Here is a 100464-nt window from a genome sequence, read left to right as displayed (position 1 = left end):
TCCCGCACCTGATCGTCGAACTTCTTGATGTTCCCCGGATTCACCCGCACCGCCGCACACCCCGCCTCGATCGCGGCGAACACATACTTCGGCTGGAAATGAATGTCCGCGATCACCGGGATCTGCGACTTCCGCGCGATCACCGCCAGCGCATCCGCATCATCCTGCGTCGGACACGCCACCCGCACGATCTGACACCCCGACGCCGTCAACTCCGCGATCTGCTGCAACGTCGCACCGATGTCCGACGTACGCGTCGTCGTCATCGACTGCACCGACACCGGGGCCCCGCCCCCGACGGCCACCGGCCCGACCTGGATCTGCCGCGACACACGCCGCGCGGCGACCGGCCGGGCCGGTACCTCGGGAACGCCCAAGGAAACGGCCGTCACGGCGTCAGTTCCGGTTTCCCGAGACGGTCTCGCGCATGGCCCGCAGGGACTCCTTGAGGGAACCCATGGTGGCGAGGACGGCGGTGGGCTCGTAGCCGCAGTGCGCCATGCAGTTGGCGCAGCGCGGGTCCTTGCCGCGTCCGTACTTGTCCCAGTCGGTCTTCTCGACGAGTTCGCGGTACGTCGGGACGTAGCCGTCGCTCATCAGGTAGCAGGGGCGCTGCCAGCCGAAGAGCGAGTAGTTCGGGATCGCCCAGGCGGTGCACGGGAAGTCGACCTTGCCCTCCAGGAAATCCAGGAAGAGCGGGGAGTGGTTGAGCCGCCAGCGCAGCCGGTTGCCGCCCGAGAACGCCTTCTTGAACAGCTCGCGGGTCTGCTCGACGCCGAGGAAGTGCTCCTGGTCGGGGGCCTTCTCGTAGGCGTAGGCGGGCGAGATCATCATCTCGTCGACCTTGAGGTCGTCGTTGAGGAAGTTGAGCACCTCGATGATGGTCTGCGGGGTGTCGGTGTTGAAGAAGGTGGAGTTGGTGGTCACCCGGAAGCCGCGTCGCTTGGCCTCCTTGATGGCAGCCACGGCCTCGTCGAACACACCCTCCTTCGCCACCGACTCGTCGTGCCGTTCGCGCAGACCGTCGATGTGCACGGCGAAGGCGAAGTAGGGCGACGGGGTGAACTTGTCCATCTTCTTGCGCAGCAGCATGGCGTTGGTGCACAGGAAGACGTACTTGCGCTTGGCCACCAACTGGCGGACGATCTCGTCGATCTGAGGGTGCATCAGCGGCTCACCGCCGGCGATGGACACCATCGGCGCACCGGACTCCAGCACCGCGCCCACGGCCTGGGCCACGGGCATGCGCTGCTTGAGCACCCCGGCGGGGTGCTGGATCTTGCCGCAGCCCTCGCACTTCAGGTTGCAGGCGAAGAGCGGTTCCAGCTCCACGATCAGCGGGAACTTGTCCCGCTTGCGGAGCTTCTGTTCGGCCAGATATGTAGCGACCTTGATGGACTGGCGCAGCGGCATGGCCATCTGGCTCACCTCCTGGGGAGCAGCACATTACGGTGCCATTCGAAGAAAGTAGGGAGGACGGCACGGAGAACGCGGAAGGCTGATATTCCACCGCGCACCGTGCCGATGCGTACGAGTTCGTGTTCCGGAGCGTCCACGACCACCCGGACGGCCGCAACCGGGCGCTCACCGGTGCGGACGGCGCCGAGCAGCGTGGCCGCCGACTCCATGTCGACCGCGATGGCACCGGTGGCCAGCAGATCGGACCGCTCGGGACCGCGGACGACGTGGTCGGACCCGGTGACGGGCCCGGTGTGCACCCTGCGGCCGGGCAGGGTGCGGGCGAGTTCCTTGACGAGCAGTTCGGTGCCGACGCAGGCGACGGTGCCGCGCGGGTCCCGGGTCTCCTCGGCGACGACCAGGTCGCCGGGGTGCATGCCCGGGGCGAGCCCGGCGCAGAAGCCGGTGGCCAGCACGGCGGACCGGGCCCACGCCGGGTCGGCCAGGGCCCGGGTGACGGAGCGTTCCGCCGCCCGGGGTCCCATGCCGGTGCGCAGCACGGTGACCGGCCCGGCGCCGGAGCGCCGGTCCGTGCCGTCCGCGGTGCGCCGCCGGCCCGCCCGCCGGGCGCCGCGGTCACCGCTGCGCAGGGCGAGGTGCTCGATGCCGAGCGCACAGGCGATCAGCAGCGGGTCCGGGGCGGGCCGGGTGCTCATCAGCTCCCCTGGGCCTCGGCGCGGGGCCGCTCGGCCCGTGCCCGGTCGGCGAAGGGTTCACCGTGCACGTACCGGCCGAGCGCGGTGAGCGGGAAGACCTGCCGGTAGAGGTGGTAGTTGATGGAGAAGTCCCAGGGGAAGCCGGTCCCGGTGAAGTACGGCTCGTCCCAGGAGCCGTCCTCCCGCTGGGTGTCGGCGAGCCAGCGCACGCCGCGTTCCACCGCCTTGGAGTCCCGCTCGCCGGCCGCGAGCAGCGCCATCAGCGCCCACGCGGTCTGCGAGGCGGTCGAGGCGCCCTTGCCGCTCCACTCCGTGGAGTCGTGGTAGGAGCGCAGGTCCTCGCCCCAGCCGCCGTCGTCGTTCTGCACCCGCTCCAACCAGGCCACCGCGCGGCGGATCGCCGGGTGGGAGCCGGGCAGTCCGGCCGCGGTCAGGGCGGGCACCACGGAGCCGGTGCCGTAGACGTAGTTGACGCCCCAGCGGCCGAACCAGGAGCCGTCCGGCTCCTGTTCGTCCAGCAGCCAGCGGATGCCGCGCCGGGTGCGCGGGTCGTGGGCCAGGCCCTCGACGGCCAGCATCTCCACGACGTGCGCGGTGACGTCGGCCGACGGCGGGTCGATGACCTCGCCGAAGTCGCAGAACGGCAGCCGGTTGGGGAAGGGGCTGGTGTTGTCGACGTCGAACGCGCCCCAGGCGCCGTTCTTCGACTGCATGCCGAGGTTCCAGCGCACCCCGCGGCCGATGGCCTTGTCGACGCGCTCCGGGTCGTGGTGGCGGACCCGGCGCAGGGCCAGGACCACCTCGGCGGTGTCGTCGATGTCCGGGTAGTTGTCGTTGTGGAACTCGAACGCCCAGCCGCCCGGGGGCAGTCCGGGCCGGCGCACCGACCAGTCGCCGGGGCGCACGATCTGTTCGCCGAGCATCCAGTCGGCGGCCTTGACCAGTTGCGGATGGTCGGCGGGCAGTCCGGCGTCGGCGAGCGCGATGGTGGCCAGACAGGTGTCCCAGACCGGGGACTGGCACGCCTCGATCATCCGGGCGCCGTCCTCGCGCCACACCGTGAAGCGGTCCAGCGACTCCAGACCGGCCCGCATCACGGGGTGGTTGAGGTCGTAGCCCATCAGGTGCAGGGCGATGACCGAGTACACGGCGGGCGGCTGGATGCCGCCCCAGCAGCCGTCGTTCTCCTGCCGTTCGATGATCCAGCGGACGGCGGAGTTCATCGCGGCCCGGCGCAGCCGCTTCGGCGCCACCTTGCGGAACATCTGAAGGCCCAGGTCCAGGCGCTGGAAGACGCCGTCCCAGCTCGCCGCGGGGGCGAGCGGCCGGGGCGGGTTGGGCCGCAGCGGATCGGTGTGCAGCTCGTCCAGCGGGAACGGCGCGGGGCGCACCGGGCGCTTGGCCGAGACGACGGTGAGCGGCACGATGGTCTGCCGGGCCCAGCAGCCGAAGTCGTAGATGTTGAGCGGCATCCAGTCGGGGAAGTAGATCAGCTCCGGAGGCATCTCCGGCAGGTCCTCCCACTTCCACCAGCCGAACAGGGCGAGCCAGATCCGGGTGAACACCCGGGCGGCGGCGATGCCGCCCCGCTCGCGGATCCAGGCGGACGCCCTCGCCATGTGCGGGGCGTCGGGCGCGTCGCCGGCCAGCCGGAGGGCGACGTAGGCCTCGATGGTGGTGGACAGCTCCCCCGGGCCGCCGTGGAAGGTGGCCCAGGTGCCGTCCGGGCGCTGCTCGCCGCGGATGAAGAGCGCGGCGGCGCGGGTGGTCGCCTCGTCGGCGATCCCCAGGAACTGGCGCAGGAGCAGGTCCTCGGCGTCCATCGTGACGTTGGTCTCGAGGTCGCCCTTCCACCAGCCCTCGGCGTCCTGCTGCGCGAGCAGGAAGTCGGTGGCACGCCGGGTGGCGTGTGCGGCGGCTTCTTGTACCCCGGCCGTCACGGGGGTGGTGAGTACGGTTTCGCTGGCCGCGGCAGCGCGGGACGGCAGTGTGGCCCCGGTGCTTCCGTCGGTCGTCGCTGTCATGGCTTCCCCTTCGTGCAGTCGTGCAAGTCGTGCTGCTGTGGGTCCGCCGTCGGCCGGTGCCTGAAACCTTTCGGCACCGGCCGGCGACTACGCGAGGGTGGGTGCGATAGTGATCATCTCTTTCGTACGACGACGAAGTCGGCGAGCGCCGCGAACGCGGACCTGACCTGGTCGGGCATGTTCACGGAGTCGAGGGCTTCGATGGCGATGGTGTGCTGACGGCGTGCCTCCTGGGCGGTCCACTCGCGGCCGCCCGCCTCCTCGATCAGGGCGGCGCGGGCCGCGAACTCCTCCTCGGAGAAGTTCTCGAAGTCGCTGCTCTTGGCGTCGGCGGCGAGGATCTCGCCGAGCCGCTCGGAGGCTTCTCCGCCCGCCGCGAGGGCGGCCACCACCGGCAGGGACTTCTTGCGCTGACGCAGATCGCTCCAGGTCTGCTTGCCGGTGGACTCCGGGTCGCCCCAGATGCCGAGGAGGTCGTCGACGGCCTGGAACGCCAGGCCGAGGTGGTAGCCGTACTTCTCCAGGGTGTCGGCGGTCGCGTCGTCGGCGCCGCCGAGCACCGCCCCGATGGAACTGGCGCAGGCGAGCAGGGCGCCGGTCTTGTTGCCCTCCATCTCCAGGCACTCCTCGACGCTCACCCGGTCGCGGTGCTCGTAGGAGATGTCCTGGGCCTGACCGTCGATCAGGGCGCGGGTGGCCGCGGTGAGGCGGCGGGCGGCGCGGCCCGCCTCGACGGTGCCCAGCTCCAGCAGGACTTCGTTCGCCAGGGCGAACAGGGCGTCGCCGACCAGGATGGCCTGGGCGGGGCCGTGCACCTTCCAGACGGTGTCGCGGTGGCGGCGCTGCTCGTCGCCGTCCATGAGGTCATCGTGCAGCAGAGAGAAGTTGTGGACGAGCTCGACGGCGACCGCGCCGGGCACCCCGGCCTCGGGGGCGGCGCCGGTGACCTCGGCGGAGAGCACCGCGAGGGCGGGGCGCACGGCCTTGCCGCCGTCGCCGTGGGCCGGGTTGCCGGCGGCGTCGATCCAGCCGAAGTGGTAGGCGGCGACGGTGTCCATGGGAGGGGCCAGGCGGTCGACGGCCTCCCGCAGGACCGGGGTCGCCAGGGTCCGGCCGCGCTCCAGGAGCGCGGTCACGTCCACCGCGGTCTGCCGAGCGGCCGGCGAGGCCGGGGGCACAGTGGGCACAGTCTCTCCTATTGTCACAGTGCCGGCGGCGCCGGCAGTACCGGCCGCGGGCTGCTGGTCGACCCTCACCGGATCCCCCCTCGCTGGGCGGCGCCGGTCTCTCCCGGTTGTCGGCCGGGGCCCCGGGGGGTGTCCCCGGGGACAGTGCGGTGGGCCGTCTCCTTCAGGGCGAACAGACGGCTGGGGCGGGGCCGGCCCAGGGCGCGCAGCGCGGCGTCCGCCGCGCCGACACCGCTGCGGACCGCGCTCTCCATGGTCGCGGGCCAGCCGGTGGCGGTCCACGCGCCGGCCAGGTACAGGCCGGGTGCCTTGGTGCGGGCGCCGGGCCGCAGCCGTCCGACGCCCGGGGTGGGGGCGAACGTGGCCGTGCGCTCGCGGGTGACGAAGAAGTCCTTCACCTCGGCGCCGCGCGAGCGCGGCAGCAGCCGGCGCAGCTCGGGCAGGTAGCGCTCGCGCAGCTCGGCCACGGGGGCGTCGATCTCGTCCTGCGCCACCGACTGGGACAGCGCCAGGTACTGGCCCTGCTTCAGGCCGGAGGCGTCGGTGCGGTCGAAGACCCACTGCACGGGGGTGCCGAGGGCGGCGACGAAGGGCCGGCCGAGGACCTTGCGGTCGTAGACGACGTGGACGTTGAGAATGGGGGCGGTGCCGATGTCGAGGAGCCGTTCGGGGGCGTCCAGGGCCCCCGGCGGCAGCAGCTCGTACGCCTCGCGCTGGGGTACGGCGAGGACGACCGTGTCGGCGTCCAGCGTCTCGCCGGGAACCTGGACGCTCCAGCGGCCGTTCTCGTGGGGGGAGACGGAGGTGACGCGTGTACGGACCTCGGTACGGACGCCCGCGGAGTCGAGCGCCCTGCGGGCCAGGCGGTCGTGCAGTTCGCCCAGCGGGACGCGGGCCCAGCCGATGTCGGCCGCGCCCGGGTCGGACAGCAGACCGGTCTTGAACACCATCGCGGCCAGCCCCAGTGAGGCGTCGGAGGCGACCGCGTTGAGGGTGGCGACCCCCACGAGGTCCCACAGTGCCTCGACGGCGCGGGGCGACTGGCCGTGCGCGGCCAGCCAGCTGCCGAAGTCCTGGGCGTCCAGCGCGGGATCGGTGGGGTCCAGTGCCTTGAGGGCGAGCGCGGCGCGGCCGACTCTGGCGCGCTCGGCGAGCGAGAGGTGCGGATAGGTGGCCAGGCTGCGCCCGAGGTGCAGGGGTACGGGCAGCGCGTCGCGGCGCAGTCTGCCGAGCCGGCGCCCCTCGGGTCTGGCGGCGTCCAGGACGGGCACGTCGAGCCGGTTCTGGAGCGGGGCGAGCGCGGCGCCCTCGATCCGGTCGAGGAACCAGCGGTAGGCGGTGCAGCAGCGCAGGTAGACGTGCTGGCCGTTGTCGACGGTGAGGTCGCCGCGCCGGAAGGAGAAGGCGAGGCCGCCCAGGCGGGGTCTGCTCTCCAGCAGCGTCACGCGCACTCCGGCGTCGGCGAGGGCGAGCGCGGAGGTCAGGCCGGCGAGGCCGCCGCCGACGACGACGGCGTGCCGTCCGGGCGCCGCCGCCGTCCGGTCGCCGTCCGGTCGCGTCCCGTCGGTCATCGTGCGCCCTCCCCTGTACGTCCGCCGCGGTGGGCGCGTGCTCCCCGGCCGGCCGTCGCCGTCAGTGACGCCGTCGGGGACGCGAAGGTTGCCCGTCGGCGCGGGCCCGCGTGCCGCCCTGTGGTCGAGGTGCCCATCAGGCACGCCTCCTGACGGTCTGCCGGGTGACGTGCCGGGTGTCCAGGCCGGACAGTCCGCGCACGGCGACGTACGCCTTCTCGCGGCCGGGCAGGGAGACCCGGCCGCGCAGCACGGCCTCGGGTTCGCGGGCGATGCGGTCGAGCAGCCGGCGGTAGATCCCGGCCATGGCGGCGACACAGGCACCGCTGCGCCGGTCCAGCATGGGCAGCAGTTGGTAGCCCTCGGCGAACAGGGCGCGGGCGCGCCGTACTTCGAAGTGGACCAGGCCCGCGAAGTCGGAGCCCTCCGGCGGGGTGGAGCCGCGGAAACCGGCCGAGCAGCCGAACTTGGCCAGGTCGTCGGCGGGCAGGTAGGTGCGGCCGCCCTCGGCGTCCTCGCGGACGTCGCGGAGGATGTTGGTCAGTTGCAGCGCCAGACCCAGCGTGTCGGCGTACTCGGGGGCGCGCTCGGCGCCGCGCGCGCCGGGCTCGGTGCCGAACACGCCGAGCGAGAGCCGTCCGATGGCCCCGGCCACGCACCGGCAGTAGACCTTCAGGTCGTCCCAGGTCTCGTACGTCTCGCCGCGCACATCGGCGAGGACGCCGTCGATGAGTTCGTCCAGGCCGCCCAGCGGGATCGGGAAGGTGCGGGCGGCGTGGGCGAGCGCCACGGCGACGGGGTCGGTGTCGTCGTCCTCGACGCCGCCCTCGCGGATCCGGTCCAGCAGGGCCCTGGTGTCCTGTAGCCGCACGGCCTTGACATCGGCCGCCAGCGCGCCGTCGCCGATGTCGTCGACCCGCCGTGAGAACGCGTACAGCGCCGACATCGCGCGGCGCTTGGGCGCCGGCAGGAGTCTGATGCCGTAGGCGAAGTTACGGGCCTGCTGTCCGGTGACGGCCTCGCAGTAGCTGTAGGCGGCGAGTACCGGTGCGGACGCGTGCTGTTCCGACTCCACGGACCGGATCACCCCTCTCCTCGCAGAGTCACGCCCACCTCGCGCAGCAACTGGACCTTGCCGGGCTTGGGCGGGCCGGGTAGTACGTCGTATTCGGCGGCGGCGATCGCGCGGACCGCCGCCCTCCCTCCCGCCACGAACCCCGCGAGCAGCAGCCTGAGCCTGCCGTGGACGCTACCCACCAGGGGGGCGCCTTCATTCAGGAGTTCACGGGCGCGTTCGGCTTCGTACGCGACCAGCGCGCGCACCGATGCGCCCGCGGTGGGTGCGGCGAGGTCCGCCTCCTGGACGTGGAAGCGCTTCATGTCCGAGGCGGGCAGGTAGATGCGGTCGCGGGCGAGGTCCTCGGCGACGTCCTGGAGGTGCTCGACGATCTGGAGGGCGGTGCAGATCGCGTCGGAGCGGCGGATCCGCTCGGGGGTGGAGGTGCCGGTGACGGCGAGGACGAGGCGGCCCACGGGGTTGGCGGACAGCTCGCAGTAGGCGAGCAGGTCGTCGTAGGTCTCGTACCGCGCGACGAGCTGGTCCTGACGGTTGGCGGCGATCAGGCCGAGGAAGGGCTCGGGGGTCAGCCCGCAGCGGCGGACCGTGTGCTGGAGGCGGCGCAGCAGGGGGTGGCCCGGGGTGCCGTCGAAGACCCGGCGCAGATCGGCCTCGAAGGCGTCGAGCAGGGCGAGGCGGTCCTCGGCCTGCTCGGGCGTCGCGCCGAGGAGGCGGGCGTCGGCGCCGCCGGGGGCGAGGTCGCCGTCGCCGATGTCGTCGACCAGGCGGGCGAAGCCGTAGACGGCCATGAGGTCGGTGCGCCAGGCGCGGGGCAGGAAGAACGGGGCCACGGGGAAGTTCTCGCCCGCGGCCTTGTCGAGGGTGGCGCGTTCCGGATCGGGCGCCCCATTCCTCCGCGTCATCGTCCGCTGCCCGGCGCGGGGACGGCACACGCTCCGTTGAGCAGGGGAGTTTCCGTAGCCATTGCCGTCACATCTCCCGTTCTACACTGCCGACCCAAGACACACTATTTCGGACACGCCGCCCGGCCCTTCGCGGGAGCGGCCCGGCGGAGGGTGTCGCGCATTATCTCCCCACTTGCCGCTTTCCGGGACCGGTACAGCTTACGTTGTACAACGCCGGGGGTCGCAGGGGGGGTGTCCCGCAGATCACAACAACACACCGATCGCGTTCAAGATTCCCCAGAACCGCGCGAGTTGACGTTTCCTTTACGGACGAGGGGCCCGCCGGAATAGCTCCGGCGGGCCCCTGCCCCGGTGTCGTCTATTTACCTGTGAACTTCTCGTACTCCTTGAGCACCTCGTCCGTGGGACCGTCCATCCGGAGTTCCCCGCGTTCCAGCCACAGGACCCGGTCGCAGGTGTCACGGATCGACTTGTTGTTGTGGCTCACCAGGAACACGGTGCCCGCTTCCTTGCGCAGCTCCCGGATGCGTTCCTCGGAGCGCTTCTGGAACTTGCGGTCGCCGGTGGCCAGCGCCTCGTCGATCATGAGGACGTCGTGGTCCTTGGCGGCGGCGATGGAGAAGCGCAGCCGGGCCGCCATGCCGGAGGAGTAGGTGCGCATGGGCAGCGTGATGAAGTCACCCTTCTCGTTGATACCCGAGAAGTCCACGATGTCCTGGTAGCGCTCCTTGATCTCCTCGCGGGACATGCCCATGGCCAGACCGCCGAGGATCACGTTGCGCTCGCCGGTGAGATCGTTCATCAGCGCCGCGTTCACCCCCAGCAGCGAGGGCTGGCCGTCGGTGTAGACCTTGCCGCGCTCGGCCGGGAGCAGCCCGGCGATGGCACGCAGCAGGGTGGACTTGCCGGAACCGTTGGAGCCGATCAGGCCGACGGCCTCGCCGCGGTAGGCGACGAAGGAGACGCCCTTGACGGCGTGCACCTTGCGCACACCGCGCGCCGAGTCGTCCTTGCCGCGCTTGACGATCCGGCTGAGTGCCGCGGTGGCGCTGCCCTTGCCGGTCTTGGCGCCGTTGACGCGGTAGACGATGTGCAGCTCGTCCGCGATCACCGTCGGGACACGGGCCGCGCCGGTGCGTGCGGCGTCCTTGCCGGAGTTCTGCTCAGCCACGGCCATACCTTTCCTCCGCCTTCCAGAAGTACACGAAACCGCCGGCGAAGAAGACCACGGCCCACAGCACGGCGAAGGCCCAGACGTGCGGCGGGAGGTGCGAGGAACCGTAGCCGTCGATCAGCGCGAAGCGCATCAGGTCCATGTAGACGGCGGCCGGGTTGACCTGCATCAGCCGGATGACCCATTCGGGGCGGCCCTTGAGCACGCTGTCGATGGAGAACATCACGCCCGAGGCGTACATCCAGGTGCGCATGATGAACGGCATCAGCTGGGCGAGGTCGGGCGTCTTGGCGCCCATCCGGGCCACGATCAGCGACAGGCCCGTGTTGAACAGGAACTGGAGCGCCAGGACCGGGACGATCAGCAGCCAGGACATCGCCGGCAGGCTGCCGAAGACGACCACCAGGACGAACAGCACGATCATCGAGAACAGCAGCTGCTGGAGCTGCTGGAGCGCGAAGGAGACCGGCAGCGAGGCCCGCGGGAAGTGCAGCGCGCGGACCAGGCCGAGGTTGCCGGAGATGGCGCGCACCCCCGCCATGACCGAGTTCTGCGTGAAGGTGAACACGAACACGCCGGTGACCAGGAACGGCAGGTAGGTGTCGTGGGACAGGCCCCGGTTGGCCTTGAGGATCACGCCGAAGATGAAGTAGTACACGGCCGCGTTCAGCAGCGGCGTGGCCACCTGCCAGAGCTGGCCGAGTTTGGCCTGGCTGTACTGGGCGGTCAGCTTCGCCTGGGAGAAGGCGAGGATGAAGTGGCGCCTGCCCCACAGCTGGCGCACGTACTCCACGAGGCGGGGCCGGGCGCCGCTGACGGTCAGCCCGTACTTGGCGGCGAGGCGGTCCGCCGCAAGCCCGTCGTCGGGCGAGGGAGCCGCGTCGAGGGCGACGCCGCCGTCATGCGTTGTCTCACTCACAAGGAAATACTTTCGTCTTCGGGATGCGCGGCCTCGCGAAGGGACGGGCAGGGCACGCGCATGGGCCGGGTGCGGCCGTGCCGCTCGGCTTCGAGCTTGTCAGATGACCGGCGGCCGGCCCAGCCGGGTGAGCCGCCACACCGTACGCCATCTCATGGGCCGGCGCGGCCCGCACGGAGTGGTCCAGCCCTCCCGGAACCCACCGAACCAGGCCTTCAGGGCCGGACGCGAGGGGCGCCGGGCCAGTGTGAGGAACATCCAGACGCCCAGGTAGACCGGGATCAGCGGGGCCGGGAGGTTGCGGCGGGCCAGCCAGACCCGGTTGCGGGCGACCATGCGGTGGTAGACCGCGTGCCGCGAGGGCGCGGTCGTGGGGTGGTACAGCACCATGTCGGCCCGGTAGTCGATCATCCAGCCCGCGTCCAGGGCCCGCCAGGCCAGGTCGGTCTCCTCATGGGCGTAGAAGAACTCGTCCGGCAGGCCGCCGACCTCGGCGAGGACCTGCGTGCGGACGGCGTTGGCGCCGCCGAGGAAGGTGGTGACCCGGGAGGAGCGCATCGGGTCGGAGGCCCGCAGCCGGGGCACGTGGCGGCGCTGGGTGACCCCGGTGTCGGGGTCGGCGATGCGGAAGCTGACGATGCCCAGCTTGTCGTCGTCCGCGAAGGCGCGGCGGCACAGCTCGGCGGTGTCCTGGCGGGCGAGCAGGCCGTCGTCGTCGAGGAAGAGCAGGATGTCGACGTCGGTGCCGCCGGGGCCGAAGGCCTCGATGCCCACGTTGCGTCCGCCGGGGATGCCGAGGTTCTCGGGCAGCTCGACGGTGCGGACGCCCTCGGGGACGTCCGGGACGGGCGAGCCGTTGCCGACGACGACGACCTCGACCGGGTCGCCGTCCTGCTTGGCCACGGAGTCGAGCAGCGCGCGCAGCTCGTCGGGGCGGTTGCCCATGGTGATGACGACGGCCCCGACCTTCGCCGACGCGGCCGCGCCGGTCACCGCAGCCTGCTGGAGACGAGGACCGACACCAGGTGCAGCAGGGTCTGGAGGACCGCGATACCGGCCAGGACGGCGGTGCCGAGGCGGGTGAAGAACAGGTCGCCCCGTATCTGGTCGACGACGGCGAGGACCAGGATCAGCAGCGAGGCCTCCATGCCGAGGATCAGCCGGTGGAACTTGAGCGCGGCGGCGGCGCGGCGGGCCAGCGCCATCCCGGAGGAGCGCGGTTCGGCGGCGCTCTCCTTGACCGGGGGCAGCCCGCCCTGGTGCCGGGCCACGCCGACCAGGTCGGTCTCGGCCTTGATCAGGATCGCGCCGAGCGCGGCCAGGGTGCCCAGGAAGGCCCACAGCCAGTCGATGCGCCCGCTGCCGAACAGGTCGGCGGCGCGCAGGCCGAGGCCGACCAGGACGGCGGCGTCGGTCAGATAGGCGCCGACCCGGTCCAGGTAGACCCCGCCGAGCGAGAACTGCTGCTTCCAGCGGGCGACCTCGCCGTCGACGCAGTCCAGCAGCAGATAGAGCTGGACCGCGACGACTCCGAGCACCGCGCCCCAGATCCCCGGCACCAGCAGGGCCGGGGCGGCGAGCACCCCGCACACCGTCATCAGGTACGTGAGCTGGTTGGGTGTGACCTTGGTGTTCACCAGGTAGCGGTCGACCCGCAGGGACACCTCGCGCATGTAGAGGCGTCCCATCCAGTGCTCACCGCTGCGCCGGTCCTTGACCCCCGCGGGGTGCACGACCGGTCTGAGTTCAGCTACCGATGGCCTTGACATAGTCGGCGTAGGCGTCCTTGATCTGTTCGGTCTTGAGGTCGAGGTGTTCGAGGATCGTGTAGCGGCCGGGCCGGGTCTCCGGGGCGAACTCCACGGCGCGGACGAACTCGTCCACCGTGAAGCCGATGTCCTGCGGCAGCACCGGCAGGCCGTGCCGGCGCAGCACCTGGGCCATCAGCACCGCCTCCTCGTGCGCGCCGCGCAGGTGCATCGCGAAGGCCGCGCCCAGTCCGCACTGCTCGCCGTGGCTGGCGGCGCGCCGGGGGTAGAGCAGGTCGAAGGCGTGGTTGATCTCGTGGCAGGAGCCGGAGGCGGGGCGCGAGTCGCCCGAGACGGCCATGGCGATGCCGGTGAGGACCAGGGCCTCGGCCAGCACCTGGAGGAAGCCGCTGTCCGCGATGCCGCCCGGGTGCCGCAGCACCGCCTCGCCCGCCTGGCGGGCCATGGCGGCGGCCAGGCCGTCGATCTTCTCGCCGTTCACGCGGTGGGCGAGCTCCCAGTCCGCGATCGCGTTGATGTTCGAGACGGCGTCGCCGATGCCCGAGCGGACGAAGCGGGCCGGGGCCGCGCGGATGACGTCCAGGTCGATCACGACGGCGATCGGGTTGGGCACGCCGTAGGAGCCGCGGCCCGCGTCGTTGTCCAGGGTGGCGACCGGGGAGCACAGGCCGTCGTGCGCGAGGTTGGTCGGCACGGCGACCAGCGGAAGGCCGACGCGCGCGGCGGCGAACTTGGCGCAGTCGATGATCTTGCCGCCGCCGAGGCCCACCACGGCGTCGTAGTGGCCGCTCTTCATCTCGCCGGCCAGCCGGATCGCGTCGTCCAGGCTGCCGCCGCCGACCTCGTACCAGGTGGCACCGGGCAGGGTCGGGGCGATCCGCTCGCGCAGCCGGGCGCCGGAGCCGCCGCTGACGGCGACGGCGAGACGCCCGGAGTGCGAGACGCGTTCGTCGGCGAGGACACCGGCCAGGTCGTCGAGGGCGCCGGGCCGGATGTCCACCGCGACCGGCGAGGGGATCAGCCGGGTCAGTAGCGGCACGCGATCTCCCGTCCCCGGGCGAGGTCGTCGTGGTTGTCGATCTCGACCCAGTCGACCTCGCCGATGGGCGCCACGTCGATCCGGAAGCCGCGGTCGACCAGCTCCTGGTAGCCGTCCTCGTAGTACAGCTGCGGGTCGCGCTCGAAGGTGGTCCTCAGCGCGTCGGCCAGCTCGGCGGCGGCCTCGCCCTCGATGAGGGTGACGCCGATGTACTCGCCGGTCGCCTCGGCCGGGTCCATCAGCTTGGTGATCCGGCGCACCCCGGTGGCCGGGTCGGCGACGACCTTCATCTCCTCGTCGGCCAGCGTCTTGACGGTGTCCAGGGCGAGGATGATCCGCTTGCCGTCGCCGCGGGCCGCGAGCAGGGTCTTCTCGACGGAGACGGGGTGGACGGTGTCGCCGTTGGCGAGGATCACGCCGTCCTTGAGGGCGTCACGGCCGCACCAAAGGGAGTAGGCGTTGTTCCACTCCTCGGCCTTGTCGTTGTCGATGAGGGTGAGCTTGAGGCCGTACTTCCGCTCCAGGGCCGCCTTGCGCTCGTGGACGGCCTCCTTGCGGTAGCCGACGATGATCCCGGCCTCGGTCAGGCCGATCTCGGCGAAGTTGGCGAGGGTGAGATCGAGGACGGTGAGCCCGTCGGAGCCGTCCTCTATGCCCGCGGGCCCGACCGGCACCAGCGCCTTGGGCAGGGTGTCGGTGTAGGGGCGCAGACGCCGTCCGGCGCCGGCCGCCAGCACGAGGCCGATCATGCGGGTTCTCCTTCATCGTGTACGGCGGGCGCACCGTCCTTGTGGGCGGTGACCCAGAAGCGGATGCTCTCGGCGAGCACCACCACGGCGACGAGCACGGCGACGACCGTGAGCGCGGCCTTGAACTGCGCGGCGGTGAGCAGCGCCGCCAGTACGGCGACGAGCAGGGTCCGCCCCTCCTGTCCCCCGACGGCGCGCACCAGGCTGCGCGGCGGCGCTCCGGCGTCGCCGCGGATGCGGTACACCGTGTCGTAGTGATGGTAGGCGACGGCCGCCACCAGCCCGAACGCCGCCGGAAGGGCTCCGCGCGCATCGGCGCGGGCGGCCAGGGCCAGCACGGTGCCGTACTCGGCGGCGCGGAAGAACGGCGGGACCAGCCAGTCGAGGGCGCCCTTGAGGGGGCGGGCGACGGCGAGCACCGAGGTGAGGACGTAGCAGAGCGCGCCGACGACCGGCCAGGGGCCGCCGAAGTCGGTGAGGGCCGCGGTGGCGACGACGGCGAGGCCGCCGGCCAGGGCCACGGCGGGCGCGGCGATGCCGGGCAGCCGGCGGGCGGGCCGGGCGAGGAGGCGGGTCAGGACCTCGGTGAGCGGGCCGCTGTCGGCGAGGTCGGCCAGCGCCTGCGCGGCGCGGTCGGTGCGGGTGGCCCGGCGGGTCACCGAGCGCAGCAGCCGGCCCGCGGTGGTGTACGTGGCGGCGAAGGCGCAGCCGATGAGCAGGACGTACAGGGTGATGCGGGGGGTGGTCACGGCGGTGAGCACCGCGATCATCGCCCAGCGCTCGCCGATGGGCAGCACGATCATCCGGCGCAGCCACACCGTCCAGCCGACGCTGTCGAGCCGGTCGGAGAGGGCGGCGGTGGGGCTGGTGTTGGCGGTGGCGTCGTGGTTCGCCTCGTTGAAGGAGAAGTCGACGACGTGCCGGCAGGTCTGGAGCACCATCGCGCCCAGGGCGAGCGCCCACACGTCGTCGCCGCCACGGGCGGCGCCCAGGGCGAGCCCGGCGTAGTAGGCGTACTCCTTGGCCCGGTCGAAGGTGGCGTCGAGCCAGGCGCCGAGGGTGGAGTACTGGAGCGAGTAGCGGGCGAGCTGGCCGTCGGTGCAGTCCAGGACGAACGAGGCGATCAGGAGCACGCCGGCGGCGACGAAGCCGCCGCGGGTGCCGGTGGCGGCGCAGCCGGCCGCTATGAGCGCGGTGAGCAGCGAGGCGGTGGTGACCTGATTGGGGGTCAGGCCGCGGCGAGCGCACCAGCGGGCGAGGTAGCGCGAGTACGGGCTGATGAAGAACGTGGTGAAGAAGCCGTCGCGGGCCTTGACGGCCGACTTGAGGCGGACGGCCTCGTCGTCGACGGCGGCGACGGCCTGCCGTGCCTCGTTGCGGGCCTGCGGGTCGGCGGGGACGGCGGCGACGAGGCGGCCGAGTTCGGGGTGGTGCACGGCGGCGCCGTCGGCGTGCAGGGCGGTGACGGCACGGTCGGCGACGCTGTCCACGGCGAGCGCGGTGCCGCCGCCGGGGGCGTCCTGCCGGGCCAGCGCGCGGGTCAGGGCCGGCCGGGCGGCGGGCTGTGCGGTGACGGCGCCGGGGACGGCGGCCAGCGGGAAGCGGGGGTCGGTCAGTCCCAGGCGCAGGGCGTGGGGGTGGCCGACGAAGCGGGCGTCGACGACGGCGACGCGTTCCCCGCCGGGCACCCGGGCGAGGAGGGTCTCGGCGTCACCGGCGTCGGCGGCGTGCCGCACGTCGAAGCCGAGGGACCGCAGATCGGCCTCGATCGACGATCCGGGGACCGGCTGACCGGTGAGGATGGCGGTCGACAACCGAACTCACTCCCTGGTGCCGGCGCGCGCCGGTCATGTGCATGGTGGAGGGGTGCCGCTCGCCACGGGGCGGCCGGGCGGCATGTCGGCAGAGGCTATCGGATGCCGGGAAGCCCGTGTTCACCGCCCGTTCACGGGCCGATCGACGTCATCTGCCGCAGCCTGCGCCGCGATCATCATGGGTGATCCGGGGGCCGGGTCACAAACTCCGCACCGGATCCGGGCGTTCACCCCGTCGCGTGAAGCGCGGGGCGGACGGCGGCGCGCGGGCCGCGCGCCGGGGCGCCGCCCCGCCGAAACGTTCTGACCTGCGGATCGTTTACGCAGGTCAGAGCACATGACAACGGTGTTCAGTGCCGCGTTGCCCCATACCCCCCACCCGTAGTTCACTGTGGTTCCTGGCGGATACCCGGGACGGAACACAGGAGGGTGGAGAGGCTATGGGGGCCGGTCACGACCACGGGCACACGCACGGCGCCGCCGGCACGGCGGCGGCCGCCCATCGCGGGACGCTGCGCGTCGCGCTGTCGATCACGCTCGCCGTCATGGTGGTGGAGATCGTCGGCGGGGTGCTCGCGGACTCGCTCGCACTGGTGGCGGACGCGGCGCACATGGCCACGGACGCCCTGGGCCTGGGCATGGCGCTGCTCGCCATCCACTTCGCGAACCGGCCGGCGGGCGGCAACCGCACCTTCGGCTACGCCCGCGCCGAGATCCTCGCCGCGCTGGCCAACTGCCTGCTGCTGCTCGGCGTCGGCGGCTACGTCCTGTACGAGGCGGTGCAGCGGTTCATGACGCCCGCCGAGACGCACGGCGGGCTGATGATCGTGTTCGGTCTGATCGGCCTGGTGGCGAACTCGGTGTCGCTGACGCTGCTGATGCGGGGCCAGCAGGAGAGCCTGAACGTGCGGGGCGCCTTCCTGGAGGTGGCCGCGGACGCGCTCGGCTCGCTGGCCGTCATGATCTCGGCCGCGGTCATCCTGCTCACCGGCTGGCAGGCCGCCGACCCGATCGCCTCGCTCGCCATCGGCCTGCTGATCGTGCCGCGCACGGTCAAGCTGCTGCGCGAGACCCTGGACGTCCTGCTGGAGGCCGCGCCGAAGAACGTGGACATGGACGAGGTGCGCGCGCACATCCTGGCCCTGGACGGCGTCGAGGACGTCCACGATCTGCACGCCTGGACGATCACCTCCGGCCTTCCGGTACTGTCCGCGCACGTGGTGGTCAGTTCCGAGGTGCTGAGCGCCATCGGTCACGAAAAGCTGTTGCACGAGTTGCAGGGCTGCCTCGGCCACCACTTCGACGTGGAGCACTGCACCTTCCAGCTGGAGCCCGGCGGGCACGCCGAGCACGAGGCGCGGCTGTGCCACTGAGCGCCGTTTGGGGCGCCGGTCCGCCGGGGGATCCGGACGGTTCCGCCGGTGTCCGGCAGGGCACGATCAGTAACCGGGCCCCTGTGCGCTGACGTCCCCGTCCGGCCGTGTCCACGGCCGGGCGCGGGACATGCGGGTACGCCGGGAAGTGCCGGGAGTGCCGGTTTCGTGCGGCAGACTTGGGGCTCGAGGACCGATGCGAAGGATGGGTATGCCGATCACACCTGCCACCGCGACGCACAGCTCGTCGAACGGCACCGCGGACGCGATCTTGCTGGAACTCGTCGACGAGGACGGCGTGACGATCGGCACCGCGGAGAAGCTCGCCGCGCACCAGCCGCCGGGGCAGTTGCACCGCGCCTTCTCCGTGTTCCTCTTCGACGAGCAGGGCCGGCTGCTGCTCCAGCAGCGGGCGCTGGGCAAGTACCACTCCCCCGGCGTGTGGTCCAACACCTGCTGCGGCCATCCGTACCCCGGCGAGTCGCCGTTCGCGGCGGCGGCCCGGCGGACCTACGAGGAGCTGGGGGTCTCCCCGACGCTGCTCGCGGAGGCGGGCACCGTCCGCTACAACCACCCGGACCCGGCCTCGGGCCTGGTGGAGCAGGAGTTCAACCACCTGTTCGTCGGCCTGGTGCAGTCGGCGCTGCGGCCCGATCCGGAGGAGGTCGGCGCGACCGCGTTCGTCTCCCCGGCGGAGCTGGCCGAGCGGCACGCGCGCGACCCGTTCTCCGCGTGGTTCATGACGGTGCTGGACGCGGCCCGTCCGGCGGTCCGGGAGCTGACCGGCCCCGCGGGCTGGTGAGGCCGTAGGGCCCGGCCCGCCGGGGCTACGGCGGCTACGGCGGCTACGGCGGCTACGGCGGCTACGGCGGCTACGGCGGCTACGGCGCGAGGGTGAGCGGCAGGGCGGCCCAGATCACCTTGCCGCCGCCCGCCGTGTGCTGGACGTCGCAGACCCCGCCCGCCTCCCGGGCGATCTCGCGCACCAGCAGCAGTCCGCGTCCGCCGGTGCGGCCGTGGTCGGTCTCCAGCGCGGTCGGCCGGTAGGGGTGGTCGTCCTCCACGGAGATCCGCAGCCACTCGGCGCCGACGGCCACCTCGACGGCGAGCACCGGCGACACCACCGCCGCGTGCCGCACCGCGTTCGTGACCAGCTCGGACACGATCAGCAGCAGTCCGTGCACCAGGTCGTCGGAGACCGGCACCCGCTGGCGCAGCAGCAGATCGCGCACAGCGTGCCGGGCCTGCGGGACGGAGGCGTCGACGGCGGGCGCGGTGAAGCGCCAGACGCCCTCGTACGGCAGCGGGTGCGGCGGTGTTCCGGTCGGCGGGGCCCCCGTGCCGCCTGCCGGGCGCGGTCCGTTCCCGCGCCCCTGGTCGTCCATCGTCCGGTCGCCGCCCTCGCGCTCGATTGTCACCACACGTCGAGTGTTGGTAACGCGGCGCTCATCCCCAAGGACTGACGCAAGTCGGCCGGTATCCGGCGCGTCCCGATCGTTCCTGGCTGTTCCGGCCCCTCAGAGAAACGGTTCTGCTCAGTCGGTGCCGCGTTTGCGAACTCTTCGGGTTGTACGGATCGTACGGGCGGCGCCGCCCGGGGAGCGCGGTCGTACCCGTCCCGTTCGCACACCCGGTCGCCCCGATAGCATCCGGGCCATGGAGCCGCAGCTGCTGCACGACGTCACCGACGCGGTCGCCACCGTCGTCGTCCACCACCCGGCCAAGCGCAACGCCATGACGGCCGCGATGTGGCGCGCGCTGCCACCGCTCCTGGACCGCCTGGCCGCCGATCCGGGCGTACGGGTGCTGGTGCTGACCGGCGCGGACGGGACGTTCTGCGCCGGGGCGGACATCTCCACGCTCCGGCGCTCGCCCGAGGAGGCGCAGACGCTGGCGGTGGCGGCCGAGGAGGCGCTCGCCGCCTTCCCCAAGCCGACCCTGGCGGCGGTGCGCGGACACTGCGTCGGCGGCGGCGCCCAGCTCGCGGCCGCCTGCGACCTGCGGTTCGCCGAGGAGGGCGCGCTGTTCGGGGTGACCCCGGCGAAGCTCGGCATCGTCTATCCCGCCTCCGCGACCCGGCGGCTGGTGTCCCTGGTGGGCCCGGCCACCACCAAGTACCTGCTCTTCTCCGGCGAGCTGATCGACGCGTGGCGGGCGCTGCGCACCGGTCTCGTCGACGAGGTGCTGCCCGAGGGCGGGCTCGGCAAGCGGGTCGCGGAGTTCACCGGCGTACTGGCCGCGCGCTCGCAGCTGACGCAGGCCGCGGCCAAGGAGTTCGCGGACGGCCGCACCGGCCGGGACGCCCATTGGAGCGCCGAGGCACGCGGCAGCGGCGACACCGCCGAGGGGGTCGCCGCCTTCCTGGAGCGCAGGGCACCGCGTTTCACCTGGAGCGCCGGGTAGGGCTCCGGGTCAGCGCGCGCGTCCGGCGCCGCGAAGCTCCGCCACCAGGTGGGCGGGCGCCTTCTGCGGGGATCCGGCGTCGTAGGGCGGCTGGGGGTCGTACTCGATCAGGAGCTGGACGGCCTGCGCCCGCTCGTCGCCCGCGATCCGGCCGAACAGGGTCAGGCCCATGTCGATGCCGGCCGAGACACCGGCGGCGGTGACGTACTTGCCGTCGGTCACCACCCGCTCGCCGGTGGGCTCGGCACCGAGGGTTCCGAGGTGGTCGAGGGCCAGCCAGTGCGAGGTGGCGCGCCGACCGCGCAGCAGCCCGGCGGCGCCCAGCAGCAGGGAGCCGGTGCAGACCGAGGTGGTCCACGTGGTGGTCGCGTCGGCGGCGCGCAGCCAGTCGAGGAGCACCGGGTTGTCCATCTGCGTCCGCTGCCCGGGGCCGCCCGGCACGACCACGACGTCGGGGGACGGTACGTCGGCCAGGGTGCGGTCGGCGCTCAGGGCGAGGTTGTCGGTGTCGGCGCGCACGGGCCCGGTCCGCTCGGCGACGAAGACGGTGTCCGCCCCGGGCAGCCGGCCCAGCGTCTCGTAGGGGCCCACGGCGTCCAGGGCGGTGAAGTGGTCGTAGAGGACGATGGCGATCTGCATGGTGTTCCCTCCGGTGGGGGCGTGTGGTGTGCGCGGGACGTGTGGTGTGCGCGGGGCGCGTGGTGCGTGCTGCGCGGCGCGCGGGTGGTACGCGGGTCGCGGCGGTCGGGCGGTGCGCGCGGGGCGGTCAGGCGGTGGGGGCGGGGCGGAAGCGGCGGCGGTACTCCGCCGGGGCGGCGCCCAGGGTGCGGACGAAGGCGCGCCGCATGGCCTCGGGCGTGCCGTAGCCGCTGGCCCGGGAGATCTCCTCGACGCCGTCGGCGGTGTCCTCCAGCAGCCGCCGGGCGTGTTCGAGCCGGACCCGGTCGACGTACCGGCCGGGCGTCATGCCCGTCTCGGCGCGGAAGGCGCGGGCGAAGTGGCGCGGCGAGAGGGCCGCGCGGGCGGCCAGCGCGTCCACGCCCAGGTCACCGTCCGGGTGCTCGGTGATCCACTGCTGGAGGTCCCGGAGCGGGTCCCGGTGCGCCGTCTGGGCGGTGAGCTGGGCGCTGAACTGGGCCTGGTTGCCCGGCCTGCGCAGGAACACCACCAGATGGCGGGCGACGCAGAGCGCGGTGTCCCGGCCCAGGTCCTCCTCGACGAGCGCGAGCGCCAGGTCGATCCCCGCGGTGACCCCGGCCGAGGTCGACACCGTGCCGTCCCGTACGAAGATCGGATCGGCCTCGACCCGCACGGCCGGGTGGTCGCGGGCCAGGGTGGCGCAGTACGCCCAGTGGGTGGTGCACCGGCGGCCGTCCAGCAGGCCCGCTCGGGCCAGCAGGATCGCGCCGGTGCACACCGAGACCAGCCGGGCCGCGCGCGGCCCCTGTCCGCGCACCCAGTCGACCAGGCGCGGATCGGGCCTGCGGGTGCCCTCGCCGCCGGGCAGGACCAGGGTGTGCGGAGCGGGCGCCTCTTCGAGCGAGGAGTCCGGTACGACGTTCAGACCGCTGGAGGTACGGACGGGTGCGCCGTCCAGGGAGGCCGTGCGGACGCGGTAGCTGCCGGGGGCGTGCTTCTCGGCACCGGCGAAGACCTCCAGGGGGCCGGTGACGTCCAGGCTCTGCACGCCGTCGAAGAGGACGAAGAGAACGGTTCGCTGCGCCATGGTCCCGATTCTCGGCGGCCCCACCGACGGCCGCAACGACGGATTTCCCACCTTTCCTGCCATGCGCCCGGCGGATGCCCGGCGGGGCGCGCGCAGCGCGTGCGGCGCGGTCCGGGCGCGCGACGCGCCCCGCCGGACACCGCCCTGTCCCCCGCTTGTCGGTGCCGCCTGCCACAATTGCCGCGCAACCCGAAGTGGAGAAGGCGGTACGGGAACGTGACGACACCCCTCACAGGGTCCATCGAAGGCAGGATCGCCGAGGAGCTCGGCGTACGGGAGCGGCAGGTCAAGGCCGCCGTGGAGCTGCTCGACGGCGGTTCGACGGTGCCCTTCATCGCCCGCTACCGCAAGGAGGCCACCGAGACGCTCGACGACGCGCAGCTGCGCACGATCGAGGAGCGGCTGCGCTATCTGCGGGAGCTGGAGGACCGGCGGGCCGCGATCCTGGAGTCGGTGCGCGAGCAGGGCAGGCTCACCGACGAGCTGGAGGCGCGGATCCGCGGCGCCGAGACCAAGGCGCGGCTGGAGGACATCTACCTGCCGTTCAAGCCGAAGCGGCGCACCAAGGCGCAGATCGCGCGCGAGGCGGGCCTCGAACCGCTGGCGGACGGCCTGCTCGGCGACCCGGGTGTCGAACCGTCGGCCGCCGCGGCGGCGTTCGTGGACGCGGACAAGGGCGTCGCCGATCCGCAGGCCGCCCTGGACGGGGCCCGCGCGATCCTCACCGAGCGGTTCTCCGAGGACGCCGACCTGATCGGCGAGCTGCGCGAGCGCATGTGGACGCGCGGGCGGCTGGCCGCGAAGGTGCGCGAGGGCAAGGAGGAGGCGGGCGCGAAGTTCGCCGACTACTTCGACTTCGCCGAGCCGTTCACCGACCTGCCCTCGCACCGGATCCTCGCGATGCTGCGCGGCGAGAAGGAGGAGGTCCTCGATCTCGTCCTGGAGCCCGAGGAGGCCACCGAGGGGCCGTCCTCGTACGAGGGGATCGTGGCGCACCGCTTCGGCATCGCCGACCGCGGGCGGCCCGCCGACAAGTGGCTGAAGGACACGGTCCGGTGGGCCTGGCGCACCCGGATCCTCGTCCATCTCGGCATCGACCTGCGGCTGCGGCTGCGCACGGCCGCCGAGGACGAGGCGGTGGACGTGTTCGCGGCCAACCTGCGCGACCTGCTGCTGGCCGCCCCGGCCGGCACCCGCACCACGCTCGGCCTGGACCCGGGCTTCCGTACGGGCGTGAAGGTCGCCGTGGTCGACGCGACCGGCAAGGCCGTCGCCACGGACGTGATCCACCCGCACGTCCCGGCCAACAAGTGGGACCAGTCCATCGCCACGCTGGCGCGGCTGGCCGAGGAGCACGCGGTCGAGCTGGTGGCCATCGGCAACGGCACGGCCTCGCGGGAGACCGACAAGCTCGCCGCCGACCTGATCAGCAGGCACCCGGAGCTGAACCTCACCAAGGTGATGGTGTCGGAGGCGGGCGCCTCGGTGTACTCGGCCTCCGCCTACGCCTCGCAGGAGCTGCCCGGCATGGACGTCTCGCTGCGCGGCGCGGTGTCCATCGCGCGCCGCCTCCAGGACCCGCTGGCCGAGCTGGTGAAGATCGACCCGAAGTCGATCGGTGTCGGCCAGTACCAGCACGACCTGTCCGAGGTGAAGCTGTCCCGCTCCCTGGACGCGGTGGTCGAGGACTGTGTGAACGGCGTGGGCGTGGACGTCAACACGGCGTCCGTGCCGCTGCTCGCGCGGGTCTCCGGCATCACCTCGGGCCTCGCCGAGAACATCGTGTCGCACCGCGACGCCAACGGCCCCTTCACCTCGCGCGCCCAGCTGAAGAAGGTCTCCCGGCTCGGCCCCAAGGCGTACGAGCAGTGCGCGGGCTTCCTGCGGATCCGCGGCGGCGACGACCCGCTGGACGCCTCCAGCGTCCACCCGGAGGCGTATCCGGTGGTGCGCCGCATGGTGAAGACCACGGGCCAGGAGGTGGCCTCCCTGGTGGGCAACACGGGCGTGCTGCGCGCGCTGCGCCCGGCCGACTTCGTCGACGACACCTTCGGTCTGCCCACGGTCTCCGACATCCTCAAGGAGCTGGAGAAGCCGGGGCGCGACCCGCGGCCCGCCTTCCGGACGGCCACCTTCAAGGAGGGCGTGGAGAAGATCTCCGACCTGTCCTCCGGGATGGTGCTGGAGGGCGTGGTGACGAATGTGGCGGCCTTCGGCGCGTTCGTGGACGTCGGTGTCCACCAGGACGGTCTGGTGCATGTCTCCGCGATGTCGAGGACGTTCGTCAAGGACCCGCGGGACGTGGTCAAGCCCGGTGACATCGTCAAGGTGAAGGTCCTGGACGTCGACATCCCGCGCAAGCGGATCTCGCTGACGCTGCGCCTGGACGACACGGCGGCTCCGCAGGAGCGGCAGGGGCAGGGCGGCGGCGGTGAGGCGCGCAGGCAGCGCGGCGGCCGGCCGCCGCAGCAGCGGCAGGGCCAGGGCCAGGGCCAGGGGCGCGGCGGCGGTGGGGGCGGCGGCGGTGCGCGTCAGACGCCGCCGCCGGCCAACAGCGCCATGGCGGACGCGCTGCGCCGCGCGGGCCTGCTGAACGGCGGGGACAAGGGCCGCCGCTGACACACCGCGGGCCCGGACCGTGCCGCCGTGCGGCGGCGCGGTCCGGGCCCGGTGGTCCTGCGGCCCCCGAAAAGGCCCCGGCGCGGCCGGCCGTCCACCGTCCGGTGCGTGTCACTGCCTGGGACACGCGGGCGGGACGGGCCGGGTGCGACGGGGCCGGGGAAACCCGGCGGCGCTGCGGGACGTCAGCGCGGGCCCTGGCCGGGGGGCAGCGCGGAGTGCGCGCGGGGACCGGCGCCGCGTCCGGCGGGGCCGGGCTCGAAGGCGCCCGACGGCTGGCCCGTCCGCATCACCTGGTCGAGCTCCCTCCGTATGCTCGTCGCCGCGTCACGGACCCGGGCGGGCACGTCCCCGCGTTCGGCGACGAGTTGGTGGTAGATGGGCGCGTCCTGGAACATGGACAACCATGCCTTTCGGTCTGCGGTGCGGTCTCTGTGCGCTGGACAACGGTTGCCGAGTGTAAAGCCCCGTGGGTGCGGCCCCGGTGGGCGCCTCCCGGGTCCGCCGCCGTGCCCGGCCCTCAGAACGCGCCCGGGTACTCGCTCACCTTGCCGTCCACGACCTCCAGGCGGCGGGTGGTGCGGACGGCCCGCAGCATGCGCCGGTCGTGGGTCACCAGCAGGAGAGTGCCCTCGTAGGCGTCCAGGGCGGACTCCAGCTGCTCGATGGCGGGCAGGTCCAGGTGGTTGGTCGGCTCGTCCAGGACGAGCAGATTGACGCCCCTGCCCTGGAGCAGGGCGAGCGCGGCCCTGGTGCGCTCGCCCGGGGAGAGGGTCGCGGCGGGGCGCAGCACGTGGTCCGCCTTCAGGCCGAACTTGGCGAGCAGGGTGCGTACGTCGGCGGGCTCGGTGTCCGGGACGGCCGCGCGGAAGGCGTCCAGCAGCGATTCGGAACCGTGGAACAGGTGCCGGGCCTGGTCGACCTCGCCGACCAGGACGCCGGAGCCGAGGGTGGCGTGCCCCGCGTCCAGGGGGAGGCGGCCCAGCAGCGCGGCGAGCAGGGTGGACTTGCCCGCGCCGTTGGCGCCGGTGACCGCCACCCGGTCCGCCCAGTCGATCTGGAGGGAGACGGGACCGAGCGCGAAGGAGCCGCGCCGCACCTCCGCGTCGCGCAGCGTGGCGACGACCGCGCCCGAGCGGGGGGCCGCCGCGATCTCCATGTGCAGCTCCCACTCCTTGCGGGGCTCCTCCACGGTCTCCAGGCGTTCGATCATGCGCTGGGTCTGGCGGGCCTTGGCGGCCTGCTTCTCGCTGGCCTCGCTGCGGAACTTGCGGCCGATCTTGTCGTTGTCGCTTCCCGCCTTGCGCCGGGCGTTCTTCACGCCCTTGTCCATCCAGGACCGCTGCGTCTGCGCGCGCTCCTGGAGGGCCGCCTTCTTGTCGGCGTACTCCTCGTAGTCGTCGCGGGCGTGCCGGCGGGCGACCTCGCGCTCCTCCAGATAGGCCGCGTAGCCGCCGCCGTAGAGGTTGATCTGCCGCTGGGCGAGGTCGAGTTCGAGGACCTTGGTGACGGTGCGGGTGAGGAACTCGCGGTCGTGGCTGACGACGACCGTGCCCGCGCGCAGACCGGTGACGAAGCGTTCGAGCCGGTCCAGGCCGTCCAGGTCCAGGTCGTTGGTCGGTTCGTCGAGCAGGAAGACGTCGTAGCGGGAGAGCAGCAGGGAGGCGAGCCCGACGCGGGCCGCCTGGCCGCCCGACAGGGACGTCATGGCCTGGTCCAGGTCGACGGCGAGACCGAGCGAGCCGGTGGTCTCCTCGGCGCGCTCGTCGAGGTCGGCGCCGCCGAGACCGAGCCAGCGATCCAGGGCGGCGGCGTAGGCGTCGTCCGCGCCCGGGGCGCCGTCGACGAGCGCCTGGGTGGCCTCGTCCATGGCGCGCTGGGCGGCGGCGACCCCGGTGCGGCGGCCCAGGAACTCCCGTACGGTCTCGCCGGGGCGACGCTCGGGCTCCTGGGGCAGGTGGCCGACGGTCGCGGTCGGCGGGGAGAGCGCGAGGTCGCCCTGCTCGGGCGCGGCCAGTCCGGCGAGGATCCGCAGCAGCGTGGACTTGCCCGCGCCGTTGGCGCCGACGAGACCGATCACGTCCGAGGGGGCGACGACGAGGTCGAGCCCGGTGAACAGCGCGCGGTCGCCGTGTCCGGCGGCGAGGTTCTTGGCGACGAGGGTGGCAGTCATCAGAGGGCCGATCTTAGGGCCTGGCGGCGCCCGGCCCGCAGCCCGGTGCGGGCCGGGCACGGGATCCGGCCGGGCGCGCCCAGGCGCCTTCGGCTACGGTCCCGGGATGAACGGTGAACTGAGCGGCGATGTGGTGGTGGTCGGCGGCGGGGTCATAGGACTGACCACCGCCGTGGTGCTGGCCGAGAGCGGCAGGCGGGTGCGGGTGTGGACGCGCGAGCCCGCCGAGCGGACGACCTCGGCGGTGGCCGGCGGCCTGTGGTGGCCGTACCGGATCGAGCCGGAGGCGCTCGTCGGGGAGTGGGCGCTGCACACCCTGGACAGGTACACGGAGCTGGCCGCGCGCCCCGGGGAGACCGGCGTGCGGATGGTCGAGGGCGTGCACGGCGGGACCCGGCTGGACGGGCTCGGGCCGTGGGCGGCGCGGGTGCCGGGGCTGCGCCCGGCGCGCGCCGGGGAGTACGCGGGTACGGCGCTGTGGGCGCGGCTGCCGGTGGTCGACATGTCGGTTCATCTGCCCTGGCTGCGGGAGCGGCTGCGCGCCGCGGGCGGGGTGATCGAGGAGCGGACGGTGCCGGAGCTGGCCGCCGTGGACGCCCCGGTGGTGGTCAACTGCACCGGGCTCGGCGCGCGCGATCTCGTTCCCGATCCGGAGGTGCATCCGGTGCGCGGGCAGCTGGTGGTCGTGGAGAACCCGGGGGTCACGACGTGGCTGACCGCCGTCGACGACGTCTCGGCGGAGTCGGTCTACTACATCCCGCAGCCGGGCGGTCTCCTGCTCGGCGGGACGGCCGAGAAGGGCGACTGGTCGACGGAGCCGGATCCGGCGGTGGCCGAGCGGATCGTCGCCCGGTGCGCGGCCCTGCGGCCGGAGATCGCCGGTGCGCGGGTGCTGGCACACCGGGTCGGTCTGCGCCCGGCGCGGCGCACCGGCGTACGCCTGGAGCGCGAGACCCTGCCGGACGGCCGGACCCTGGTGCACAACTACGGCCACGGCGGCGCGGGAGTGACCGTGGCCTGGGGCTGCGCGCGGCAGGCCGCCGGCCTCGCGGTCCCGGCCCCTTCGAACTGACCGCGCCTCGCGACCGTGTGCCCGCGTGACGGCAGCCCGGACCCGGCCGGGCGGCGGATGCGGGAGGGCACCCGCCAGGTGCGCGCGTGAGCGGTACGCGCGGTGCGCGGCGCGGTGTCACCCGCTCGACCCGGCGGGCCGGCGGCGCGCGGGGGCAGGTGCGCCGGTTTGATGCGGGCGGACGCGTGCGACCCGGCGCCGGAGCGCGCGACGGCACGGGCGCGGGCACGGACCGGCGGCGCGCGCGCCGGTCCGGCGGACGAGAAGGCGCGCGCGGGGCGAGCAGGCCGGTCAGGACGCGGGAACACCGTCCGGCCGTGCCGGAGAGGGAGGCAGGCCCCTGGCAAGGCTGTCGGCCGGTGCCGCGTGCCGGACCGGCGGGTCCGGCACGCGGCACCGGCCGACAGCCTTGCCAGGGGCCTGCCTCCCTCTCCGGCACGGCCGGACGGTGTTCCCGCGTCCTGACCGGCCTGCTCGCCCCGCGCGCGCCTTCTCGTCCGCGGCACCGGCCGACGCGAGGGGCGGCCGGACCCGTCGGTCCGGCCGCCCCCGTTCGTTCGGCGCGCTCGCGGCGCGTGTCAGTGCCGGGCCGTCACCGGCCGGGCAGCGGGTGGGTGGTGTGCGGGGCGCGCAGGCCGGTCAGGGCGTGCGGGGACACGGTGCGGCCGGTCGTGCCACCGGCGGTGGCGCGGGTGAACGCGGGTGCGCCGCCGACCAGCGGGAGGGCGGCCGAGGTGCGCGACAGGTCCAAGGTGAGGGTCGGGGTGGTGGACGGCGGATCGATGAGGTCCTTGTCCGTGCCCGCGACGATCAGCGCCAGGCGGTGGCCCCGGGGCACGACGTGGTCGGTCGCGGCCAGGTCGAGCGTGAGCCTGTACGCCTTGCCCGGGACGAGCGGGCCGCCCTTGCCCTGCGGGGTGCGGTGGCCGAGGTCGGCCCAGCCGCGGCTGACGACGGTGAAGCCGACCGCGGTCGTCTTCGCGGCCGTCTCCAGGTAGCAGGCGCTGTCCCCGGCGGTGCTCGCGCCCCAGCAGGTGCGGTCGGTGAGCGTGGTGATGCCCTCGCCGCCGTCGGTGTAGTCGCGGATGGTGTCGGGGCCGATGTCCACGAGGACGGCGGACAGATGGGCGCTCGCGGTGGTGGACGTGGCGGTCACGGTGACCTGTGAGGAGCCGGACAGCCGCAGGTCGCGGGTGAGCGGACCGGTGACGAACCCGGCCTTGTCCGGGGTCGGGCTGTCGATCTGCGCGGCCCAGTCGGTCTCGCTGCGCTTCGGGTCGTCGGTGAAGGTCTCGGTGCCCCGGGCGGGCCGCAGACCGAGGGCGCCGACGCCCGCGCGGGTGCCGGGCGCGGGGCGCAGGGTGGTCGTCGCGGTGCCGCGCGGCGGCCAGAGGGGGCTGGTCTCCCACTGGTCGGGGTGGCGTTCGACGTCGGCCATGGGTTCGCGGTCGATACCGTTGTCGTAGCCGAGGAGTTCGTGGTCGAACCAGCGGTGCAGGGTGTCGACCCAGGCGCCGCGGCGGTAGTCGAACGGGTCGACGTGGCCGGTCTGGGAGAGCCAGATCTTGCGCTCCACGCCGTGGGCGGCGAGGGCGTCCCACCACTGGCCGAAGTTCTTGGTGCGGACGTTGAGGTCCTGCATGCCGTGCACGACGAAGACGCTGGCGCGGACCTTGCCCGCGTCCTTGACGTAGTCGCGCTCGGACCACAGGGAGGTCCAGTCGCCGTTGCGCGGGGCGCCGTCGACGAGTTTCTGCTGCACGGCGGCGCAGTGGGCGTGCGCGGCGTCGCTCTCGACGGCGTCGGAGAGCCATTCGGGGCCCGAGCCGTACAGCGGGGCACCCTGGGAGAAGTAGTAGTCGTACCAGGAGGAGATGGCGCTGATCGGCACGATGGTCTTCAGGCCCTTGACGCCGGTGGCGGCCACGCCGTTGGCGATGGTGCCGTCCCAGCTCTTGCCGATCATGCCGGTCTTCCCGTCGGTCCAGGTGGCCTTGACGGGGGTGGTGCCGGTGCGGGTGCTGTAGGCCCTGGCGCGGCCGTTGAGCCAGTCGACGACGGCCTTGGCCGACTGGATGTCGGAGCGGCCGCCGACGTCGACGCAGCCGTCGGAGCGGTTGGTGCCGGTCAGGTCGACGCCGACGAAGGCGTAGCCGCGCGGCACGAAGTAGTTGTCGTAGTTCAGGGGCATCTGCACGACGCGGCCGTCCGCGTCGTACGTCTTCAGCTGGCTCTCGTTGCCGCGTCCGCAGCAGGAGTAGTAGGGGCTGGCGTCCATGATCACGGGCACCTTGCGGCCCTGCTGGGCCGCTTCCCGGGGCCGGACGATGTCGGCGGCGACGCGGTCGGACTTCCCATCGCCGTCCCCGTCGAGTCCGGTGTCGACCCAGACGGACTCGCGGACGGCGTCGGCGTAGGAGTAGACGGGCCGGCTCTCGCGGGGGCCGCGGGCATCCTGGTGGGCGGCGTGCGCCGCCGGGCTGAGGAGGACGGCCGCCAGGACGGCGACGGCCGCCACGGCGAGCGTTCTCCAGGTGGTCATGCGCATGCTGTTCGGCATGAGCGGGACGGTACAGGGGGCAACTGCCGCGCAGAAGAGGGAAGCTGACGTGTCGCCGGGACAGGGGTGACGAAAGGGACCACAGGAGCACGAGAGTGTTTCGCTCATGACGGCCGAATGGCGATCTTGTGACAGCGGTGGCCATGGACATGGCTGGGGTCACAGGGACTCAATAGGCTCCGAACAGACCTCGTCCCCCTACGACTTGGAGCTGACGTGCACCGCAGAATCATCGTGCCGGGCACTCTGGCGGCGGCCTCCCTCCTGCTGGCGATCCCGGCGTCGGCCGCGAGCCACTCCCCCGGCGCGCCGGGCTTCGGCGACCCCTACTACCCCGACTACGGCAACGGCGGCTACGACGTCTCCCACTACGACCTCCGGCTGACGTACCAGCCCGCGACGGACGAGCTGGAGGGCACCGCGACGATCTCGGCACGGACCACGCAGGACCTGTCCAGCTTCGACCTGGACTTCCTGCTGGACGTGAGCGAGGTGCGGGTCAACGGGTCCAAGGCCGCCTTCACCACGGCCCGGCAGCACGAGCTGGTGGTCACGCCGAAGAGCCCGCTGGCCAAGGGCACACCGGTCACGGTGGTCGTGCGCTACCGCGGTGTGCCCTCCACCAAGAGCGCGTACGGCTTCTCCACCTGGCACCGCACCCCGGACGGAGCGGTCGCGGCGGACGAGCCCGAGGCCGCCTGGTGGTGGTTCCCGAGCAACGACCACCCCGGCGACAAGGCCACCTACGACGTGTCGGTGGCGGTGCCGGACGGCACGCAGGCGATCTCCAACGGCACCCTCCAGTCGGTCTCCTCCAAGCTGGGCTGGACCCGCTACAACTGGCGGCAGAACAAGCCGCAGGCGACCTATCTGTCCACGCTCGCGCTCGGGAAGTTCGACATCACCACCGGCACCTCCGAGGGCGGTGTCCCGATCGTCAACGCCTACAGCAAGGACCTCGGCGACAACGATGGCGCGGCGCGGGCGAGCGTGGAGCGCACCGGGGAGATCGTCGACTGGCTGAGCGGCTATTTCGGGCCGTATCCGTTCAGCTCGGCGGGCGGGTACGTGCCGAACACGACCACCGGGTACGCGCTGGAGACGCAGACCCGCGTCTACTACAGCCCCGCGCAGTTCGCGGGCGGCTCCAACACCTCCGTGGTGGTGCACGAGCTGGCCCACCAGTGGTACGGGGACAGCGTGTCGCTCAAGGGCTGGAAGGACATCTGGATCAACGAGGGCTTCGCGCGGTACGCGCAGTGGCTGTGGTCCGAGCACGAGGGCGAGGGCACGGCGCAGGAGCTGGCGGACTACGTGTACGCCTCGCACCCGGCGGACGACGCCTTCTGGACGGTGAAGCCGGGCGACCCGGGCCCCGACCACCAGTTCGACGCGCCGGTCTACGACCGGGGTGCCGTCGCCATCCAGGCGCTGCGCAACGCGATCGGTGACAAGGCGTTCTTCGCCCTGCTGAAGGGCTGGCCGCAGCAGCACGCCTACGGCAACGCCTCCGTGGCCGACTTCCAGAAGTACGCCGAGCAGGTGTCCGGCAAGCCGCTGGCCGCGCTCTTCGACACCTGGCTGTTCCAGCCGGTCAAGCCGGCCGCTCCCGCGGCACGGGCGGCGTCCTTCGCCGCGCCGGCCGGGACCGCCCCGGCGCAGCCCCGCTCATGGAAGAAGATCGAGGCGACGAACGACGTCCACGCCAGGTGACCCCACGGCCGGACCGCTCCCGACCCCGGCGGGCTGGAGAGCGGTCCGGCCCGCCACGGCCTCCTGGGCTTCCTGGGCCTCCTGCGGTTTCGTGTCCTCGGAGTCGTACACCGTCACCGGTATCCCCCGGCGCAGCAGCCGGGCCGCTGCCAGCGGCTCGACGCGCTCCCGGTCGCCGCCCGCGAGACCGCAGCCGATCCTCGGCATGTGCACGGAGGCGGACAGCGCCGCCGCGTGGCCGGCCAGGCGGTCCAGGGCGGTGTCGATCGCCTCGTAGCGGACGGGGACGCCCTTGCCGCCGCCGCGTCGCACGCCGTGCTGGCCGATCATGTTGGCCACCCAGAGCTCTGGGCCGGTGCGCACCAGCTGGACGGCGCCGAGTGCGAAGTCGTTGTCCGCGCGGTCGCGGTACCAGGCCCGGTAGGCGGCCTCCGGCTCCGGCCAGCGGCGCGAGAGCGCGAGCACGAAGCCCCGGCCCCAGCCGCCGCGGTCGTTGCAGACGTGGGCGATCACCTTGGGGCCCGTCGCCCGCGGGGCGGTGGCGTCGCCCCGGACGTACTCGATCTCCGACATGACGCCACCGTAAGGGCCACCACTGACAGTGGCCGTGACCTGCTACTTCGTGAGGGAGGGCGCCTCGCTCGCCTGCTCGGTGACCCGGCGGCGCACCCCGAACCAGCCGGCGACCAGCAGCACGGCGATCAGCGGGATCATGAGCAGGGTCTTGCGGCCGACGTCGGGGTCGTTCCACATCAGGCCGAGGCAGGCCAGCAGGAAGACGATGGTGGCGATCTCGGTGACGGGGCTGCCCGGGAGGCGGAAGTGCGGCCGGTCGAGCAGGCCCGCCTTCGCCCGGCGGACGAAGACCAGGTGGCAGACCATGATGATCACCCAGGTGCTGACGATGCCGAGCGAGGCGACGTTCAGCACGATCTCGAAGGCCTGGCTGGGCACCAGGTAGTTCAGCACCACGCCGAGCACGCAGACCGCGCAGGTCAGCAGGATGCCGCCGTAGGGGACCTGGCTGCGGCTCATCACACGGGTGAACTTCGGGGCCGATCCGGACATCGCCATGGAGCGCAGGATGCGGCCGGTGGAGTACAGACCGGAGTTCAGGGAGGACATGGCCGCGGTGAGCACCACGAGGTTCATCACGTCACCGGCGGCGGGCACGCCGATCTTGGACAGCACCGTGACGAAGGGGCTCTCCCCGGCGGAGTAGACCGAGCCGGGCAGCAGCAGGGCGAGCAGGACGACCGAGCCGACGTAGAACAGGGCGACGCGCCACATGATCGAGTTCACCGCGCGCGGGACGACCTTCTCCGGCTCCGCGGTCTCGCCCGCGGCGACACCGACCAGCTCCAGCGCGGCGTAGGCGAAGATCACGCCCTGCATGACCAGGACGACCGGCATCGCGCCGTGCGGCAGCAGACCGCCGTGGTCGCTGATCACGCTCCAGCCGGGCGTCGTGCCGTCCACCTGGTGCTGTGTGGTCAGCAGGAAGATGCCGATCAGCATGAAGCCGACCAGGGTGGCCACCTTGACGATCGCGAACCAGAACTCCATCTCGCCGAAGATCTTCACCGAGATCAGGTTCACGGTGAGGACGACGGCGAGCGCGATCAGCGCCAGCACCCACTGCGGGACGGGCGTGAACAGGCTCCAGTAGTGCGTGTAGAGGGCGATCGCGGTGATGTCGGCGATGCCGGTCGTCGACCAGTTCAGGAAGTACATCCACCCGGCGACGTAGGCGCCCTTCTCGCCGAGGAACTCGCGCGCGTACGACACGAAGGATCCGGAGGAGGGCCGGTACAGGACCAGTTCGCCGAGGGCGCGTACGACGAAGAACGCGAAGATGCCGCAGACCAGGTAGGCGACCGCCAGCGCCGGTCCGGCGGTGTGCAGCCGGCCGCCGGCGCCCAGGAAGAGGCCGGTGCCGATCGCGCCGCCGATGGCGATCATGTTGACGTGGCGGTGCTTGAGGTCCTTGCTGTACCCGGCGTCACCCGCGTCGGCGGGTGCGGCGGTCGCCCGGGGATCGCCGGTGACCTGTGCCGTGCGCACGGAATCCTTGCTCACGCGGTGGTTTCCACTCTCTGGGGGCCGGGCAGAGGTGCGCCCGGGTGTCCGTACAATTCCGGCTCGGACCACTGGGGACGCGGTACAGGCCAGACAAGCAGCTTCCCCGAGAGATCACTTCTCATGCGATGACAGATGTCACACAGCGGGCCTTCTCACACTTTCCACGCAGATCGGTCACCGGCTTTCACACCATTGGTGCGACAGCGATACTGCTGCACATGACGACCACCGACACCGGCGAGCCGGCCCTCACCATCGACGAGCTGGCCGCGCGCGCCGGGGTCACGGTGCGCACGGTCCGGTTCTACGGCAGCCGGGGCCTGCTGCCGCCGCCCGTGATCGGCCCGCGCCGGGTGGGGCGCTACGGCCGCGACCACCTCGCGCGCCTGGAGCTGATCGAGGAGATGCAGCACCAGGGCATGACCCTGGCGGCGATCGAACGCCATCTGCGGCAGCTCCCGCCCGGTCTGAGCCCGCACGACCTGGCCGTGCACCGCGCGGTGGTCGCCTCCTGGGCGCCGGAGGGCGTGGAGACGCTGTCCCGGCCCGAGCTGGCCCGGCGGGCCGGGCGGCGGCTGAGCGACGAGGACGTGGAGCGGCTGGCCGCGATGAGCGTGCTGACCCGGCAGGACGGTGCGTTCCGGGTCGACACCGGGCTGCTGCGGCTCGGGGTGGAGCTGCTCGACGTGCCGCTGTCCGAGGAGACCGTGCTCGCCGCCCGTACGGCGCTGATCGAGCACGCGCGCGCGGCGGCCCGGGAGCTGTCGGGGCTGCTGCGCGACGCGGTGGCCGAGCGGGACACCGAGGACGTGAGGTCCCTGTCCGCGCACATGCACCCGCTGGTGGTGCAGGCGCTGCTGACCACCTTCCAGCGCTCGCTGAAGGAGGAGCTGCGGGAGTGGGTCGGCTCCCCCGAGGGCGCTCCGGAGGACCCGCCCGGGGCCCCGGGGAGCCCCGGGGCCGAGGACGCGCCCTCCGGCTGAGCGGTGCCTCAGCGGGCGTCGGTGAAGGTCTCCCCGCGCTCCGCCTTGGCGACCAGCAGGGCGGGCGGGGTGAATCGCTCGCCGTAGCGCCCGGCCAGCTCCCGGGCGCGGGCCACGAAGCCGGGCAGCCCGCCCTCGTAGCCGTTGATGTACTGGAGCACGCCGCCGGTCCAGCCGGGGAAGCCGATGCCGAACACGGAGCCGATGTTGGCGTCGGCGACCGAGGTCAGGACGCCCTCCTCCAGCAGCTTGACGGTGTCGAGCGCCTCGGCGAAGAGCATCCGCTCCTGCATGTCGCGGAAGGGGATCTCGTACCCGGGCTTGGTGAAGTGCTCACGCAGTCCCGGCCACAGCCCGGCGCGCCGGCTGTCCTCGCCGTACGCGTAGAAGCCCGCGCCGCCGCTGCGTCCGGTGCGGCCGAACTCGTCGACCATGCGGTCGACGACCGCCTCGGCGGGGTGCGTGGGCCAGGTGCCGCCCGCCTCCTCGACGGCCCGCTTCGACTCGGTGCGGATCTTGCGGGGCAGGGTGAGGGTCAGCTCGTCCATCAGGGAGAGCACCTTGGCCGGGTAGCCGGCCTGCGCTGCGGCCTGCTCGACGGAGGCGGGCTCGATGCCCTCGCCGACCATCGCCACGCCCTCGTTGATGAAGTGGCCGATGACCCGGGAGGTGAAGAAGCCGCGCGAGTCGTTGACCACGATCGGGGTCTTCTTGATCTGCCGCACCAGGTCGAAGGCGCGGGCCAGCGCCTCGTCGCCGGTGCGCTCGCCCCGGATGATCTCGACCAGGGGCATCTTGTCGACCGGGGAGAAGAAGTGCAGCCCGATGAAGTCGCCCTGGCGCTCCACGCCCTCGGCGAGCGCGGTGATGGGCAGCGTGGAGGTGTTGGAGCACAGCAGCGCGTCCGGGGCGACGACGTGCTCGATCTCCTGGAACACCTTGTGCTTGAGGGCCGGGTCCTCGAAGACGGCCTCGATCACCGCGTCGCAGCCCGCGAGGTCGGCCGCCTCCGCGGTGGGGGTGATCCGGGCGAGCAGCGCGTCCGCCTTCTCCTGGCTGGTACGGCCCCGGGAGACGGCCTTGGCGCACAGCTTCTCGGAGTAGCCCTTGCCCTTGACGGCGGACTCCAGGGACACGTCCTTGAGGACGACCTCCATGCCCGCGCGGGCGCACGAGTAGGCGATGCCCGCGCCCATCATCCCGGCACCGAGCACGGCGACCCTGCGCACCGGGCGGGGCTCGATGCCCTGGGGGCGGTTGGCGCCGGAGTTGACGGCCTGGAGGTCGAAGAAGAACGCCTGGATCATGTTCTTCGCGGTCTGCCCGGCGGCCAGCTCCACGAAGTAGCGGGCCTCGATGACCTGGGCGGTCTCGAAGTCGACCTGGGCGCCCTCGACGGCGGCGGCCATGATGTTGCGCGGCGCCGGGTAGGGCGCGCCGGCCGTCTGCTTGCGCAGGTTGGCCGGGAAGGCGGGCAGGTTGGCGGCGAACTTCGGGTTCGCGGGGGTGCCGCCCGGGATGCGGTAGCCGGGCCGGTCCCAGGGCTGCTGCGACTCGGGGTGCGCGTCGATGAAGGCGCGGGCCTTGGCCAGCAGTTCCCCGGGGGTGTCGGCCACCTCGTCGACCAGGCCGTTCTCCTGGGCGCGGCGGGCGTTGTACTGGGTGCCCTGGAGCAGCACCTTGAGCAGAGCGTCGGTGATGCCGAGCAGCCGGACGGTGCGGACGACTCCGCCGCCGCCGGGAAGGAGGCCGAGGGTGACCTCGGGGCAGCCGATCCGGGTGCCGGGGGTGTCGAGGGCGACGCGGTGGTGGCAGGCGAGGGCGAGTTCGTAGCCGCCGCCGAGCGCGGCGCCGTTGAGAGCGGCGACGACGGGCTTGCCCAGGGTCTCGATGCGGCGCAGGTTCCGCTTGATGGCGAGGCCGCCGTCGAAGAGGTCCTGCGCGGTGTCCGGGGTGACCCGGATCAGGTCGCGCAGGTCGCCGCCGGCGAAGAAGGTCTTCTTGGCGGAGGTGAGGATGACGCCGCGCACGGAGTCCTTCTCGGCCTCCAGGCGGTCGGTGATCGCGGCGAGCGAGTCGCGGAACGCCTGGTTCATGGTGTTCGCGGACTGGTTCGGGTCGTCGAGGACGAGGGTGACGACACCGGTGTCGTCCTGTTCCCAGCGGATGGTCGTGCTCTCGGTCATGTCAGGGTCTCCGTAGAAGTCCGGGGGTCCTGGGCGCTGCCGGCCCGGGGTGCCGCTGGGGGTCAGACGCGCTCGACGATCGTGGCGATGCCCATGCCGCCGCCGACGCACAGGGTGGCCAGGCCGTAGCGCTTGTCCTGGCGCTCCAGTTCGTCGACGAGGGTGCCGAGGATCATCGCGCCGGTGGCGCCGAGCGGGTGGCCGAGCGCGATGGCGCCGCCGTTGACGTTGACCTTGTCCAGGGACAGGCCCATGTCCCTCACGAAGCGCAGCACGACCGCGGCGAACGCCTCGTTGATCTCGACGAGGTCGATGTCGTCGATGGTCAGTCCGGCCTTGGCGAGGGCCTTGCGGGTGGCGGGGGCGGGCCCGGTGAGCATGATGGTGGGCTCGGAGCCGGAGACGGCGGCGGAGACGATCCGCGCGCGCGGGGTGAGGCCGTGGCGCTCGCCGGTCTCGCGCGAGCCGATGGCGACGAGCGAGGCGCCGTCCACGATGCCGGAGGAGTTGCCCGCGTGGTGGACGTGGTCGATCTTCTCCACCCAGTGGTACTTCTGGAGGGCTACGGCGTCGAAGCCGCCCAACTCGCCGATGTCGGCGAAGGACGCCTTGAGCCCCGCGAGGGAGTCGGCGGTGGTGCCGGGGCGCGGGTGCTCGTCGTGGTCGAGGACGACGAGGCCGCTCCGGTCCTTCACCGGGACCAGGGAGCGGGCGAAGCGGCCCTCCTTGACGGCGGTGGCGGCGCGTTCCTGCGAGAGGGCCGCGTACTCGTCGACGTCGCGCCGGGTGAAGCCCTCGATGGTGGCGATCAGGTCGGCGCCGATGCCCTGGGGCACGAAGCCGGTGGCCAGGTTGGTCATCGGGTCGTTGAACCAGGCACCGCCGTCCGAGGCCATCGGCACCCGGGACATCGACTCGACGCCGCCCGCCAGAACCAGGTCCTCCCAGCCGGAACGCACCTTGGCGGCGGCCAGGTTGACGGCTTCGAGGCCCGAGGCGCAGAAGCGGTTCTCCTGGACCCCGGCCACGGTGTCCGGCAGTCCGGCGGCGACGGCGGCGATCCGGGCGATGTCGGAGCCCTGGTCGCCGACCGGGCCGACGACGCCGAGCACGATGTCGTCCACGGCGGCCGGGTCGAGGTCCGGGAAGCGGGCGCGGAGCTCGTGGATGAGTCCGACGACCAGGTCGACGGGCTTCGTGCCGTGCAGGGCGCCGTTCGCCTTGCCGCGTCCGCGCGGGGTGCGGATCGCGTCGTACACGTACGCTTCGGTGGTCACGGGCAGACCTTTCACTGAGGGTTTTCCGGGAGCGGGGTCGCGGGCGGGACGGGCAGGGCGGACAGGGCGGGCAGGTTCCAGTCGGCGGCCACGGCGTCGGCGCCGTGGCCGGGCCCGGCGGGCGCGGTGCGCACGGTGGCGGGGGTCGCGGAGAAGCGGGGCGCGGGGGCCGGCTGGGTGAGGCCGGCGTGCTCCGTGAAGGTGCCGCGCGCGGCGAGGTGCGGGTGGTGCGGCGCCTCGCGCAGCGACAGGACGGGCGCCACACAGGCGTCGGAGTCCTCGAACACGGCCGTCCACTCGTCCCGGGTACGGGTGCGGAAGCGGGCGGCGATCGCCTCGCGCAACGCGCCCCAGCGGGTCATGTCGTCGCGGGCGGGCGCCTGCCCGGGGATGCCGAGGCGAGTCATGAACTCGTCGTAGAACCGCTGCTCCAGCGCGCCGACCGCCATGTACCGGCCGTCGGCGGTCTCGTAGGTGCCGTAGAAGGGGCAGCCGCCGTCCAGGAGGTTGGCGTGGCGGCGGTCCTGCCAGGCGCCGGCGGCGAGCATGCCGTGCAGCATCGCCGACAGATGGGCGGTGCCGTCGACCACGGCGGCGTCCACGACCTGTCCCGCACCGGTGGCGCGGGCGTGGTGCAGGGCGGCGAGGACGCCGACGACGAGGTAGAGGGAGCCGCCCGCGTAGTCGCCGAGGAGGTTGGCGGGGACGGCCGGGGGCCGGTCCGGCTCGCCGATCAGGCCGAGGGCGCCGGTGACGGCGATGTAGGAGATGTCGTGCCCCGCGCGCGGGGCGAGCGGTCCGTCCTGTCCCCAGCCGGTCATCCGGCCGTAGACCAGGCGGGGGTTGCGGGCACGGCACTCCTCGGGGCCGACGCCCAGGCGTTCGGCGACGCCGGGCCGGTAGCCCTCGATCAGGATGTCGGCGCGGGCGGCGAGGTCGAGGACGCGGGCGGATCCTTCCGGGGACTTCAGGTCGACGACCACCGCGCGCTTGTTGCGGTGGGTGACGTCGGCGGCCGGGTCGATGCCGAGGCCCGCGCCGCCGGGGCGGTCCACCCGCACCACGTCCGCGCCGAGGTCGCCGAGCAGCATCGCGGCGAAGGGCCCGGGACCGATCCCGGCCAGCTCCACCACGCGCACCCCGGTCAGCGGGCCGTCCCGTCCGGGTGTCCGTCCTGTCGCCATCCGGGGCCCCCTCGCTGTGACACAACCGATGTGACACCGACGATGCTATGAACGCGCCGCACCCGGCACAAGCCCTGAACGAGCAAGCGCTTAGCCAAACCCGGCCGGCCGTGCCGCGCGTGCGCCCGCCGTGCGCGCCGGACCACCGCACCCGCGCCCGCGCCCGGCCGGTCTCGCCCGGTTCCGCCGGTCCCGGCCGCCGTCGGCCGTTCCCGCGTGCGCCGGACGCCACCCGCGTCGCCCGGTCCGGCCCCCTCACGCTAGCCTCGGCCACCGGCAGCGGCGCGGGGACGCCGTCCGGCGGAGCGAGGGGTGTCATGAGCAGGATGAACAAGGCGGAACGTCCGTACGACATCGTGCTCTTCGGAGCCACCGGGTTCGTGGGGACGCTCACCGCGCGGTATCTGGCCGAGCACGCCCCCGAGGGGCTGCGGTGGGCGGTCGCGGGCCGCAATGAGCGGCGGCTGAAGGAGCTGCGCGAGGAACTGCCCGGCGGCGCGGACGTCGCCGTGCTGCGCGCGGACGCCACCGACCCGGCCTCCGTACGGGAACTGGCCCGGCGGACCCGCGTGCTGGCCACCACCGTGGGTCCCTACGTGGCCCACGGCGAGGAACTGGTCGCCGCCTGCGCGGACAGCGGCACCGACTATCTGGACCTCACGGGCGAGCCCGAGTTCGTCGATCTGATGTACGTACGGCACGACGCACGCGCGCGGGAGACCGGGGCGCGGCTGGTGCACGCCTGCGGGTTCGACTCGGTGCCGCACGACCTGGGCGTGTACGTCACCGTGCGGCAGCTCCCCGAGGGCGTGCCGCTGGCCGTGGACGGGTTCGTCCGGGCGCACGCCGGCTTCTCGGGCGGGACGCTGGCCTCCGCGCTCAACCAGTTCGCGCGGCCGCTGCGGATGCGCGCGGCGGCGCGGGAGCGCGCGCGGCACGAGCCGCGGCTGCCGGGGCGCCGGGTCTCGGTGCCGCCGGTGTGCGCGCCGCGCTTCGCGCCGGAGGTGGGCGCCTGGGCGCTGCCGCTGCCGACCCTCGATCCGCAGATCGTGCTGCGCTCCGCGCGGGCGCTGGAGCGCTACGGCCCCGACTTCCGCTACCGCCACTACGCGGCCGTACGGCACCTTCCCGTCGCCCTCGGCGGGGTGGCCGCCGTCACCACGCTCACGGCGGCCGTCCAACTCCCCCCGGCCCGGCGCTGGCTGTCCGGCCGGATCAGCCCCGGGCAGGGGCCGAGCCCCGAGCGGCGGGCCAAGAGCTGGTTCTCGGTGCGCTTCGTGGGCGAGGGCGGCGGACGGCGGGTGCGCACCGAGGTGGCGGGCGGCGACCCCGGGTACGACGAGACGGCGAAGATGTTCGCCGAGTCGGCCCTCAGCCTCGCCCTGGACGACCTGCCCGACACGGCGGGCCAGGTCACGACGGCCGTCGCGATGGGTGACGCGCTGGTCGAGCGGCTGCGCGCGGCGGGCATCGCCTTCCGCACGACGACGGACCGCTAGGTTCTGTCCGGCGGAGCATGTGGCCTTCGGGCCAACCGCTCGCTGGTTCGGCCATGGGGCGGCGAGATCTCACGCATCGCGAGTGGTCGCTGCTGGAGCCGCATCCGCCTGTGCCGGGTGGCCGGGGCGGACAGTGGAACGACCACCGTCCGCCCCGTGCCCAACGGAATTCTGTTCCGGGTCCGTACCGGCGTTCCGTCGCGTGACCTGCCGGATCGCTACGGCTCGTGGAAGACGGTCCACGAACGGCACCGCCGCTGGTCGGCGGACGGACCCTGGGGCCGGATCCTGCACGCGGTCCAGGCCGACGCCGACCTCGCAGGCCGGATCGACCGGCAGGTGATCGGCATCGACCCGACACCCTGCCGAACCCGTCGGCCTGCGGCCGCCGCCCGCTGGGCTGACGCCCCCTGACCCGGCCCGACCAGGTCAGCGGCGACAAGGCATACCGTTCCCGCCGCAACCGCCACTACCTGCGAAGACACCGCATCCGGCACACGATCCCGGCACCCAGGGACCAGCGAGCCAACCGCCGACGCAGAGACCGAGAAGGCGGCAGGCCCACCGGCTTCGACCGCGACCACTACCGGCGCCGTGACGAGGTCGATCGGACCATCAACCGGCTTGAGAACTCCGTCCACTCGCACCGCGTCAGTCGCCGGTCGCCTTACGGGCATGGTGAGACCTCCCTGCGACGACCGCGCCGATCACGACAGCCAGTACGTACACGGTGATGCTCACCGCGAAGCCTCCCGGCAGCCAGCCCAACAGGCCGGCGTTGTCGTGGTCGACGAGCTGGCGTATTGCACCCTGGGCTCCGATGACAAGCAGCGCCATACCGAGTGCCTGGTAGAAGCCATATTTCATGGGGCCTTCCTCGGCCTGATTGCGGTTTACCATGCACTTGCACTGTAAACGTGCGATGCCCGGTTTTGCAATGCGATCGCATGGTGAAAAATGCGAGGGAAGGCGGCGATGCCGTGCCGAAGATCGTGGATCACGAGGCGCGCAGGGTGCGCCTCGTCGAGGCCGTCTGGTCACTGACCGTGCGTGGCGGCATCGAGCAGGTGTCGCTGCGTAAGGTGGCCGAGGAGGCGGGCGTCTCGATGGGCCAGGTCCAGCACTACTACTCCTCGATGCAGGCCCTGATCCGCGACGCCCTCGACCGAGCCGTACGGGCCGTCGACGCCACCATCGAGAACGCGGTCACCGCAGCCGACACGACCAGTCCGGAGGCCGTTCTCCGCGCCTGCCTGTACGCCCTGATCAGCCCGGCCCAGGAGGGAACGCGGCTGATGCGCTTCGCGCTGGCGGTCGCAGGCCGGGCGGTCTCCGATCCGACGATGGCCAAGGTCCTGGCACCGGGCGACGACGAGCTGCTCACCTTCACCGCCGGCCTCATCACGGCAGCCCGGGAGGAGCGGGGCAGTGAGCCACGCCGCGAGGAACGCACCGACGCCGACATCTGCTGGTCCCTCGCCACCAGCCTCGGCGTGGACATCGCCCTCGGCTACCGCACCCCAGAAGCCGCCGAACATCTCCTCGACCACCACATCGAGCAGGTCCTTCGCTGAGGCCTGTCCACTTCTCCACTTCGCCAAGGCCCGTCCAGCGGACCTTGCCGGGGCCCACGCACCCCTGCGCTCAAGGCACCGCCCCGTGCTCGCCGACAAGATCCACCGGACAGGCCCGAGGCCGGCCGGGCGGTCCGGATCAGGCCGGGCGGGCGTCCGCGGTCGCCTCCTTGAGCGCCCTGCGGCACAGGGCGTCCGCCCGGCGGGTGGTCTCCGGCAGCCGGTAGGAGGGGGTGAGCGCGAGGGTGTGGGCGCAGGCGGTGTCCAGGCTCACCCGGTGGCCCACAGAGACGAAGACGGGTTTGACGCCGTCGCGGGTGCGCAGGGCGCGGCCCACCTCGTCCGGACCGGCCAGCAGCGGCGCCGCGCTGCCGCGCGCGCTGCCCGGGTCGTCGTGGGTGAAGGTGAACGGGTTCTTGGCGACGCCGATCGTCGGCAGCCCGGTGAGCACACCGAGGTGGCAGGCGAGGCCGAAGCGGCGGGGATGGGCGAGGCCGTAGCCGTCGCAGACGACCAGGCCGGGCTCCCGGTCCAGGGCGCCGAGGGCGGCGAGCACCGTGGGGATCTCCCGGAAGGCCAGCAGACCGGGGACGTACGGGAAGGAGATCCGGCCGACGGCGGTGGCCTCGGCGACCACCCGCAGCGTGGCGGCGTCCAGCACGACGGCCGCCGCGGCGACGACGTCCGACTCGTCGTCGTAGGCGACGTCGACCCCTGTCACATGCCCCGTCCCCGGCGGCGGTCCCGGCTCGTCCAGCACCAGGCGGGCACGCAACTCGTCCTGGAGGGCGCGGGCCTGCTCCTCGGTCGTGGGCCAGCCCTCGGGAATGCCTGCGGTCGTCGTCATGGTGCGACGAGCCTACGGCCTGGCACGGCCGGGCCGGGGCGGCGGGGTGGGGCCTTGCCGTGCGGGGCGGGGAGGGACGTCCGCTCCCGGTGCTCCGGGACGGGCCCGCGGTCCGGCCGTGCGTGCCGGTGGCGGGCCCGTCCCGCGCGGGCCCGGTCAGTTCTTGCCCAGGGCCCGCTGGAGCTGCTGCTTGTTCATGTCCGAGCGGCCGTGGATGTTGCGCCGCTTGGCCTCTTCGTAGAGCTGGTCGTAGGTGGGGCCCTGGGAGCCGTGGCCCGAGCGCTGTCCGCCGCGCCGGCCGGAGGACATGTCCTGCGTGGAGACGCGGCTCGCGGTCTTGGACTCGCCCGAGCGGGCGCGTTCCTTGTTCACCGTGCGCGCGGCGATCTCCTCGGCCCGGCCGGTGCTCCGGCCCTGCTCCAGCTCACTCTCCTTGATGTGTTCGTACTGGCGCTCGCGTTTGGGACTGGACCCGCGTGGCATGCCGTTCACTTCCTCTCTGTCAAGGAACGGATACCCGCATCCTGGAACAATTCGTCACATCAGGCGATGTTCAGTCCGCCAGTCGAGCGATCCGCCCCTTCTCCCCGGATGCCCAGCATCCGCCGTCCCAGGCACAGTCGACGGTGTCGTACGAACCGGTGTCGACCGTGCGCCAGCTCCGGCCGCCGTCGGTGGTGAGGTCGGTCCCGGTGGGGCCGACCGCGAGGGCGGACGCCCGGGTGTACGGGAGCCAGGCGGCGCCGGAGCGGTAGGCCGGCGGCGGCACGGCGGACGGCCGCCAGGTGCGGCCGCCGTCGGAGGTCGTGGCGGACGCGCGCGGGGACGCCTGGTCGGGGCGGTAGTCGCCGCCGACCGCCAGCGCGTGCGCGCGGTCCCGGACGGCCAGCGCGAAGACGCCCCTGGCCGGGTCGCCCGCCGGGACCGGCACATCGGTGGCCCGCCAGGTCAGCCCGCGGTCAGAAGAGTGCAGCACGCGCGCGCGTGCGCCGCCGCCGGTGGCCAGCCACACGTCCCGGGACCCGGAGGCGACCAGGCACTGGCCGCTCGCGGCGAACCCCGCCTCGCCGGGCTGGGCGGCCGGCATGCCCCGGTCGGGCAGCACCTTCCAGGAGCGGCCGCCGTCGGCGGTGGACAGGATGCGGAACCTGCCGTCGACCGGATCGCTCATCGCCAGGCCGTGCCGGGCGTCGAAGAAGGCGAGGCAGTCGTAGAAGGCGGCGGTGTCGGTGTTGCGGAAGGACTCCGTCCAGGTCGCCCCGCCGTCCTCGGTGCGGTACACCCGGGACGCCGCGCCCTCGCCGATGGCCAGCGCCACGGCCCGCCGCGCGTCGAACGCCTCGATGTCACGGAACTCCAGGTCCGCGCCGCCGGCCGGGGAGACGTTCCGCCAGGAGGCGCCGCCGTCGGTGGTGCGCAGCACGGTGCCGCCGGTGCCGGCCACCCAGGCGGTGCGGCGGCTGACGGCGGACAGCCCGCGGAAGCGGACGTCCGGGGCGCCGCCGTCCGTCAGCCGCCAGTGCGGCGCGTGCGGCCGCCGCGCCCCCGCCGCGTCCCGGTCCCCGCCGCCCGCCTGGGCGGGCACGGCCGCCGACACGGCCAGCACCGCCACTCCCAGGGCCACGGCCGCCGTCCGCCCGGTCCGGGCCGCCGGTCCGCTCCCCCGGCTCGTGCTGCTCGTGCTGCTCATGCTGCTCGTACGGCTCGTGCTGCTCGTACGGCTCTCGCGGCTCATCCGTCGCATCGTTCCCCAGCGCCTCATGGCGGGCGAAGCTAGCCCACCGGCCGGACGGCGTCCAGACTTCTCCGCCAACTCCCGCCGCACGCACGGCGGAACACCGGACGGCCGGTCCGGCCGAGACTCATGTCACTCGCATGCATGAACGCGGTGACCGAGGTCACTCGCTCCCCGTGTGCACTCAACGGCTGATTCAGTCGTCTCTTCCAGTGCCCGAGCTTCATCCACCCGGACGTGTCCCCCGGCCGTCAGACGTCACAAGGGAGCAAGGCGTTGTCCACCGTCATCGAGCAGACCGTCGAGGCACGCCTGGTCGCGGCAGCCCCGCGGATGCCCAGCATCCCCGCCACACTGCACTACGACCGGAGCGACCCGTTCGCCGTCCGCATGACCTTCCCGGCGCCCGCCACCCTCGAAGGTGTCGAGGTCTGCTGGACGTTCGCCCGCGATCTGCTGGCGGCCGGTCTGCGCGAGCCCGAGGGACACGGGGACGTCCGGGTCCGCCCCTACGGCTACGACCGCACCGTCCTGGAGTTCCACGCCCCGGAGGGCACCGCCGTGGTGCACGTCCTCAGCGGTGAGATACGGCGTTTCCTCCAGGCGACGGGCGAGCTGGTGCCCATGGGCCTGGAGTACCGGCAGCTCGACCTCGACCACGACCTCGCCGAGCTGATGCGGGACGTGCTCTGACCCGCTCCGGGCCGGGAGCGACCCCCGGACCGGCTGCCAGGGCCTGCTCCCAGGTCCGGTCGGCGCGGGCCGCGAGCGCGTTCAGGGCGGCGTAGCCGAAGCCGTCCGCCGGGGCGCCGAGGGTGCCCTGCGCCAGCAGCTCCCGCACGGCACGGCGGGCGGCGGCGTAGGCAGTCTCGGCGAGGGCGGATCCGGCGCTCACCCGTGCGACGCCGAGCGCGGCCAGCTCGGTGACCGGCGGGGCACCGGGCACGGCCAGCACGTTGAGCGGTCCGTCGACGCCGTCGGCGAGCGCCTTCACCACGCCCGGATCGACGGCCCCGGGCACGAAGACGCCGTCGGCGCCCGCCGCGCGGTAGGCGGCCGCCCGCTCCAGGGTGGCGTCCACTCCCCCGGCACCGCGCAGGAAGGTGTCGACGCGGGCGTTGACGAACAGCGGCACCCCTGCCGCGTCCGCGGCCTCGCGCGCCGCCGCCAGCCGCTCCGCCTGCTCGGCCACCGGCCGCAGCGCGCCCCCGCCCGCCGTGTGCGCGGCGTCCTCGATGTTGACGCCCACCGCCCCGGCGGCGAGCACCGCCCGGACGGTGGCGGCCACTGCGGCGGCGTCCTCGGCGTAGCCGCTCTCGATGTCCGCGCTGACCGGCAGGCCGGTGACGGCGGTGACGCGGGCGAGGGCGGCCAGCGCCCGGTCCCCATCCAGCCGGTCGCCGTCCGCCTCGCCCAGCGCCCAGGCGAGCCCCGCACTGGTGGTCGCCACGGCCGCCGCGCCCGCCTCCTCGGCGAGCCGCGCGCTCATCGCGTCCCAGGCGTTGGCCAGCACCAGCGGGCGGCCGGGCACATGCAGGGCGCGGAAGGCGAGGGCACGCTCGCACAGGGCGTTCGTATCGGCGTTCGAGTTCGTCATGCCCGGAACTCAACCAGGCGGAAGCGGGGCACGGCTGGCAGGAATCCGCCGTGTACGCGACGCCCGGGGCGGGGTGGTCAGACCACGCGGACCAGTATGTTCCGGCCCGGACCAGGCGGACGGATCCGGGACGGCCCGACGCGCTTCAGCCGCGTGCGGGCGCCGCCGCCGGGACCGTCGCGGACAGCGCGGCGCGCAGCTCGTCGAGGACCCGGCCGAGGGCGGGGTCCGCCGCCGCGGCGCGCCCGGCCAGTTCGTCGGCGCGCCGCTCCCGGGCCGCCCGGTCGGCGCCGGGCGGGGCGGGGAGCAGCCCCACCGCCACCGCGAGGACCACGACGAGCGCGTCGCGCGCGTCGGCCGTAGCGGCGGGCCGGGTGCCGTCCAGCAGGCGTCGCGCCCGTTCGCGCAGAGCGGCCGGTACCCCGGCGCGCGCCGGGGTGTACCGCGCGGGCGGCAGGAAGCCGAGCGCGCGCCGCGGCCCGGCGCGCAGCCATCCCCCGGCGGTCAACTGGTCCCGTACGGCCGTGAAGGTGTACCCGGCCCACGCGCCCACCCAGGCCCGCCAGGGACGCGGCCCGGACTCGCGGACGAGTTCGAGCAGGCCGTCCAGGACCGGGTCGCCGGTCGAGGAGTCGAGGTCGGCGGGGGTGGCGATGCCGTGGTCGTCGACGAGCAGTCCGCGCTGGGCCAGTTCGGCCAGGGCACCGGCCCGCACCAGGCGGGGCAGGACGCCGCCGTGCGGCGGCCGGGCGGTGTCCCAGGCCAGCAGGGACAGCCGGGCGGGCAGGGAGAGCGGGGGCCGCCGGGGTGCGGCGGGGTGCGCGCCGTCGGTCATGGCCGGCCTCCTTCTTCCCGGGGCGGGGGGGGGCCGCCCGTAATCGCGTTGACAGCCCTGGGGGCCGCTCCTACGGTGTACAGCGATTCTGTTGCCGTCGATCGGAGAAGGACGTTGTCCGTCTGAGGTCCTGAGACACCGCGTCACACCGCACAGGTGTGTGCGTCGCGTGCGACCTCGGCGTCGAGCCGTCCTGACGGAGTCCGGCCCAGGGCTTTTCTTCTGCCCCGTGGCGTCCCTCCCACACGGTGTCCGTGGTCCCGCGGTGTCCAGGTGCATGTCCGCTTCCCGTACCCACCGCATCCAGCACCCGCGAGGCGCCCATGTCAGCATCCCTCACCTGTTCGTCCCTGTCCTTCGCCTGGCCGGACGGGACCTCCGTCCTCTCCGGCCTCGACGCCGCCTTCGGCTCCGGCCGCACCGGGCTCGTCGGCGTCAACGGCTCGGGCAAGTCCACCCTGTTGAGACTGCTCGCCGGTGAACTGACCCCGTCCGGCGGCACGGTCCGCGCGGTCGGCGAGGTCGGACACCTCCCGCAGAACGTCACGCTCGACACCGCGCTCCGCGTCGACGAGGCGCTCGGCATCGCCGCACGGCGGGCCGCGCTGCACGCCATCGAGGCGGGCGACGCGTCCCAGGAGCACTTCGAGACCGTCGGCGACGACTGGGACGTGGAGGAACGCGCGCTGGCCGCCCTCGGCGAACTCGGGCTCGGCCACCTCGGGCTCGACCGCACGGTCGGGGAGGTGTCCGGCGGCGAGTCGGTCCTGCTGCGGCTGGCCGCGCTGCTGCTGCGCCGGCCCGAGGTGCTGCTCCTGGACGAGCCGACCAACAACCTCGACCTGTACGCGCGGCGCCGCCTGTACGCGGCCGTCTCCGCCTGGCCGGGCGTGCTGGTCGTGGTCAGCCACGACCGCGGTCTGCTGGAGCTGGCCGACCGGATCGCCGATCTGCGCTCCGGGGAGATCACCTGGTACGGCGGCAGCTTCTCGGCGTACGAGCGGGCGCTCGCCGCCGAGCAGGAGGCCGCCGAGCGGATGGTCCGGGTCGCCGGGACCGATCTGCGCCGCCAGCGCCGCGAACTGGCCGACGCGCACGTGAAACTGGCCCGCCGCAAGCGCTACGGCCAGAAGATGTACGACACCAGACGCGAGCCCAGGGCGGTGATGAACCAGCGCAAGCGCTCCGCGCAGGAGTCGGCGGGCAAGCACCGCCTGATGCACGAGGAGAAGCTGGCCGAGGCCAGGGAGCGGCTCGACGAGGCGGTGGAGGCGGTGCGCGACGACGACGAGATCCGGATCGAGCTGCCGTACACGGCCGTGCCGCCGGGCCGCGCCGTCCTCACCCTGCGGGACCTGGAGACGGCCCACGGCGGCTGTGTGGGCGGCGGCCTGGACCTGTACGGACCGGAACGGATCGCGCTGGTCGGGCGCAACGGCGCGGGCAAGACGACGCTGCTGCGCACGGTCGCCGGGGAGCTGGCGCCGGTGGCGGGCGAGGCGGCGGCGCATGTGCCGCTGCGGTTCCTGCCGCAGCGCCTCGACATCCTGGACGACGAGCTGAGCGTCGCCGGGAACGTGGCCCGGTTCGCGCCGGACGCCACGGACAACCGGGTCCGGGCCCGGCTCGCCCACTTCCTGTTCCAGGGCGCCCGCGCCGACCAGCGGACGGCGACGCTGTCCGGCGGCGAGCGCTTCCGGGCGGCGCTGGCCGCGCTGATGCTGGCCGAGCCCGCGCCGCAGCTCCTGCTGCTGGACGAGCCGACGAACAATCTGGACCTGGCGAGCGTGCGCCGGCTGACCACCGCTCTGGAGTCCTACGAGGGCGCCCTGTTGGTGGCGAGCCACGATCTGCCGTTCCTGGAGTCGATCGGCATCACCCGGTGGCTGCTCCTGGAGGAGGGGAGACTGACGGAGACCACCCGGGAGGCGGTCGGGGGCCCCGCGTAGCGACCGGGCCCCGACGGTGTGACATGCCTCTCGTACGGCGCGGCGCACGGCACCCTCGTCCGGGTGAACGGGTCGCCCGTCCGGCTCCGGGACCTGCGGGTCCCGGAGCCGTCCCGCACCCGCCGCTTCCCTCGGGCGTGCGGCCTGATCAGTGATCTTTACGACGCCCTTAACCTACGGCTTCGTAACCTACGGTCTCGTAGCCTACGATCCCGTAGGTTCACGGATCCGGCACCGCTCGCCGGTTCCCGCGTACATCGAGCTGTCCCCCCGCACGTCGCCGTGCGCTCTGTTCCCGCATGCACCCGCCGGCCTCGCCCGCGCGCGCGTCCCCTTGGAGTTCCCTTGACGATCACTTCCTCGCATCTCGGCAGTTCGTCCGCCTGGACCGACGCGCGGCTGCTCTTCGCGCTGGAAGAGGTGGTCGAGAAGGAACTCGACCGGCATCTGCGGGTCGCCAAGGACTGGATGCCGCACGAGTACGTCCCCTGGAGCGACGGCCGGAACTTCCCCGGGCTCTTCGAGGACGGCGAGGCGTGGGAGAAGGAGCAGTCGAAGGTCACGGAGATCGGCCGGATCGCCCTCGTCGTCAATCTGCTGACCGAGGACAATCTGCCCAGCTACCACCACGAGATCGCCACGCTCTTCGGCCGTGACGGCGCCTGGGGGACCTGGGTGCACCGCTGGACCGCGGAGGAGGGCAGGCACGGCATCGTGATGCGCGACTACCTGCTGGCCTCGCGCGCGGTCGACCCGGACCAGCTGGAGCGGTTCCGGATGTCGCACATGAGCGAGGGCTTCGAGTCCGACAACAGCCACTCGATGCTGCACTCGGTGGCCTATGTCGCCTTCCAGGAGCTGGCCACCCGGATCTCGCACCGCAACACCGGCCACCAGTCGGGCGACCCGGTCTGCGACCGCATGCTCGCGCGCATCGCGACCGACGAGAACCTGCACATGATCTTCTACCGCAATCTGCTCAAGGCGGCCTTCGAGATCGCCCCCGACCTCACGATGCGGGCGGTGCGGGACGTCGTGGTCGACTTCCGCATGCCGGGCCACGGCATCCCGGGCTTCGAGCGGGCGGCGGCCCAGATGGCCATCGGCGAGGTCTACAACCTGCGCATCCACCACGACGACGTGCTCCAGCCCGTGCTGCGCTTTCTGAAGATCATGGAGATCGGCGGTCTCGGCCCCGAGGGGCTGCGCGCGCAGGAGGAGCTGGGCCTGTTCATGGGCGGCCTGAACACGGAGGCCGCCAAGTTCGACGAGAAGCTGGCGGCGCGCAAGGCGCGGCTGGCGGCGCGGGCCGGCGGCTGACCCTACTGCGCCCTGCGGCGCAGGTTCTGCCGTTCCTTCTCGGACAGGCCGCCCCAGACGCCGAAGCGCTCGTCGTTGGCCAGCGCGTACTCCAGGCAGGCCGGGCGCATCTCGCACAGCGCGCAGATGCGCTTGGCCTCGCGCACGGAGCTGCCCGGTTCCGGGAAGAAGAACTCCGCCCCGGTCTGCGCGCACAGGGCCTGGGCCTGCCAGGCGGGGTCGGCCGGTGTGATCGTTTCGATGTGCATGGGCGAGATCGTGCCGGACGGCGAAAAACGTTCGATCAACGCGCGGTCAACGCCGATGGCAGACGGCTTCCGTCGCCCCCCGGTGCCTTCTGACGCCTTCCGGTGCCTTCCGGCACCTTCCGATGATGGCCTTCCGGACAGCCGCCGCGCACGGCGGCGCGCGGAGCGGCGGCGCATGGAGCGGCGGCGCTTCGGCGGCGGTCGTCCGGGGGCGGTGCGAGACTCGGTGGAGCGGACCACGCGTCCCTTCGAAGGAGGGCGACGATGCTCACCACCCGTTTCGCCGACGGCGCTCCGAACTGGACCGACGTCACCGTGCCCGATCCCGGCGCCGCCCGTTCCTTCTACGGCGGGCTCTTCGGCTGGGAGTTCCGGTCGGCCGGACCCGACGCCGGCGGCTACGGCTTCTTCCTGCTCGACGGACGGATCACGGCCGGTGCGATGCCCGCCCCGGCGGCCGGGGGGCCGTCCGCCTGGACCGTGTACTTCCGCTGTGCCGACGCGGCGGCGACCGCACGGGCCGCCGAGCAGGCGCACGGCAGGGTGCTGGCCGCCCCGGTGGACGTACTGGGCCAGGGGCACACGGCCCTTCTCGCCGACCGCGCCGGGGCGCCGTTCGGCCTCTGGCAGCCGGAGCGGCGCCAGGGGCTCGACGCGGCCGGGGAGCCCGGCACGCTGTGCTGGGTGGAGCTGTACACGCCCGACCTGGCGGCGGCCGCCGCCTTCTACCACCGGGTGCTCGGCCTGGAGACCTCGGCGGCCCCCCTCCCCGAGGGCACCTACACCTGCCTCAACCCCGCCGGTGGCGGCCAGGACGCCATGTTCGGCGGTGTCGTCCCGCTCGGCGACGATCCGGTGGCGGCCCGGACCGGGCCGTACTGGCTGCCGTACTTCGCCGTCGCGGACGCCGACGCCGCCGAGGCCCGCGCCGTGGAGCTGGGCGGCGGGATCCACCTGTTGGTCACCGAGGTCGCGGACGTCGGCCGCGTCGCCCGGCTCACCGACCCGTCCGGCGCCCGCTTCGCGATCCTCGAACCGGCACCGCGACGGCAACCGGGGCAACCGGGGTAGCCAGGCGGTCCGGACGCGCGACGGGCGGCTTCGGAGCCGGGGTGCCGAAGGGAAGGGGGCCGCTCACCGCGATGCCTCGTGTGCCTCGTACGCTTCGCGGACGGTTGCGGGAATGCGCCCGCGATCGTTGACGAGGTAGCCGTTCGCGCGGGCCCAAAGGCGTATCGCGTCGGCCTGCGCACCGCCATCGGGCAGACGGCGCCCTGCCGTCCCTTCTGCGTCGCGCCCTTCCAGATCGTCGGCCACGGCCTGGAAGAAGGCGGTCAACGAGGCGTGTTCGGCGTCGCGGGGGAAGGCACCTTCGGTCCAGGAACCGACCGTCCCCGTGCGCGTGTCCAGGAATCTCCCGTAGAAGCCGTCGCTCTCCGCGGCGACCGGCACCCACTCCCGGCGCCATGACGGGTGGTCGGGGTCCGCGGACGGCTCCCTCTCCGCCACGGCCGTTCTGTGGAGGTGGACACGCTCGATGTCCGTGAGGCCGAGGAGCAGTCCGCCGCCGGGGAGGACTCCTCCGCATCCCAGCGCCACCAGAGGCGATCCGGAATCAGGCCGCCTACCGGCATCGATGTCGTTCGCCAGCAGCCACTGCCGCATCTCCGTGGGGAACACCAAGCCCATGCGCGTCTCGGTGGCCCTGACGGCCGTCGCGCTTCCCGGGCCGCCGAGGGCGGCGAAGACAGCCGGAGCGTGCTGCTCCAGCCATCCGGTCACCCGGCCCCACGCCTGTCGTACGTCTCCCGCGTCGTGCTCCGGCATGCCGCTCATGGGTGAACCGTATGCGGAGCCACTGACATCGAGCCCGATGGCGGTGGCCGGCCGGGACGGCACCGGTGCGGCCGGGAAACGGTGCGGGTACGGCCGGGGTGCGCTACGCGGACGCCCGGCGGATCAGCTCCGTCGGCAGAACGAGACTGCGTCCGGTGCCCCCGGCGAGCCCGTTGGGGCCGGTGGGGCCGGGCGGGGCGGTGTCGGGGCCGCGCAGCAGCAGGCGGGCCATCAGGCGGCCCATCCCCTCGATGTCCTGGCGGACCGTCGTCAGGGGCGGGTCGGTCTGTTCGGCCAGCGGAAGCATGTCGTCGAAGCCGACGACGGCGACGTCCTCGGGCACCCGCAGTCCGCGGGCACGCAGCACGCGCAGCGCGCCGGAGGCGGTGAGGTCGTTCGCGGCGAAGACCGCGTCGAGATCGGGCACCCGGTCCAGGAGTTCACCGAGGGCGCGCTCGCCCCCGGCGGGCGTGAAGTCGCTCTCCGCGATCAGCCGGGGATCGCCGCCGTCCGTGACGTCCCGGTAGCCTTCGAGCCGGTCCGCCGCCGAGGTCTGGTCCAGCGGCCCGCAGATGTGGGCGATCCGCCGCCGGCCGAGCCCGGCCAGGTGCCGTACGGCCGTCCGGGCGCCGCCCCGGTTGTCGCTGTCGACGTAGGCCGCCTCGCGCATGCCGTCGCTCCAGCCGGGCCGTCCGCCGAACACGGTCGGCACCCCTGCGCGCTGGATCAGCGCGGGCAGCGGGTCGTCGAGGTGGAGGGAGAAGACCAGCGCGCCGTCGACATGGCCGCCCGCCAGATAGCGCCCGACCCGGGCGTGGTCCTCGCGGCCCTCGGTGAGCAGCAGCACGAGCTGGGTGTCATGGGCCGTCAGTTCCTTGCTGATGCCGCGCAGTTGGCGGGCGAAGAAGGGGTCGGCGAAGACCCGGGTCTCCGGTTCGGCGATGACGACGGCGACGGCGTCGTGCCGCTTGGTCACCAGGCTGCGGGCCGCCTGGTTGGGCACGTAGCCGAGTTCGTCCACGGCCCGGCGCACCCGTGCGGCGAGCGGTTCGCGCACGCCGTCCCCGCCGTTGACCACCCGGGACACGGTGGCCCGTGACACCCCCGCCCGCGCGGCCACCGCCTCCAGTGTGGGACGCGGCGCGGTCTCGCTCACTTCGGGACTCCTCACAGGCGGCTGCGGATCAGGATAGCCCGCTGGTCCGCCCGTGGTGAGAGCGCTTTCCCGGCCGGTGCCGGGCCGCGGGAGGCCGCTCTCAGCCGAGGAGGTCGACATGCCGTCCGACCCCCAGTTCCCCGGCGCGCCGGTACGCGGACCAGGCGACCGCCAGATCCTGCCAGGGCAGCCCGACCGGCGCGTAGACGGTACGGGCCGCGGCGTCGGGCCGCCCGGGACGCGTGCCGTCCAGCACCTCGCCGAGGGTGGCGTCGGCGGCCGAGGCGGGCAGGGACGCCGCGGCCAGCACGCCCATGGCGGCGGCCAGTTCGCGGTCGTCGACCACGAGCACGGCGGCGCGCAGCAGATCGGCCGCCAGTTCCCGCTTGCCCGGCTCGTCGCTGCCCAGGCTGGTCAGGTGGGTGCCCTCCCGGATGTCGGCGAGGCCCAGCAGCGGCTGCCGGGACCAGGTGGCCAGGACGACGGTCCCGGCGCGGGCGGCGACCTCGGCGGCGGAGGGCAGCACCCGGCCGCCGTGCCGGGCGGCGAACCCGGCCGCGCGGCCGGGGTCCAGGTCGTGGACGACCAGGTCCCGGCGGGGGCGCAGGGTGTCCAGGGCGCGCACGGTCGCCTCGGCCTGGGCGCCCGCGCCCACCACACCGAGGACCGTGTCGTCCCCGGGCGCGGCCAGCAGATGGGTGCCCAGGGCGGCGGCCGTGCCGGTGCGCCGGGCGGTGACGGTGGCGGAGTCCAGCAGGGCGAGCAGTTCACCGTCCCGGCCGCTGTGCAGGCAGATCACCCCGCGCAGGGCGGGGCGCGCGCCGGGGAACTTGGCGTTGACCTTGACGGTGTAGGCGTCGATGCCCGGCAGCAGTCCGGGGATCAGGGCGGTGGCCGTGCCGGGGAAGGGCAGGTCGGTGCGGATCCGCTGTCCGGGGACCGTGGTGTGCGGGGCGCGGCGGAAGCCCTCGCGCAGGGCGTCGACGCAGTCGGCGGGGTCCAGGACGGCTTCGAGGTCGCGGCGGGTGAGCAGAAGGGTCACCCGCCCATGATCCGCCGGTGCGGGCGCGCCGCGTCTGCCGGGTCCCGGTCCCGTCTCCCGCCGTACGCCGTGCTCTGCGGGCGGTGCCCGCCTGCTGTCCCGGCCCGGCTCGCAAGGTGCTCCCGGCCCGGCCCAAGAGCCGTTACCGGCCCGGCTCAAGGGCCGCTCCCGGCCCGGCTCAAGGGCCGCTCCCGGCCCGGCTCAGGAGGCGGCGGGGTCCTGCCCGGCGGCCCTGGCCCGGCTCGGCTGCACCCGCTTCGGCTCCCCCGGCATCTTCGGGTACTCGGGCGGATACGGCAGATCCCCCAGGCCGTGGTCGCGTTCGTCGCGCGCGGCCAGGTCGAGCAGGGCGTCCAGCGCGTAGGCGTGGTCGTCCATGTCGGCGTGCACGTCACCGGCCTCGGCGAAGCGGGCGGGCATCGTGGTGATGTCGAAGTCGCGCGGGCGGGCGGTGGGCACCTCCTCCCAGCGCAGCGGCGCCGAGACGGGGGCGTGCGGGCGTGGGCGTACCGAGTAGGCAGAGGCGATGGTGCGGTCGCGGGCGGTCTGGTTGTAGTCGACGAAGATGCGCGCGCCGCGCTCCTCCTTCCACCACTTGGTGGTGACCTGCTCCGGCATACGGCGCTCCAGCTCCCGGCCCACCGCGATGGCGGCCCGCCGCACCTGGGTGAAGGTCCAGCGCGGCTCGATGGGCACGAAGACATGCAGTCCGCGTCCGCCGGAGGTCTTGGGCCAGCCGTGCAGGCCGCCGAACTCGTCGAGGACGGCGCGCAGTTCACCGGCGGCGCGGACGGCGTCGGTGTAGTCGGTGCCGGGCTGCGGGTCGAGGTCGATACGCAGTTCGTCGGGGTGCTCGACGTCGTCGCGCCGGACCGGCCAGGGGTGGAAGGTGAGGGTGCCGTACTGGGCCGCCCAGACCACCGCCGCCTGCTCGGTGGGGCACATCTCGTCGGCGCTGCGCCCGCTGGGGAAGGTGATGTGGGCGGTCGGGATCCAGTCGGGCATGCCCCGGGGCGCGCGCTTCTGGTAGAACCACTCGCCGTCGATGCCGTCCGGGTAGCGCTCCAGGGTGGTGGGCCGTTCGCGCAGGGCGCGCAGGATGCCGGGCGCGACCGCCTGGTAGTACCGGGCGACGTCCAGCTTGGTGTACCCGTGCTCCGGGAAGAACACCTTGTCCGGGCTGGACAGCCGTACGGTCCGGCCGGCCACGTCGAGTTCCACCGCTTCGCCCATGCGAGCCACGGTAGGCGTACCCCGCACACCTCGCACACCGGGCGAAAGGCGCGTTCCGCGCGCACAATCGCAGCCATGGAGCTGCCCGTGATGCCGCCCGTGAAGCCCATGCTCGCCAAGCCGGTGGCGCGCATCCCGCCGGGGATGCACTACGAGGCGAAGTGGGACGGGTTCCGGGCCGTCGTGTTCCGCGACGGGGCCGAGGTGGAGCTGGGCAGCCGTACGGGCAAGCCGCTGACCAGGTACTTCCCTGAGCTGGTCGGGGCGTTCCGGGAGCGGTTGCCGGAGCGGTGCGTGCTGGACGGGGAGATCGTGATCGCGCGGGAGGGGCGGCTCGACTTCGACGCGCTGACCGAGCGGATCCATCCGGCCGACTCGCGGGTACGCACGCTGGCCGAGCGGACCCCGGCCTCCTTCGTGGCGTTCGATCTGCTGGCGCTGGACGCCGAGGCCCTCCTCGACGTACCGCTGGCGGACCGGCGGGCGCTGCTGGAGCGGGCGCTCGCGGGGGCGGGGGCGCCGGTGCACGTGGCGCCGGCGACGACGGACATCGACGTGGCCCGGCAGTGGTTCGAGCAGTACGAGGGGGCCGGGCTCGACGGGGTGATCGCCAAGCCGCCGGGGCTGGGCTACCTCCAGGACCAGCGGGCCATGTTCAAGATCAAGCACGAGCGGACGGCGGACGTGGTGGTGGCCGGCTACCGCCTGCACAAGAGCGGCCCGGTCGTGGGCTCGCTGCTGCTCGGGCTCTACGACGACCGGGGCGTCCTCCAGCACGTGGGGGTGGCGGCGGCGTTCCCGATGAAGCGCCGCGCCGAACTGGTCGAGGAGCTGGCGCCGTTGCGCATGGACGATCCGTCCGGGCATCCGTGGGCCGCGTGGTCCGAGGAGGCGGCGCACGAGTCGGCCCGGCTGCCGGGCGCGCCGAGCCGCTGGTCGGGCCGCAAGGACCTGTCGTGGGTGCCGCTGCGGCCGGAGCGGGTGGCCGAGGTGGCGTACGACCACATGGAGAACGGGGCGCGGTTCCGGCACACGGCGCGCTTTCGCCGCTGGCGTCCGGACCGGGCCCCGGAGAGCTGCACGTACGCCCAGTTGGAGGAGCCCGTCCGCTACGACCTGGCGCGGATCCTCGGCCCCTGACGCGGGCCGGTCTCCCGCTCCGCGGGGGCGCCGGGTGTCATGTCCGCCGGGTCAGGACGTCATGAGGATCTCCGCCGGATCAGGGCGTCATGAGGATCTCCGCCGCGCCGTCCTGCTTGTGGGTGGCGAAGTCGCCGACGCGGAGCGGGTCGTCGTCGGCGCCGAGCGGATCGTCGTCGGTGAGGTGGGGCAGGAAGCCGCCGCCGGCCGGCTCCTCGACCGCGGGGTCGGGGCGTCCTCCACCCGGACGTCGCGCTTGCCCTTCAGGCGCGGGCGGCGGGTTCCACCGGGTTGCGCAGGCCCTCGGCGGCGTCCGCGACGCGCCGGATCAGGTCGAAGAACTGGGTCTGCTCGGCGGGGCTGAGCGGGCCCAGGAAGACCTGGTTCATCCGGGCCGTGCGCACGGTGAGCCTGCGGTGGGTGCGCTCGCCCTCCGCGGTCGGCCGGAGCAGGAAGCGGCGGCCGTCCCCGGGGTCGCGGACCTTCCCGAGCAGACCGCGGCGTTCGAGACGGCTGACGACCTCGGCGATGGTGGAGCGGTCGAGCCCGACCCGCTCCCCCACGGTGCGCTGGTCGAGTCCGGGCTCGGCGGCCAGCGCGTTGAGCACGGCGAACTGCGGTGAGGTGATCTCCTCGGAGACCATCGTGTTCCACAGCAGGTAGTGGGCCTGCTGGAGGCGCCGGGCCAGGTGCCCGGGGTGGGTCGTCAGGTCCACCGCGGCCATGAGCGCTCCTCGTTCTCGCAGTTCTCGCACGGTTCTCGCCGGTTCGCGCGGGCGCGTGGCGCACGCCCGGTCTGTAGGTGCACTGAACAGTATCTCCATCGAGCCACCGTCCGGTCCTGCGACACGCGGATGATGTGAACCACTGGTCAGAACCCTTGACGGTCTCCGGTGACGGTGGCAGCGTGAGGGCCGCTCGCGGAAATACTCAGTGCCCTGACTATCTACGGACCATCTGGGACGCCCCTCTGCGGCGACCATCCGCGGCACCGGACGCCCGGCGCCGCACGGTGCCGTCCGGTGCCGTCCGGTGCCGTCCGGCAGGGCCCCGGCAGAGACGAGGCGTGTTTCGATGGACAAGGTGGTCCCCACCGCCGCCCAGGCGGTGGCCGACGTGGGCGACGGCGCCTCGCTGGCGGTGGGCGGATTCGGGCTCAGCGGTGTGCCGAACGTACTGATCCAGGCGCTGTACGAGCGCGGGAGCGGCGCCCTGTCGGTCGTCTCGAACAACTGCGGCGCGCTGGACTCCGGCCTCGCCGTGCTCCTCGCGGCCGGCCGGATCGCCCGGGTGACCGGCTCCTACATCGGCGCCAACAAGGAGTTCGCCCGCCAGTACCTGGCCGGCGAGCTGGAGGTGGAGCTGATCCCGCAGGGCACGCTGGCCGAGCGGCTGCGGGCCGGCGGCGCCGGGATCCCGGCCTTCTACACCCCCGCCGGTGTCGGCACCCAGGTCGCCGACGGCGGACTGCCCTGGCGCTACGACGGGCAGGGCGGCGTCGCCCTCGCCTCGCCGCCGAAGGAGGTCCGCGACTTCGACGGCGCCTCCTACGTCCTGGAGCGCGGCATCCGCACCGACTTCGCGCTGGTCCGTGCCGCCCGCGGCGACCGGCACGGGAACCTGGTGTTCGCCAGGTCCGCCCGCAACTTCAACCCGCTGGCGGCCATGGCGGGCAGGGTGACCGTCGCGGAGGTCGAGGAACTGGTCGAGCCGGGCGAGCTGGACCCGGACGCGGTGCACCTCCCCGGGATCTTCGTGCAGCGCGTGGTCGCGCTCACCGCCGAGCAGGCCGGCGACAAGCGGATCGAGAAGCGGACGGTGAGTGCCTGATGGCCTGGACCCGTGAGGAGATGGCCGCCCGTGCGGCGCGCGAGTTGCGCGACGGCCAGTACGTGAACCTCGGCATCGGGCTGCCGACGCTGATCCCGAACCACCTGCCGCCGGGCGTCGAGGTGGTGCTGGAGTCGGAGAACGGCATTCTGGGCACCGGCCCCTACCCCGCCGAGGACGCCATCGACCCGGACCTGATCAACGCCGGCAAGGAGACCGTCACGGTGCTGCCGGGCGCCTCCTTCTTCGACTCGGCGCTGTCCTTCGCGATGATCCGCGGCGGGCACATCGACGTGGCCGTGCTCGGCGCCATGCAGGTGTCCGCGGGCGGCGACCTGGCCAACTGGGCGGTCCCCGGCAAGATGATCACCGGGATCGGCGGGGCGATGGACCTGGTGCACGGCGCCCGCACGGTCGTCGTCGTGATGACCCACACCGCCAAGGACGGCTCCCCGAAGATCGTCGAGCGGTGCACGCTGCCGCTGACCGGCGCGGCCTGCGTCGACCGGATCGTCACCGACCTCGGCGTCCTGGACGTCACCGGCGACGGACTCGTCCTGATCGAGACCGCGCCCGGGGTCACCGCCGAGGAGATCACCGCCAGGACCGACGCCGAGGTCCGTGTCCCGGGAGAGCCGCGATGACCAGGACCGTCTATGTCGTCGACGCCGTCCGCACCCCCTTCGGCCGCTACGGCGGCGCCCTGGCCGAGGTGCGCCCGGACGACCTGGCCGCGCACGCCCTGCGCGCGCTCCTCGCCCGCACCCCCGGCCTGGACCCGGCCCGGATCGAGGACGTGTACCTCGGCAACGCCAACGGCGCGGGCGAGGAGAACCGCAACGTCGGCCGCATGGCCGCCCTGCTCGCCGGACTGCCCACCTCCGTGCCCGGCGTGACCGTCAACCGGCTGTGCGCCTCCGGCCTTGAGGCGGTGGTCCAGGCGGCCCGTGCCGTCGCCGTCGGGGACGCGTCCGTCGTCGTGGCGGGCGGGGTCGAGTCCATGACCCGCGCCCCCTATGTGCTGCCCAAGGCGGACCGCCCCTTCCCGGCCGGGCACACCGAGCTGTACTCGACCACGCTGGGCTGGCGGATGGTCAACCCGCGGATGGAGCCGCAGTGGACGGTCCCGCTGGGCGAGTCCGCCGAACTGATCGCCGACAAGCACGCGATCAGCCGCGCACAGCAGGACGAGTTCGCCCTGGACAGCCAGCGCAAGGCCGCCGCCGCGCAGCGGGCCGGGCTGTTCGACGCCGAGCTGGCGCCGCTCACGCTGCCCCGGCGCAAGGGCGAGCCGGTGGTGTTCGCCGCCGACGAGTCCGTACGGCCGGACACCTCCCCGGCGGCGCTGGCCGCCCTGAGACCGGCGTTCCGCACGGAAGGCGGCACGGTCACCGCGGGCAACGCCTCCCCGCTGAACGACGGCGCCGCCGCCCTGCTGCTGACCGACGAGGAGGGCCTGCGGGCCACCGGCCGCGAGCCGCTGGCCCGGATCTCGGCCACCGGCGTCTGCGCCACCGACCCGCACTACTTCGGGCTCGCCCCCGTCGAGGCCGTCCGGCGCGCCCTGGCCAGGGCCGGGAGGAGCTTCGACGACCTGGACGTCCTCGAACTCAACGAGGCGTTCGCCGCGCAGGTGCTCGGCTGCCTCGCCGAGTGGCCCGCGCTCGACCCGGCCGTCCTCAACCCGCAGGGCGGCGCCATCGCCCTCGGCCACCCGCTCGGCGCCTCCGGCGCCCGGCTCGCCGGCACCGTCGCCCACCAGCTCGCCCGCAAGGGCTCGGGCACCGGCATAGCCACCCTCTGCATCGGCGTCGGACAGGGCCTCGCCCTCGTCCTGGAACGCTAGGAGACCGCCCCATGACCCTCACCCAGCAGGACATCGACCGGGAGATCGCGGCCGAGCACGCCGCGTACGAGAAGCGGCTCGCCCAGGGCGCCCCCGTCGAGCACCACCCGCGCCGCGACTACGCGCCCTACCGCTCCTCCGTGCTGCGGCACCCGAAGCGGCCGCTGGTCGCCATCGACACCGCCAAGGACCCGGAACTGGTCGAGCTGACCTCGCCCGCCTTCGGCGAGCGGGACCTCACCGAGACCGACAACGACCTCACCCGGCAGCACACCGGGGAGCCGGTCGGCGAGCGCATCACCGTCTCGGGCCGGCTCCTGGACCGCGCCGGACGCCCGGTGCGCGGCCAGCTCATCGAGATCTGGCAGGCCAACTCCGCGGGCCGCTACGCCCATCGGCGCGAGCAGCACGACGCCCCGCTCGACCCGAACTTCACCGGCGTCGGCCGCACCCTGACCGACGCCGACGGCCGCTACCGCTTCACCACGATCCAGCCCGGCCCCTACCCGTGGCGCAACCACCTCAACGCCTGGCGGCCCGCGCACATCCACTTCTCCGTCTTCGGCGCGGCGTTCACCCAGCGTCTGGTGACGCAGATGTACTTCCCGAACGACCCGCTCTTCCCGTACGACCCGATCCTTCAGTCCGTGACGGACGACGCCGCCCGGCAGCGGCTGATCGCCGCCTATGACCACAGCCTGTCGGTACCGGAGTTCTCCCTCGGCTACCGCTGGGACATCGTGCTCGACGGCCCCGCCGCCACCTGGCTCGAAGAAGGGCGCTGAGCTGCCATGACGACGACCGACACCGGCCTTCCCGAGGGTCCCGAGGGCGCGGCGCCCACCCCGTCGCACACCGTGGGCCCCTTCTACGGCTACGCGCTGCCCTTCCCCGGCGGCGAGGACGTCGCGCCCCACGGCCGTCCGGACACCGTCACCGTGCACGGGTACGTGACGGACGGCGAGGGCCGTCCGCTGCCCGACGCGCTGATCGAGACCTGGGGCCCGGACCCGGACGGGCGCATACCCGCCGTGGACGGCTCGATGCGGCGCGACCCCGCCTCCGGCGGCTTCCTCGGCCGCAACGGCGTGGAGTTCACCGGCTTCGGCCGGATCCAGACCGACGCGGACGGCCACTGGTACGTGCGCACCCTGCGGCCCGGCGCCCGCGGGGGCAACGCCCCGTACCTGAGCGTCTGCGTCTTCGCGCGCGGTCTGCTCGTACACCTGTTCACCCGGATCTACCTGCCCGGTGACGACGCCGCCCTGGCCGCCGATCCGCTGCTCTCCCGGCTGGACGAGGAACGGCGCGCCACGCTGGTCGCGGCACGCGAGGACAGCGGGGCATACCGTTTCGACATCCGCCTTCAGGGCGAGGGCGAGACGGTCTTCCTGGAGTTCCGGTGACACCATCCGCACCACGGCCCGACAGCACCCGCGCCGAGGCCGGGCTGCTCGCGCCCGGCTGGACCGGTTCCGCCGCCGCGGCGGCGACCGGCGACGCCGCCTTCCTGAGCGCACTGCTGGCGGCGGAGGCCGCGCTCACCCGGGCGCAGGCCGCGCTCGGCCTCGTCCCCGAGGGCGCGGCCGAGGCGGTGACCCGGGCCGCCGACCCGGCCCGCTTCGACCTGAGGGCGCTGGCCGAACGCGCCCGCGGCGGCGGCAATCCCGTGATCCCGCTGGCCGCCGACCTGACCGCGGCGGTGACCGAGGCGGCGGGCGAGGAGTACGGCGCCTGCGTCCACCGGGGCGCGACCAGCCAGGACATCATGGACACGGCCGCCATGCTGGTCGCCGTGCGCACCCTGGACCTGGTCCTCGCCGACCTGGCCCGCACCGAGGCCGCCCTCGCCCGGACGGCCGCCGCGCACCGCGACACCGTGCTGCCCGGCCGGACGCTGACCCAGCACGCCGTGCCGACCACGTTCGGGCTGAAGGCGGCCGGCTGGCGCGCGCTCGTCCTGGACGCCCGGGACCGCGTCGCGCGGGTACGGGACGCGCTGCCCGTGCAACTGGGCGGCGCGGCGGGCACCTTGGCGGCGTTCGCGGCCTACGGTGCCGAGGACCCGGCCGCGCTGGTGGCGGCGTACGCCCGCGAACTCGGGCTGCGCGCCCCGCTGCTGCCCTGGCACACCCTGCGCACCCCGGTCGCCGACCTGGCCGGCTGCCTCGCCTTCACGGCGGGCGCCCTGGGCAAGACGGCCGCCGATGTGCTGACGCTGTGCCGCACCGAGATCGCCGAACTGGCCGAGGGCAGCGGCGGCGGCTCCTCCGCGATGCCGCACAAGGCGAACCCGGTGCGCTCCTCCCTGATCGCCGCGGCGGCCCGGCGCGCCCCGCAGCTCGCGGCCACGCTGTACGCGTCCATGGCCGCCGAGGACGAGCGCCCCGCGGGCGCCTGGCACGCCGAGTGGGAGCCGCTGCGCGATCTGCTGCGGCTGGTGGGCGGTGCGGCCCGCGACGCGGCGGAGCTGGCCGAGGGGCTGCGGGTGGACACCGGTGCGATGCGCGCGCACCTCGGCCTCACCCACGGACTGATCGTCTCCGAGCGGCTGTCGGCCGAACTGTCCGGGGTGCTCGGCCGCGCCCGCGCCCGGGAACTCCTCACCGAACTGGCCCGCCGTGCCTACGCCGAGGACCGCCCGCTCGCCGGACTCCTCGCCGAGGTGCCGGAGTTGCGGGACACCGACCTGGCGGGCCCGACCGACCCCACCCGTTACACCGGCTGCGCCGGAACCCTCACCGACCGTGCTCTGGAGCGACGTTGACCGTGCACCACCGTGCCGAAGGCCCCGCCACGGCACCCGCCCTGCTGCTCGGCCCCTCCCTGGGCACCTCCTCGGCGCTGTGGGACCGGGTCGCCCCGGAACTGGCCGCCTCCCACCGGGTGGTCCGCTGGGACCTGCCCGGACACGGCGGTTCGGCGGCCGGTCTCATCGGGCCGGGCGCGACCGTGGCCGACCTCGCCGCGCTGGTCCTGGAGCTGGCGGACACGCTCGGTCTGGAACGGTTCGCGTACGCGGGGGTGTCCCTGGGCGGCGCCGTGGGGCTGCATCTCGCCGTGCACCACCCCGAGCGGCTGACGTCCCTGGCGGTGATCTGCTCCTCGGCCCACTTCGGCGGGGAGCGGGCATGGCGGGAGCGGGCCGCGCTGGTACGCCGGGAAGGGCTCGCCGCCCTGGCCGCGAGCGCCGGATCCCGCTGGTTCGCCGGTGACTTCACCGTGCCCGAGCTGGTCCGCGACCACCGCGAGGCCGACCCGGAGGCGTACGCCGCCTGCTGCGACGCGCTGGCCGCCTTCGACCTCACCGGCAGGCTCTCCGGGATCCGCACGCCCACGCTGCTGATCGCGGGCCGCCAGGACCCGGCGACACCGCCCGCGCACCTGCGGGAGATCGCCGACGCGGTGCCCGGCGCGGCCCTCATCGAGATCCCGGGCGCCTCGCACCTGGCGCCCGCGCAGTGCCCCGGGGCCGTGCTGACCGCGCTGCGCACTCAACTGGACGGCCCCGCCCGGCAGGGCATGCGGGTACGGCGCGAGGTGCTGGGCGACGCGCACGTGGACCGCGCCCAGGCCCGGCAGACCCCGTTCACGGCCCGCTTCCAGGACTTCATCTCCCGTTACGCCTGGGGCGAGATCTGGACCGATCCCACGCTCACCCGGCGCGAACGCAGCATGATCACCATGACCGCGCTGGTCGCCCACGGCCACCACGACGAGCTGGCGATGCACGTCCGCGCGGCCCGCCGCAACGGGCTGACCCCCGAGGAGATCGGCGCGGTGCTCCTCCAGAGCGCGGTGTACTGCGGGGTGCCCGCGGCCAACTCGGCGTTCGCGGTGGCCCAGCGGGTGCTGGCGGAGGAGCCGGACGCGGGCGGGCCGGGCGAGGCGGCCGGGCCGGGAGCGGGCTGAGGCCGTCGCCGGGCCCGGGTCCGTCGCCGGGTCTGGGGTCTCGCCGGGCCCGGGTCCGTCGCCGGGCGTGGAGAGCGGGTCCGAGGGCGGGCGAGCGGGCCCGCTCAGTCCGTGTCCTCCAGCGGGAAGCCGTTGGACTCCAGTGCCGCGCGGGCGCGGTCCGCCAGGCCGTCCGCGCCGCAGGAGCGGGCCAGCGCCAGACCGCGCCGCAGCTCGGCCGCCGACCCGGCGGCGATGCCGTGCTCGACGCGGGCGGCGGCGTGCTCGTACTGGCAGGGTGACGCCTCCAGAAAGGTGACGGCCTGGGCGGCGAGGGCGACCGCCCGCGGGCCGGTCTCCAGCGCGGCGGCGCAGCGCAGCGCCTCTCCTATGGCGGTGTCGGTGCCGAACCGCTCGGCCTGGCGGCGCACGTCGGAGGCGAGCCGCGCGGCACGGGCCGGGTCCTCCACGGCGAGGGCACGGGCCAGATCCGCCGCCCAGGGCACCATGACCGGATTGTGGTGGCCGCGCACGGCGGCGGCCTGCTCGGCGGCCTCCAGTTCGGCCACGCCCTCCTTGGTGCGGCCCGCGGCGAGCAGCAGCCGGCCGCGGACGCTGCGCGGGTCCGGGATGACGATGGTGGCCGGGTAGGGCGGCGCGAAGCCGTACCGCTCCGCGATCTCCCATGCCTCCTCGACATGGCCGCGGGCGAGCAGGGTGTCCACCAGGTTGCAGGTGGCGGTCCAGTACAACGGCAGCCCGCGGCCCACCCGTTCGGCGATGGCCAGCGACTCGCGCAGGGCCTGCTCCGCCTCGCGCAACCGGCCGCGCCTGCGGTGGCCGAGGCCCACGTAGGCGTACGCGAGGGCGAGGTGGCCGCCGCTCCAGTGGGCGTTCTCGTAGGCGCGCAGCGCTTCGTTGTAGAGGGCTTCGGCGCGGTCCAGGCGGTCGCTGTAGGCGTAGGCGCTGGCGAGCATCAGCAGCAGTTCGATGCCCCACTCGGTGTCGGTCCAGCCGAGTCCGGGGGCGAGACGGCCGTTGACGAGGGCGCGGTCGCACAGCTCCGCGACCTCCTCGGCGTTCTCGCCGCGCGCCATGGCGTCGAAGCCGCGCAGGATCAGCAGGGCGCGCTCGGAGTTGTCGCGTCCGGTGCAGCCGGCGGCGAGTTCGGCCAGCCGTTCGGAGCGGTCGGGAGTGATGGTCTCCCCGGTGTGCAGGCCCTCCCACATGAACTGGACGGCCTGGAGGCGCAGCCGGACGGGGCCCGGCGGGTGCCGGGCGGCCTCGGCCTCGACCGTGCGGACGGCGTCCTCCAGCTGGTTGTTGTGCAGCAGGGCCTGGGACAGCCGCCAGACGGCGTCCACGCGGGTGGTGCCGTCCAGGCCGGGCATGCTCAGCGCCAGTTGGAGGTGGTCGATGGTGGTGGCGGGAGCGGTGAGCAGGGTGGCGCAGCCCAGTTCGTACAGCACGCGTGCGTGCACCTCGGGAGTGGGCGGTTCCAGCAGGGCCCGCTCCAGGCAGCGGCGGGCGGCCTCCGGGGCGCCGACGGCGAGGTGTTCGCGGGCGGCCTGCCGCAACTGGTCGACGAGTTCCTCGTCGTCGTCCGGGTGGACCTGGAGCAGATGCCGGGAGGCGGCCGCGGCGCCGAGACCGGAGTCGGTGACGACTTGGGCCGCGATGCCGTGCATGGCGGTGCGCAGCGCGTCCGGGATCGAGCTGTAGACGGCGGTGGCGATGAGCGGGTGCACGAACTCCAGGTCGCCTTCGCCGGCGCCCGCGGTGGCCGGATCGGGCTCGGTGAGGATGCGGGCCTCGCGCAGCAGTTCGGCGCAGCGCGCGGCGTCGTCGCGGTTCATGGTCGCGAGCCGGGCGACCAGCTGGACGGAGATGTCGGTGCCCAGGATGGCGGCGGCCCACGCGAACCGGGTGGCGTCGATGCCGAGTTCCTCCAGGCGGGCGACGAGGCCGCCGCCGCGGGCGGAGCGGTTCAGGTCGCGCAGTTCGCCCGCGTGCGCCTCGACCGGGTCCAGCTCGCTGTCGCGGACCTTGGCGAGGAGTTCGACGGTGTCGTAGGGGTTGCCGTCGGTGACCGCCCACACCTCGCGGCAGAACGGGCCGTCGGCGTGCGCGCCGAGCGTGCTGCGGGTGAGCGCCGCGGTGGCCTCCGGGGAGAGGCAGCTGAGGGTGCGGACCCCCGCGGCGGCCGCGACCGCCTCCAGCAACTGGGCGCTGTCGCCGCTCACTTCGCCGGGGCGGCGGGTCACGACGAGGAGCACGGACAGCTCGGTGAGGCGTCCGGCGAAGGCGGCGAGCCAGCGCAGGCTCTCCTCGTCGGCCCAGTGGACGTCGTCGATCATCAGCACGAGCGGCCAGTCCCGCCCGGCCAGCCGGCTCACCGCGGCGACCAGGCCCTCGCACACGCTCCGCGGGTCGGCCTGTCCGCCGCCGGGTTCCGCTATGCCGAGGGCGGGCCCGGCGATGCCGTACCACTCGCCCAGGTACTCGCGGGCCTCCTCGGGCATGAGCGACAGCAGTGCGGGCTGGAGCAGTTGGCGCACCACGTTGAAGGGGACGGAGCGCAGGACCTCGCCGCCGCGCGCCGACCACACGGTGCAGCCGCGTGCCTCGGCGATGCGGCGGGTGCGGGCGAGCAGGGTGGTCTTGCCCAGCCCGGCCTCTCCCTGGAGCACCAGCAGTTCTCCGTGGGACGCGCGGTCGGAGCACAGGGCCTCCACCGCGCGGAGGATGGCGGTGACTTCCTCGTCGCGCTCCCACAGGGAGTCCGAGGCGGCCGGTCCCGGCCGTACCTCCGTCATCCCGCTACCTCCCAAGTCGCCCGAACGACGTACGAATGCCGAGCCTAGCGGCCGGGCCGCCCGAGCGGAGCCCGGTCGGGCCACCTCTTGCCGTGACGGGTGACGGGTGCCGTGCGCGGCCCCGGCCGCGGCGGCGGAACCGGGCCGCAACGGGTCCCTCTCATACCGCTTTCACGGACGCCTCATACGGTGGGGGCATGACGCAGGTGACTCCTCCCGGGTGGTACCCCGACCCGGGCCAGACGAATGACGGTCCCGCCACCGAGCGCTGGTGGGACGGCAAGGCGTGGACGGACCGGGTCCGCCCGGCCGGTCCGGCCGCCGCGTGGGGTCCGCCGGCGCACCCGGCCGCCGGTCCGGTGCCCCCGGAGCAGCCGGCGCGGCCGCCGTCCCCGGAGCCCCGGGACGACGCGGGCGGGCCGCCGTACGCCGGACAGCCGGGGCAGCCCGGTCCGCAGGGACTGCCGCAGCAGCCGGGACAGCCGGGGGCTCCGGTGCAGCCCGGGTATCCGGTGCATCCGGGTTACCCCGGTTATCCGGCGCAGCCGCCCGCCCGTTCGCGGCGCGGGCTGCGGACCGGCATAGCCGTCGCGGTGACCGCCGCGGTGCTGGCGAGCATCGGGGTCGGCGTGTACGTGCTGAGCAAGGACGACGGCGGCAGCAGCCGCGCCGGGTCCCAGCAGGGTCCCGGCGGGCAGCGCGGCCCCGGGGACCGGGAGGGTTCCGGCGGCCGGGGCGGCCCGTTCGGCGGCGGTCCCGGTGGGTCGGGCGGGTCGGGCGGGTCAGACGGCTCCGGGGGCCTCGGCGGGTCAGGCGGTTCCGGCGGGCGGGGCGGCTCGGGCGGTTCCGGTGGTTCCGGTGACCCGGACGGGTCCGGGGGCGGTGCCCAGGCGCCCAAGATCCGCAGCGGTTCGGTGGCCGACCCGGTCAACGGCATCAGCCTGCCCGTCCCGGACGGCTGGTACGGCCAGCAGATCGGCGTGGGCGCCCAGCTCACCTCCGACAGCGGCTACAAGTGTCCCGGCGACACCTCGAAGTCCTGCACCAAGGGCGGCGCCTACTCGGTGCCCGCCGCGGCGCTGCGCACCGCGGGCAGCACGCCCGAGGAGGTCGCCAAGGCCGACATCGAGGCCAATGTGAAGGAGTCGTACGGCGGGACGACCTACGGGGCGGTGACCTCGCACCAGGTGCTCGCCTCCAAGGCGGTGACCGTGGCCGGCCAGAAGGGCTACCTGGTGCGCTGGAAGGCGGTCACGAGCAAGGGTGCGGACGGGATCGTCGAGTCCCTGGTCTTCCCGTCCCCGGCGCGGCCGGGCCAGTTGGTCGTGGTGCGCTTCGGGGTGGACGCCGACCAGCCGCAGTCGCTGCTGGACGACATCACCAAGGGGATCAAGGTGTCCTCGGGCGGCGGCAGCGGCCAGAGCGCCTGACGCCGCGCGTCCCGCTTTGCCGGCCGGGCGGACTCCCTCTCCGCTCAAGAGGGGCCGCCCGGCCGGGAGCGCGCCGCCCCCGTCCCCACGGTGCGGCGCGTGCAGGCCGTCGTCCGGTCATCCCGTGGACGGCGGCCTGGGTCAGGGTTCGAGGCCGAGTGCGGGCAGCACGGCGGCCTCGACGAACCGGACGAGGTAGTCCGGGTCGGCGTAGGTCCCGTCGATGACGGGCCGGATGCGTACGACGCCGAACATCTGCGCGGGCACATAGGCCAGCGCCGGGTTGTCCGGGGCCACTTCGCCGCGTTCGACACCGCGGCGCAGGATCTCGCGCAGCGCTGCGACCTCCGGCTCCACGACGGCCTCGCGCAGCGCCTGCTTCAGCTCCGGGTCCTGCATCATGGCGGGCCCGAGCGCCTGGAGCAACCGGGTGTCCTTGCCCGACCACTCCCCCGCCGCCCGCGCGGCCCGGCGCAGGTCCTCGGCCAGCGAGCCGGTGTCGATCCCGCCGAAGCGGCTGCGCCGGTTGGCGCGCAGGGCGGCCACCACGAACTGCGGCTTGTTCTTCCACTGCCGGTAGAGCGTGGACTTGCTGCACCGGGTGGTGGCGGCGACGCCCTCCATGGTCACGGCGTCGTACCCGCACTCGCGAACCTGTTCGAGGACGGCGTCGAAGAACTCCTGCTCACGCTCGGGCGTGATCTTGGAGCGGCGCGAGGCGACGACCGTGTCCGGTCCGTCCGCGGCCTGCGACGTCATCGCTCTTCTCCTCGCTCGTGGCTCCAGCGCGGCTCCAGCCGCTCTCCAGTGTGGTTCATGTCCGGTGTGAGAGACCTCAGCCGTGTGTGAGAAGCCTCAATCGATACGCCAGTGTACCGGTACACCATCGTATCGGTACACTGGCGTATCGGTACGATGTCGTATCGATGCTACGGGTACGGGCGGCTCGCCCCTACCGGGACGCACCCACTCACCACACACGCACACACGGACGCGAAGGGGCCGGGGCATGACATCCCGAACCGAGGGCGCCGCCGCGGCACCCGCGAGGCCCGCTCGGCCCGCGCTCGTGCGCGAGCTGCTGCTCGTCGCGGGGCTGTTCCTCGTCTACAAGCTCGGCCGCCGACTGGCCGCCGACCACACCGGCGAGGCCCTCCGCAACGCGGACCACGTGTGGCACCTGGAACGGGCGCTGCACCTGCCCGGCGAGGGCGCCGTCCAGTCGCTGCTGCTGCACGGCGACACCCTGGTGCGCGTCGCGAACACCTACTACGCGACCGTGCACTTCCCGGCCACCGTCGGACTGCTGGTCTGGCTGTATCTGCGCCGCCCGGCGCACTACCTGTGGACCCGCCGCGTCCTCGCCGCGCTGACCGCCGCCGCCCTGGTGCTGCACCTGGCGTTCCCGCTCGCCCCGCCGCGCATGCTCGCCGCCACCGGCCTGATCGACACCGCGCACGTGTACGGGCCCTCGGTGTACGGGCCGCCCAGGACGGACCATCTGTCGAACCAGTTCGCGGCCATGCCCTCGCTGCACTTCGGCTGGGCGCTGATGGTGGCCCTCGCCCTGGTCGCCGCCACCCGGTCCCGCCGGCGCTGGCTGTGGCTGCTGCACCCGCTGCTGACCCTGCTGGTGATCGTGGGCACCGCCAACCACTACTGGCTCGACGCGCTCGTCGCCACGGCGCTGCTCGCCCTGGCCCTCGCCCTCCTGCCGCGGCCGAGCGGACGGACGCTCGTCGTGGCACGCGGCCCCGGCCGGCCCGTACCGGCCGAGGACGGCACGCTCGTGGGGGCCGTCCGATGAGCGCCGCCCTGCTCGCCCTGGGCCTCTCGCTCTTCTCGGCCGTCGCCTACGCCGCCGCCGCGGTCGCCCAGGAGCGGCTCGCCGCGCGGGCGGCCGCCACCGGCGCCCTCGCGCTGCTGCGCCGCGGCGCCTGGTGGGGCGCGGTGGCGCTGAACGGATCGGCGGCGCTGCTGCACGTGGTGGCCCTGAAGTACGGGCCGCTGACCGTGGTCCAGCCGCTCGGCGCGCTCACCCTCGTGGCCGCCGTGCCGATGGGCGCGCGGCTGGCCGGGCGGAAGGTCGCCGCCGCCGAGTGGCGCGGCACGGCCTGCACACTGCTCGGTCTCGCCGCGCTGCTGGTCGCCGCGTCCGGGCCCGCGCCCGAACAGGTGCTGAGCCCGGCCGAGGCGCTGGCGGTGGCGGGCACCACGGCCGTCCTCATCGGTGTGCTGTCCCGGCCCGGCGCCCGGCCGGGCCTGCGGCACGCGACCGCCTCCGGTCTCGCCTCGGGCGTCGCCTCGGCGCTCACCCAGACGGTGACCGTGGCCGCCACGGACCACACCGGACCGCTGCTGAGCGCGCGGGTGATCGTGGTGGCGCTGCTGGTCGCGGCGTTCGCGACGGGCGGGCTGCTGCTCTCGCAGACCGCCTACCGGGGCGGTCTGGGCGCGCCGCTGGCCGTGGTGACGCTGGCCAATCCGGTGGCCGCCGCTGTGATCGGTCTCACCCTGCTCGGGCAGGGGCTCCAGGGCGGGGTGCGCGGGGTGCTGCTCGCCCTGGCCGGTGCGGCGCTCGCCGCCTGGGGCGTCGTCGAACTGACCCGGGCGACCCCGTCGCGTACGGAACCGGCCACGGCGGACGGGGGGCCGGGGCTCGCGACGGCGGCCGACGCCGGTGCCGCTGCCGGGGCGGCCGGACTCGTGCCGGACGCCGGGGCCGGGGCATCGCCCGCGCTCGCCGCCGTACCGGCGCCCGCAGCCGCGCCCGGAGCGCCGCCGGTACGGGAGATCGTCCCCGCGCCCGCGCGCACGCCCGCACAAGGCAGCGGCCACGAGGAGCACCCCGTGGCCGCTGTGCTGGCCCTGGAAGCCGGGTCGGCCGCCCGGGAACCGGCGCTGCGCGTGCGGCGCCGGACGCGCCGCTCCCGCCGGTCCGGGCCGGACCGCCTCACCAAGCTCTGAAAGCTCCGGGCGCGCTGCGGGCCCTCCGCCGGGGCGGGTCAGCCCAGGCCGCGCGCGTCCTGCTTGAGCGCCGTGTCCACGGTCAGCGCCGTCGCCACCACGAGGCTCAGCAGCGGCTCGGGCAGCTGGTAGTGGATCTGGAGGACGTAGTTGTCGGCCGTCGTGAACATCGTCTTGGCCAGGCCCTCCCAGGTCTTGGTGATCCGGGCGACCTCGTTGTCCGCGTGGTCGACGATCGCGAAGTTCCAGGCCCGCCAGTTCTCCGCCTTGATGGCGCCGACCTGCTGCCCGTTCGCGTTCATCGCGAAGTTGATCTTGCCGAAGACGTTCTGCTGGACGATCTCGCCGACCTGCGAGCCGTCCGGGCGGGAGACGATCACCCGCGACTTGAGGAACTTCGCGGGCCGGGTCAGCACCAGCTGCGGCTGCCCGTAGGCGTCCCGGATCTCCAGCCGGTGCGTCATGAACTGGTCGATGCTGGAGACGAACCGCACGACCTTGCGCAGGGCGCTCTGGCCGATCTCGGTGACGACGCCGAGCCGGTTGCCGTTCTGGTCGAAGACCTCGTACTCGTTGGTCAGCTCGATCAGCTTGGCCTTCTGGTTCACCACGAGGACCGGTTCGCTGAACAGCGTGCCCCCGCCGACGTTGCCGGACGCGACACCGGCCTCCTCCCGCACCTGCTGCTGCACGCGCGGGTCGAACCCGGCCTGCGGGGCCGCCGCGGGCGTCTGGGCCTGCGGCGGCACCTGCTGGGCGGCGGGAGCCTGCTGGTCGGCGTGGGTGTGCTCGGTCCACTGCGCGCCGTCCCAGTAGCGCAGCGTCTGCGCCGCCCCGTGGGGGTCCGGGTACCAGCCTGCAGGTGTGTTCGAATGCGTGGTCACCGGGGCACACTACCGCGAGCCGGCCGGAAAGCAACCGCCGCGCGGAGGCCGGTCAGCCGGCCGCGATCGCGGGGTCGCTCACTCCGGGAAGGCCGTTCTCGACATGCCCGGCGAACCTCCGTACGAAGGACGGGTCGGCCGCGGAGGTGACCGTCAGGTCGTACCAGCGGCGGCTCGCGGCGAGTGCGAACCGGTGGCGCACCGTGGCCCCCGCCTTCACCGGGACGTCCACCGGCCGGCCGCCGTAGCCGACGCTCACCCTGAGCCGTGCCGTCCCCGTCCCCCGGTGCGTGAAGGTGAGCTCCACGTCGTCGCCCGCGTAGCGCGCGGTGACCTCCGGGCCCGCCGTGCGGCCGGGGCCGCGGAAGGTGCGCAGGAAGCCGTTGGGCCCGTGCACGGTCAGGTCGTACGAGCCCCCGGAGTAGGCCGAGTTCCAGGTGTCGGAGACGGTCTTGCCGGCCTCGGTGGTGTACGTCCAGGGGCCGTCGGTGCGGTTGCCCGAGGTGATCAGGAAGGCGGCCCCGGCCTGCGCTCCGGAGGCGAAGGACAGGGTGAACTTCCCGGCCGCCGGGTCCGCCGAACCGTCCACCACGGGCGCGTACTTGAGCGGACGGGCGGGCCGGCTGCCGGGTTCCTGGCGGGGCAGGGCGCCCTGGGCGGGCGGCACCGGGACGTAGTCGGGGTGGCGGTCGCGGTCCGGCGGCGCGTACCCGGAGGTGTCCGGCAGGGAGACCGGGCGGCTGTCCGCGCGGGAGAAGTCGAAGGCGGCCGTCAGATCGCCGCAGACCGCCCGCCGCCAGGGCGAGATGTTCGGCTCGCGCACCCCGAAGCGGCGCTCCATGAACCGGATGATCGAGGTGTGGTCGAAGGTCTCGGAGCAGACGAACCCGCCCTTGCTCCAGGGCGATACGACGAGCATCGGCACCCGCTGGCCGAGCCCGTAGGGACCGGCGACCTGACCGCCACCGCCCTTGAACAGGTCCGCGCCCGGATCGACGGTGGACAGTCCCTGGTCGGCCGAGTCCGGCGGGAAGGGCGGCACGAGGTGGTCGAAGAAGCCGTCGTTCTCGTCGTAGGTGATGAACAGGGCGGTTCTCGCCCACACCTGCGGATCGCCGGTGAGCGCGTCCAGGACCTGGGAGATGTACCAGGCGCCGTAGTTGGCGGGCCAGTTGGGGTGCTCGGTGAACGCCTCGGGGGCGACGACCCACGATATCCGGGGCAGCCTGCCGCCCTTGACGTCGGCCCGCAGCCGGTCGAAGAATCCCTCGCCCCGGCTCGCGTCGGTGCCGGTGCGGGCCTTGTCGTGGAGCGGGTCGCCGGGCCGGGCGTTGCGGTACTGGTCGAAGTACAGCAGCGAGTTGTCGCCGTAGTTGCCCCGGTAGGCGTCCTGGATCCAGCCCCAGCCGCCGCCGGCATCGAGTCCGTCGCCGATGTCCTGGTAGATCTTCCAGGAGACCCCGGCCCGCTCCAGCCGCTCGGGGTAGGTCGTCCAGCTGTAGCCCGCCTCGTCGTTGCCGATGACGGGGCCGCCGCCCTTGCCGTCGTTGCCGGTGTATCCCGTCCACATGTAGTAGCGGTTGGGGTCGGTGGAGCCGATCAGCGAGCAGTGGTAGGCGTCGCAGACGGTGAAGGCGTCGGCGAGCGCGTGGTGGAAGGGGATGTCCTGGCGGGTCAGGTACGCCATCGTCGTACTGCCCTTGGTGGGCACCCAGCGGTCGTAGCGGCCCCGGTTGTGGGCGGCGTGCCCGTCGTTCCAGCCGTGCGGGAGGTCCTGGACGAAGGCGAGGCCGAGGTCGTCGGCGTCGGGGCGGAAGGGCAGGATCTCCCGGCCCGCGGCGTCCTTCTGGTACCAGACCGGCTTGCCGCCGGGCAGGGTGACCGGGCGCGGGTCGCCGAAGCCGCGCACCCCCCGCAGGGTGCCGAAGTAGTGGTCGAAGGACCGGTTCTCCTGCATGAGGACGACGATGTGCTCGACGTCCTCGACCGATCCGGTGCGGTGGTGGGCGGGCAGTGCGGCGGCGCGCTGGATGCTGTTGCTGAGCGCGGTGAACGCCGTGGTGGCGCCCGCGATCTGAAGGAAGCGGCGCCGGTTGACCTCGGGGGTGGGTGACGGCATGGGGGGTCCTCTCCTCCTGGTGTGCGGATGGCCGGACAGTCGGAGTGCTGCGCGCCGAGTGTTCCAAGAGCATCGGACGGGAGGGAAGGGTGCGGTGTCACCTGTGTGAAGGCCGGTGGTACGCGGGGCTACGGGACCACCGCGGGCGCGGCCGGTATCCGTTCCAGCACGCCGCCCGCGAACACGTCGTACAGCGGCAGGGTCTCCAGGTGGACGTAGCCGATGTGGCAGTCGCAGACGGCGAGCGGGCAGGGGCGCGGGCGCAGCGCGGCCCGGTAGGAGCCGTCGTAGAGGTTGCCGAGTGCGGCGCGGACGAAGTGGCAACGGCGCACGGTGCCCTCGCCGTCGACGGAGACGACGGACTCACCGGTGCGGCAGGGCAGTCCGGCGCTGGTGTGCGGGTGGCGGCTGTAGGGGAAGAGCGGGTCGATCGCGGTCCAGCGATCGGCCTCGGCGTCGTCGTAGACGTGTCCCTCGGCGGCGTTGATCCACAGATAGACGTGCGCGGGCAGGTCGGCGCGCAGGCGGCGGGCCTCGGGCAGGTGCTCGGGCAGGCCGACCACGCCGACACTGAACCGGATCGAACGGTCCGCCAGGTCCCGGCACTTGGCGAGGAAGCGGGCGTACGGGGTCTGGCCCGGGTGGTAGGTGCACCACAGGGCCAGGGTGTCCGGGTCGGCGTCGGCGAGCCAGTCGGTGCGGCAGCTCAGGTTGGTCTGGATCGCCACCCGCCGGATGTGCGGCAGGCGGGACAGCTCGACGAGTGCGCGCCGGTACCAGGAGCGCACCAGGCCCTCGCCCCAGGGGGTGAACAGGAGGGAGAGCCGGTCGCCTTCCTGCCCGGCGGCCCAGTCGGCGAACCGTTCCAGGCTGGCGCGGTCGGCGCGCAGTTGCTCGCGGCTGTCGCGCCGCTTGGCGAACGGGCAGTACGGGCAGTCGTAGTCGCAGGAGGCGAGGAGGCCTCGGTAGAGGAGGGTGAGGTCCATGGCGCGGCTCACTTGCGGGCGTAGGCGGTCATGGCGGCGCGGACCGCGGGCGAGAACAGTTCCGATCCGAGGGCGTCGGAGTGCGCCAAACCCTCCGGGGTGAGCCGCAGGGCGGTGCGCGGGTCGGTGGCGGCGAGCCAGCCCCGCTCGGCGAACCGGGCGAGTTCGGCCGGGAAGTCGTCCTGGGGCGTGGTGCCGAAGCGGGTCCGGTACTCGGCCGTGCCGAGGCCGTCGGCCTGGAGCAGCGACTGGAGCAGATGGCGGCGGCGGGCCTCGTCGGCATCGACGCGGCGGCCGTACTCGGCGTGCGCGAAATCGGCGGCGGGGCGGGCGACGTAGTCGTCGACGATGGCGCGTATCTCGTGGGTGCCGACCGCGTAGTCGAAGGAGTAGTGCAGGTCGGCGGTGTAGGAGCGGGCGCCACAGCCCAGTCCGATCATGCCGTCGCTCTGGCAGGCGTAGTCGTCGGCGCCCTGCGGCGGGGCGTCGGTGCGGCGGAACATGCGCATGGACTGCTGGGTGTAGCCATGGGCGAGGAGGTGGTCGCGGCCCGTCCGGTACAGCCGCAGCCGCTGTGCGTCCCAGGCCGGGTCCGCTCCGGTGGCGCGCCGGCCGAGTCCGGTCAGCGGGCGGATGTAGAGCGGGTACAGGTACAGCTCCTCGGGGCGCCAGGCCAGGGCGGCGTCCAGGGAGCGCAGCCAACTGGCCTCCGTCTGCCCGTCGATGCCGTAGATCAGGTCGATGTTGAGCACCGGGACGCGCGCGTCGCGGATCCGGGCGAGGGCCGCCTCGACGTCCGCGCGGCGCTGCGGGCGCACCGCCGCCCGTGCCTCGGTGTCGTCGAAGCTCTGCACGCCGAGGCTCAGCCGGGTGGTGCCGCGGTCGGCCAGGACCTCCAGCCGGTCGGCGGTGGCGGTGGCGGGTGAGGCCTCCACCGACAGCGGGACGGCCCGCAGGTCGGCGCCCATGCGGTGTTCGGCGATGTCACAGAGCCGGGTCAGCTCGGCGGCGGTGAGGAAGGTGGGGGTGCCGCCGCCGAAGGCCGCGGTGGCGAAGCTGACCGGCTCGCCGTCCCCGAGCGCGTCGCGGACGGCGCCCGCCTGGCGCTCCAGGGCGTCCAGATAGGCGCCGGTCAGCCCGTCGGGGGCGCCGATGCGGGTGAAGAGGTTGCAGAAGCCGCAGCGCACCTCGCAGAACGGGATGTGCAGATAGAGCGAGAGCGCGTCCTTGGGTTCGGCGGCCCACAGGGAGGCGAGCCGGGGGCGGTCGGGCAGCCGCCGGTAGGCCGTCTTGTGCGGGTAGGCGTAGACGTAGTGCTGGTACGGGCTCGGCGGTGCGGGTGCCTTCCCGGCGGGCCGCAGGCTGGTCACGGTGGTCATCGGGGGGCTCCGGAGGGGGCTCGGGCTGCGGTGGGGCTGAGGGGTCCGGGCTCGGCGCCGGGTCCGGGCTCCAGGAAGAAGTGGGCGTAGGGCACCGTCCACACGGACTCGTGACCGAGGCGGTGGCCGGTGTAGCCGTCGTCGCCGTAGGCCGTGCCGTGGTCGGAGCAGACGACGGCGAAGCAGCGGCGGCGGCTGCTCGCGGCGGCGAACAGGCGGCCGATGTGCCGGTCGACGTACTCCAGGGCGGCGGCGTGCGTCTGGCGGCTGTCGCCCGCCTCGCGGGTGGCGCCGGGCAGGTGGAACCAGTTCGGCTGGTGCAGGGCCGACACATTGACGAAGAGGAACAGCCGCTGCTCGCGCGGCAGTCGGCGCACCGCCTGCTCGGCGCACGCCACCTGCGCCTCGAAGGACGTCGGGGAGGCCACGCCGAAGCCGGGCTCCCAGTGGGACTCGTGGAAGAGCCCCGGCAGCACCGACCCCAGCGCGCCCTGCTGGTTGAAGAAGCCCACACCGCCGACACACACCGTGTGGTAACCGGCCTGGGCGAGGCCGGAGACGAGGTCGGGGGTGTCGAAGACCCAGGTGCCGTCCTTGGTCGTCTCGCTGCCCGCGAAGCTCGCCGCGAACAGGCGCGGGTGCGGTCCCGGCGCGGCCGGGGTGGGCAGGAACCCGGCGAAGATCGCCTGGTGGGAGGCGTAGGTGAAGGAGCCGGGCGCGTGCCGTCGCTCCCAGCGGCCGCCGGGGAGATGGCGGGCGAGGTGCGGGATGCGGCCGGCCGCCGCGAGTTCCGCGGCGACGTCGTGGCGCAGGGTGTCCAGGGTGACCAGGAGCAGGTCGTGGCTGCCGACCACCACGTGCATGTCCGGGCTCGCCCCGGCGGGTGCGGCCGGGGGTGCGGGGCTGACGCGGCGCCGCGGCGGGTCGTGGGGCGGGGGCGTCGGGTCAGGCGACGGCATGGCCGGGTCCTGTTCTGTGCTGGGGTGCGGGCCGGGACGGCCGAGAAGGCAGAGAGGGCGGGGAGGGCGGGGACGGCCGGGAGGAGCGGGCCGGGGCCTCGGTCCGGGGGTACGGGCGGGCGGGGGCGCCGAGGACGGCGGCGACCTGCGCCGCGTAGGTGTCGAGCCCCTCGGCGCCGCTGCCCGGCAGGCCGGTGAGCCGGGGCAGCAGATCGCCGAAGGCGTTGACCTCGCCGACCGCGAAGCGGCGCCAGCCGACGGCCGGCAGCAGGTCGACGCCGACGCACAGGGTGCGCGGGAAGCAGGCCGCGGCCCGCTCGCACACACCGAGCACGTCGGACCAGCGGCCCCCGGCGGCCTCCACCGCGTGCCGCGCCGCGTCGAGGTCGCCGCGGGCGCCGCCCAGGTGGAGGTTGGTCAGGGGCGCGGTGCTCGTGCGCACCACGGCGTGGGTGGCGCGTCCGGCGACGACGAGCACCCGCAGGTCGGCGGCGCGGCCGTGCTGGGACGCCTTGGGCACCCAGCGCTCCATGTGCAGCCCGTCGGGCGCCAGGGCGTCCACGACGGCGGCGATGTCGCGCTCGTCCTCGTAGCGGCGGATCCGCAGCGAGTTGTACAGCCGTCCGTCCTCGGCGCGTTCGACGGAGGTCGTGGCCCGTACGCGGCCTCTGCCGCCGGACTCCACGGCCAGGACGCCGGAGGCCGAGGAGCCGTGCGCGAGCTTGACGAACAGCCGGGGCATGCGGTGTTCCCGCATCAGCCGCCGTACGTCGTCCCAGCCGCCGACCGCCGCGGCGGCGGGCCCGGACGTCGGGGAGGACGGCACGGGCACACCGGCCGCGTCGAGGACGGCGTGGCAGCGCCGCTTGTCGAAGAGCACCGCCAGGTCGCCGGGATCGTCGAGGCGTACGCCGCCGCGCAGGCCGTCCACGGCGGTCAGGAACCGTGTGTACCAGCGGGCCGAGCCCTCGACGCGGGTGGGGTCGTCCACGCCGCGCAGCAGCAGGTCGGCCTCCGCGTTCTCCCCGGGCGAGTCCAGGCGTACGGTCTCGCCGGGCGCGAACTCGGCCCCGCCCGCCCGCAGCACCTCGGTCCACGGCATGACGCGGGGCGCGGGCAGTCCGGCGGCGCGCACGGCCGCGGTGAACAGCGCCACCCGGCGGTTCTCCGGGTTGCCGACCACCGCGAACCGCGGCGCGCCCTCACTCTCCGACGGCGACATAGCGCTCCCGTCCACCGCCGCTGTGGCGGGCGGGGGTGAGGGTGAGGTCCACGCCGTGCGGTGCGAGGGTGTCGCGCAGCCGCCCGGTGAGCGCCTCGCTCATGAAGTGGTGGCCGAGGTCCAGTGACGTCAGATGGGTGAGCGGCTGCCCGGCCAGCAGGGCGGCGCCGCCGTCGTCACCCAGGGTGCCCATGGACAGGTCGAGCGAGTCGAGCCCGGCGACGACGGGCGCGGCGGCCACGGCGGCGGCGATGTCGTCCTGGATGTCGCTGTTCTTCAGGCCCAGATGGCGCAGGCGGGGCCGGTCGCCGAGCGAGGCCAGCAGCGCGTCGGCGTCCGCTCGGGTGCAGTCGCCGCCGTACCAGGAGGTGCCCAGCCACAGATCGAGGTGTTCCAGGGCGGGCAGGTCGCAGGCGCTCACCGCGTGCACCACCGGGCGGGGCAGGCCGCCGGACTCGATGCGCAGCGTGCGCAGCCCCTCGTGCCGCAGCGGTTCGAGCACCAGGTCCTCGGCGCCGCGGACGCCCAGTTCCGCCAGGTGCGGCCAGGCGCGCAGGACGGTGCTCACCTCGCCCTGCTTGATCCAGGAGATCTCGGACTCCTCGGACTCCACGTCGGCGAGGAACAGCGCCCGCAGCCGCGGGAAGCGGTGGGCCTCGGCGGTCAGCGCCTCCAGGACCGGGCCGATGCCGTGCTCGTCCCACTCGTCCCACCAGGCGCCCAGGACGAGGGCGGTGACCTGTTCGGTGGGCACCTCTTCGAGGAACCGGGGCCACAGCGTCGCGAAGGGGATCTCCTCCCACAGGCAGGACAGCCGCCAGGCGACCGCGCCGGGCTCCGGCGGTGCGGCGGGGACCTTGCGGCGGGGCTCGGGCGCCGCGAAGTCGTGCACCGGCAGGCCGTGGAAGGCCGTCAGGTGCGAGGGGTAGTAGCGCATCGCGGTCTCACTCCCCCGCCGCGACATAGCGGACGACGGTGCCGTCGCCGTCCTCGTACTCGTCGGTGTCGCTCGCGTCGAGGTCGAGCTCGACGCCCGCCGGTTCCAGCGTGGCGCGTATGCGCTGCTGGAGGGGTTCGGTGACGTAGTGATGGTGCAGGTCGAGCTTCTTGAGGTGGGTCAGCGGCTGGCCGCCCAGCAGGGCGGTGGCGCCGTCGTCGGTCAGGACACCCATCGACAGGTCGAGCACCTCCAGACCGGCGACGACGGGAGCGGCGGCCACGGCCGCGGCCACCGCGTCCTGGATCTCGCTGTTGCGCAGCGCCAGGTGGCGCAGCCGGGGCAGACGGGCGCCGCCGAGGATCGGTTCCAGGTCGGCGGGTTCGGAGTCGGCGCCGTACCAGGACGTGCCCAGCCACAGGTCGAGGTGTTCCAGGGCGGGCAGGTCGCTGGCGCCGATGCCGCGCACCACCGCGACGGGCAGCCCGCCGGTCTGCACCGTCAGCGAGCGCAGGCGCTCGTGGCGCAGGGCCGGGAAGGCGAGGCCGGTGCCGCCGCGCACCCCGAACTCCTCCAGTTCCGGGAAGCCGCGCAGCACCGTGGTCACGTCGGTCTGCGTGATCCAGGACAGCTCGCACTCCTCGGAGACCATGTCCCCCAGGAACAGGGCCCGCAGCGCGGGCAGCCGGTCGCGGGCGGCGAGCAGGGCCTCGAGCTCGGCGTCGGGGCCCTTGTCGAAGGGCTCGTCCCAGGGGCCGACGATCAGCGCGCGCACCCGGGTGGTGTCGACCGCGGCGCAGAACCGCTCGAACTGCTTGCGCCAGCCGTCCTCTTCCTCCTCGATCTCGACGGCGATGCGCCAGGCGACGGTGTCCGGGGCGGGCAGGTCCACCGCCGCCGGGTCCTCGGGGAAGGTGAAGGCCGGCAGGCCGTACAACTCGGAAAGGTGCTCGTAGAGGGCCATGCGGGCGGCTCCTGACAGGCGGCTGCGGACGGGATCTCGACTGTGCGAGCAGTTCTACCAACCGGCACTGACAACGCCGGGCGGCGGGGCGGTGCTGCGCGCCACCGCCCGGCGCTCGGCGAGCCGTTGCCGGTGGCCTGCCGCCGGGCCGTTGTCAGTGGTGGCTCGTACTGTCCTCGTCATGGCCCGGGGCGCGGTGCGCCGGGCGGAGAGGGGGCTGCCCGTGTACCGGCAGGGAGATGTGCTGATCGTGCCCGTCACCGAGGAGGCGGTGCCGCCGCACGCGCGGCGGGCGCCGAAGGAGCCGCGGGACGCGCGCGGCCGGATGGTCCTGGCCCTGGGCGAGGTCACCGGTCACGCCCACGCGGTGGTGGGCCCGGGGCAACTGGTCCGGGAGCCGGGCCCGTTCGGGCCGATGCTGCTGCGGCTGCCCGAGGGCGGCCGGGTGGTGCACGAGGAGCACGCGGCGATCACCCTGCCCAAGGGGTGGTACCGGGTGATCCGGCAGCGGGAGTACGTGCCCGGTTCGGTGCGGATCGTCGCGGACTGACGGGGTGGGCACGGTGGAGCGGACGACGTCGACGGACCAGCCGGAACAGCCGGAACAGCCGGAACAGAAAGAACAGACGGAGCAGAAGGAGCGGGGGGACACGATGACGGTGGCGACGGAGCGGGCACCTGGCGGTGCCGCGCAGGCCGGTCCCACGCGGGCCGGAGCCGAGGAAGCCGGTGGCCCGGGGGCCGCCGACGCCGTGGCGCGGTGGCGGTCCTGGGCGGCCGCGGCACGGCCCGCCGACCGGGCCGCGGCCGAGGAGGGCGTACGGCTGGCCTACCGGCGGGCCGGGCTCGCCGAGCCGGAGCGCATCGTGTGGGCGCCGTCCCCGCGGGCGGGTGTGCGGCTGGTGCAGGACCTTCAGGACGCCGGTCCCAGCGTCCGGGACGCGGTCCGCACCGGCCCGTGGGCGGCCGAGCGGCGCCGGACGCAGACGGAGCTGGGCGCGGCCGGCTGGTCGGCGCACTGGGCGGCGACCGGCGGTCCGCTCTGGGAGCCGACACAGGCCCTGGTGGACCGGATCCGCCGAGGAGTGCTGGACGATCTCACCGCGGCGGCCGACGGCGGCGGGACGGACACCGGCGCGGGGGCCGGTGGCGGCACCGGGACCGACAGCGGGGCCGGAAGCGAGGCCCGGAGCGAGGCCGAGGCCGAGCTGCGGCTGATCCTGCTGGACGCGGTGCTGGGCCAGCACGACGCGCCGTGGCTGGCCGCGTTCGACACCGGCCGGCCGCCGCTCGACGGGCTGGCGCTGGTGTGCCGCAGCGCCGGCTGGTGGTGGCCGTTCGAGAAGGCCGCGGTGATCTGCGAGCGGCCCGTCGCCCTGCACCGCGACGAGGCGGGGCGCCTGGACCGCGGGGACGGCCCCGCGCTCGCCTATCCGGACGGCTTCGCGCTGTACGCGTGGCGGGGCATGCCGGTCCCGGCCGCCTTCCTGGCGGAGCTGGACGCCCTCACCCCGGAGCGCATCCGCACCGAGGAGAACGCGGAACTGCGCCGCGTGATGCTGGAGCACTACGGCTACGACCGGTATCTCGCGGACTCCGGGGCCGTCCCGGTGCACCGGGACGAGACCGGCACGCTCTGGCGGATCGACCTGGAGCGGGACGAGCCGGTGGTGATGGTGGAGGTGCTCAACTCCACACCGGAGCCGGACGGCACCCACCGCACCTACTGGCTGCGGGTGCCGCCGTCGACCCGGACGGCCCGAGAGGGCGTCGCCTGGACGTTCGGTCTCGGCGCCGAGGCGTACGCGCCGCTGAAGGAGACCTGAGCGGCGGCGGGGCGCGGTGCGGCCCCGCCGCCGCCCGGCGCGGGGTCAGGGCGCCGTGTACGCCTCCACCTCGCTGAACTGCCCGGCCGGCCAGCCGGTGTTGCCGGTGACGGTCAGCCGCAGCCAGCGCAGGCCGGTGCCGCTCGGCAGGGCGACGGTGGCGCTGTTGCCGCTCGCCGGGTCGAAGCGGTAGCCCTGCGCGCCCGCCACGGTGGTGTAGTTCGTGCCGTCGGTGCTGCCCAGGACCGCGACGGTCTGGGTGCGGGCGCCCCAGGCGGCGGACGGCGGGAGCTTCAGCACCAGCCGCCGCACGGTCCGGCTCGATCCGAGGTCGACCGTGAGGGACTGCGGGAAGGCGTTGTTGGCGGACTCCCAGTAGCTGTTCGCGTCGCCGTCGACCGCCTTGCCGGGGGTGTACACGTCCTGGGAGCCGGTGGCGGTGGCCGGGCGGCCCTTGGCGAGGTTGCGGTTCGGGTCGGGGTCCGGGTTGCCCTGTCCCGGCTGCGGCCAGGTGGAGCAGTCCGACCAGGTGCTCGTCCAGCCGGAGTTGCCGCCGCCGTCGGTGAGCGCGAAGCCGCCCGAGCCGTTGGGGTAGGGGCAGTTGTAGACACCGGCCGCGCCCACCCCGGTCGCGGTGACGTTGCGGAAGGTGGCGGCGCCCTGCGCCTCGGCCTGGACGACGACCGTGCCGGTGTTCTTCACGGTCGCCCCGGTGACGTTGACGTTCTTGACCGGGTAGCCCTGGCCGCCGCCGGAGACGAACTCGAAGGCGCTGTAGGGGCTGTCGGTGACGGTGGTGTCGGTGATGTCGACGGTGGCGTTGATGGCGCTGTCGTAGGAGTCGACGCGCAGGGCGCCCATCGGGTGGTTCCAGTTGGGGTTGAGCGCGCCCGCCCGCACCAGGGTGTTGCCGTCGACCGTGATGGTCCCGGCCAGCGGGGAGAAGGGGTCCATGAACTTCTGGTTGGAGATGGCGATACCGCTGCCGAGGGCGTTGGTGTCGGAGACCAGGTTGCCGCGGACGGTGATGTCGGTGCCGCCGTAGACGGCGATGCCGTTGGCGAGGTTGGGCTGCGAGATGGTGTTGTTCTCGAAGCTGCTGTCCGTGTCGGGCGCGTACAGGGACCACATGGCCAGGGAGTCGTCGCCCTGGTTGCGCAGGAAGTTGTTGCGCACCCGCACGCCCTTGGCGTTGCCGTTGAGGTTGAGGCCGTCGGCGGTGGTGTCGAGGATGCGGTTGTTCTCCACGACGAGGTTGTCGTTGACGCCGGTGAGCCACAGTCCGCACTTGAGGTGCTGGATCCACATGCCGGAGACGGACGAGCCCGGTCCGAGGGAGCCGTTGACGAAGTTGTCGGGGCTGCCGTCGTTGCGTTCGGTGACCTCGCCGATGACCGCGAAGTCCTTGAGGCGGACGCTGCCGGCGGAGCTGCCCTGGTTGACGAAGCTGGAGCTGTGCACGACGGAGTACCAGCTGCCCGCGCCCTGGAGCGTGACGTTCTGCACGCCGCCGAGCGCGGACGTCAGCCGGTAGTCGCCCGGCGGGATCCACACCACCCCGCCCTGCGCGGCATTGACGGCGTCACGGAAGGCCTGTGTGGAGTCTCCCTGACCGGTGGGGTCGGCGCCCTTGGCGGTGACGGAGACCGATCCGGCGGGCTGGGCGGCGGCCGGTGCGACCTGTTCGAAGTCGGCGACGTCCACGGTGACCTGGACGTTCGTGGCCACCAGGGCGACCTTGTCGCCGGCCTGGACGTTCTGTCCGAGCAGCAGCCGGGCGTTGTCGTAGAAGTGGTGGGTCTTGGCCCCGGCGATCCAGCCGGTGTCCACGTAGGAGTACTTGGAGGTGACGGTGAGCGTCCTGGCCAGCCGGGTGCCGTTGACGTAGACGTCGAGGGTGCCGGACTGGCCGTCGGGGACGGTGTAGGCGACGTTCAGGGCGTTGGCGGCGCGCGGTGCGGTGAACTCCACGCGCTGTCCGGAGGCGAGGCGGACGGCCTGGCGGCCCGACGCCTCGGAGGCGAGGGTGCCCTGGGTGTAGTCGGGGCCGATCTTCGTGCCGGTGGTGGTGGCGGACTCGGCCTCGACCGAGGTGAAGGGGAGGTTCGCGCCCGCCGCCGCGTGCGCGGCGGGCGCGGTGAGGGTGACGAGCATGCCGGCGCCGAGGGCGACGGTGGCCGCGAGAGCCGACAGGCGACGGGCGGATCTGGGCGTGCTGGTGCCGTACATGTGCTGATCCCTTCGTGGTGGGGTGCGGGGATAGCGCTGTGCGGGTCGGCGGCCGGGGGCCACCTCCGGTCATGGGGAGGAAGCGGGCCGGTGGCGGCCCCCGGTGCTGCGCGGGCTCAGTCGCGCAGCCAGACCGCCGTGTCCTGCGGGATGCGGCCCGAGTCGTCCAGGGGTCCGCTGGCCAGCAGGAGTCGGGTGTGAGCGGGTGGTGCCACGGGGTCGGCGCCGAGGTTGACCACGCAGGCCGTGCCCTCGGCGCGGCGGAAGGAGAGGACCCCGTCGGGGGCGTCGTGCCAGGTGAGGGGGGCGTCGCCGAAGTGCGGGCGGAGCCGGATCGCCTCCCGGTACAGGGCCAGCATGGAGCCGGCCTCGCGCTGCTGCCGGTCGACGGCGTGGGCGGCCCAGCCCGCGGGCTGCGGCAGCCACGGTTCCCGGTCGGCGGCGGTGCCGAAGCCGGTGTGGGGCGCGTCGGCCGTCCAGGGCAGCGGGACCCGGCAGCCGTCGCGGCCCGGGTCGGTGCCGCCGGAGCGTACATGCATCGGGTCCTCGATGCGCTTCAGCGGGATGTCGGCCTCTGGCAGGCCCAGTTCCTCCCCCTGGTAGACGTAGACGGCACCGGGCAGGGCCAGTGACAGCAGGGCCGCCGCGCGGGCCCGGCGGGTGCCGAGGACCGGGTCGGTGGGGGTGCCGAACGCCTTGGCGGCGAAGTCGAAGCCGGTGTCGGCGCGGCCGTAGCGGGTGACGGTCCGGGTGACGTCGTGGTTGCACAGCACCCAGGTGGCGGGGGCGCCCACGGGCGCGTGCTCGGCCAGCGTCTCGTCGATGGAGCGGCGCAGCCGGGCCGCGTCCCAGGGGCAGGCCATGAAGGCGAAGTTGAAGGCGCTGTGCAGTTCGTCGGGGCGCAGATAGCGGGCGAAGCGCTCGCTGTCGGGGAGCCACACCTCGCCGACGAAGACGCCGCCGTACTCGTCGGCGACCCGGCGCCAGGAGCGGTAGACGTCGTGGAGTTCGTCGCGGTCGACGTAGGGGTGCGGGTCGCGGCCGGGGGTGAAGTCGGGCAGGCGGGGGTCCTTGGCGAGCAGGGCGGCGGAGTCGATGCGGACCCCGGCGACGCCCCGCTCGAACCAGAACCGCAGGATGTCCTCGTGCTCCTGGCGGACGGCCGGGTGCGCCCAGTTGAGGTCGGGCTGCTCGGGGGCGAACAGGTGCAGGTACCAGGCGCCGTCGGGCAGCCGGGTCCAGGCGGGGCCGCCGAACTCGGACGTCCAGTCGTTGGGCGGGAGTTCGCCGTGGGCGCCGCGGCCGGGCCGGAAGTGGAACAGCTCGCGCTCGCCGCCGCCGGCCAGCGCGGCCCGGAACCAGGGGTGCTGGTCGGAGACGTGGTTGGGCACGATGTCGACGATGGTGCGGATGCCCAGCTCGCGGGCCTCGGCGATGAGTTTCTCGGCCTCGGCGAGGGTGCCGAAGGCGGGGTCGACCGCCCGGTAGTCGGCGACGTCGTAGCCGCCGTCCTTCATCGGGGACAGGTACCAGGGGTTGAACCACAGGGCGTCCACGCCGAGTCCGGCGAGGTACGGCAGCCGGGAGCGGACGCCGGCGAGGTCGCCGGTGCCGTCGCCGTCGCCGTCGGCGAAGCTGCGGACGTACACCTGGTAGATGACGGCGGAGCGCCACCAGGCGTCGTCGGCGCGGCTGCTCCGGGCAGGGGCGGGCTGTCCCACGGTGCGTGCCTTTCTGTCTCGTTCTGTTCGGGTGTGTCCGGCCTATCTCGGTCGGTCTCGGTCTGTCTCGGTCGGTCTCGGTGCGCGGGGCCGGGTCAGGTCAGCCCTTGGTGCTGCCCGCGCTGATCCCGGCGATGATGTGCCGCTGGAAGACGAGGAAGAGCGCGACCATCGGGATGCTGGCGATCACCATGGCGGCGATGAGCACGGTCAGCTGGATGTTCTGCGAGAGCTGGACGAGGGCCACGCCGATGGGCTGCTTGTCGGTGTCCGAGAAGACCATCAGCGGCCACAGGAAGTCCTGCCAGACGGCGACCAGCGCGAAGATGGACACCACGCCGAGCACGGGCCGCGACATGGGCAGCACGATCGACCACAGGGTGCGCAGCTTCCCGGCGCCGTCGATCTCGGCGGCCTCCAGGACGTCCCGCGGTATCTGGTCGAAGAACCGTTTGAGCAGGTAGAGGTTGAAGGCGTTGGCGACGGCCGGGAGCCAGATGGCGAGCGGGTCGTTGAGCAGGCTGGTGTGGAGGAGCGGCAGGTCGGCGACGGTCAGGTACTTCGGTACGACCAGGGCCTGGGCCGGGACCATCAGGGTGGCGAGGATGCCGCCGAGAATCACCTTGCCGAAGGCCGGTCTCAGCTTGGACAGGGCGTAGGCGGCCGCGGTGCACAGGACGAGCTGGAAGGCCCAGGCGCCGGCCGCCTGGACGAGCGTGTTCCACAGGTGCCGGGGCAGCTGCATCAGGTCCCAGGCGTCGGTGTAGGCGGTCAGGTGCCACTGCTCCGGGACCAGGGTGGGCGGGGTCCGCGCCACCTCGTCCGGCGACTTCAGGGCGCCGGTGACCATCCAGTAGACGGGGAAGAGGAAGGCGAGCGCGAACAGCAGCACCACACCGGAGAAGACGGTCCAGTAGAGGAGCTTGCCGCGCGGGCGGGCCAGGGCCGCCGGGGAGACGAGGGTACGGGTGCTGCTCATGCGTCCTCCTGGCCGGAGCCGGAGCGGGTCAGCCGCAGGTACAGGGCGGAGAACAGGCCGAGCAGCACGAGCAGCATCACGCTGAGCGCGCAGGCGCCGCCGAAGTCGTTGTAGAGGAAGGCGTACTTGTAGATGAGGTAGAGCACGGTGACGGTGGCGTTCTCGGGGCCGCCGCCGGTGATGACGAACGGCTCGGTGAAGACCTGCATGGTCGCGATGATCTGGAGGAGCATCAGCATCAGGATCACGAACCGGGTCTGCGGGACGGTGACGTGGCGGACGCGCTGGAGGAGGTTCGCGCCGTCCAGTTCGGCGGCCTCGTACAGCTCGCCGGGGATGGACTGGAGGGCGGCCAGGTAGATGAGGACGGTGCCGCCGAGGTTGGCCCAGGTGGCGACCAGGACCAGGGAGACCAGGGCGGTGTCGGCGCCGTTGGTCCAGTTGGAGGTGGGCAGGTGCAGGGTGCGCAGCGCCTCGTTGGCGAGGCCGGCGCCCGGGTCGTAGAACCACTTCCACAGCAGGGCGCTGACCACCGGCGGGATCATCACCGGCAGATAGACGGCGACCCGGAAGAAGGCGCGGGCGTGCCGCAGTTCGTTGAGGACGAGGGCCAGCACGAACGGGGCGGCGAAGCCGATCAGCAGGGCGAGTCCGGTGAAGACGAGGGTGTTGCGCCAGGCGTCGGCGAACTCCGGGTCGTGCAGGACATGGGTGAAATTGGCGGTGCCCACCCACTGGGGCCGCTGTCCGGGCGTGTACTTCTGGAAGGCGATCACGACGGCGCGGATCGCCGGGTACCAGGAGAACAGGGCGAAGCAGATCAGGCCGCCGAGCAGGAAGGCGTAGGCGCGGGCCTGTTCGGCCAGGCGGCGCCGCCGGTGCCCGGCGGGGCGGGGCGGCTGCGGCAGCGGCGGGGGGACGGCGGCCCGCTCCCGCGGGGGCCGCCGCTCGGCCGTCTTGGTCATGGCGGCTCAGCTCCGCTCCAGGATGCCGTCGATCTTGCCCGAGGCGTCCTTCAGGAGCTGGTCGATGTCGGCGTCCTTCTTGGTGAGCACGGCGGAGACCACGCCGTCCAGCACGGAGTAGATCTGCTGGGCGCTGGGCGGTTCCACCTTCAGCGTGAGGCTCTGGTTGCCGTCCAGGAAGGAGCGGTAGTTCTCCACCGGCACATTGGCGTTGGCCTTCTTGACCTGCTGGTCGGTGGCGTCGGCGGCGCCGGTGAACAGGCGGGGCTCGGGCAGGCCGACCGGGGCGTCGTGCTTCTTGGCGCGGGCGTAGTCGCCGAGGAAGCCCTTGCCGGGGGTGAGGAACATGTGGTCGAGCCACTTCAGACCGGCCCGGATCTGGGCGGGTGTGTCCTTCTTGCCGAACATGTATCCGTCGCCGCCGACGAGGGTGCCCTGCCTGCCGGGCATCGGGGCGAGGGCGAGGTCCTTGTAGTTGCCGCCCTTCTCCTTGACCAGGATCGGGATGTTGTCGGGGGCGGAGAGGTACATGCCGAGCTTGCCCGAACCCATCATCTGCTGGGCGTCGTTGATGACGAGGAGCTGCTTGCTGCCCATGGAGTCGTCGGTCCAGCGCATGTCGTGCAGGTTCTGGAGGACGGCGTGGCCAGCGGGGGTGTCGACGCTGGCCTTCTTGCCGTCGGCGCTGACGACGTCGCCGCCCTGGGAGTACAGCTCGGCGGTGAAGTGCCAGCCGCCCTGGTTCTGGGCGCTGTAGTCGGCGTAGCCGACGGTGCCGCCGCCGAGCGCGGCGATCCGCTTGGCGTCGGCGCGGACCTCGGCCCAGGTCGTGGGCGGCTTGTCGGGGTCGAGTCCGGCCTTCTCGAAGAGCTTCCTGTTGTAGATCAGGCCCATCGAGTAGCCGGTGCGCGGGATGCCGTAGACCTTGCCGTCGACGGTGTAGATGTCGCGCAGCTGCTTGCTGAGGGTGGGGTAGCTCTTGAGCTCCTTGACGTACGGGGTGAGGTCGGCGGCCTGGCCGGTGGCGACCACGTGGCGGACGTCGGTGAAGTAGGTGTAGAAGACGTCCTCCATCTGGCCGCCGGCCAGTTTCGCGTCGAACGTCTTGGGGTCCTCGCAGGGGAACGCGTCGTGCGCGACGACGTCGATGTCCGGGTTCTGCTTCTCGAAGGACGCCACGTCCTCGTCGAAGAACGTCCGGTCGGTCCTGGCGCTCTTGGGCGGCTGGCAGTTGACCGTGATGCGGGTCTTGCCGTTCGCGGACGCGTCGTTGTCGGAGCCGCACGCCGTCGCGGCGAGGGCGAGGGAGCAGACGCCGATCGCGGCGACGGCATGGCGGAACCCGGTGCTTCTCATCGGTGGACCCCTCTGGACAGGAGCGGTGGGCGCCGCACACTCAAGCACCGGCGACAGGACTTCGCAAGATGTCGCGCAGAATCTGCAATTATTTGACAGGGCGATGGATCTCCGGGACGCTACCCGGCATCCTCAACCCCGGAGGCGCTCTCAGGGGCGGGGTGCCTGGGCGGTCGAGCCGCGGACCACCAGCTCCGGTTCGAACAGCAGCTCGTCCGCCGGTACGGCGCTGCCCCCGATCCGGGCGTGCAGCAGCTCCACGACCGCCTTGCCCATCGACTCGATGGGCTGGCGGACCGTGGTCAGCGGCGGTGCGGTGCAGTTCATCAGGGCGGAGTCGTCGTATCCCACGACCGAGATCCGGGCGGGGACGTCGAGTCCGCGGCGGCGGGCGGCCCGTACGACACCCAGGGCCAGCGGGTCGCTGGCGCAGATGAACCCGGTGACCCCGCGGTCGATGAGCTTGGCCGCCGCCGCGTGGCCGCCCTCGATGGAGAAGATGGCGCGGGCGACGAACTCCTCGGGCAGATCGGGGCGGATCGCGCGGGCCGCAGCGAGCTTGCGCGCGGACGGCACATGGTCGCCGGGGCCGAGGACGAGGCCGATCCGCTCGTGCCCCAGGGAGGCCAGATGGCGCCACGCCTGTTCCACCGCCACCGCGTCGTCACAGGACACGCCCGGGAAGCCGAGGTGTTCGATGCGGGCGTTGACCAGCACGACCGGGATGTTGCGGTCGGCCAGCAGCCGGTAGTGGTCGTGCGGTGCGTCCGACTGGGCGTACAGACCGCCGGCGAAGACGACACCGGAGACCTGCTGTTGGAGCAGCAGCTCCACGTAGTCGGCCTCCGAGACCCCGCCCTTGGTCTGGGTGCACAGCACGGGGGTGAGGCCCAGCTGGGCCAGGGCGCCGCCGATGACCTCGGCGAAGGCCGGGAAGATGGGGTTCTGGAGCTCGGGCAGGACCAGCCCGACCAGGCGCGCGCGCTCGCCCCGCAGCTGGGTGGGCCGCTCGTAGCCGAGCACGTCCAGCGCGGACAGCACCGCCTGCCGGGTGGCCGCGGAGACTCCCGGTTTGCCGTTGAGCACCCGGCTGACCGTGGCCTCGCTGACCCCGACCTTCTTCGCCACTTCCGCAAGTCGTCGCGTCATGGCCGCAAGAATAGCGCAATTCATGCAAGCCGCTTGCGTTCCGTGTGTGCGTGCCCGCTACACGCGGCTCGTGGTCGCCGTGTCGGACGACAGCCGCTGGGCGAGGTGGATCGGGACGACGGAGAGCAGCACCAGGACGGCCGCCACGACGTTCACCACGGGCGCCTGGCGCGGTCTGGTCATGTTGCCGTAGATCCAGACGGGCAGGGTCTCGACCCCGGGTCCGGCGGTGAAGGTGGTCACCACGATCTCGTCGAAGGACAGCGCGAAGGACAGCAGCGCGCCCGCCAGCAGCGCGGAGCGGAGCAGCGGGAAGGTGACGTCGGCGAAGGCGCGCAGGGGGTGGGCGCCCAGGTCCGCCGCCGCCTCCTCGCAGGAGCCGGAGGTGCGCCGCAGCCGGGCCACCACGTTGTTGAAGACCACGACGACACAGAAGGTGGCGTGTCCGACGACCACGGTGAACAGGCCGAGGCCGATCCCGAGCGGGGCGAGGACCGTGGAGAACGCGGAGTTGAGGGCGATGCCGGTGACGATGCCGGGCAGCGCGATGGGCAGCACGACGGCGAAGGACAGGGCACCGCTGCCGAAGAAGCGGTGGCGGGCCACCGCGAAGGCGATGAGCGTGCCGAGGACCAGGGCGATCGCGGTGGCCCCCAGCCCGGCCCGCACCGACACCCACAGCGCGTGGCGGGCCCCCGGGCTGTGCCAGGCCGCCGCCCACCAGCGGGTGGTCAGCCCCGGCGGCGGCCAGCTCGCGCTGCGGTCGGGGTTGAGGGAGTTGACGAGGACCAGCAGCAGCGGGACGTACAGCAGCGCGAAGCCCGCGCAAGCGGCGGCGCGCAGCGCGATGCGCGCCCGGCGGGAGAGGTACAACACGGCGGGAACCCCCTGTGACGTGCCGCGACGGGTGGTCAGAGCCCGCTGAGCGCGCCCGTGCGGCGCAGCGCCAGCAGATAGAGGACGATGACGGCGACGGGCACGGTGGCGAGGGCGGCGGCCAGCGGCGGGTCGAGTTCGATCTCGGAGTGGACGAGGTTGCCGATCAGCTGGGTCTTGCCGCCGACGATCTCCACGGTGATGTAGTCGCCGAGGCTGAGCGAGAAGGTGAAGACCGACCCGGCGGCGACCGACGGCAGCACGAGGGGCAGGACCACCGAGCGGACGGTGCGCCAGGGCCGGGCCCCGAGGTCGGCCGAGGCGTCCAGCAGCCCCGCGGGCAGCCGCGCCAGGGCGGTGTGCACCGGCAGGATCATGTACGGCAGCCACAGGTACGTCAGGGTCAGCACCGCCGCGGGCAGCCCGAACCCGGGTCCGCTCAGACCGAGCGGCCGCAGCAGCCAGTCGGCGAGGCCGCCCTGGGACAGGATGAGCCGCCAGGCGTACACCTTGACCAGGTAGCTCGCCCACAGCGGGGTGAGGACGGCCACCACGAGCAGCGGGCGCAGCCGGGGCCTCGCGACACACGCGGTGCAGAAGGCCAGCGGCAGGGCGATCACCGTGCACAGGGCGGTGACGGCGAGCGCCACACCGATGCTGCGGACCGTCACCTGGCGGTAGACCGGTGTCGTCAGCAGGGTGTGGAAGTTGTCCGCCGACCAGACCTTGACGACCGCCGAGGTGAAGGAGTCCGTCGTCCAGAAGGCGGAGACGAACAGCATGGCCAGCGAGCCGAGATAGAGCACGCCGAGCCAGAGCAGCGGGGCGGTGAGCAGCAGCCCGAGTCCGAGCCGGGGGCGCCGGTGCAGGGCCCCGGCGAGCCGCGTGAGGGGGCTGCGGGCCGGTGCGGCGGCCCGCGCGGTGGCGGCCACGGCTCAGCCCTTGATCTCGGTCCAGGCCCGCACCCACGCGGCGTAGGGCACGCACTTCACGCCGCTGCGGCCGTCCAGGCACTGTTCGATGGGCGTGTTCCAGAAGGCGATCCGCTTCCAGTACGCCGCGTCGGCCGCGTGGTAGACGGCGCAGAAGTTCCGGTCGGCGGTGTGCGCGCAGGCCCCGGCGTTGGCGGGTGCCTCGCCGAAGTACTCGGCGACCTGGGCGTTGACCTTCGGCGAGACGATCCAGTCCAGCCACTTGTAGGCGCAGGTGGGGTGCTTCGCCCTGGCGGAGACCATCCAGGTGTCGGACCAGCCGGTCGAGCCCTCCTTCGGGACGAACGCCCTGACCTTCGCTCCCTCGGAGGCGGCGAGGTTGGCGATGACCTGCCAGGTGGTGCCGATCACGGAGTCGCCGCTCTTGAAGGCGGACACCTCCTTGAGGTAGTCGCCCCAGTACTCGCCGATGTCCGCGTTCTGCTTCTTCAGCAGAGCCACGGCCGCGTCGAACTGCTTCTGGTCCAGTGCGTACGGGTCCTTGATCTTCAGCTCGGGCCGGGACGCCTTGAGGTAGAGCGCCGCGTCGGCGATGTAGATCGGCGAGTCGTAGGCCGTGACACGGCCCTTGTACGGGGCCGCGCCGTCGAAGACGGCCGACCAGGAGGTGGGCGCGGGCTTCACCTTGCCGGTGTCGTACATGAGGAGGTTGGCGCCCCGGCCGTGCGGGATGCCGTAGGCGCGGCCCTTGACGGAGTTCCACGGCTGCATCCTCAGATCGGGGTAGACACCGCGGTAGTTCGGTACGAGGTCGGTGTTGACGGGGGCCGCGTCGCCGGACGCGATGAGCCTGAGGGAGGCGTCCCCGGAGGCCGACACGGCGTCGTAGTCCCCGGTCTTCATCAGCTTGACCATCTCGTCGGAGTCGGCCGCCACCTTGGCGCGGACCCGGCAGCCGGTCTGCTTCTCGAAGCCGCTGACCCAGTCGGCCTTCGGATCGTCCGAACCGTCCTCGACGTAGCCCGCCCAGGCGATCAGGTTCACCTGTCCCTCTGCCCGGCCCAGCTGGGTGGGGGCCTTGAGATCGGGTGGTTCGAGACCGCCGGACGAGGCGGAGCCGCCGGAGGAGCCGCAGGCGGTGGCGGCGAGCAGCAGTGCGGCGGCGGTCACGCGGAGGAGGATGCGGGTGGGGCGCATGCGGTGACTCCCAGTGGGGTGGGGCGGGGGTTCAGCGGGTGCGTCAGCGGGTGTCGGGGACCGGGACCGCGTGGCGGCGGTGCCAGGTCAGGCCGACGCGGGTGCCGCGGTAGGCGGCGACGTCCGCGGCGGAGGTCTCCAGGTTCTGCTGGAGCGCGGTGAGCCGGCCGCCCGCGTCGAGGTCGACCAGGAAGCGGGTGGAGTCGCCGAGGTAGACGACCTCGGCGACGGTGCCGGTGGCCGTGACGTATCCGGGACCGTCCGCCCCGGTGGCCTCCTCGCGGACACGGATCTTCTCCGGGCGGACGGTGTGCAGGCCGCCGGTGCCCAGGATCCGCCGGGCGGCCGCGTCCCGGAGCAGGTTGGAGGTGCCGACGAAGCCCGCGACGAAGGCGGTCGCGGGCCGTTCATAGATCTCGGCGGGGGTCCCGGCCTGTTCGACGCGGCCCTCGCGGAGGACCGCCACGCGGTCGCTGAGGGCCAGTGCCTCGGTCTGGTCGTGGGTGACGAGGACGAAGGTGATGCCCACCTCCCGCTGGAGCGCCTTGAGTTCGCTCTGCATCCGCTCCCGCAGTTCGCGGTCGAGGGCACCGAGCGGTTCGTCCAGGAGCAGCACCCGGGGGCGGCCCACCAGGGCGCGGGCGAGGGCGACGCGCTGGCGCTGGCCGCCGGAGAGCGCCCCGGGGCGCCGGGCGCCGTAGCCGTCCAGGCCGACCTGGGCCAGTGCCTCGCGCGCCTGGGCCAGGCGCCGTGCCTTGGGCACCTTGCGGACCTTGAGGGCGTAGGCGACGTTCTGTTCGGCCGTCATGTGCGGGAAGAGGGCGTAGTCCTGGAAGACGGTGTGCACGTCCCGCTCGAACGGGGCGAGGGCCGTGACGTCCCGTCCGCCGAGGGCGACGGTTCCGGCGGTGGGGCGCTCGAAACCGGCGATCAGGCGCAGCACCGTGGTCTTGCCCGAGCCCGAGGGTCCGAGCAGGGAGAAGAACGCGCCGTCCGCGATCTCCAGGTCGACCCCGGCCACCGCGGTGGTCCGCCCGAACTCCTTGCGCAGGCCACGCAGCCGGATCGCGCTTTCCCGCATGCGGACCCCTTCCGGCCCTCATGGACAGTGCAACGTTGCACGCAAGATAGGGAGTCGTGGTGCAAAGCTCAAGACCGCCTCGGGGCGCACCCCTGCCCGAGGGGTGAGACGGGTGCGGTGCGCGCGGGGCGGAAGCGAAGGGGAGCCGGGGCGGGGGCCGGGGCCGCCCGGCGCCGTCGGCGACCTGAACGCCGACGGTGCCGGGTCAGACCTCGGAGTCCGGTACCACGCTGAGGTGGCCGGACGGGCGGCGGACACGACGGGCCCGGCGGGGCGCCGGGGCGGGGCGGCGCGCCTCGCGCAGGACCAGGGTCAGCCGGGAGTAGCCGAGGTCGCGCAGGGTCGCCGGGGTCTCCTCGACCACCCGGCAGTCGGTGGCGCCCCAGCGGGGGTCGGGATGCAGCAGCGGACGGACGGCGCCGTCCGAGCGGGTGGCCGCGGCGCCGACCGCGCGGATCCAGTGCGGCAGGCCGTGCCGGTAGGCGGCCTCCATGATCGGGTCCTGGGCGATGTCCCGGCGGATGGCCTGAAGTCCGTGGTCGGGGCCGGTGCTCTCCACGGCGGCCGCGAACTGCGCCAGCATCGGCAGGCACCAGCGGGACTCGTGCTCGCCGAGGACCGCTCCCGCGTCCGGGTGGAAGAGCACGAAGCGCAGGAAGTTGTCGCCCGGCATGGCCGACGGGTGCTGCCCTATGCCCCGGAAGAGCGCGGTGTAGGCGTTGTTGGCCAGGATCACGTCCCAGCGGTGGTCGACGACGAAGGACGGAAAGGAGACGGCCTCCAGCAGCACGGCGTAGTCCTGAAGGTAGGCCTGCGCCTCGGGTCGGACGGGAACGGGCTGCGGCGCCGGCCGCTGCCCTCCTGCCTGAAATGCCATCGGGAGGTCACCCCTCTTGCCTCTGCGGCCTTCACGCGGCGCCTTGATCCTGCTGCTCAGCGGCATGCCATGTCAACTATCGTGGCATTTCATGCCGGTTGACGGCTGAAATTGGCCACAGTTGTGGCGAGACCTGGATGCGAGTTCGAACAAGGGGCTACTCTCCGGGAAGTTCACGGCGACCCCGCCCCGTGAGAAGCCTGTGAGAGACGTAGGAGATCTGTCGGTGACGGACGGCATCGAGGATCCGGGCACCACGGCGTCGGTCGTGCTGACGGCGGCGGTCACGCGTGTCACCGCGCTCGCCGGGCGGCTCGGCGTGCCCCAGGCGGAGGTTTTCGACACCGGCCGCCTCTCCGTGGCCTGCGGAGTGCCGGAGCCCGTGGTCAAGGCCCTGCTGAGCGGCCGGAGCGCGGGCGAGCCGGATGTGCAGGCACGCTTCCTGCAACGGCTCGGTCTGCTGCGCCGCACCCGGCTGAAACCGAACGGCCGGCGCTACACGCAGCAGGAGATCGCGGACGGCGCGGGCATGTCGCGCCAGCAGGCGGGCGCCCTCATCAACGGCGACCGGCGCCCCACCATGGAGCACTGCGACGCCCTCCAGCGGTTCTTCCGCGTGCACGCCGGGTTCCTCACCGCGGAGGACGCGGAGGCGCTCGCGAGCGCGCTCCAGCGCACCGAGCAGGATCTGCTCCAGCGGCTCGCCGACCGCGAGCGGGAGGCCGCCGCTGCCGCCGGTGACCCGCTGGAACGCCTGCTCCAGAACCACGGCGTCCGCTCCATCGCCTGGCGGGCCGCCCAACTCCCCACCGACCAGCACCGCGACAAGGTCGCCGAATGGCTGGACATGCTCCTGGAGAGCGTCAAGCGCCCCGAGGAGTGAGGCCGCCGCCGGTCGCCACCGGCCGCCACCGGTCCCGGGCCGCTCGCGGGGCGTGCGCCGGCCGGTCACCCGCTGGGCCGAGCGGGCGAAGCGGGACGCCGCGCGGGGGCATTGTCAGTGGAGGGCGGCAAGCTGGAGGGGTGCCACCGCCACGCGGGGGGGCACGGCGCGCCGTCCGGGCGACCGGACGCGTGCGCGACCGTGTGCTGCCGAAACCGGGGAGAGCGAGCCATGCCGACCGCCGTACCGACCGACCACGAGCGCACCGCAGTCCAGGCGTATCTGCGGCTGCTGCACACCGTGCGCGCCGCCTTCGACGCCCCGGCGGCCGTCCGGCGGCCCGTCCCCGTCCCGCCGTCGGTGCTCGCCGAGGCGGAGACGGCCCTGGCGGGCGCCGGACTCGCGGGCAACGAGGAGGAGTTCTTCCGGCTGCTGCGCGACTGGTCGGCGCCCGGGGGCTGACAGCCGCGCCACGGCCCGCCCGGACCGGGGCGGAGGGGGACGGGGACGGGGACGGGGACGGGGACGGGCGGGACGGTCAGGTGTGGTGCACCGTCACCGCGGTGACCAGCAGCCCCGCTCCCGCGGCCCAGCGGCCGTCGAAGTGGGTGAGGTGACGGCCGTCCAGCACGGGGCCCGGGACGAGGAGCCGCGCCCGGAAGCCGCCGCTGTGCGGGGCGCCCGGGTCGGTGCCGATCTCGACGTCGGCCTCCGTGAAGTCCAGCCACTGCCCGGTCAGCGGGTACCACGCCTTGTAGACGGACTCCTTCGCGCTGAACAGCAGCCGCTGCCAGTGCACGTCGGGCCGCCGCTCGGCCAGTTCGTCCAGCCGCCGGCGCTCGTCGGGCAGCGTCACGGCGGGCAGGACCTCCTCCGGGAGCGGTTCGTCGGGTTCCGCGTCGATGCCGACGGAGGCCACGTCGGCGGACCGGCCCAGCGCGGCGGCGCAGTAGCCGTCGCAGTGGGTCATGCTGCCGACCAGCCCCGAGGGCCAGCGCGGGGCGCCCCCGGCGCCGGGCAGGACCGGCTGCGGCGGCACGCCGAGCTTCTCCATGGCGCGGCGCGCGCAGTCCCGCACTCCGGCGAACTCCCGGCGGCGCTTGGCGACCGCCCGTACCATCACGGCCTGTTCCTCGGGGTACAGCGGGGCGTGGCCGGGCCCGTCCGTGCCGTACGCCTCCACCGCCACCACCCGGTCCGGCAGCAGCTCACCGATCACCGGTTCCGTCCTCCATCGGCAGTACGCGGCGCAGCCGGCCCGGCGGTTCGGGGCGCTTGCGCCACTCGCGGGGGTATCCCACCGACACCTCCTCGAAGCGGACGCCCTCGTGCCAGGTGGTCCGCGGTATGTGAAGGTGACCGTAGACCATGGCGGCCACCCGGAACCTGCGGTGCCAGTCGGCGGTGAGCCGCGTGCCGCACCACATGGCGAACTCCGGGTACCAGAGCACGTCCATGGGGTGCCGGTCGAGCGGGTAGTGGTTGACGAGCACGGCGGGCAGGTCCTCGGGCAGTTCCGCGAGCCTGCGTTCGGTCTCGCTCACCCGGGCCCGGCACCACGCCTCCCGGCTCGGGTAGGGGTCCGGGTGCAGCAGGTACTCGTCGTTGCAGACGATGCCGGTGCCGTGCGCGTAGGCCAGGCCCTCCTCCTTGGTGGCGCAGCCCTCGGGCAGGAACGAGTAGTCGTAGAGCAGGAAGAGCGGGGCCACGGCGACCGGGCCGCCGGGTCCGGACCAGACCGGGTAGGGGTCCTCGGGGGTCGTCACGCCCAGGTCCCGGCAGAGTTCGACCAGGTACTCGTAGCGGGCGACACCGCGCAGGGTGACGGTGTCCCGGGGGTGGGTCCACAGTTCGTGGTTGCCGGGGGTCCAGACGACCTTGCGGAACCGGCTCGCCAGCGTCTTCAGCGCCCAGCGGATGTCCGCGACGGTCTCGGCGACATCGCCCGCGACGATCAGCCAGTCGTCGTCCGAGCCGGGTACCGTCCGCTCGACCAGGGCCCGGTTCTCGCTGTAGCCGATGTGCAGGTCGCTGATGGCCAGCAGTCGCCCGCTGCCACCGACCGTCCCCGTCACCGCTCACCCCTCTGTCACCCGCCCGTGGGAACCACAACAACACACCCGGCCACCTGCGGACAAGGTCCGGCCCGGCAACCGGCCACCGCCGTGGCCGGATCCGGCGTACGCGCCCGCCGGGCGGCCGCCGCGGAGCCCGCCGCCACGGGCCGCCCTCCCCCTCGTGCGCCCTTCGCAGGCCCCTTCTCCCCCGCCGGAAAATTTTTTCTGCGGCTTTTTTCGCCGCGGGGTGTATCAGGGCCCGTACCAGCGACTCTCAAGGGTGGGGGACGCGGGGAGCACGGGGGAACCGCGGGGGAATCACGGGGGATACGGGGGACACGGGGGGGGATACGGGGGAAAAGGGGACGGGGGAACGGGGAGTCGGGGCGGTCGGTCGCCGT

Annotated in this window: 87 protein-coding genes and 3 pseudogenes; 29 read left to right on the top strand and 61 right to left on the bottom strand. The window is 73.5% G+C overall.

Features of this window, described 5'->3' with window-relative positions:
• From B086_RS0122740 to B086_RS0122670, 16 genes are all read right to left on the bottom strand, one after another.
• Window positions 1-392, bottom strand: a 392-nt coding sequence (locus B086_RS0122740) for a flavodoxin-dependent (E)-4-hydroxy-3-methylbut-2-enyl-diphosphate synthase (protein WP_018568735.1), incomplete at its 3' end; no start/stop codon positions are given.
• 4 nt (window positions 393-396) lie between these two features.
• Entirely contained in the window at window positions 397-1419 is a 1023-nt protein-coding gene (hpnH, locus tag B086_RS0122735) for an adenosyl-hopene transferase HpnH (RefSeq protein WP_018568734.1), read from the bottom strand.
• A gap of 5 nt (window positions 1420-1424) precedes the next feature.
• The gene (locus B086_RS0122730) at window positions 1425-2114 is read right to left on the bottom strand and encodes a hypothetical protein (RefSeq protein ID WP_018568733.1); all 690 of its coding nucleotides are present in this window, start codon (window positions 2112-2114) and stop codon (window positions 1425-1427) included.
• On the bottom strand, window positions 2114-4138 hold the full coding sequence (shc, locus tag B086_RS0122725) for a squalene--hopene cyclase (RefSeq protein WP_018568732.1): 2025 nt from the start codon (window positions 4136-4138) through the stop codon (window positions 2114-2116). Before shc ends, B086_RS0122730 begins: the two co-directional genes overlap by 1 nt.
• A gap of 113 nt (window positions 4139-4251) precedes the next feature.
• Window positions 4252-5316 (bottom strand): polyprenyl synthetase family protein, encoded by a 1065-nt coding sequence (locus tag B086_RS0122720; RefSeq protein WP_018568731.1) that lies wholly within the window; start codon window positions 5314-5316, stop codon window positions 4252-4254.
• A 74-nt stretch (window positions 5317-5390) separates the two neighbouring features.
• A complete protein-coding gene (gene hpnE / locus B086_RS0122715; protein ID WP_018568730.1) occupies window positions 5391-6896 on the bottom strand; it encodes a hydroxysqualene dehydroxylase HpnE in 1506 nt (501 codons plus the stop codon).
• A complete protein-coding gene (locus B086_RS46270) occupies window positions 6893-7033 on the bottom strand; it encodes a DUF6380 family protein (protein WP_381739268.1) in 141 nt (46 codons plus the stop codon). The genes hpnE and B086_RS46270 overlap by 4 nt, the downstream gene beginning before the upstream one ends.
• Window positions 7033-7983: a presqualene diphosphate synthase HpnD gene (gene hpnD, locus B086_RS0122710; RefSeq protein ID WP_018568729.1), complete on the bottom strand. Its 951-nt coding sequence runs from the start codon at window positions 7981-7983 to the stop codon at window positions 7033-7035. The genes B086_RS46270 and hpnD overlap by 1 nt, the downstream gene beginning before the upstream one ends.
• Window positions 7980-8876: a squalene synthase HpnC gene (hpnC, locus tag B086_RS0122705; protein WP_018568728.1), complete on the bottom strand. Its 897-nt coding sequence runs from the start codon at window positions 8874-8876 to the stop codon at window positions 7980-7982. Before hpnC ends, hpnD begins: the two co-directional genes overlap by 4 nt.
• Window positions 8877-9237: 361 nt before the next feature.
• Window positions 9238-10056: an ABC transporter ATP-binding protein gene (locus B086_RS0122700; protein WP_018568727.1), complete on the bottom strand. Its 819-nt coding sequence runs from the start codon at window positions 10054-10056 to the stop codon at window positions 9238-9240.
• Window positions 10043-10972, bottom strand: a complete 930-nt coding sequence (locus B086_RS0122695; RefSeq protein ID WP_018568726.1) for an ABC transporter permease — start codon at window positions 10970-10972, stop codon at window positions 10043-10045. The genes B086_RS0122700 and B086_RS0122695 overlap by 14 nt, the downstream gene beginning before the upstream one ends.
• Before the next feature lie 99 nt (window positions 10973-11071).
• Entirely contained in the window at window positions 11072-11917 is an 846-nt protein-coding gene (locus tag B086_RS0122690) for a glycosyltransferase family 2 protein (protein WP_037873819.1), read from the bottom strand.
• A gap of 44 nt (window positions 11918-11961) precedes the next feature.
• Window positions 11962-12741: a CDP-alcohol phosphatidyltransferase family protein gene (locus B086_RS0122685; RefSeq protein WP_199785537.1), complete on the bottom strand. Its 780-nt coding sequence runs from the start codon at window positions 12739-12741 to the stop codon at window positions 11962-11964.
• Entirely contained in the window at window positions 12719-13780 is a 1062-nt protein-coding gene (locus B086_RS0122680) for an iron-containing alcohol dehydrogenase family protein (RefSeq protein ID WP_018568723.1), read from the bottom strand. Before B086_RS0122680 ends, B086_RS0122685 begins: the two co-directional genes overlap by 23 nt.
• A complete protein-coding gene (locus B086_RS0122675; protein WP_018568722.1) occupies window positions 13768-14529 on the bottom strand; it encodes a sugar phosphate nucleotidyltransferase in 762 nt (253 codons plus the stop codon). Before B086_RS0122675 ends, B086_RS0122680 begins: the two co-directional genes overlap by 13 nt.
• Entirely contained in the window at window positions 14526-16343 is a 1818-nt protein-coding gene (locus B086_RS0122670) for a DUF5941 domain-containing protein (RefSeq protein WP_018568721.1), read from the bottom strand. Before B086_RS0122670 ends, B086_RS0122675 begins: the two co-directional genes overlap by 4 nt.
• A gap of 440 nt (window positions 16344-16783) precedes the next feature.
• Here B086_RS0122670 and B086_RS0122665 point away from each other — a divergent pair, with 440 nt between their 5' ends.
• Window positions 16784-17716, top strand: a complete 933-nt coding sequence (locus B086_RS0122665; RefSeq protein ID WP_018568720.1) for a cation diffusion facilitator family transporter — start codon at window positions 16784-16786, stop codon at window positions 17714-17716.
• Between the two features lie 211 nt (window positions 17717-17927).
• Window positions 17928-18518 carry an isopentenyl-diphosphate Delta-isomerase gene (gene idi / locus B086_RS0122660; RefSeq protein WP_018568719.1) on the top strand — a complete coding sequence of 197 codons (591 nt, stop codon included), beginning with the start codon at window positions 17928-17930 and terminating at the stop codon, window positions 18516-18518.
• A 79-nt stretch (window positions 18519-18597) separates the two neighbouring features.
• Here idi and B086_RS0122655 read toward each other — a convergent pair whose 3' ends face one another.
• Window positions 18598-19101: an ATP-binding protein gene (locus B086_RS0122655; RefSeq protein ID WP_051115896.1), complete on the bottom strand. Its 504-nt coding sequence runs from the start codon at window positions 19099-19101 to the stop codon at window positions 18598-18600.
• Between the two features lie 271 nt (window positions 19102-19372).
• Between B086_RS0122655 and B086_RS0122650 the strand changes: the two genes are divergently transcribed.
• Window positions 19373-20119 carry an enoyl-CoA hydratase/isomerase family protein gene (locus B086_RS0122650; protein WP_018568717.1) on the top strand — a complete coding sequence of 249 codons (747 nt, stop codon included), beginning with the start codon at window positions 19373-19375 and terminating at the stop codon, window positions 20117-20119.
• Between the two features lie 9 nt (window positions 20120-20128).
• Here the strand turns inward: B086_RS0122650 and B086_RS0122645 are convergent, their stop codons facing one another.
• Window positions 20129-20758: a DJ-1/PfpI family protein gene (locus B086_RS0122645; protein WP_018568716.1), complete on the bottom strand. Its 630-nt coding sequence runs from the start codon at window positions 20756-20758 to the stop codon at window positions 20129-20131.
• Window positions 20759-20885: 127 nt separating this feature from the next.
• Window positions 20886-21845, bottom strand: a complete 960-nt coding sequence (locus B086_RS0122640; protein ID WP_018568715.1) for a GlxA family transcriptional regulator — start codon at window positions 21843-21845, stop codon at window positions 20886-20888.
• A 216-nt stretch (window positions 21846-22061) separates the two neighbouring features.
• Between B086_RS0122640 and B086_RS0122635 the strand changes: the two genes are divergently transcribed.
• Window positions 22062-24464 carry a Tex family protein gene (locus B086_RS0122635; RefSeq protein ID WP_018568714.1) on the top strand — a complete coding sequence of 801 codons (2403 nt, stop codon included), beginning with the start codon at window positions 22062-22064 and terminating at the stop codon, window positions 24462-24464.
• Between the two features lie 520 nt (window positions 24465-24984).
• Here B086_RS0122635 and B086_RS0122625 read toward each other — a convergent pair.
• Complete coding sequence (locus B086_RS0122625; RefSeq protein WP_018568712.1) at window positions 24985-26637, bottom strand: ABC-F family ATP-binding cassette domain-containing protein; 1653 nt, start codon at window positions 26635-26637, stop codon at window positions 24985-24987.
• A 106-nt stretch (window positions 26638-26743) separates the two neighbouring features.
• Between B086_RS0122625 and B086_RS0122620 the strand changes: the two genes are divergently transcribed.
• Complete coding sequence (locus B086_RS0122620) at window positions 26744-27709, top strand: NAD(P)/FAD-dependent oxidoreductase (protein ID WP_018568711.1); 966 nt, start codon at window positions 26744-26746, stop codon at window positions 27707-27709.
• Window positions 27710-28301: 592 nt separating this feature from the next.
• Here B086_RS0122620 and B086_RS0122615 read toward each other — a convergent pair.
• Window positions 28302-30269: a Xaa-Pro dipeptidyl-peptidase gene (locus B086_RS0122615; protein WP_026252671.1), complete on the bottom strand. Its 1968-nt coding sequence runs from the start codon at window positions 30267-30269 to the stop codon at window positions 28302-28304.
• Between the two features lie 216 nt (window positions 30270-30485).
• Between B086_RS0122615 and B086_RS0122610 the strand changes: the two genes are divergently transcribed.
• Window positions 30486-31982 carry a M1 family metallopeptidase gene (locus B086_RS0122610; protein WP_018568709.1) on the top strand — a complete coding sequence of 499 codons (1497 nt, stop codon included), beginning with the start codon at window positions 30486-30488 and terminating at the stop codon, window positions 31980-31982.
• 93 nt (window positions 31983-32075) lie between these two features.
• Here the strand turns inward: B086_RS0122610 and B086_RS40550 are convergent.
• Window positions 32076-32555 (bottom strand): annotated as a pseudogene (locus B086_RS40550) (macro domain-containing protein); the annotation flags it as partial.
• A 42-nt stretch (window positions 32556-32597) separates the two neighbouring features.
• The gene (locus tag B086_RS0122600; protein ID WP_018568707.1) at window positions 32598-34061 is read right to left on the bottom strand and encodes an amino acid permease; all 1464 of its coding nucleotides are present in this window, start codon (window positions 34059-34061) and stop codon (window positions 32598-32600) included.
• 221 nt (window positions 34062-34282) lie between these two features.
• On the opposite strand from B086_RS0122600, the gene B086_RS0122595 reads away from it, so the two are divergent.
• The gene (locus B086_RS0122595; RefSeq protein ID WP_018568706.1) at window positions 34283-35047 is read left to right on the top strand and encodes a MerR family transcriptional regulator; all 765 of its coding nucleotides are present in this window, start codon (window positions 34283-34285) and stop codon (window positions 35045-35047) included.
• Window positions 35048-35055: 8 nt separating this feature from the next.
• Here B086_RS0122595 and B086_RS0122590 read toward each other — a convergent pair whose 3' ends face one another.
• The 3 genes from B086_RS0122590 to B086_RS0122580 all read right to left on the bottom strand — a co-directional run bounded on the left by B086_RS0122590 (window position 35056) and on the right by B086_RS0122580 (window position 39694).
• On the bottom strand, window positions 35056-37233 hold the full coding sequence (locus tag B086_RS0122590) for a 3-hydroxyacyl-CoA dehydrogenase NAD-binding domain-containing protein (protein ID WP_018568705.1): 2178 nt from the start codon (window positions 37231-37233) through the stop codon (window positions 35056-35058).
• A gap of 62 nt (window positions 37234-37295) precedes the next feature.
• Window positions 37296-38510 carry an acetyl-CoA C-acetyltransferase gene (locus B086_RS0122585; RefSeq protein WP_018568704.1) on the bottom strand — a complete coding sequence of 405 codons (1215 nt, stop codon included), beginning with the start codon at window positions 38508-38510 and terminating at the stop codon, window positions 37296-37298.
• Between the two features lie 11 nt (window positions 38511-38521).
• On the bottom strand, window positions 38522-39694 hold the full coding sequence (locus B086_RS0122580; protein WP_026252670.1) for a CaiB/BaiF CoA transferase family protein: 1173 nt from the start codon (window positions 39692-39694) through the stop codon (window positions 38522-38524).
• Between the two features lie 317 nt (window positions 39695-40011).
• Here B086_RS0122580 and B086_RS0122575 point away from each other — a divergent pair, with 317 nt between their 5' ends.
• Together B086_RS0122575 and B086_RS43000 are read left to right on the top strand one after the other, a co-directional pair.
• Window positions 40012-41193: a saccharopine dehydrogenase family protein gene (locus B086_RS0122575; protein ID WP_026252669.1), complete on the top strand. Its 1182-nt coding sequence runs from the start codon at window positions 40012-40014 to the stop codon at window positions 41191-41193.
• Window positions 41194-41246: 53 nt separating this feature from the next.
• Window positions 41247-41927 (top strand): annotated as a pseudogene (locus B086_RS43000) (transposase).
• On the opposite strand, the gene B086_RS0122565 reads toward B086_RS43000, so the two are convergent.
• Window positions 41845-42093, bottom strand: a complete 249-nt coding sequence (locus B086_RS0122565; protein ID WP_234020793.1) for a hypothetical protein — start codon at window positions 42091-42093, stop codon at window positions 41845-41847. The pseudogene B086_RS43000 and the gene B086_RS0122565 overlap by 83 nt on opposite strands.
• Before the next feature lie 80 nt (window positions 42094-42173).
• Here B086_RS0122565 and B086_RS0122560 point away from each other — a divergent pair, with 80 nt between their 5' ends.
• Entirely contained in the window at window positions 42174-42767 is a 594-nt protein-coding gene (locus B086_RS0122560; RefSeq protein WP_018568699.1) for a TetR/AcrR family transcriptional regulator, read from the top strand.
• A gap of 139 nt (window positions 42768-42906) precedes the next feature.
• Here B086_RS0122560 and B086_RS0122555 read toward each other — a convergent pair whose 3' ends face one another.
• From B086_RS0122555 to B086_RS0122545, 3 genes are all read right to left on the bottom strand, one after another.
• Complete coding sequence (locus B086_RS0122555) at window positions 42907-43614, bottom strand: endonuclease V (RefSeq protein WP_018568698.1); 708 nt, start codon at window positions 43612-43614, stop codon at window positions 42907-42909.
• 156 nt (window positions 43615-43770) lie between these two features.
• Window positions 43771-44097, bottom strand: coding sequence for a hypothetical protein (locus B086_RS0122550; protein ID WP_018568697.1), 327 nt, complete (start codon window positions 44095-44097; stop codon window positions 43771-43773).
• Between the two features lie 70 nt (window positions 44098-44167).
• Entirely contained in the window at window positions 44168-45349 is a 1182-nt protein-coding gene (locus tag B086_RS0122545) for a WD40/YVTN/BNR-like repeat-containing protein (RefSeq protein WP_086024251.1), read from the bottom strand.
• Between the two features lie 276 nt (window positions 45350-45625).
• On the opposite strand from B086_RS0122545, the gene B086_RS0122540 reads away from it, so the two are divergent.
• A complete protein-coding gene (locus B086_RS0122540) occupies window positions 45626-46042 on the top strand; it encodes an SsgA family sporulation/cell division regulator (protein WP_018568695.1) in 417 nt (138 codons plus the stop codon).
• Between the two features lie 64 nt (window positions 46043-46106).
• Here the strand turns inward: B086_RS0122540 and B086_RS40540 are convergent.
• Window positions 46107-46946 (bottom strand): annotated as a pseudogene (locus B086_RS40540) (isocitrate lyase/PEP mutase family protein); the annotation flags it as partial.
• Window positions 46947-47091: 145 nt separating this feature from the next.
• Window positions 47092-47781 carry a GOLPH3/VPS74 family protein gene (locus tag B086_RS0122530; protein WP_018568693.1) on the bottom strand — a complete coding sequence of 230 codons (690 nt, stop codon included), beginning with the start codon at window positions 47779-47781 and terminating at the stop codon, window positions 47092-47094.
• A 323-nt stretch (window positions 47782-48104) separates the two neighbouring features.
• Between B086_RS0122530 and B086_RS0122525 the strand changes: the two genes are divergently transcribed.
• Both B086_RS0122525 and B086_RS0122520 read left to right on the top strand, forming a co-directional pair.
• Complete coding sequence (locus tag B086_RS0122525) at window positions 48105-49730, top strand: ATP-binding cassette domain-containing protein (protein WP_018568692.1); 1626 nt, start codon at window positions 48105-48107, stop codon at window positions 49728-49730.
• 345 nt (window positions 49731-50075) lie between these two features.
• Entirely contained in the window at window positions 50076-51050 is a 975-nt protein-coding gene (locus tag B086_RS0122520; protein ID WP_018568691.1) for an acyl-ACP desaturase, read from the top strand.
• Between the two features lie 2 nt (window positions 51051-51052).
• On the opposite strand, the gene B086_RS0122515 is transcribed toward B086_RS0122520, so the two are convergent.
• Window positions 51053-51298: a WhiB family transcriptional regulator gene (locus B086_RS0122515; protein WP_018568690.1), complete on the bottom strand. Its 246-nt coding sequence runs from the start codon at window positions 51296-51298 to the stop codon at window positions 51053-51055.
• Between the two features lie 264 nt (window positions 51299-51562).
• Between B086_RS0122515 and B086_RS0122510 the strand changes: the two genes are divergently transcribed.
• Window positions 51563-52369, top strand: coding sequence for a VOC family protein (locus B086_RS0122510; protein ID WP_018568689.1), 807 nt, complete (start codon window positions 51563-51565; stop codon window positions 52367-52369).
• A gap of 63 nt (window positions 52370-52432) precedes the next feature.
• Here the strand turns inward: B086_RS0122510 and B086_RS45955 are convergent, their stop codons facing one another.
• The 4 genes from B086_RS45955 to ligD all read right to left on the bottom strand — a co-directional run bounded on the left by B086_RS45955 (window position 52433) and on the right by ligD (window position 56565).
• The gene (locus tag B086_RS45955) at window positions 52433-53125 is read right to left on the bottom strand and encodes an Lsr2 dimerization domain-containing protein (protein WP_018568688.1); all 693 of its coding nucleotides are present in this window, start codon (window positions 53123-53125) and stop codon (window positions 52433-52435) included.
• A gap of 112 nt (window positions 53126-53237) precedes the next feature.
• On the bottom strand, window positions 53238-54290 hold the full coding sequence (locus B086_RS0122500) for a LacI family DNA-binding transcriptional regulator (protein WP_018568687.1): 1053 nt from the start codon (window positions 54288-54290) through the stop codon (window positions 53238-53240).
• Window positions 54291-54390: 100 nt separating this feature from the next.
• On the bottom strand, window positions 54391-55332 hold the full coding sequence (locus B086_RS0122495) for an ornithine cyclodeaminase family protein (RefSeq protein ID WP_018568686.1): 942 nt from the start codon (window positions 55330-55332) through the stop codon (window positions 54391-54393).
• A 201-nt stretch (window positions 55333-55533) separates the two neighbouring features.
• On the bottom strand, window positions 55534-56565 hold the full coding sequence (ligD, locus tag B086_RS0122490; protein ID WP_018568685.1) for a non-homologous end-joining DNA ligase: 1032 nt from the start codon (window positions 56563-56565) through the stop codon (window positions 55534-55536).
• A 75-nt stretch (window positions 56566-56640) separates the two neighbouring features.
• Here ligD and B086_RS0122485 point away from each other — a divergent pair, with 75 nt between their 5' ends.
• Window positions 56641-57705: an ATP-dependent DNA ligase gene (locus B086_RS0122485; protein WP_018568684.1), complete on the top strand. Its 1065-nt coding sequence runs from the start codon at window positions 56641-56643 to the stop codon at window positions 57703-57705.
• Window positions 57706-57968: 263 nt separating this feature from the next.
• Here B086_RS0122485 and B086_RS0122480 read toward each other — a convergent pair whose 3' ends face one another.
• Window positions 57969-58430, bottom strand: a complete 462-nt coding sequence (locus B086_RS0122480) for a MarR family winged helix-turn-helix transcriptional regulator (RefSeq protein WP_018568683.1) — start codon at window positions 58428-58430, stop codon at window positions 57969-57971.
• 349 nt (window positions 58431-58779) lie between these two features.
• Between B086_RS0122480 and B086_RS0122475 the strand changes: the two genes are divergently transcribed.
• From B086_RS0122475 to pcaD, 7 genes are read left to right on the top strand one after another with little or no spacing between them, the layout of a single operon-like run.
• Entirely contained in the window at window positions 58780-59535 is a 756-nt protein-coding gene (locus B086_RS0122475; protein WP_018568682.1) for a CoA transferase subunit A, read from the top strand.
• Window positions 59535-60179: a CoA transferase subunit B gene (locus B086_RS0122470; RefSeq protein ID WP_018568681.1), complete on the top strand. Its 645-nt coding sequence runs from the start codon at window positions 59535-59537 to the stop codon at window positions 60177-60179. Before B086_RS0122475 ends, B086_RS0122470 begins: the two co-directional genes overlap by 1 nt.
• Window positions 60176-61381: an acetyl-CoA C-acyltransferase gene (locus tag B086_RS0122465; RefSeq protein ID WP_018568680.1), complete on the top strand. Its 1206-nt coding sequence runs from the start codon at window positions 60176-60178 to the stop codon at window positions 61379-61381. Before B086_RS0122470 ends, B086_RS0122465 begins: the two co-directional genes overlap by 4 nt.
• A gap of 11 nt (window positions 61382-61392) precedes the next feature.
• Window positions 61393-62166 (top strand): protocatechuate 3,4-dioxygenase subunit beta, encoded by a 774-nt coding sequence (pcaH, locus tag B086_RS0122460; protein WP_018568679.1) that lies wholly within the window; start codon window positions 61393-61395, stop codon window positions 62164-62166.
• A 6-nt stretch (window positions 62167-62172) separates the two neighbouring features.
• Window positions 62173-62787, top strand: a complete 615-nt coding sequence (gene pcaG / locus B086_RS0122455) for a protocatechuate 3,4-dioxygenase subunit alpha (RefSeq protein ID WP_018568678.1) — start codon at window positions 62173-62175, stop codon at window positions 62785-62787.
• Window positions 62784-64148 (top strand): 3-carboxy-cis,cis-muconate cycloisomerase, encoded by a 1365-nt coding sequence (gene pcaB / locus B086_RS0122450; protein ID WP_018568677.1) that lies wholly within the window; start codon window positions 62784-62786, stop codon window positions 64146-64148. Before pcaG ends, pcaB begins: the two co-directional genes overlap by 4 nt.
• Entirely contained in the window at window positions 64145-65293 is a 1149-nt protein-coding gene (gene pcaD / locus B086_RS0122445; RefSeq protein WP_018568676.1) for a 3-oxoadipate enol-lactonase, read from the top strand. The genes pcaB and pcaD overlap by 4 nt, the downstream gene beginning before the upstream one ends.
• A gap of 104 nt (window positions 65294-65397) precedes the next feature.
• Here pcaD and B086_RS0122440 read toward each other — a convergent pair whose 3' ends face one another.
• The gene (locus tag B086_RS0122440; RefSeq protein WP_018568675.1) at window positions 65398-68088 is read right to left on the bottom strand and encodes an ATP-binding protein; all 2691 of its coding nucleotides are present in this window, start codon (window positions 68086-68088) and stop codon (window positions 65398-65400) included.
• A 197-nt stretch (window positions 68089-68285) separates the two neighbouring features.
• On the opposite strand from B086_RS0122440, the gene B086_RS0122435 reads away from it, so the two are divergent.
• Complete coding sequence (locus B086_RS0122435) at window positions 68286-69518, top strand: DUF2510 domain-containing protein (RefSeq protein WP_018568674.1); 1233 nt, start codon at window positions 68286-68288, stop codon at window positions 69516-69518.
• A gap of 141 nt (window positions 69519-69659) precedes the next feature.
• Here the strand turns inward: B086_RS0122435 and B086_RS0122430 are convergent, their stop codons facing one another.
• A complete protein-coding gene (locus tag B086_RS0122430) occupies window positions 69660-70277 on the bottom strand; it encodes a TetR/AcrR family transcriptional regulator (protein ID WP_018568673.1) in 618 nt (205 codons plus the stop codon).
• A 250-nt stretch (window positions 70278-70527) separates the two neighbouring features.
• On the opposite strand from B086_RS0122430, the gene B086_RS0122425 reads away from it, so the two are divergent.
• Both B086_RS0122425 and B086_RS0122420 read left to right on the top strand, forming a co-directional pair.
• Complete coding sequence (locus tag B086_RS0122425; RefSeq protein ID WP_026252668.1) at window positions 70528-71325, top strand: phosphatase PAP2 family protein; 798 nt, start codon at window positions 70528-70530, stop codon at window positions 71323-71325.
• On the top strand, window positions 71322-72485 hold the full coding sequence (locus B086_RS0122420; RefSeq protein ID WP_018568671.1) for a hypothetical protein: 1164 nt from the start codon (window positions 71322-71324) through the stop codon (window positions 72483-72485). Before B086_RS0122425 ends, B086_RS0122420 begins: the two co-directional genes overlap by 4 nt.
• A gap of 38 nt (window positions 72486-72523) precedes the next feature.
• Here the strand turns inward: B086_RS0122420 and B086_RS0122415 are convergent, their stop codons facing one another.
• The 8 genes from B086_RS0122415 to B086_RS0122380 all read right to left on the bottom strand — a co-directional run bounded on the left by B086_RS0122415 (window position 72524) and on the right by B086_RS0122380 (window position 81935).
• Window positions 72524-73369 carry a phospholipid scramblase-related protein gene (locus B086_RS0122415; RefSeq protein WP_018568670.1) on the bottom strand — a complete coding sequence of 282 codons (846 nt, stop codon included), beginning with the start codon at window positions 73367-73369 and terminating at the stop codon, window positions 72524-72526.
• Between the two features lie 52 nt (window positions 73370-73421).
• On the bottom strand, window positions 73422-75488 hold the full coding sequence (locus B086_RS0122410; protein WP_018568669.1) for a phosphocholine-specific phospholipase C: 2067 nt from the start codon (window positions 75486-75488) through the stop codon (window positions 73422-73424).
• 128 nt (window positions 75489-75616) lie between these two features.
• Window positions 75617-76474: an STM4011 family radical SAM protein gene (locus B086_RS0122405; protein ID WP_018568668.1), complete on the bottom strand. Its 858-nt coding sequence runs from the start codon at window positions 76472-76474 to the stop codon at window positions 75617-75619.
• A gap of 8 nt (window positions 76475-76482) precedes the next feature.
• Window positions 76483-77853, bottom strand: coding sequence for an STM4012 family radical SAM protein (locus tag B086_RS0122400; RefSeq protein WP_018568667.1), 1371 nt, complete (start codon window positions 77851-77853; stop codon window positions 76483-76485).
• The gene (locus B086_RS0122395) at window positions 77850-78716 is read right to left on the bottom strand and encodes an STM4013/SEN3800 family hydrolase (protein ID WP_018568666.1); all 867 of its coding nucleotides are present in this window, start codon (window positions 78714-78716) and stop codon (window positions 77850-77852) included. Before B086_RS0122395 ends, B086_RS0122400 begins: the two co-directional genes overlap by 4 nt.
• 82 nt (window positions 78717-78798) lie before the next feature.
• Window positions 78799-80034, bottom strand: a complete 1236-nt coding sequence (locus B086_RS40535) for an STM4014 family protein (protein WP_018568665.1) — start codon at window positions 80032-80034, stop codon at window positions 78799-78801.
• Complete coding sequence (locus B086_RS0122385; protein ID WP_018568664.1) at window positions 80015-80971, bottom strand: STM4015 family protein; 957 nt, start codon at window positions 80969-80971, stop codon at window positions 80015-80017. The genes B086_RS40535 and B086_RS0122385 overlap by 20 nt, the downstream gene beginning before the upstream one ends.
• A 7-nt stretch (window positions 80972-80978) precedes the next feature.
• On the bottom strand, window positions 80979-81935 hold the full coding sequence (locus B086_RS0122380) for an STM4015 family protein (protein WP_018568663.1): 957 nt from the start codon (window positions 81933-81935) through the stop codon (window positions 80979-80981).
• A gap of 223 nt (window positions 81936-82158) precedes the next feature.
• On the opposite strand from B086_RS0122380, the gene B086_RS0122375 reads away from it, so the two are divergent.
• Window positions 82159-82485, top strand: coding sequence for a hypothetical protein (locus B086_RS0122375; protein ID WP_026252664.1), 327 nt, complete (start codon window positions 82159-82161; stop codon window positions 82483-82485).
• Window positions 82486-82588: 103 nt separating this feature from the next.
• A complete protein-coding gene (locus tag B086_RS0122370; protein WP_026252663.1) occupies window positions 82589-83761 on the top strand; it encodes a DUF6745 domain-containing protein in 1173 nt (390 codons plus the stop codon).
• 45 nt (window positions 83762-83806) lie between these two features.
• Here B086_RS0122370 and B086_RS0122365 read toward each other — a convergent pair whose 3' ends face one another.
• The 11 genes from B086_RS0122365 to B086_RS0122315 all read right to left on the bottom strand — a co-directional run bounded on the left by B086_RS0122365 (window position 83807) and on the right by B086_RS0122315 (window position 97123).
• Window positions 83807-85990: a discoidin domain-containing protein gene (locus B086_RS0122365; RefSeq protein WP_018568660.1), complete on the bottom strand. Its 2184-nt coding sequence runs from the start codon at window positions 85988-85990 to the stop codon at window positions 83807-83809.
• A 116-nt stretch (window positions 85991-86106) separates the two neighbouring features.
• Window positions 86107-87711: a glycoside hydrolase family 13 protein gene (locus tag B086_RS0122360; RefSeq protein ID WP_018568659.1), complete on the bottom strand. Its 1605-nt coding sequence runs from the start codon at window positions 87709-87711 to the stop codon at window positions 86107-86109.
• 100 nt (window positions 87712-87811) lie between these two features.
• A complete protein-coding gene (locus B086_RS0122355; protein ID WP_018568658.1) occupies window positions 87812-88690 on the bottom strand; it encodes a carbohydrate ABC transporter permease in 879 nt (292 codons plus the stop codon).
• Window positions 88687-89655, bottom strand: coding sequence for a carbohydrate ABC transporter permease (locus B086_RS0122350; RefSeq protein WP_018568657.1), 969 nt, complete (start codon window positions 89653-89655; stop codon window positions 88687-88689). The genes B086_RS0122355 and B086_RS0122350 overlap by 4 nt, the downstream gene beginning before the upstream one ends.
• Before the next feature lie 6 nt (window positions 89656-89661).
• Entirely contained in the window at window positions 89662-91011 is a 1350-nt protein-coding gene (locus B086_RS0122345; protein WP_018568656.1) for an ABC transporter substrate-binding protein, read from the bottom strand.
• A 150-nt stretch (window positions 91012-91161) separates the two neighbouring features.
• Window positions 91162-92160 (bottom strand): LacI family DNA-binding transcriptional regulator, encoded by a 999-nt coding sequence (locus B086_RS0122340; protein WP_173860912.1) that lies wholly within the window; start codon window positions 92158-92160, stop codon window positions 91162-91164.
• Window positions 92161-92217: 57 nt separating this feature from the next.
• On the bottom strand, window positions 92218-93033 hold the full coding sequence (locus B086_RS0122335; protein ID WP_026252662.1) for an ABC transporter permease: 816 nt from the start codon (window positions 93031-93033) through the stop codon (window positions 92218-92220).
• Window positions 93034-93071: 38 nt separating this feature from the next.
• The gene (locus tag B086_RS0122330; RefSeq protein ID WP_018568653.1) at window positions 93072-93968 is read right to left on the bottom strand and encodes an ABC transporter permease; all 897 of its coding nucleotides are present in this window, start codon (window positions 93966-93968) and stop codon (window positions 93072-93074) included.
• A 3-nt stretch (window positions 93969-93971) separates the two neighbouring features.
• The gene (locus B086_RS0122325) at window positions 93972-95165 is read right to left on the bottom strand and encodes an ABC transporter substrate-binding protein (protein ID WP_018568652.1); all 1194 of its coding nucleotides are present in this window, start codon (window positions 95163-95165) and stop codon (window positions 93972-93974) included.
• 43 nt (window positions 95166-95208) lie between these two features.
• A complete protein-coding gene (locus B086_RS0122320) occupies window positions 95209-96246 on the bottom strand; it encodes an ABC transporter ATP-binding protein (protein ID WP_018568651.1) in 1038 nt (345 codons plus the stop codon).
• Window positions 96247-96451: 205 nt separating this feature from the next.
• A complete protein-coding gene (locus B086_RS0122315; protein WP_026252661.1) occupies window positions 96452-97123 on the bottom strand; it encodes a hypothetical protein in 672 nt (223 codons plus the stop codon).
• A gap of 226 nt (window positions 97124-97349) precedes the next feature.
• On the opposite strand from B086_RS0122315, the gene B086_RS0122310 reads away from it, so the two are divergent.
• Together B086_RS0122310 and B086_RS0122305 are read left to right on the top strand one after the other, a co-directional pair.
• Window positions 97350-98006, top strand: a complete 657-nt coding sequence (locus B086_RS0122310; protein WP_018568649.1) for a helix-turn-helix domain-containing protein — start codon at window positions 97350-97352, stop codon at window positions 98004-98006.
• Between the two features lie 231 nt (window positions 98007-98237).
• The gene (locus B086_RS0122305; RefSeq protein WP_018568648.1) at window positions 98238-98468 is read left to right on the top strand and encodes a hypothetical protein; all 231 of its coding nucleotides are present in this window, start codon (window positions 98238-98240) and stop codon (window positions 98466-98468) included.
• A 76-nt stretch (window positions 98469-98544) separates the two neighbouring features.
• On the opposite strand, the gene B086_RS0122300 is transcribed toward B086_RS0122305, so the two are convergent.
• On the bottom strand, window positions 98545-99225 hold the full coding sequence (locus B086_RS0122300; protein WP_018568647.1) for a 4'-phosphopantetheinyl transferase family protein: 681 nt from the start codon (window positions 99223-99225) through the stop codon (window positions 98545-98547).
• Window positions 99215-100081: a metallophosphoesterase family protein gene (locus tag B086_RS0122295; RefSeq protein WP_018568646.1), complete on the bottom strand. Its 867-nt coding sequence runs from the start codon at window positions 100079-100081 to the stop codon at window positions 99215-99217. Before B086_RS0122295 ends, B086_RS0122300 begins: the two co-directional genes overlap by 11 nt.
• Window positions 100082-100464 lie beyond the last annotated feature (383 nt).

It is taken from the genome of Streptomyces sp. PsTaAH-124, from assembly GCF_000373685.1.
Lineage (GTDB): Bacteria > Actinomycetota > Actinomycetes > Streptomycetales > Streptomycetaceae > Streptomyces > Streptomyces andamanensis.
Note: the sequence above shows the minus strand (reverse complement) of the source record. Positions and strands in the feature narration are given on the sequence as shown.

Bases quoted from the DNA above. Each gene is read 5' to 3' on its own strand.
- hpnH (WP_018568734.1), bottom strand. From the start codon at position 1,419: ATGGCCATGCCGCTGCGCCAGTCCATCAAGGTCGCTACATATCTGGCC.
- B086_RS0122730 (WP_018568733.1), bottom strand. From the start codon at position 2,114: ATGAGCACCCGGCCCGCCCCGGACCCGCTGCTGATCGCCTGTGCGCTC.
- shc (WP_018568732.1), bottom strand. From the start codon at position 4,138: ATGACAGCGACGACCGACGGAAGCACCGGGGCCACACTGCCGTCCCGC.
- hpnE (WP_018568730.1), bottom strand. From the start codon at position 6,896: ATGACCGACGGGACGCGACCGGACGGCGACCGGACGGCGGCGGCGCCC.
- B086_RS46270 (WP_381739268.1), bottom strand. From the start codon at position 7,033: ATGGGCACCTCGACCACAGGGCGGCACGCGGGCCCGCGCCGACGGGCA.
- hpnC (WP_018568728.1), bottom strand. From the start codon at position 8,876: ATGACGCGGAGGAATGGGGCGCCCGATCCGGAACGCGCCACCCTCGAC.
- B086_RS0122700 (WP_018568727.1), bottom strand. From the start codon at position 10,056: ATGGCCGTGGCTGAGCAGAACTCCGGCAAGGACGCCGCACGCACCGGC.
- B086_RS0122690 (WP_037873819.1), bottom strand. From the start codon at position 11,917: ATGGGCAACCGCCCCGACGAGCTGCGCGCGCTGCTCGACTCCGTGGCC.
- B086_RS0122685 (WP_199785537.1), bottom strand. From the start codon at position 12,741: ATGTCAAGGCCATCGGTAGCTGAACTCAGACCGGTCGTGCACCCCGCG.
- B086_RS0122675 (WP_018568722.1), bottom strand. From the start codon at position 14,529: ATGATCGGCCTCGTGCTGGCGGCCGGCGCCGGACGGCGTCTGCGCCCC.
- B086_RS0122665 (WP_018568720.1), top strand. From the start codon at position 16,784: ATGGGGGCCGGTCACGACCACGGGCACACGCACGGCGCCGCCGGCACG.
- idi (WP_018568719.1), top strand. From the start codon at position 17,928: ATGCCGATCACACCTGCCACCGCGACGCACAGCTCGTCGAACGGCACC.
- B086_RS0122655 (WP_051115896.1), bottom strand. From the start codon at position 19,101: ATGGACGACCAGGGGCGCGGGAACGGACCGCGCCCGGCAGGCGGCACG.
- B086_RS0122650 (WP_018568717.1), top strand. From the start codon at position 19,373: ATGGAGCCGCAGCTGCTGCACGACGTCACCGACGCGGTCGCCACCGTC.
- B086_RS0122645 (WP_018568716.1), bottom strand. From the start codon at position 20,758: ATGCAGATCGCCATCGTCCTCTACGACCACTTCACCGCCCTGGACGCC.
- B086_RS0122640 (WP_018568715.1), bottom strand. From the start codon at position 21,845: ATGGCGCAGCGAACCGTTCTCTTCGTCCTCTTCGACGGCGTGCAGAGC.
- B086_RS0122625 (WP_018568712.1), bottom strand. From the start codon at position 26,637: ATGACTGCCACCCTCGTCGCCAAGAACCTCGCCGCCGGACACGGCGAC.
- B086_RS0122620 (WP_018568711.1), top strand. From the start codon at position 26,744: ATGAACGGTGAACTGAGCGGCGATGTGGTGGTGGTCGGCGGCGGGGTC.
- B086_RS0122615 (WP_026252671.1), bottom strand. From the start codon at position 30,269: ATGCCGAACAGCATGCGCATGACCACCTGGAGAACGCTCGCCGTGGCG.
- B086_RS0122595 (WP_018568706.1), top strand. From the start codon at position 34,283: ATGACGACCACCGACACCGGCGAGCCGGCCCTCACCATCGACGAGCTG.
- B086_RS0122590 (WP_018568705.1), bottom strand. From the start codon at position 37,233: ATGACCGAGAGCACGACCATCCGCTGGGAACAGGACGACACCGGTGTC.
- B086_RS0122580 (WP_026252670.1), bottom strand. From the start codon at position 39,694: ATGGCGACAGGACGGACACCCGGACGGGACGGCCCGCTGACCGGGGTG.
- B086_RS0122575 (WP_026252669.1), top strand. From the start codon at position 40,012: ATGAGCAGGATGAACAAGGCGGAACGTCCGTACGACATCGTGCTCTTC.
- B086_RS0122565 (WP_234020793.1), bottom strand. From the start codon at position 42,093: ATGGTAAACCGCAATCAGGCCGAGGAAGGCCCCATGAAATATGGCTTC.
- B086_RS0122555 (WP_018568698.1), bottom strand. From the start codon at position 43,614: ATGACGACGACCGCAGGCATTCCCGAGGGCTGGCCCACGACCGAGGAG.
- B086_RS0122550 (WP_018568697.1), bottom strand. From the start codon at position 44,097: ATGCCACGCGGGTCCAGTCCCAAACGCGAGCGCCAGTACGAACACATC.
- B086_RS0122545 (WP_086024251.1), bottom strand. From the start codon at position 45,349: ATGAGCCGCGAGAGCCGTACGAGCAGCACGAGCCGTACGAGCAGCATG.
- B086_RS0122530 (WP_018568693.1), bottom strand. From the start codon at position 47,781: ATGACCGACGGCGCGCACCCCGCCGCACCCCGGCGGCCCCCGCTCTCC.
- B086_RS0122525 (WP_018568692.1), top strand. From the start codon at position 48,105: ATGTCAGCATCCCTCACCTGTTCGTCCCTGTCCTTCGCCTGGCCGGAC.
- B086_RS0122515 (WP_018568690.1), bottom strand. From the start codon at position 51,298: ATGCACATCGAAACGATCACACCGGCCGACCCCGCCTGGCAGGCCCAG.
- B086_RS0122510 (WP_018568689.1), top strand. From the start codon at position 51,563: ATGCTCACCACCCGTTTCGCCGACGGCGCTCCGAACTGGACCGACGTC.
- B086_RS45955 (WP_018568688.1), bottom strand. From the start codon at position 53,125: ATGCCGGAGCACGACGCGGGAGACGTACGACAGGCGTGGGGCCGGGTG.
- ligD (WP_018568685.1), bottom strand. From the start codon at position 56,565: ATGGGCGAAGCGGTGGAACTCGACGTGGCCGGCCGGACCGTACGGCTG.
- B086_RS0122485 (WP_018568684.1), top strand. From the start codon at position 56,641: ATGGAGCTGCCCGTGATGCCGCCCGTGAAGCCCATGCTCGCCAAGCCG.
- B086_RS0122480 (WP_018568683.1), bottom strand. From the start codon at position 58,430: ATGGCCGCGGTGGACCTGACGACCCACCCCGGGCACCTGGCCCGGCGC.
- B086_RS0122475 (WP_018568682.1), top strand. From the start codon at position 58,780: ATGGACAAGGTGGTCCCCACCGCCGCCCAGGCGGTGGCCGACGTGGGC.
- B086_RS0122470 (WP_018568681.1), top strand. From the start codon at position 59,535: ATGGCCTGGACCCGTGAGGAGATGGCCGCCCGTGCGGCGCGCGAGTTG.
- B086_RS0122465 (WP_018568680.1), top strand. From the start codon at position 60,176: ATGACCAGGACCGTCTATGTCGTCGACGCCGTCCGCACCCCCTTCGGC.
- pcaH (WP_018568679.1), top strand. From the start codon at position 61,393: ATGACCCTCACCCAGCAGGACATCGACCGGGAGATCGCGGCCGAGCAC.
- pcaG (WP_018568678.1), top strand. From the start codon at position 62,173: ATGACGACGACCGACACCGGCCTTCCCGAGGGTCCCGAGGGCGCGGCG.
- B086_RS0122440 (WP_018568675.1), bottom strand. From the start codon at position 68,088: ATGACGGAGGTACGGCCGGGACCGGCCGCCTCGGACTCCCTGTGGGAG.
- B086_RS0122435 (WP_018568674.1), top strand. From the start codon at position 68,286: ATGACGCAGGTGACTCCTCCCGGGTGGTACCCCGACCCGGGCCAGACG.
- B086_RS0122430 (WP_018568673.1), bottom strand. From the start codon at position 70,277: ATGACGTCGCAGGCCGCGGACGGACCGGACACGGTCGTCGCCTCGCGC.
- B086_RS0122425 (WP_026252668.1), top strand. From the start codon at position 70,528: ATGACATCCCGAACCGAGGGCGCCGCCGCGGCACCCGCGAGGCCCGCT.
- B086_RS0122420 (WP_018568671.1), top strand. From the start codon at position 71,322: ATGAGCGCCGCCCTGCTCGCCCTGGGCCTCTCGCTCTTCTCGGCCGTC.
- B086_RS0122410 (WP_018568669.1), bottom strand. From the start codon at position 75,488: ATGCCGTCACCCACCCCCGAGGTCAACCGGCGCCGCTTCCTTCAGATC.
- B086_RS0122405 (WP_018568668.1), bottom strand. From the start codon at position 76,474: ATGGACCTCACCCTCCTCTACCGAGGCCTCCTCGCCTCCTGCGACTAC.
- B086_RS0122400 (WP_018568667.1), bottom strand. From the start codon at position 77,853: ATGACCACCGTGACCAGCCTGCGGCCCGCCGGGAAGGCACCCGCACCG.
- B086_RS0122395 (WP_018568666.1), bottom strand. From the start codon at position 78,716: ATGCACGTGGTGGTCGGCAGCCACGACCTGCTCCTGGTCACCCTGGAC.
- B086_RS40535 (WP_018568665.1), bottom strand. From the start codon at position 80,034: ATGTCGCCGTCGGAGAGTGAGGGCGCGCCGCGGTTCGCGGTGGTCGGC.
- B086_RS0122385 (WP_018568664.1), bottom strand. From the start codon at position 80,971: ATGCGCTACTACCCCTCGCACCTGACGGCCTTCCACGGCCTGCCGGTG.
- B086_RS0122380 (WP_018568663.1), bottom strand. From the start codon at position 81,935: ATGGCCCTCTACGAGCACCTTTCCGAGTTGTACGGCCTGCCGGCCTTC.
- B086_RS0122370 (WP_026252663.1), top strand. From the start codon at position 82,589: ATGACGGTGGCGACGGAGCGGGCACCTGGCGGTGCCGCGCAGGCCGGT.
- B086_RS0122365 (WP_018568660.1), bottom strand. From the start codon at position 85,990: ATGTACGGCACCAGCACGCCCAGATCCGCCCGTCGCCTGTCGGCTCTC.
- B086_RS0122355 (WP_018568658.1), bottom strand. From the start codon at position 88,690: ATGAGCAGCACCCGTACCCTCGTCTCCCCGGCGGCCCTGGCCCGCCCG.
- B086_RS0122350 (WP_018568657.1), bottom strand. From the start codon at position 89,655: ATGACCAAGACGGCCGAGCGGCGGCCCCCGCGGGAGCGGGCCGCCGTC.
- B086_RS0122345 (WP_018568656.1), bottom strand. From the start codon at position 91,011: ATGAGAAGCACCGGGTTCCGCCATGCCGTCGCCGCGATCGGCGTCTGC.
- B086_RS0122340 (WP_173860912.1), bottom strand. From the start codon at position 92,160: ATGACGCGACGACTTGCGGAAGTGGCGAAGAAGGTCGGGGTCAGCGAG.
- B086_RS0122325 (WP_018568652.1), bottom strand. From the start codon at position 95,165: ATGCGCCCCACCCGCATCCTCCTCCGCGTGACCGCCGCCGCACTGCTG.
- B086_RS0122320 (WP_018568651.1), bottom strand. From the start codon at position 96,246: ATGCGGGAAAGCGCGATCCGGCTGCGTGGCCTGCGCAAGGAGTTCGGG.
- B086_RS0122315 (WP_026252661.1), bottom strand. From the start codon at position 97,123: ATGGCATTTCAGGCAGGAGGGCAGCGGCCGGCGCCGCAGCCCGTTCCC.
- B086_RS0122305 (WP_018568648.1), top strand. From the start codon at position 98,238: ATGCCGACCGCCGTACCGACCGACCACGAGCGCACCGCAGTCCAGGCG.